Annotated in this window: 104 protein-coding genes, 3 tRNA genes and 6 pseudogenes; 37 read left to right on the top strand and 76 right to left on the bottom strand. The window is 51.7% G+C overall.

The window, feature by feature from the left end; genetic code table 11:
* Window positions 1-627 precede the first annotated feature (627 nt).
* On the bottom strand, window positions 628-2106 hold the full coding sequence (locus tag HP572_RS00800; RefSeq protein WP_240584507.1) for an amidohydrolase: 1479 nt from the start codon (window positions 2104-2106) through the stop codon (window positions 628-630).
* Window positions 2107-2323: 217 nt separating this feature from the next.
* Between HP572_RS00800 and HP572_RS00795 the strand changes: the two genes are divergently transcribed.
* A complete protein-coding gene (locus HP572_RS00795) occupies window positions 2324-2623 on the top strand; it encodes a GIY-YIG nuclease family protein (protein ID WP_240584506.1) in 300 nt (99 codons plus the stop codon).
* A 24-nt stretch (window positions 2624-2647) separates the two neighbouring features.
* Here HP572_RS00795 and HP572_RS00790 read toward each other — a convergent pair whose 3' ends face one another.
* The gene (locus tag HP572_RS00790) at window positions 2648-3190 is read right to left on the bottom strand and encodes a GNAT family N-acetyltransferase (protein WP_240584505.1); all 543 of its coding nucleotides are present in this window, start codon (window positions 3188-3190) and stop codon (window positions 2648-2650) included.
* Window positions 3184-3708 (bottom strand): SCP2 domain-containing protein, encoded by a 525-nt coding sequence (locus HP572_RS00785; RefSeq protein WP_240584504.1) that lies wholly within the window; start codon window positions 3706-3708, stop codon window positions 3184-3186. Before HP572_RS00785 ends, HP572_RS00790 begins: the two co-directional genes overlap by 7 nt.
* Before the next feature lie 356 nt (window positions 3709-4064).
* Between HP572_RS00785 and HP572_RS00780 the strand changes: the two genes are divergently transcribed.
* From HP572_RS00780 to HP572_RS00770, 3 genes are all read left to right on the top strand, one after another.
* Window positions 4065-5060 carry a peptidase U32 family protein gene (locus HP572_RS00780; RefSeq protein WP_240584503.1) on the top strand — a complete coding sequence of 332 codons (996 nt, stop codon included), beginning with the start codon at window positions 4065-4067 and terminating at the stop codon, window positions 5058-5060.
* An 11-nt stretch (window positions 5061-5071) separates the two neighbouring features.
* A complete protein-coding gene (locus HP572_RS00775; RefSeq protein WP_010279707.1) occupies window positions 5072-5950 on the top strand; it encodes a U32 family peptidase in 879 nt (292 codons plus the stop codon).
* A 166-nt stretch (window positions 5951-6116) separates the two neighbouring features.
* A complete protein-coding gene (locus HP572_RS00770; RefSeq protein ID WP_240584502.1) occupies window positions 6117-7124 on the top strand; it encodes a luciferase-like monooxygenase in 1008 nt (335 codons plus the stop codon).
* 87 nt (window positions 7125-7211) lie between these two features.
* Here HP572_RS00770 and HP572_RS00765 read toward each other — a convergent pair whose 3' ends face one another.
* From HP572_RS00765 to HP572_RS00715, 12 genes and pseudogenes are all read right to left on the bottom strand, one after another.
* The gene (locus tag HP572_RS00765; protein WP_014914132.1) at window positions 7212-9110 is read right to left on the bottom strand and encodes a DEAD/DEAH family ATP-dependent RNA helicase; all 1899 of its coding nucleotides are present in this window, start codon (window positions 9108-9110) and stop codon (window positions 7212-7214) included.
* Complete coding sequence (yrbN, locus tag HP572_RS22955; protein ID WP_223193433.1) at window positions 9103-9174, bottom strand: protein YrbN; 72 nt, start codon at window positions 9172-9174, stop codon at window positions 9103-9105. Before yrbN ends, HP572_RS00765 begins: the two co-directional genes overlap by 8 nt.
* Window positions 9175-9285: 111 nt before the next feature.
* A complete protein-coding gene (gene nlpI, locus HP572_RS00760; protein WP_010279700.1) occupies window positions 9286-10170 on the bottom strand; it encodes a lipoprotein NlpI in 885 nt (294 codons plus the stop codon).
* A gap of 140 nt (window positions 10171-10310) precedes the next feature.
* Entirely contained in the window at window positions 10311-12431 is a 2121-nt protein-coding gene (gene pnp, locus HP572_RS00755; RefSeq protein ID WP_010300014.1) for a polyribonucleotide nucleotidyltransferase, read from the bottom strand.
* Between the two features lie 249 nt (window positions 12432-12680).
* A complete protein-coding gene (gene rpsO / locus HP572_RS00750) occupies window positions 12681-12950 on the bottom strand; it encodes a 30S ribosomal protein S15 (protein ID WP_010279698.1) in 270 nt (89 codons plus the stop codon).
* Window positions 12951-13072: 122 nt separating this feature from the next.
* Complete coding sequence (truB, locus tag HP572_RS00745) at window positions 13073-14017, bottom strand: tRNA pseudouridine(55) synthase TruB (RefSeq protein WP_240584501.1); 945 nt, start codon at window positions 14015-14017, stop codon at window positions 13073-13075.
* Window positions 14017-14415 (bottom strand): 30S ribosome-binding factor RbfA, encoded by a 399-nt coding sequence (rbfA, locus tag HP572_RS00740; RefSeq protein ID WP_039491232.1) that lies wholly within the window; start codon window positions 14413-14415, stop codon window positions 14017-14019. The genes truB and rbfA overlap by 1 nt, the downstream gene beginning before the upstream one ends.
* A gap of 74 nt (window positions 14416-14489) precedes the next feature.
* Window positions 14490-17190: pseudogene (gene infB, locus HP572_RS00735) on the bottom strand (translation initiation factor IF-2).
* 25 nt (window positions 17191-17215) lie between these two features.
* Window positions 17216-18745 (bottom strand): transcription termination factor NusA, encoded by a 1530-nt coding sequence (gene nusA / locus HP572_RS00730; RefSeq protein ID WP_205553618.1) that lies wholly within the window; start codon window positions 18743-18745, stop codon window positions 17216-17218.
* 21 nt (window positions 18746-18766) lie between these two features.
* Window positions 18767-19219 carry a ribosome maturation factor RimP gene (rimP, locus tag HP572_RS00725; RefSeq protein WP_010279686.1) on the bottom strand — a complete coding sequence of 151 codons (453 nt, stop codon included), beginning with the start codon at window positions 19217-19219 and terminating at the stop codon, window positions 18767-18769.
* Window positions 19220-19437: 218 nt separating this feature from the next.
* A tRNA-Met gene (locus tag HP572_RS00720) sits at window positions 19438-19514 on the bottom strand.
* A gap of 309 nt (window positions 19515-19823) precedes the next feature.
* Window positions 19824-19961, bottom strand: a pseudogene (locus HP572_RS00715) (response regulator transcription factor); the annotation flags it as partial.
* 847 nt (window positions 19962-20808) lie between these two features.
* Here HP572_RS00715 and HP572_RS00705 point away from each other — a divergent pair.
* The 3 genes and pseudogenes from HP572_RS00705 (at window position 20809) to HP572_RS00695 (ending at window position 22311) form a co-directional block, all read left to right on the top strand.
* Window positions 20809-21307, top strand: a pseudogene (locus tag HP572_RS00705) (lysozyme).
* 559 nt (window positions 21308-21866) lie between these two features.
* Window positions 21867-22067: a hypothetical protein gene (locus HP572_RS00700; RefSeq protein ID WP_240584500.1), complete on the top strand. Its 201-nt coding sequence runs from the start codon at window positions 21867-21869 to the stop codon at window positions 22065-22067.
* A 70-nt stretch (window positions 22068-22137) separates the two neighbouring features.
* A complete protein-coding gene (locus tag HP572_RS00695) occupies window positions 22138-22311 on the top strand; it encodes a hypothetical protein (protein ID WP_240584499.1) in 174 nt (57 codons plus the stop codon).
* A 62-nt stretch (window positions 22312-22373) separates the two neighbouring features.
* On the opposite strand, the gene HP572_RS00690 is transcribed toward HP572_RS00695, so the two are convergent.
* From HP572_RS00690 to rlmE, 6 genes and pseudogenes are all read right to left on the bottom strand, one after another.
* A tRNA-Leu gene (locus tag HP572_RS00690) sits at window positions 22374-22460 on the bottom strand.
* A 24-nt stretch (window positions 22461-22484) separates the two neighbouring features.
* Window positions 22485-22817: a preprotein translocase subunit SecG gene (secG, locus tag HP572_RS00685; protein ID WP_014914113.1), complete on the bottom strand. Its 333-nt coding sequence runs from the start codon at window positions 22815-22817 to the stop codon at window positions 22485-22487.
* Window positions 22818-23066: 249 nt separating this feature from the next.
* Window positions 23067-24404 carry a phosphoglucosamine mutase gene (gene glmM, locus HP572_RS00680; RefSeq protein WP_240584498.1) on the bottom strand — a complete coding sequence of 446 codons (1338 nt, stop codon included), beginning with the start codon at window positions 24402-24404 and terminating at the stop codon, window positions 23067-23069.
* A gap of 7 nt (window positions 24405-24411) precedes the next feature.
* Window positions 24412-25245 carry a dihydropteroate synthase gene (gene folP, locus HP572_RS00675; RefSeq protein ID WP_039274140.1) on the bottom strand — a complete coding sequence of 278 codons (834 nt, stop codon included), beginning with the start codon at window positions 25243-25245 and terminating at the stop codon, window positions 24412-24414.
* 117 nt (window positions 25246-25362) lie between these two features.
* A pseudogene (ftsH, locus tag HP572_RS00670) lies at window positions 25363-27304 on the bottom strand (ATP-dependent zinc metalloprotease FtsH).
* A 56-nt stretch (window positions 27305-27360) separates the two neighbouring features.
* Entirely contained in the window at window positions 27361-27990 is a 630-nt protein-coding gene (gene rlmE, locus HP572_RS00665; protein WP_012773268.1) for a 23S rRNA (uridine(2552)-2'-O)-methyltransferase RlmE, read from the bottom strand.
* A gap of 143 nt (window positions 27991-28133) precedes the next feature.
* Between rlmE and yhbY the strand changes: the two genes are divergently transcribed.
* Window positions 28134-28427, top strand: a complete 294-nt coding sequence (yhbY, locus tag HP572_RS00660) for a ribosome assembly RNA-binding protein YhbY (RefSeq protein WP_010283039.1) — start codon at window positions 28134-28136, stop codon at window positions 28425-28427.
* Between the two features lie 128 nt (window positions 28428-28555).
* Here the strand turns inward: yhbY and greA are convergent, their stop codons facing one another.
* Window positions 28556-29032: a transcription elongation factor GreA gene (gene greA, locus HP572_RS00655; protein ID WP_010283037.1), complete on the bottom strand. Its 477-nt coding sequence runs from the start codon at window positions 29030-29032 to the stop codon at window positions 28556-28558.
* A gap of 268 nt (window positions 29033-29300) precedes the next feature.
* Between greA and dacB the strand changes: the two genes are divergently transcribed.
* Window positions 29301-30734 (top strand): serine-type D-Ala-D-Ala carboxypeptidase, encoded by a 1434-nt coding sequence (gene dacB, locus HP572_RS00650; RefSeq protein ID WP_240584497.1) that lies wholly within the window; start codon window positions 29301-29303, stop codon window positions 30732-30734.
* A gap of 69 nt (window positions 30735-30803) precedes the next feature.
* On the opposite strand, the gene cgtA is transcribed toward dacB, so the two are convergent.
* The 4 genes from cgtA to rplU all read right to left on the bottom strand — a co-directional run bounded on the left by cgtA (window position 30804) and on the right by rplU (window position 33876).
* Window positions 30804-31976 (bottom strand): Obg family GTPase CgtA, encoded by a 1173-nt coding sequence (gene cgtA, locus HP572_RS00645; protein ID WP_039282291.1) that lies wholly within the window; start codon window positions 31974-31976, stop codon window positions 30804-30806.
* 259 nt (window positions 31977-32235) lie between these two features.
* Window positions 32236-33198, bottom strand: coding sequence for a DMT family transporter (locus HP572_RS00640; protein ID WP_205553667.1), 963 nt, complete (start codon window positions 33196-33198; stop codon window positions 32236-32238).
* An 89-nt stretch (window positions 33199-33287) separates the two neighbouring features.
* A complete protein-coding gene (gene rpmA, locus HP572_RS00635; protein WP_005971498.1) occupies window positions 33288-33545 on the bottom strand; it encodes a 50S ribosomal protein L27 in 258 nt (85 codons plus the stop codon).
* A gap of 19 nt (window positions 33546-33564) precedes the next feature.
* Window positions 33565-33876 carry a 50S ribosomal protein L21 gene (rplU, locus tag HP572_RS00630; protein WP_010283026.1) on the bottom strand — a complete coding sequence of 104 codons (312 nt, stop codon included), beginning with the start codon at window positions 33874-33876 and terminating at the stop codon, window positions 33565-33567.
* Between the two features lie 256 nt (window positions 33877-34132).
* Between rplU and ispB the strand changes: the two genes are divergently transcribed.
* A complete protein-coding gene (ispB, locus tag HP572_RS00625; RefSeq protein ID WP_010283025.1) occupies window positions 34133-35104 on the top strand; it encodes an octaprenyl diphosphate synthase in 972 nt (323 codons plus the stop codon).
* Between the two features lie 78 nt (window positions 35105-35182).
* On the opposite strand, the gene HP572_RS00620 is transcribed toward ispB, so the two are convergent.
* Complete coding sequence (locus HP572_RS00620; RefSeq protein WP_010283015.1) at window positions 35183-35557, bottom strand: DNA-binding protein; 375 nt, start codon at window positions 35555-35557, stop codon at window positions 35183-35185.
* Between the two features lie 248 nt (window positions 35558-35805).
* On the bottom strand, window positions 35806-36192 hold the full coding sequence (locus HP572_RS00615) for a DNA-binding protein (RefSeq protein ID WP_240584496.1): 387 nt from the start codon (window positions 36190-36192) through the stop codon (window positions 35806-35808).
* 187 nt (window positions 36193-36379) lie between these two features.
* Between HP572_RS00615 and HP572_RS00610 the strand changes: the two genes are divergently transcribed.
* The gene (locus HP572_RS00610) at window positions 36380-36643 is read left to right on the top strand and encodes a helix-turn-helix transcriptional regulator (protein ID WP_010283012.1); all 264 of its coding nucleotides are present in this window, start codon (window positions 36380-36382) and stop codon (window positions 36641-36643) included.
* 69 nt (window positions 36644-36712) lie between these two features.
* Here HP572_RS00610 and mdh read toward each other — a convergent pair whose 3' ends face one another.
* Window positions 36713-37651: a malate dehydrogenase gene (mdh, locus tag HP572_RS00605; protein ID WP_014914106.1), complete on the bottom strand. Its 939-nt coding sequence runs from the start codon at window positions 37649-37651 to the stop codon at window positions 36713-36715.
* Window positions 37652-38120: 469 nt separating this feature from the next.
* Between mdh and argR the strand changes: the two genes are divergently transcribed.
* A complete protein-coding gene (argR, locus tag HP572_RS00600) occupies window positions 38121-38591 on the top strand; it encodes a transcriptional regulator ArgR (protein WP_010283010.1) in 471 nt (156 codons plus the stop codon).
* Window positions 38592-38700: 109 nt separating this feature from the next.
* Here argR and tsaD read toward each other — a convergent pair whose 3' ends face one another.
* Window positions 38701-39714: a tRNA (adenosine(37)-N6)-threonylcarbamoyltransferase complex transferase subunit TsaD gene (tsaD, locus tag HP572_RS00595; protein WP_039274184.1), complete on the bottom strand. Its 1014-nt coding sequence runs from the start codon at window positions 39712-39714 to the stop codon at window positions 38701-38703.
* A 228-nt stretch (window positions 39715-39942) separates the two neighbouring features.
* On the opposite strand from tsaD, the gene rpsU reads away from it, so the two are divergent.
* The 3 genes from rpsU to rpoD all read left to right on the top strand — a co-directional run bounded on the left by rpsU (window position 39943) and on the right by rpoD (window position 44057).
* Window positions 39943-40158, top strand: a complete 216-nt coding sequence (gene rpsU, locus HP572_RS00590; protein ID WP_001144069.1) for a 30S ribosomal protein S21 — start codon at window positions 39943-39945, stop codon at window positions 40156-40158.
* A 154-nt stretch (window positions 40159-40312) separates the two neighbouring features.
* Entirely contained in the window at window positions 40313-42067 is a 1755-nt protein-coding gene (gene dnaG, locus HP572_RS00585) for a DNA primase (RefSeq protein WP_240584495.1), read from the top strand.
* A 154-nt stretch (window positions 42068-42221) separates the two neighbouring features.
* Window positions 42222-44057 carry an RNA polymerase sigma factor RpoD gene (gene rpoD, locus HP572_RS00580; protein WP_014914103.1) on the top strand — a complete coding sequence of 612 codons (1836 nt, stop codon included), beginning with the start codon at window positions 42222-42224 and terminating at the stop codon, window positions 44055-44057.
* A 97-nt stretch (window positions 44058-44154) separates the two neighbouring features.
* On the opposite strand, the gene mug is transcribed toward rpoD, so the two are convergent.
* Window positions 44155-44658, bottom strand: coding sequence for a G/U mismatch-specific DNA glycosylase (mug, locus tag HP572_RS00575; protein ID WP_240584494.1), 504 nt, complete (start codon window positions 44656-44658; stop codon window positions 44155-44157).
* A gap of 140 nt (window positions 44659-44798) precedes the next feature.
* Here mug and HP572_RS00570 point away from each other — a divergent pair.
* A tRNA-Ile gene (locus HP572_RS00570) sits at window positions 44799-44874 on the top strand.
* Between the two features lie 381 nt (window positions 44875-45255).
* Here HP572_RS00570 and HP572_RS00565 read toward each other — a convergent pair.
* Window positions 45256-46002, bottom strand: coding sequence for a hypothetical protein (locus HP572_RS00565; protein ID WP_224072566.1), 747 nt, complete (start codon window positions 46000-46002; stop codon window positions 45256-45258).
* Between the two features lie 684 nt (window positions 46003-46686).
* Between HP572_RS00565 and HP572_RS00560 the strand changes: the two genes are divergently transcribed.
* Entirely contained in the window at window positions 46687-47187 is a 501-nt protein-coding gene (locus tag HP572_RS00560) for a hypothetical protein (protein ID WP_240584493.1), read from the top strand.
* A gap of 1076 nt (window positions 47188-48263) precedes the next feature.
* Here HP572_RS00560 and HP572_RS00555 read toward each other — a convergent pair.
* The 19 genes and pseudogenes from HP572_RS00555 to HP572_RS00465 form a co-directional block, all read right to left on the bottom strand.
* Window positions 48264-48782 (bottom strand): AlpA family transcriptional regulator, encoded by a 519-nt coding sequence (locus HP572_RS00555; protein WP_240584492.1) that lies wholly within the window; start codon window positions 48780-48782, stop codon window positions 48264-48266.
* Between the two features lie 72 nt (window positions 48783-48854).
* Window positions 48855-49520 carry a Gp138 family membrane-puncturing spike protein gene (locus HP572_RS00550; protein WP_240584491.1) on the bottom strand — a complete coding sequence of 222 codons (666 nt, stop codon included), beginning with the start codon at window positions 49518-49520 and terminating at the stop codon, window positions 48855-48857.
* On the bottom strand, window positions 49511-50425 hold the full coding sequence (locus HP572_RS00545) for a hypothetical protein (RefSeq protein ID WP_240584490.1): 915 nt from the start codon (window positions 50423-50425) through the stop codon (window positions 49511-49513). Before HP572_RS00545 ends, HP572_RS00550 begins: the two co-directional genes overlap by 10 nt.
* Window positions 50412-52112 (bottom strand): lytic transglycosylase domain-containing protein, encoded by a 1701-nt coding sequence (locus HP572_RS00540; protein ID WP_240584489.1) that lies wholly within the window; start codon window positions 52110-52112, stop codon window positions 50412-50414. Before HP572_RS00540 ends, HP572_RS00545 begins: the two co-directional genes overlap by 14 nt.
* Entirely contained in the window at window positions 52105-52284 is a 180-nt protein-coding gene (locus HP572_RS00535; protein WP_039357591.1) for a hypothetical protein, read from the bottom strand. Before HP572_RS00535 ends, HP572_RS00540 begins: the two co-directional genes overlap by 8 nt.
* Before the next feature lie 489 nt (window positions 52285-52773).
* Window positions 52774-53757, bottom strand: coding sequence for a helix-turn-helix domain-containing protein (locus HP572_RS00530; protein WP_240584488.1), 984 nt, complete (start codon window positions 53755-53757; stop codon window positions 52774-52776).
* Entirely contained in the window at window positions 53748-54200 is a 453-nt protein-coding gene (locus HP572_RS00525) for a ProQ/FINO family protein (RefSeq protein WP_240584487.1), read from the bottom strand. Before HP572_RS00525 ends, HP572_RS00530 begins: the two co-directional genes overlap by 10 nt.
* An 11-nt stretch (window positions 54201-54211) precedes the next feature.
* On the bottom strand, window positions 54212-54649 hold the full coding sequence (locus HP572_RS00520; RefSeq protein ID WP_240584486.1) for a single-stranded DNA-binding protein: 438 nt from the start codon (window positions 54647-54649) through the stop codon (window positions 54212-54214).
* A 169-nt stretch (window positions 54650-54818) separates the two neighbouring features.
* Window positions 54819-57503: a TOPRIM and DUF927 domain-containing protein gene (locus HP572_RS00515; protein WP_240584485.1), complete on the bottom strand. Its 2685-nt coding sequence runs from the start codon at window positions 57501-57503 to the stop codon at window positions 54819-54821.
* 10 nt (window positions 57504-57513) lie between these two features.
* The gene (locus HP572_RS00510; protein ID WP_240584484.1) at window positions 57514-58146 is read right to left on the bottom strand and encodes a hypothetical protein; all 633 of its coding nucleotides are present in this window, start codon (window positions 58144-58146) and stop codon (window positions 57514-57516) included.
* On the bottom strand, window positions 58143-58370 hold the full coding sequence (locus tag HP572_RS00505; RefSeq protein ID WP_240584483.1) for a hypothetical protein: 228 nt from the start codon (window positions 58368-58370) through the stop codon (window positions 58143-58145). Before HP572_RS00505 ends, HP572_RS00510 begins: the two co-directional genes overlap by 4 nt.
* Entirely contained in the window at window positions 58367-58576 is a 210-nt protein-coding gene (locus HP572_RS00500; RefSeq protein WP_052201314.1) for a hypothetical protein, read from the bottom strand. Before HP572_RS00500 ends, HP572_RS00505 begins: the two co-directional genes overlap by 4 nt.
* Entirely contained in the window at window positions 58569-58775 is a 207-nt protein-coding gene (locus HP572_RS00495; RefSeq protein ID WP_240584482.1) for a hypothetical protein, read from the bottom strand. Before HP572_RS00495 ends, HP572_RS00500 begins: the two co-directional genes overlap by 8 nt.
* A gap of 170 nt (window positions 58776-58945) precedes the next feature.
* On the bottom strand, window positions 58946-59146 hold the full coding sequence (locus tag HP572_RS00490) for a host cell division inhibitor Icd-like protein (protein ID WP_240585814.1): 201 nt from the start codon (window positions 59144-59146) through the stop codon (window positions 58946-58948).
* Between the two features lie 26 nt (window positions 59147-59172).
* A pseudogene (locus HP572_RS00485) lies at window positions 59173-59745 on the bottom strand (ash family protein); the annotation flags it as partial.
* 14 nt (window positions 59746-59759) lie between these two features.
* A complete protein-coding gene (locus HP572_RS00480) occupies window positions 59760-60206 on the bottom strand; it encodes a hypothetical protein (RefSeq protein WP_240584481.1) in 447 nt (148 codons plus the stop codon).
* A gap of 8 nt (window positions 60207-60214) precedes the next feature.
* Window positions 60215-60415, bottom strand: a complete 201-nt coding sequence (locus HP572_RS00475; RefSeq protein WP_240584480.1) for a helix-turn-helix domain-containing protein — start codon at window positions 60413-60415, stop codon at window positions 60215-60217.
* Window positions 60416-60513: 98 nt separating this feature from the next.
* Entirely contained in the window at window positions 60514-61179 is a 666-nt protein-coding gene (locus HP572_RS00470; protein WP_240584479.1) for a hypothetical protein, read from the bottom strand.
* Window positions 61176-62603: a site-specific integrase gene (locus HP572_RS00465; RefSeq protein ID WP_240584478.1), complete on the bottom strand. Its 1428-nt coding sequence runs from the start codon at window positions 62601-62603 to the stop codon at window positions 61176-61178. The genes HP572_RS00470 and HP572_RS00465 overlap by 4 nt, the downstream gene beginning before the upstream one ends.
* Window positions 62604-62867: 264 nt before the next feature.
* Between HP572_RS00465 and HP572_RS00460 the strand changes: the two genes are divergently transcribed.
* Window positions 62868-63227: a protein YebF gene (locus tag HP572_RS00460; protein WP_240584477.1), complete on the top strand. Its 360-nt coding sequence runs from the start codon at window positions 62868-62870 to the stop codon at window positions 63225-63227.
* A gap of 22 nt (window positions 63228-63249) precedes the next feature.
* Here HP572_RS00460 and HP572_RS00455 read toward each other — a convergent pair whose 3' ends face one another.
* Window positions 63250-64152: a LysR family transcriptional regulator gene (locus HP572_RS00455; protein ID WP_240584476.1), complete on the bottom strand. Its 903-nt coding sequence runs from the start codon at window positions 64150-64152 to the stop codon at window positions 63250-63252.
* A 182-nt stretch (window positions 64153-64334) separates the two neighbouring features.
* On the opposite strand from HP572_RS00455, the gene HP572_RS00450 reads away from it, so the two are divergent.
* A complete protein-coding gene (locus HP572_RS00450) occupies window positions 64335-65099 on the top strand; it encodes a type 1 glutamine amidotransferase domain-containing protein (RefSeq protein WP_240584475.1) in 765 nt (254 codons plus the stop codon).
* Between the two features lie 110 nt (window positions 65100-65209).
* Here the strand turns inward: HP572_RS00450 and HP572_RS00445 are convergent, their stop codons facing one another.
* A complete protein-coding gene (locus HP572_RS00445) occupies window positions 65210-69433 on the bottom strand; it encodes a sulfite reductase subunit alpha (protein WP_240584474.1) in 4224 nt (1407 codons plus the stop codon).
* Between the two features lie 700 nt (window positions 69434-70133).
* Here HP572_RS00445 and HP572_RS00440 point away from each other — a divergent pair.
* Window positions 70134-71522: a glycoside hydrolase family 1 protein gene (locus HP572_RS00440; RefSeq protein WP_240584473.1), complete on the top strand. Its 1389-nt coding sequence runs from the start codon at window positions 70134-70136 to the stop codon at window positions 71520-71522.
* 74 nt (window positions 71523-71596) lie between these two features.
* Here the strand turns inward: HP572_RS00440 and HP572_RS00435 are convergent, their stop codons facing one another.
* The 9 genes from HP572_RS00435 to HP572_RS00395 form a co-directional block, all read right to left on the bottom strand.
* Window positions 71597-73276 carry a sulfatase gene (locus HP572_RS00435; protein ID WP_240584472.1) on the bottom strand — a complete coding sequence of 560 codons (1680 nt, stop codon included), beginning with the start codon at window positions 73274-73276 and terminating at the stop codon, window positions 71597-71599.
* A gap of 56 nt (window positions 73277-73332) precedes the next feature.
* Window positions 73333-74556, bottom strand: a complete 1224-nt coding sequence (locus HP572_RS00430) for an anaerobic sulfatase maturase (protein ID WP_109410708.1) — start codon at window positions 74554-74556, stop codon at window positions 73333-73335.
* Between the two features lie 106 nt (window positions 74557-74662).
* Window positions 74663-76120, bottom strand: coding sequence for a sulfatase-like hydrolase/transferase (locus tag HP572_RS00425; protein WP_240584471.1), 1458 nt, complete (start codon window positions 76118-76120; stop codon window positions 74663-74665).
* Between the two features lie 73 nt (window positions 76121-76193).
* Window positions 76194-77924 carry a sulfatase gene (locus HP572_RS00420; protein WP_240584470.1) on the bottom strand — a complete coding sequence of 577 codons (1731 nt, stop codon included), beginning with the start codon at window positions 77922-77924 and terminating at the stop codon, window positions 76194-76196.
* 76 nt (window positions 77925-78000) lie between these two features.
* Window positions 78001-79911, bottom strand: coding sequence for a beta-glucoside-specific PTS transporter subunit IIABC (locus HP572_RS00415; protein WP_240584469.1), 1911 nt, complete (start codon window positions 79909-79911; stop codon window positions 78001-78003).
* Window positions 79912-80224: 313 nt separating this feature from the next.
* A complete protein-coding gene (locus HP572_RS00410; protein WP_240585813.1) occupies window positions 80225-80587 on the bottom strand; it encodes a DUF305 domain-containing protein in 363 nt (120 codons plus the stop codon).
* Window positions 80588-80657: 70 nt separating this feature from the next.
* The gene (locus HP572_RS00405) at window positions 80658-82127 is read right to left on the bottom strand and encodes a GGDEF domain-containing protein (protein WP_240584468.1); all 1470 of its coding nucleotides are present in this window, start codon (window positions 82125-82127) and stop codon (window positions 80658-80660) included.
* Between the two features lie 192 nt (window positions 82128-82319).
* A complete protein-coding gene (gene spy / locus HP572_RS00400; protein ID WP_014914087.1) occupies window positions 82320-82808 on the bottom strand; it encodes an ATP-independent periplasmic protein-refolding chaperone Spy in 489 nt (162 codons plus the stop codon).
* Window positions 82809-82994: 186 nt separating this feature from the next.
* Complete coding sequence (locus tag HP572_RS00395; protein WP_010282972.1) at window positions 82995-83291, bottom strand: hypothetical protein; 297 nt, start codon at window positions 83289-83291, stop codon at window positions 82995-82997.
* Between the two features lie 215 nt (window positions 83292-83506).
* Between HP572_RS00395 and HP572_RS00390 the strand changes: the two genes are divergently transcribed.
* Window positions 83507-85579, top strand: coding sequence for an NADPH-dependent 2,4-dienoyl-CoA reductase (locus tag HP572_RS00390; RefSeq protein ID WP_240584467.1), 2073 nt, complete (start codon window positions 83507-83509; stop codon window positions 85577-85579).
* 97 nt (window positions 85580-85676) lie between these two features.
* On the opposite strand, the gene rlmG is transcribed toward HP572_RS00390, so the two are convergent.
* Complete coding sequence (gene rlmG / locus HP572_RS00385; RefSeq protein WP_205553704.1) at window positions 85677-86816, bottom strand: 23S rRNA (guanine(1835)-N(2))-methyltransferase RlmG; 1140 nt, start codon at window positions 86814-86816, stop codon at window positions 85677-85679.
* Window positions 86817-86977: 161 nt separating this feature from the next.
* Between rlmG and HP572_RS00380 the strand changes: the two genes are divergently transcribed.
* From HP572_RS00380 to sstT, 3 genes are all read left to right on the top strand, one after another.
* Window positions 86978-87976 (top strand): Gfo/Idh/MocA family protein, encoded by a 999-nt coding sequence (locus HP572_RS00380; RefSeq protein WP_240584466.1) that lies wholly within the window; start codon window positions 86978-86980, stop codon window positions 87974-87976.
* 253 nt (window positions 87977-88229) lie between these two features.
* Window positions 88230-89183, top strand: coding sequence for a TerC family protein (locus HP572_RS00375; RefSeq protein WP_240584465.1), 954 nt, complete (start codon window positions 88230-88232; stop codon window positions 89181-89183).
* Window positions 89184-89550: 367 nt separating this feature from the next.
* A complete protein-coding gene (gene sstT / locus HP572_RS00370; protein ID WP_240584464.1) occupies window positions 89551-90798 on the top strand; it encodes a serine/threonine transporter SstT in 1248 nt (415 codons plus the stop codon).
* Between the two features lie 83 nt (window positions 90799-90881).
* Here the strand turns inward: sstT and HP572_RS00365 are convergent, their stop codons facing one another.
* The 4 genes from HP572_RS00365 to uxaC form a co-directional block, all read right to left on the bottom strand.
* Window positions 90882-91412 carry a YgjV family protein gene (locus tag HP572_RS00365; protein ID WP_039510620.1) on the bottom strand — a complete coding sequence of 177 codons (531 nt, stop codon included), beginning with the start codon at window positions 91410-91412 and terminating at the stop codon, window positions 90882-90884.
* Between the two features lie 104 nt (window positions 91413-91516).
* Complete coding sequence (locus HP572_RS00360; protein ID WP_048256592.1) at window positions 91517-93007, bottom strand: UxaA family hydrolase; 1491 nt, start codon at window positions 93005-93007, stop codon at window positions 91517-91519.
* A gap of 19 nt (window positions 93008-93026) precedes the next feature.
* Window positions 93027-94493 (bottom strand): tagaturonate reductase, encoded by a 1467-nt coding sequence (locus HP572_RS00355; RefSeq protein ID WP_240584463.1) that lies wholly within the window; start codon window positions 94491-94493, stop codon window positions 93027-93029.
* A gap of 324 nt (window positions 94494-94817) precedes the next feature.
* Entirely contained in the window at window positions 94818-96227 is a 1410-nt protein-coding gene (uxaC, locus tag HP572_RS00350) for a glucuronate isomerase (RefSeq protein ID WP_240584462.1), read from the bottom strand.
* A 414-nt stretch (window positions 96228-96641) separates the two neighbouring features.
* Between uxaC and HP572_RS00345 the strand changes: the two genes are divergently transcribed.
* The 10 genes from HP572_RS00345 to HP572_RS00300 all read left to right on the top strand — a co-directional run bounded on the left by HP572_RS00345 (window position 96642) and on the right by HP572_RS00300 (window position 103875).
* Window positions 96642-97943 carry an MFS transporter gene (locus HP572_RS00345; RefSeq protein ID WP_182813302.1) on the top strand — a complete coding sequence of 434 codons (1302 nt, stop codon included), beginning with the start codon at window positions 96642-96644 and terminating at the stop codon, window positions 97941-97943.
* A gap of 209 nt (window positions 97944-98152) precedes the next feature.
* Complete coding sequence (exuR, locus tag HP572_RS00340) at window positions 98153-98929, top strand: transcriptional regulator ExuR (protein WP_039303063.1); 777 nt, start codon at window positions 98153-98155, stop codon at window positions 98927-98929.
* A gap of 501 nt (window positions 98930-99430) precedes the next feature.
* Window positions 99431-100114, top strand: a complete 684-nt coding sequence (locus HP572_RS00335) for a DedA family protein (RefSeq protein ID WP_040032654.1) — start codon at window positions 99431-99433, stop codon at window positions 100112-100114.
* Window positions 100115-100116: 2 nt separating this feature from the next.
* The gene (gene mzrA / locus HP572_RS00330) at window positions 100117-100512 is read left to right on the top strand and encodes an EnvZ/OmpR regulon moderator MzrA (RefSeq protein WP_205553726.1); all 396 of its coding nucleotides are present in this window, start codon (window positions 100117-100119) and stop codon (window positions 100510-100512) included.
* Between the two features lie 5 nt (window positions 100513-100517).
* On the top strand, window positions 100518-100922 hold the full coding sequence (locus tag HP572_RS00325) for a DUF1090 domain-containing protein (RefSeq protein ID WP_240584461.1): 405 nt from the start codon (window positions 100518-100520) through the stop codon (window positions 100920-100922).
* Between the two features lie 175 nt (window positions 100923-101097).
* Entirely contained in the window at window positions 101098-101403 is a 306-nt protein-coding gene (locus HP572_RS00320) for a YqjD family protein (RefSeq protein ID WP_040032650.1), read from the top strand.
* Window positions 101404-101416: 13 nt separating this feature from the next.
* Complete coding sequence (locus HP572_RS00315) at window positions 101417-101812, top strand: phage holin family protein (RefSeq protein WP_205553730.1); 396 nt, start codon at window positions 101417-101419, stop codon at window positions 101810-101812.
* The gene (locus HP572_RS00310) at window positions 101809-102099 is read left to right on the top strand and encodes a YqjK-like family protein (protein WP_014914073.1); all 291 of its coding nucleotides are present in this window, start codon (window positions 101809-101811) and stop codon (window positions 102097-102099) included. Before HP572_RS00315 ends, HP572_RS00310 begins: the two co-directional genes overlap by 4 nt.
* 276 nt (window positions 102100-102375) lie before the next feature.
* Entirely contained in the window at window positions 102376-102771 is a 396-nt protein-coding gene (locus HP572_RS00305) for a DoxX family protein (RefSeq protein ID WP_010282928.1), read from the top strand.
* Between the two features lie 108 nt (window positions 102772-102879).
* Window positions 102880-103875 carry a glutathione S-transferase family protein gene (locus tag HP572_RS00300; RefSeq protein ID WP_048256595.1) on the top strand — a complete coding sequence of 332 codons (996 nt, stop codon included), beginning with the start codon at window positions 102880-102882 and terminating at the stop codon, window positions 103873-103875.
* Window positions 103876-103963: 88 nt separating this feature from the next.
* On the opposite strand, the gene HP572_RS00295 is transcribed toward HP572_RS00300, so the two are convergent.
* A complete protein-coding gene (locus HP572_RS00295; protein ID WP_010282925.1) occupies window positions 103964-104860 on the bottom strand; it encodes a LysR family transcriptional regulator in 897 nt (298 codons plus the stop codon).
* Window positions 104861-104974: 114 nt separating this feature from the next.
* Here HP572_RS00295 and HP572_RS00290 point away from each other — a divergent pair, with 114 nt between their 5' ends.
* Both HP572_RS00290 and zur read left to right on the top strand, forming a co-directional pair.
* Window positions 104975-105673: a pirin family protein gene (locus tag HP572_RS00290; RefSeq protein ID WP_040032641.1), complete on the top strand. Its 699-nt coding sequence runs from the start codon at window positions 104975-104977 to the stop codon at window positions 105671-105673.
* 105 nt (window positions 105674-105778) lie between these two features.
* On the top strand, window positions 105779-106288 hold the full coding sequence (zur, locus tag HP572_RS00285; RefSeq protein WP_040032639.1) for a zinc uptake transcriptional repressor Zur: 510 nt from the start codon (window positions 105779-105781) through the stop codon (window positions 106286-106288).
* Window positions 106289-106343: 55 nt separating this feature from the next.
* Here the strand turns inward: zur and HP572_RS00280 are convergent, their stop codons facing one another.
* The 3 genes from HP572_RS00280 to HP572_RS00270 form a co-directional block, all read right to left on the bottom strand.
* Window positions 106344-106553 carry a CsbD family protein gene (locus HP572_RS00280; RefSeq protein WP_010282913.1) on the bottom strand — a complete coding sequence of 70 codons (210 nt, stop codon included), beginning with the start codon at window positions 106551-106553 and terminating at the stop codon, window positions 106344-106346.
* Window positions 106554-107011: 458 nt separating this feature from the next.
* Window positions 107012-107620, bottom strand: a complete 609-nt coding sequence (gene lexA / locus HP572_RS00275; protein WP_010282910.1) for a transcriptional repressor LexA — start codon at window positions 107618-107620, stop codon at window positions 107012-107014.
* A gap of 110 nt (window positions 107621-107730) precedes the next feature.
* Entirely contained in the window at window positions 107731-108096 is a 366-nt protein-coding gene (locus HP572_RS00270) for a diacylglycerol kinase (RefSeq protein ID WP_039282393.1), read from the bottom strand.
* A 127-nt stretch (window positions 108097-108223) separates the two neighbouring features.
* On the opposite strand from HP572_RS00270, the gene plsB reads away from it, so the two are divergent.
* Window positions 108224-110701, top strand: a complete 2478-nt coding sequence (gene plsB, locus HP572_RS00265) for a glycerol-3-phosphate 1-O-acyltransferase PlsB (RefSeq protein ID WP_240584460.1) — start codon at window positions 108224-108226, stop codon at window positions 110699-110701.
* A gap of 138 nt (window positions 110702-110839) precedes the next feature.
* On the opposite strand, the gene ubiA is transcribed toward plsB, so the two are convergent.
* The 5 genes and pseudogenes from ubiA to HP572_RS00240 form a co-directional block, all read right to left on the bottom strand.
* Window positions 110840-111703 carry a 4-hydroxybenzoate octaprenyltransferase gene (gene ubiA, locus HP572_RS00260; RefSeq protein WP_240584459.1) on the bottom strand — a complete coding sequence of 288 codons (864 nt, stop codon included), beginning with the start codon at window positions 111701-111703 and terminating at the stop codon, window positions 110840-110842.
* A 34-nt stretch (window positions 111704-111737) separates the two neighbouring features.
* Window positions 111738-112247, bottom strand: a complete 510-nt coding sequence (gene ubiC, locus HP572_RS00255; RefSeq protein WP_039282400.1) for a chorismate lyase — start codon at window positions 112245-112247, stop codon at window positions 111738-111740.
* A gap of 263 nt (window positions 112248-112510) precedes the next feature.
* Window positions 112511-114159, bottom strand: a pseudogene (groL, locus tag HP572_RS00250) (chaperonin GroEL).
* 45 nt (window positions 114160-114204) lie between these two features.
* Window positions 114205-114498 (bottom strand): co-chaperone GroES, encoded by a 294-nt coding sequence (locus HP572_RS00245; protein ID WP_005971295.1) that lies wholly within the window; start codon window positions 114496-114498, stop codon window positions 114205-114207.
* 253 nt (window positions 114499-114751) lie between these two features.
* On the bottom strand, window positions 114752-115234 hold the full coding sequence (locus tag HP572_RS00240; protein ID WP_010282891.1) for an FxsA family protein: 483 nt from the start codon (window positions 115232-115234) through the stop codon (window positions 114752-114754).
* Window positions 115235-115343 lie beyond the last annotated feature (109 nt).

The following is a 115343-nucleotide window of genomic DNA, read 5'->3' as shown; positions in this document are numbered from 1 at the left end:
TGAACATTAACTGGTGCAAAACCAGCACGTTTGGCGAGCGGACTTGGTTCCTTGAAGATAGCGCCCAGGCGAAACAACCTGTAGCGGCACCGAGATCCTTCTCACCGCAATCAGCCTTCCTCTACCCTTCATTCTGTGACTATTTCAACACCGAAAGAACGACATCGAAAGAAACCTATTTATTCATTAAATAAAAGACGACTCATCAGACATTTGAACACGCCATGCCGGACTATTTTGTGCATTCATTCACACTTGATGTAAGAGAAATGCAATAGATAGTGATTATATGTGATTTTTATCACACATACTCCCCTGAATGAGGCCAAGCCGGGGAATAGCGCTGACAACCTTGTCTACCAGCTCCGCCCTTCATAAAGGAATAAAGAGGCGTCTGCACGCGGTCGCAGATCGCCCGATGCTTCTAATTGAATTCATGTATATACCCTAAATAATTCAAGTTTCAGGAAGGCGGCAAGCGAAGGAGTCCCGATGAGCTTACCTGAGTAAGTGATTCGGGTGACTAAGCGAAGCCAACGTACATGCAACTTGAAGTATGACGGGTATGGAGTAAGCATAGCGGCTTCTCCCTAAGTACAGGGAGAAACTGCGGGCAGAGCAGGAAAATTATTTCCCTGCGGAAGGTTTACGGTAATCCAGCGCGGGTTTTCGATCGCCCAGCAGCGGCTTATAGTGGAAGTTCTCGCCACGGCTCTTGTCGAACTCCGCTTTTGCCTGTTGAATTAATGCGGGATCGCTCAGCAGCTTCGCTCCTGTGACAGCCAGCGTTTTGGCGGCAACGTCCATGCCTTTATAGCCAATCGCCATGCCGCCGGATGCCACTGCCTGCCAGCTGTGCGCAGGTACGCCCGGCACCCAGGTCGCCGTTCCCAGCCCGACCGTCGGCACCACCCAGCTGACATCGCCCACATCGGTCGACGCATAGCCCGTTTCACCAAAATGGTACGGCGCGATCTGGCCGGCACTGGAAAGCGGCGGTAGTTTGGATTGCTCCAACGTTTTCTGTAGCGCGGTGGCAAAATCCGTATCCGCCTTATCCCACTGCGGCGCACCGACGCTTCTGAGGCTGTCATCCATCACTTTTCCCAACACGTCGTTCGGCAACAGGCTGTAAACGCCGCCGAGAATTTCAAATTCATAACGCGTTTCGGTTCCCAGCGCCGCACCTTCCGCCGCTTTACGGATGCGATCGGTCACGCTGGCGACCACGGCCGGATCGGGGTGACGCACGTAGTAATACACTTCGGCGAAGTCCGGCACCACGTTCGGCGCTTTACCGCCATCGGTAATCACGTAGTGAATGCGCGTTTCCTGCGGCACATGCTCCCGCATTGCGTTCACCATAAAATTCAGCGCCTCCACGCCGTCCAGCGCCGAACGCCCTTTCTCTGGTGCCATCGCGGCATGTGCGGAGCGACCATAGAAACGAAACTTACCGTTCACGTTCGCCAGCGAATAGTCTTGCGAGGCAGAATTCTCATCGCTGGGATGCCAGTGCAGCATCACATCCACATCCTTAAACAGCCCCTCGCGCGTCATATAAACTTTACCGGAACCGCCTTCCTCCGCTGGCGTGCCGTACACCCGGATTTGGCCCGGTTTGCCCGTCGCTTCCAGCCACTGCTTCAGCGCAATCGCCGCGCCCACCGATCCCGCACCAAACAGGTGATGCCCACAGGCATGTCCGGCCTCAATACCCGCAACCGGCGAACGTTCCGGCGTTGCAGCCTGAGAGAAGCCCGGCAGCGCGTCCATCTCGGCCAGAATGCCGATAACCGGCCCACCGGATTTCCCCGCCGTCGCCACAAACGCGGTTGGGATACCCGCGACGCCCGCTTCAACGCTGAACCCAGCGGCTTTTAGCTCATTCTGTAGCAGCTGGGAGGTGTTGGTTTCCAAATAGCCCAGTTCGGGCTTTGACCATATCTGCTGAGCAACTGTCGTCATCTGGCCCGAGTAATTTGCGACAGCGTTCACAATCGTTTCCCGATCTTTCTCTGCCAGTTCAGCTGCATAGCCCAGTGAGAGGAAGCAAGAAGAAAACGCCACGGCCAGCGCGGGAGGTATATATCGTTTCAGTGTCATACGTTTTTCCCTATCCGTAAAAGAAATGCATGTCTTTGAATAACAGCCATTAATGTGATGCAGTGTCCGTTCTTTGAAAGGCAAGAGCGTTGAAATGCTAGTGCTTTGAAATGCTAATTATTTGAAATACGATTGGTGGGAAGTGCTATTTATGTTTAGCTGTGCCGAGCAGCTTTTTCAAACAATAATCCACAGACAATAATCCACAGACAATGCGATGACTGAACACGCCGAAGATTCTCACTGGTATCTATACATACTGCGCACGGTCGCTGGGGCGCTGTACACGGGTATCACAACGGATGTCAGCCGTCGTCTGAATCAGCATCAAACGGGAAAAGGGGCAAAAGCGCTGCGGGGAAAAGGCGAGTTAACGCTGGTGTTTCACTGTCTGGTGGGCGGTCGCTCAGACGCACTCAAACTGGAATATCGCATTAAGCAGTTGAGCAAAAACCAAAAAGAAAGGCTGGTACAAGACCAGCCCAAGACGCTATGCATTTCAGACACGATGTATTGATGCGCTATCGGTCAGCGAGTCGCGTTAGAGAAAGCGGTTAAACGGTTCGGCGTATTCCACCAGCCCGCTCGCGCTTTCAAACCCGCTTTCGCCCTCAGGACTCCCCTCACCGACAACATGATTATCTGCCAGCGGATAGACCTGAAAAGCCGATTCGCTGTCTGACCAGCGACAATGTAGCTGCTGCTCTACCGCCGGCACAAAGCCAAAACGGGAGTAATACGCGGGGTTACCCAAGACCACGACAGCGGTGTAGCCAAATTCATTCAGCGCATCCAGCCCTTCGTAGACCAGCTTCTCCCCTACGCCCTGTCGGCGCAGGCTGTCGTCTACCGCCAACGGCGCAAGCGCCACCCACTGGCGATCCTCACCGTCGATCAGCACCGGGCTGAATGCCGCGTAGCCCACCACGCCACCTTCATCGTCAGTCGCCACAACGCCGAGCGTCAATAAACCATCTTCACGCAGTTGATGAACCAGATCCGCTTCCGCACCCGTTGGAAAAGCACGGCGCAATAAGTTGTCGATCCCTGCGGCATCAACGGGAATTTCCACCCGAACTAGCATGATACTGGCGCGTGATTCGCTGGTTGCACTGCGCCCTCCTGTAAGCCGGCTTCAACAAAGTTTGCCAGTTGCAGCAGGCCAATGCGCAGCGGCGCAGGCATGGCTTCCAGCTCAATGGCATCCATCAGGTTCTTCACATACAAACCTAACTCGGTATCGCCCTCAATGCGCAGACGACGCTGGAAAAAGAGCGTATCGGGATCTTCTTTACGCGCGGCGATCAAAATCAGATCGTTCGCATCTGCACTGAAACTGACATCCGGCGTCTCAGCGTCGCTCACTACCAGACGGCCCTCGCGCAGCGTCATAAACCACTGCAAGCCGACATCACGCACCTCAATTTTCAGCCAGCGGCTTTCGAGAAATGCCAGATCGCCCTCTTCCAGCGCCTGACGGAACTGCCAGCCCAACATCTGTTCCAAAACCTGACGCTGTAGCGCAAAGGGGGTGAACTTGAGTGGCTTACCTAATAAGCTCGGCCCCTGACGCACAATCTGCGCTCGTAGTTTTTCCAACACTGGCGTACTCCTCTTAAAGCAATCTGACTGTTCAGATAATCTGCAAGTATTTTGCCACATCCACCGCACGCGGCAGAGGTCTATGTCAATAATTTAGTCGGTTATCCGATTATGCCCAACAGATTTTGTCCTTACGCGACGATTAGCACCATAAACTGCCTTAAATCAAAGTCCTTACCGATTTGGTTAATTAAGATTCCCAATCGTTAACAACATTCATCGACTGATAAAAAATCGCTTACGGCGACCCGCAAGGGCGAGAGGCAGAATGCCCGTCATAAACGCGATCGTCAGTCTGAACATCATTGATCGTACCGAGCAGCTACGGCCCCGAAGGGATTAATGAAGGATTGTGTATGGAACTGCTTTGCCCCGCTGGCAACCTGCCAGCACTGAAAGCTGCCATCGATAATGGCGCAGATGCGGTCTATATCGGCCTGAAAGATGACACCAACGCACGTCATTTTGCCGGGCTTAACTTTACCGATAAGAAGCTACAGGAAGCGCGCGAGTACGTGCACCGCCACCGGCGTAAGCTGCATATCGCTATCAATACGTTTGCGCACCCGGACGGCTATCAGCGCTGGCAGCGCGCCGTGGACATGGCCGCGCAGATCGGGGCCGACGTGCTGATCCTCGCCGACCTCGCCATGCTGGAATATGCTGCCGAGCGCTATCCCCACATCGAGCGTCACGTGTCGGTTCAGGCTTCCGCGACAAACACCGAAGCGATCCGTTTCTATCATCGCCATTTCGATGTCTCACGCATCGTGCTGCCGCGCGTGCTGTCCATCCATCAGGTGAAGCAAATCGCCCGCACCAGCCCCGTGCCGCTCGAAGTGTTCGCCTTCGGCAGCCTGTGCATCATGGCGGAAGGCCGCTGCTATCTCTCTTCTTATCTGACTGGTGAATCACCGAATACTGTAGGTGCCTGCTCGCCAGCGCGATTTGTACGCTGGCAGCAGACGGAAAACGGCATGGAATCACGCCTGAACGACATCCTGATCGACCGCTATCAGGACGATGAAAACGCCGGCTATCCCACATTGTGCAAAGGGCGTTATTTAGTCGATGGACAGCGCTACCATGCGCTAGAAGAGCCAACCAGCCTAAACACGCTGGAACTGCTGCCTGAACTGATGGCTGCCAATATTGCCTCCGTGAAGATAGAGGGCCGCCAGCGCAGCCCGGCCTACGTCAGCCAGATTACGCAGGTATGGCGACAGGCTATCGATCGCTGCCGCGCCAATCCTGAGACATTCGTTCCCACTCAGGCCTGGATGGATGCGTTAGGTGCGGTGGCAGAAGGCACGCAGACCACGCTCGGCGCTTATCACCGCAAATGGCAGTAGCAGGAGAACACATGAAATACGCATTAGGGAATATTCTCTACTATTGGCCGAAAGAGGATGTTGAGGCATTTTATCAGGCCGCGGTGAACAGCAGCGCCGATATCATTTATCTCGGCGAAACGGTGTGCAGCAAGCGCCGTCTGATGAAGGTGGCAGACTGGTTCAATGTCGCTCGTGAGGTCGCCAACAGCGGTAAACAGGTGGTGATCTCTACGCTTGCGCTCTTACAAGCGCCGTCTGAACTTACCGAGCTAAAACGCTATGTGGAGAACGGCGAGTTCTTGCTGGAAGCGAACGATCTGGGTGCCGTTAACATCGCCGCCGAACGCAATCTGCCGTTTGTCGCCGGACACGCGCTCAACTGCTACAACGCGTACACCCTGCGAGTCCTGCATAAACAAGGCATGGTGCGCTGGTGCATGCCCGTTGAACTCTCCCGAGACTGGCTGCAAAACCTGCTGAATCAGTGTGACGAGCTTGGCTTTCGCCATCAGTTTGAAGTGGAGGTGCTCAGCTACGGCCATTTACCGTTAGCCTACTCCGCCCGCTGCTTTACCGCTCGTTCAGAAGATCGACCAAAGGATGAATGCGAAACCTGCTGTCTCAGCTATCCGCAAGGCAGAAAAATGCTGTCGCAGGAGAACCAGCAGGTGTTTGTCCTCAACGGCATTCAGACGCAAAGCGGCTATTGCTACAACCTCGGCAACGAACTGACATCAATGCAGGATCTGGTCGATATCGTCCGGCTGTCCCCGAACGATATCAGCACGCCGGCGATGTTGGATAAATTCCGCGCCAACGAACAAGGCAATGCGCCATTAACGCTGGAAAATCAGGCGGATTGCAACGGCTACTGGCGTCGCGTCGCTGGCCTTGAACTCGTTCAATAACTCCTTTTCTATCAGGGCGGTCAGCCGCCCTTTCCTTCCTAAGCGCACCTTTTGAATTACATAGCGCTGCAACATTCCCGCATACTGTTCTGACTTTCATCATTGACTGACGGCGTTAGCATCCACCGAATGGGTGGAGTCAGTGAACAACAAAGTGAGCCATATTATGTCTACGTCTTCTCAACCCACCGTGTTTTCCGTCCTCGATCTTGCGCCGATTCCGCAAGGTGCGACAGCGCGTGACGCCTTCAATCGCTCGTTAGATCTGGCGCAACATACAGAAAAATGGGGCTATCACCGCTATTGGCTGGCGGAACACCACAGCATGACAGGTATCGCCAGCGCGGCAACATCAGTGCTTCTTGGCTATCTTGCTTCGGGAACACAGCGCATTCGTCTCGGCTCCGGCGGCGTGATGCTGCCGAACCACTCGCCGCTCGTCATCGCTGAACAGTTCGGTACGCTGGAGTCGCTGTATCCCGGCCGTATCGATTTGGGATTAGGCCGTGCACCCGGTACCGATCAGCGCACCATGATGGCGCTGCGTCGTCACCTTAATGCCGATATCGAAGATTTCCCACGCGATGTGCAGGAATTGCAACGCTATTTTGCCGATGCACTGCCGGGTCAGGGAGTACAGGCAGTCCCTGGACAGGGCTTACACGTTCCGATCTGGCTATTGGGATCGAGCCTGTACAGCGCACAGCTGGCCGCGAGACTGGGATTACCTTTTGCCTTCGCCGCCCATTTCGCACCCGACATGTTGCTGGAAGCATTCCGCCTCTACCGTGAAAACTTTGTCCCTTCTGCCACCCACGCCAAGCCCTACGCGATGGTTTGCATCAATGTGGTTGCGGCCGATAGCGATCGGGACGCGCGTTTCCTCTTTACCTCGATGCAGCAGCAGTTCATCAACCTGCGCCGTGGTACGCCGGGCCCGCTGCCCGCGCCGGTAGAGAATATCGACACAGTCGGATCGCCTGCCGAACAGTTTGGTGCGGAGCAAGCACTGCGGCTGTCGATTGTTGGCGATAGCGCGAAAGTCCGTCATGGATTGCAGAGCCTTTTGCGTGAAACGCAGGCGGATGAAGTGATGATCAACGGTCAAATCTTTGATCATCAGGCGCGACTGCGATCGTTTGAAATCGCAATGGATGTACGGCAGACGCTGTAATATCGAATGAGTGAGTTTGTTCTGACCAAAAAAAACGACCCGTTAAGGGTCGTTTTGTATTGCAGTAGATTTTAAAAAAATCGTAGCTTACGCGTCAGCAGGACGACGACGTGGAGCGCGTGAAGCGCCGTCACGGTTATCACGGTTGAAAGAACGCTCGCGACGCTCACCGCCGTTACCGTTACCTTCACGGCGTTCACCACCGCCGAAAGAGCGACGTGGTGCTGCGCCATCACGACGTTCGCCACCAGGACGACCACCGCCACGACGCTCTGGCTGTGCAACTGCATCACCCATCAACTGCATATTCATTGGTTTGTTCAGAATACGCGTACGGGTGAAATGTGATAACAGGTCGCCCGGCATACCTTTCGGCAGTTCAATCGTCGAGTGAGACGCGAACAGCTTGATGTTACCGATGTAGCGGCTGCTGATATCACCTTCGTTGGCGATAGCACCAACAATGTGGCGAACTTCAACGCCGTCATCACGACCCACTTCGATACGATACAGTTCCATCTCGCCAGCATCACGACGCTCACGACGTTGTGGACGGTCACCGTCACGGCTGTCACGAGAATCGCGAGGATCACGACGACGATCGCCACGTGAATCACTGCGAGACTCATCACGATCGCGGAATTCGCGACGAGGACGGAATACCGGGTCTGGTGGCAGAATCAGAGGACGTTCGCCCTGCGCCATTTTCAGCAGCGCAGCAGCCAGCGTTTCGACATCCAGCTCTTCCTGCGGTTGCAGTTTTGTCAGCAGCGCGCGGTACATGTCCAGATCGCTGCTTTCCAGCTGTTGCTGTACTTTAGCGGCGAATTTAGCCAGACGGCGTTGACCCAGCAATTCAGCATTTGGCAATTCCACTTCAGGAATGGTCAGCTTCATTGTGCGCTCAACGTTGCGCAGCAGGCGACGCTCACGGTTTTCGACGAACAGCAGAGCACGGCCCGCACGACCCGCACGACCGGTACGGCCAATACGGTGAACGTAAGACTCAGCATCCATCGGAATATCGTAGTTCACTACCAGGCTGATACGCTCAACGTCCAGACCACGCGCCGCAACGTCGGTCGCGATCAGGATATCCAGACGACCATCTTTCAGACGTTCCAGCGTTTGCTCACGCAGCGCCTGATTCATGTCACCGTTCAGCGCGGCGCTGTTGTAACCGCTACGCTCCAGGGCTTCGGCCACTTCCAGCGTCGCATTTTTGGTACGAACGAAAATAATCGCCGCATCAAAATCTTCCGCTTCCAGAAAACGTACCAGCGCTTCATTTTTACGCATACCCTGCACCGTCCAGTAGCTCTGGCTGATGTCTGGACGCGTAGTAATGCTTGATTGAATGCGAACTTCTTGCGGATCTTTCATGAAACGGCGCGTAATGCGGCGAATCGCTTCAGGCATGGTCGCAGAGAACAGGGCAGTCTGATGTTCAGCAGGAATCTGAGCCATGATGTTTTCAACATCTTCGATGAAGCCCATACGCAGCATTTCATCAGCTTCGTCCAGCACCAAACCACTCAGGTTGGACAGATCCAGCGTACCGCGTTTCAGGTGATCCAGCAGACGGCCCGGCGTACCCACAACGATCTGTGCACCGCCACGCAAAGCGCGCAGTTGCACGTCATAGCGCTGACCGCCGTACAGTGCGACGACGTTCACGCCGTGCATATGTTTGGAGAAATCATTGCAGGCCTCTGCTACCTGCACCGCCAGCTCGCGGGTCGGTGCCAGCACCAGAATCTGTGGTGCTTTAAGTTCAGGTTTCAGATTGTTCAGTAATGGCAGAGAGAACGCTGCTGTTTTACCGCTACCGGTCTGTGCCATACCCAGCACATCGCGACCGTTCAGCAGGTGAGGAATACATTCCGCCTGAATCGGAGACGGTTTTTCATAGCCCAAATCAGTCAGGGCGTTAAGGATAGAGGTGTTCAGCCCCAAATCGGCAAAAGAAGTTACTAAATCAGTCATGTACACGTGCCTCATTAAACATGGCGGCCAGTCTACATAACTCGTCGTGAAAATTTTCAGTCATTTTCATTGAAAAGTGTGAACCGGCTCAAATTGGATTAAAAAGCGAACAAAAAAGCCCTCACCCGTTAAGGTGATAACCGAAGTTTTTTCAGGCTGATTAAGTGTTCGTCAGCTATTGCTGGTCCGATCCTGATAGGTCGTCTTGCTCTTGGCCTAATAGCGCCAATTCCAACAATGCATAGCGGTGCTCAACAAAGTTATGAACGTTGTTGGCAACCGTCAGCTTGAACAGCGCCAAAGCGGTGTTCTTGTCCCCCAGACTTAGGTAGTGCTTACCTAAATAGAAGTCAGTTTCACTGAGATGCTCAGCGAGCGAAGTGTTATCCGTAGCTTCTACCTGTAAACGCTGCATCAGTGTTTTTTCACTGATACTGCCCAGATAGAATTCGACAATATTCCATCCCCAAGGCCCTTTCTTGGCGTCGTCATAGCGTTTCTTCAACGCAATTTTGGCCGTCTCTGGATTGATTTCTCGCTCCACAAGATACAGCCACAACGAACGGAAAGGATCATTCGGATCGTCTCGATAAAACGCCAGCAGATCATCCTGCGCTAACAGATAGCGACCGCCATAATACAAAGCGATGCCTCGGTTTAAACGCGCGTAATTGTAAGTTGGATCAAGCTCTAGTACAGAATCAAACGCTTCATAGGCAGCATCAAAATTGCCTGCCTGCGTTAAATAGATACCCAAATAGTTAAAAACTTCTGGAATATCAGGGCGGATCGTCAGCGCTTGTGAAAAATCATTCCGCGCCAATGCCCGTAACCCGAGACTATCATACAGCACTCCGCGCTCATATAATAGCTGTGCTCGCTCATCATCGGTTAATGCCCGGCTTGCAAGGATTTGTTCCATGCGTGCCAGGATCACTTCCTGCTGCAAAGTAGGCTGTAACGGAATCGCCAATACTGCGTCTTTACGCCAATCCGTGTTGCTGCATCCTGCCAGCATGAGTGCTGTTGCAACATAACACCAGCGCAAGAAAGGCTTCATTTCCCACTCCCGAAGACAAACATTGGATGAACATCCTGTCCCGGACCGCTCAACGCAAGGTCATCCATTCCCTTACGATACACGCAGCACCTTGCCATGATAATCAGGCAAGGTGCCATAAGACCGTTATCTAACAGTCGTTATTCCTCAGAAGACGGGGCTGCCGCTTCCTGAGTTTGCGCAGTTGCTTCTTTGATGCTTAAGCGCACGCGACCCTGGCGATCAACTTCCAGAACCTTGACCGGCACTTCCTGACCCATTTGCAGGTAGTCAGTCACTTTCTCTACGCGCTTATCGGCGATCTGAGAAATATGCACCAGGCCTTCTTTGCCGCCGCCAATAGCGACGAAAGCACCAAAATCAACGATGCGGGTAACTTTACCCTGATACACGCGGCCGACTTCGATTTCGGCAGTGATCTCTTCAATACGACGAATCGCGTGTTTCGCTTTTTCGCCGTCGGTTGAAGCGATCTTCACAGTACCATCGTCTTCGATTTCAATAGTTGTGCCCGTTTCTTCCGTCAGCGCACGAATCACAGAACCACCTTTACCGATCACGTCTTTAATCTTATCGGTACTGATCTTGATGGTGTGAATACGCGGTGCGAATTCAGAGATATCGCCACGTGGCGTGCTGATCGCCTGCTCCATCACGCCCAGAATGTGCAAACGTGCACCTTTGGCCTGATTCAAAGCAACCTGCATGATCTCACGGGTAATCCCTTCGATCTTGATATCCATCTGCAGCGCGGTGATACCTTCGCGGCTACCAGCAACTTTGAAGTCCATATCGCCCAGGTGGTCTTCGTCACCCAGAATGTCAGACAGAACAACAAAATTGTCGCCTTCTTTCACCAGACCCATCGCGATACCCGCAACGGCTGATTTGATTGGCACGCCCGCATCCATCAGTGCCAGAGAAGCACCGCAGACAGACGCCATGGAAGAAGAACCGTTGGATTCCGTGATTTCAGACACCACACGCACGGTGTACGGGAATTCGTTCGCCTTCGGCATAACTGCCAACACGCCACGCTTAGCCAGACGACCGTGACCGATCTCACGACGCTTAGGCGAACCGACCATACCAGTTTCACCAACAGAGTACGGAGGGAAGTTGTAGTGCAGCAGGAAGCGATCGGTACGTTCACCGGTCAGCTCGTCAATATTCTGCGCATCACGCTCAGTCCCCAACGTTGCGGTTACCAACGCCTGCGTTTCACCACGGGTGAACAGTGCAGAACCGTGGGTACGCGGCAGTACGCCAGTACGCACATCCAGACCACGAATCATGTCTTTTTCACGGCCATCGATACGCGGTTCGCCAGCCAACACGCGGCTACGTACGACATTTTTCTCAACGTTACCCAGAATTTCCTGGATATCGCCCGCATTCAGCGTTTCGTCTTCGGCTTGCAGAGCGGCAACAACATCAGCTTTGATGACGTCAACTTGCGCATAACGCTCTTGTTTTTCAGTGATGCGGTAAGCGTCACCCAGACGTGCTTCAGACAAAGCCTGTACACGCTGCTCTAAAGAAACGTTAACTTCTGGTGCATGCCAGTCCCACTTCGGTTTGCCTGCTTCAGCAACCAGAGCGTTGATGTTCTGGATAACGATCTGCTGTTGCTCGTGACCAAACACCACAGCACCCAGCATCTGATCTTCGCTCAGCAACTCAGCTTCGGATTCCACCATCAGAACCGCGCCTTCTGTACCTGCAACCACCAGATCCAGACGGCTTTCTTTCAGCTCATCCATCGTTGGGTTCAGGACATACTGATCGTTCAGGTAACCGACGCGTGCAACACCGATAGGACCGTTGAACGGAATACCAGACAGGCTCAGCGCCGCAGAGGCACCAATCATGGCAACGATGTCAGGGCTAACCTGTGGGTTAACAGAAACGACGGTCGCAATCACCTGAACTTCATTCAGGAAACCTTCTGGGAACAGAGGGCGGATCGGGCGGTCAATCAGACGAGAGGTCAGCGTTTCACCTTCGCTTGGACGGCCTTCACGGCGGAAGAAACCACCAGGGAAACGTCCAGCAGCGTAAGTACGCTCCTGATAGTTAACCGTTAATGGGAAGAAACTTTGACCAGGTTTGGCACTTTTAGCGCCTACAACGGTAACGAATACCGCGGTGTCATCCATGCTTACCATCACAGCGGCGGTAGCCTGGCGTGCCATCATACCGGTCTCTAACGTGACGGTATGCTGACCATATTGGAACTTACGGACGATCGGATTCAGCAAAATAATATCCTTAGCTGGGGCGCGCTACACGTATTCAAGATAAACGCGCCAGTGAACTCCCGACCTTTACACTACATCCTCACGACTAATGACAACCCTTATCTTGCTTATGCAGATAAAGCCTCTCATTAGCCGCGCGAACCTCTGTAATGAAAGATCATATTAACAACAATACACTACTCTGTTTTGCTAACGCTTCCTAGAAGAAAGGGGCCAAAAGAGGCCCCTTCCCACTGAAACTCAGAAGACTTAGCGACGCAGACCCAGACGCTCGATCAGACTGGTGTAACGTGCTACATCTTTACGCTTCAGGTAGTCCAGCAGCTTACGACGCTGAGAAACCATACGCAGCAGACCACGACGGCTGTGGTGATCTTTTTTGTGCTCAGAAAAGTGGCCTTGCAGATGGTTGATCTGCGCAGTCAGCAAAGCAACCTGAACTTCAGTAGAACCACTATCGTTAGTGCCACGACCGAAGTCTGCTACGATTTTAGCTTTAGCTTCAACACTTAGAGACATTGTAATACTCCAAACATTATAGATAAAAAAACAGGCGCCGATCTCTAATTCAGCCACCCAATAGTCAAGCCGCGCTATTCTACCCTCAGCGTTCTGCGATAGCAAGGCAGCAACAGGCGGGTTTACACCGGAAACTCAACAACCAGACGACGTGGCGCAACGCGGCCATCGCTATCAATTTCACCCATTCCGATAAATTTGTGTTCGTCGCCTTCGGTGATTCTCACCATGCCGTTCGAGGGCACACTCGCTGCCTGAACCGCTTGCCCCAGCTTCAAATAACCCGCGACAACCGGCGTCAAATTCACCTCAGGAAAATCAATGACTGGGCTTTCCATCGGCATAAGCAGCGGATCGAGACTCTGCGAAAGTGGGAGCTCTTGTGTTTGAGCCTGCTCGGCCAAAGCCGCTAGCTGCTCCAGCGTCACCATTCTTTCGGTAGGATAGGTGGCAACCTGTAAACGACGCAGGTAAATCACATGCGCGCCACAGCCCAGCTTTTCGCCCAGATCGTCAATAATGGTACGGATGTACGTGCCTTTCGAGCAGTGAATCTCCAGCTCTAGCTCATCACCTTCCCAGCGAATGAACTGCAGTTCGTACACAGTGATTTCACGCGCTTCACGTGGAACCGTCAGCCCCTGACGCGCATACTCATACAGCTTACGCCCCTGATACTTCAGCGCCGAGTACATGGACGGCACTTGCTGCGTGGTACCACGAAAGCCTTCCAGCGCCTGCTCCAGATCGGTAGCAGAAAAACCAATCGCACGCTCTTCAATCACGTTGCCATCGGCATCAGAGGTGTCAGTCCGCTGCCCTAGCCGAGCAATAACACGGTAGCGTTTATCAGAATCCAGCAAATACTGGGAAAATTTCGTCGCTTCCCCAAGGCAAATCGGCAACATACCGGTGGCTAATGGATCCAACGCCCCTGTATGGCCCGCTCTGTTGGCGTTAAAAATCCGTTTTACCTTCTGCAAAACATCATTAGACGACACGCCCTGCGGCTTATCTAATAGCAATACGCCGTGTATATCACGGCCACGGCGACGAGGACGACTCATTAATCCTCCTGATCTTCGCCCGTAACAGAACGACGTTCCGTATCGTTTCTGACCACATTGGTCACCAGATTGGACATTCTCATCCCTTCAACCAACGAGTTGTCGTAGGAGAATGTCAGTGCCGGGACAACACGCAGGCGCATTGCTTTGCCAACCAGAGTACGGATAAAACCAGACGCATCCTGCAGTGCTTTGATTGCCGTTTGAACTTGCTCTGGTTCGTTATCATTCAGGAAGGTCACAAAAACCTTGGCATACGCCAGATCGCGAGACACTTCTACACCGGATACGGTCGCCATGCCGATACGCGGGTCTTTCACTTCACGCTGAATGATAATGGCGATTTCTTTTTGCATTTCCTGCGCAACGCGCTGGGTGCGGCTGAATTCTTTTGCCATGATAAATTCTCCAGTAAAAATCGGGGGGCACTAGGCCCCCCTTACGAATCACTTACGTCGTCGCTGAAAACGGATTACGCGATCGTACGTTTGATCTCAATCGTTTCAAAGACTTCGATCATATCGCCAGGGCGAACGTCGTTGTAGTTCTTCACGCCGATACCACATTCCATGCCGTTACGGACTTCGTTAACGTCATCTTTGAAGCGGCGCAGAGATTCCAGCTCGCCTTCATAGATCACCACGTTGTCACGCAGTACACGGATCTTGTTGTGACGCTTAACGATACCTTCCGTCACCATACAACCGGCGATAGCGCCAAATTTCGGTGATTTAAAGACATCACGCACTTCGGCGAGACCGATGATCTCTTGCTTATATTCCGGCGCCAGCATACCGCTCATCGCCTGTTTCACTTCGTCGATCAAATCATAGATGACGGAGTAATAACGCAGATCCAGACTTTCCGCTTCCACTACGCGGCGAGCTGATGCATCTGCACGAACGTTAAAGCCAAGGATAATAGCATTCGATGCCGCTGCCAGCGTGGCGTCCGTTTCTGTGATACCGCCCACACCGGAACCGACGATCTTCACTTTCACTTCGTCAGTAGACAGTTTCTGCAGTGAATCGGAAATCGCTTCACAAGAACCCTGAACGTCAGATTTCAGAACGATGTTCAGCTCAGAAACTTCACCTTCTGTCCATGTTGGCAAACATGTTTTCCAGTTTAGATTTCTGCTGACGAGCCAGTTTAACTTCACGGAATTTACCCTGACGATACAAGGCTACTTCACGTGCTTTCTTCTCGTCACGAACAACCGTCGCTTCGTCACCTGCAGCAGGCACACCGGACATACCGAGAATTTCTACAGGAATAGAAGGACCCGCGGACGTAATTTCACGACCTAATTCATCACGCATCGCACGAACACGGCCATATTCGAAGCCGCACAGAACGATATCGCCTTTATTCAGCGTACCTTCACGAACCAGTACGGTTGCAACTGGGCCACGACCTTTATCCAGGAAAGATTCGATCACGACACCGTTCGCCATGCCGCTACGGACCGCTTTCAGTTCCAGAACTTCGGCCTGCAACAGAATCGCATCCAGCAGTTCGTCGATACCAGTACCTGCTTTAGCGGATACGTGGACAAACTGAGATTCGCCGCCCCACTCTTCCGGCATGATGCCGTACTGAGACAGTTCCGTTTTCACACGATCTGGATCAGAGTCAGGTTTATCGATTTTGTTTACTGCAACAACCACCGGAACCTGAGCCGCTTTCGCATGCTGGATCGCTTCGATGGTCTGAGGCATCACGCCATCATCCGCTGCGACAACCAGTACCACGATATCCGTTGCCTGAGCACCACGAGCACGCATTGCGGTAAACGCGGCGTGTCCCGGCGTATCCAGGAAGGTGATCATACCGTTGTCGGTTTCAACATGGTAAGCACCAATGTGCTGGGTAATCCCACCCGCTTCACCTGCTGCTACCTTGGTTGAACGAATATAGTCAAGCAGTGAGGTTTTACCGTGGTCAACATGGCCCATGATGGTCACGACTGGCGCGCGAGATTCCGCTGCAACACCCGTATCACGGTCGCTCATTACCGCTTCTTCCAGCTCGTTTTCACGACGCAGGATGACTTTATGGCCCATCTCTTCCGCGACGAGTTGCGCGGTTTCCTGGTCGATGACCTGGTTGATTGTTGCCATTGCGCCCAGTTTCATCATCGTTTTGATGACCTGAGAGCCTTTAACCGCCATTTTGTTAGCCAGTTCAGCAACGGTAACCGTTTCGCCGATGATCACATCACGGTTCACTGCCTGAGCAGGCTTATTGAAGCTCTGCTGCAGTGTACTTGGCTTACGTTTACCTTTACCACCACGGGTAACAGCACGCGCTTCTTCACGGTCAGCCTTGGACTCAGACTGGCGATTACCTTTCTTCTGCTTGGTGACTTTGGCTGCGCGAGTACGGGTACGGCGCTCACCTTCAACCTGACGGTCGTTTTCATCTTCCGCTTCGCGGGCATGATGAGAGGTCGTCACATGATAATCGGCAGATTCTTCTGGTTTAGCGCTTTCCGCTTCCCAACGCCCGGCATTTTCTTCAGCCATACGGCGAGCTTCTTCAGCAATACGACGAGCTTCTTCTTCAACCTTAAGACGTGCAGTTTCTTCTGCTTTACGCTTAAGTTCGGCAGCTTCCGCTTCACGTTTCGCTTTCTCAGACTGAGCCGGCTTGGTCATATTTTCGTTTTGTTGGTTCGTCACTTTTTCTTTTTCCGCTACATCACGCTTAGCTTTTTCAGCGGCCTCACGTTTGGCTTGCTCGTCGGCAGCACGCTTCGCTTTCTCAGCAGCTTCGCGCAGATCGGCCTCGCGTTTAGCCTGCTCTTCAGCGGCACGTTGTGCCTGTTCTTCCGCTTCACGCCGTGCCTGCTCTTCCTCTTCAGCCTGTTGGGCATCAATCGGATCGCGTTTTACATAAGTGCGTGTCTTGCGGACTTCGATCTGCACCGACTTACTTTTTCCGCCGGTGCTAGGGACATTTAACGTGCTGCGCGTTTTACGTTGCAGCGTCAATTTACTCGGCGCATTACCGCGATCGCGGTTCAGATGCGCCAATAACGTTTCTTTTTCATGCTGGGTCACAGAGTCTGATGCAGACTTGGTCATTCCCGCATCAGCAAACTGCTGTATCAGGCGGTCGACCGGAGTCTGAATCTCTGCGGCCAGCGATTTTACGGTTACATCTGTCATGCTGTTCCTTTCCTGCTACAGTTCGTTATTCGTTGTTGTCGCCAAACCAACAGATATTACGTGCGGCCATAATCAATTCGCCCGCTTGCTCATCATTGAGCTCTTCAATATCTGTCAGGTCGTCAACACCCTGTTCAGCAAGATCTTCCAGCGTACAAACACCGATCGCAGCAAGCTTGAATGCCAACTCACGCGACAGCCCAGGCAAGCCAAGCAAGTCTTCAGCAGGTTGACCGTCACCCAGGCTTTCTTCATGTGCCAGTGCCAGCGTTGTTAATGCGGCTTTCGCACGCTCACGCAATGCTTCAACGGTTTCTTCATCAAGGCCTTCGATGGCCAACAGTTCCTTGATTGGCACGTAAGCCAGTTCTTCAAGTGAGGAGAAACCTTCTTCAACCAGCACAGTGGCAAACTCGTCATCAATATCAAGGTGCTTGGTAAAGACGTCGATTGCAGCATGTGCTTCAGCCTGATGCTTGGCTTGAAGATCTTCCACTGTCATCACGTTCAGTTCCCAACGATCGTCTGAACGATGCTGTTTCAACAGTTGGGAAGCCAAACGTACGTTCTGCCCGTTTCGACCAATCGCCTGAGCCAGATTGCTCGACTCAACAGCGATATCCATCGTGCAGGTATCTTCATCAACCACGATCGATACCACATCGGCAGGTGCCATGGCATTGATGACAAACTGTGCAGGATTATCATCCCACAGAATGATATCAATACGCTCGCCGCCCAGCTCGCTGGAAACAGCCTGCACACGTGCACCGCGCATACCGACACAAGCACCGACAGGATCGATACGTTTGTCATTCGTCTTCACTGCAATTTTTGCACGTGAACCCGGATCGCGGGCCGCTGCCTTAATCTCGATAACTTCTTCACCGATTTCTGGCACTTCAATGCGGAAGAGTTCAACCAGCATTTCCGGGCGGGAACGGCTGACAAACAGTTGAGCACCGCGAGCTTCAGGACGAACAGAGTACAGCACGCCACGAATACGGTCGCCAGGGCGGAAATTTTCACGAGGCAGCATGTCTTCACGGCCAATTACCGCTTCTGCACTGGTGTTAGAGCCATCGATTGGTCTGACTTCAAGCGAAATATTATCACGGTTCACCTTCTTCACGACACCGGTGATAATCTCGCCTTCTTGCTCACGGAACTGATCAACAACCATCGCACGTTCTGCTTCACGCACTTTCTGTACGATAACCTGTTTTGCCGTTTGCGTCGTAATGCGGTCAAAAGTTACGGATTCGATTTGATCTTCAACGTAACCGCCGACATCAAGAGCAGGATCTTCAAACTGCGCCGCTTCAAGCGTAATTTCGCGGGTTGGCTGAGTGACTTCATTCACAACTAACCAACGACGGAAGGTATCAAAATCGCCCGTTTTGCGATCGATACTGACGCGGACATCAATTTCCTGCTCATATTTTTTCTTGGTCGCTGTCGCCAGTGCGGTTTCCAGCGCTTCAAAAATCTTCTCGCGCGGAAGGGCTTTCTCATTGGAAACTGCTTCAACAACAGCCAGAATCTCTTTGTTCATCCTAGTTGCCTCATCCAAACTTTAAAAGTGGGGTACAAGATTCGCTTTCTGAATGTTGCTCAGCGCGAATACTTCATCTTTGCCTTCCACTGTTATGGTGATCATTTCGCCGTCAACAGCTTTGATGACACCCAACCATTTACGGCGATTCTGGACTGCCATACGCAGCACCACTGTGACCTCTTCACCGACGAAATGCAGATAATGTGCTGCCGTGAATAACGGACGCTCAAGCCCTGGAGACGAAACCTCCAGGTTATAGGCGACAGTGATTGGATCTTCTACGTCCAATACCGCACTGACCTGGTGGCTGACATCAGCACAATCATCAACAGTGATCCCATCTTCACTATCAATATAGATACGCAGCGTCGATTGGCGGCTACGGATGAACTCAATCCCAACCAATTCGTAGCCTAATGCGGCAACGGGTGCTGAAATCATCTCTGTTAATTTTTGCTCTAATGTGGACAAGTCCACCCCCAAGACATAAAAAAAGGGCCTAATAGCCCAGTTGTTTGTTGCCAAATAACAAAAAACCCCGAAGAATCGGGGCTTTATGCAACTGGACCCTAATACCGCTAACCAGCGCGGCATAACTTTCGGTGAAGGATTTTTTCAAAAATCACTGCAAAAAGAGATAGAAATTGAGTGAAGAACGTATTTGAAAAAACACTTTACTGGAAGTTAAGTGGTTGCGGGGGCCGGATTTGAACCGACGACCTTCGGGTTATGAGCCCGACGAGCTACCAAGCTGCTCCACCCCGCGTCCGAAATCGTGGCAAATACTACGCTGACAACTGCATAAATGCAAGTCATCTATAGGATTGGTTCGAAGGCGATTTTTATACGTGTAATACGTTTTTTTGTCAAGAATCATAAAGGGCGTAGAAGCGACCATCGCGATGATGGGCATTCCACTGTAGGAAGCAAATTTTGTGTCGTCACGCAAACCGCAAAGCGGGCCAACCGTTGCAAAAAGACACGGACGCCAGAAATAGCTAAAAGAGTGACGCTGTGGGGGATTCCCTGATGCTTAAAAATCAAACAATAACTGAATGATATAATAGGATAGAACTTATCTTCGTTCTTCTTCTAATAGTACGATCGCAGCCTGTGTTCTGTTACACACATTAAGCCGCCTGAAAATCGACTCCAGATGTGACTTCACGGTTCCTGCACTGATGTTTAATGTTCGGATGATTTGTTTATTAGAAGCCCTGACGCAATCAGTTACAGAACCTCATGCTACCTTTCACTAATATATTTCTCATGCAGTGCCTCCAGGAAAAAACTGTACTCTCCACTTTCTTTATTACAATTTAATAAAATAAAAGCGTTTTTCATCTACTCGAGGAAAGGCCATACATTGTTAATTTACTTTACGCCAACAATATTGGCACCGTGCATAAAATCATTCAACCAAACAGATAACGCCTGAATGAAAAAAGGGGGTTTGTCAACAAAACAACATTCACTTTGCAATCTCTATTTACTTTTATTTTAAAATGCCATATTTAAAAATGACCTCTAAGAAACTTTAGCCTATCTTGAAAGATATTATATCACGCCATTTTTGCATATGCCGTTCACCTTATAGACTGAGCCATATTTATTCGCGCACACTGACATAATAATTTCAGAAAACTGCCCCAAAGAGGAATGCTCTCAGCAGTGAAATATCATCTAAAAAATAACACATAATGGCGTAATTATTTCATAAAAAATTTACTACCAATTTAAAACAGTAAAAAATAAAAACAGACAAGAGTGATAATACCCAAGGGAAAATCCTCGTTTCACACAGAACGATAGCATGACGTCATCAAAGGCAATGACGCTAGCAGACATTGCTCGCGGTATGCAGCATGCTGCCACCACCGCTAATCAATTTATCGCTCATCAATATCAACGGACTCTCGAGCTTTTTTTGAACGTGACGCTGATGACGTGTTAACCCCAAAGACACTTGCGATTCAACTCGATCCCCGGCATCACGTCGATATAGAAATGCAATTGACTGCGCTGAATCCTCCAGAAAGCATCATGAGGTTAATTGATGAATACACCAATCTCGTTCTCCCCCGAATAACGCAAGAGGAAAAGCGGCTAATATTCCGGACACGTTCAATGAAGCGGGCCTCTCGTTAATTAAGAATTTTTAAGGTCTGAAATTAACAAAGTATCGTGACATAGCAGGAAAATTTACGATTGGATATGAACATTTAATACTGTCGAATGAAAATTTTGGTAACGGAATTACCCTGAAGCAGACTTATTGTTACGACAGGAATTAAGAACGACAACAACTGCTGTTCAGCATTATGTGACCGTTGATCTCACGGGAATTAATTTATTGCATTAACGTCATTTACCTATAATCTGGGAATAAATATCCTGAAGACGTCGACATTATTACGACTGCTTAACCAAGGTGACTATGCTGCCGCTGCCGATCAATTTCCACGTTGGGAAAAAAATGGTGAGCAAGTCGTGGAAGAATTCCTTCGTCGTAGAGAAGCAGAGAAAACAATTTTTCTACAAACCATCACACCAAATTAATATTCAACAGAAGTTAAAAATCGCTATTTCATAGAAAAATCATCGTGGATACATTATGGATACCTCACACCCCCCTACTATTTATGACATTCTGATCAATGATATTATTGCATCAGTTGCAGGATTATTCGGCGACCACAGTAAAAACGGCCAGACTATATGCAGCCAGAACGCTGGGTATGGCTAGACGCGATGCCATTAACCGCCAACGATAAGATAAATTATGGCGCGTTACCCCTGCCCTCAGTAGAAAAATGCGTAGCGTTCCATGCCCCGAAAAATCAGTATTAACCAGCCTTATAACGCCGATATCAAAGTGCTTGCCGCTTTTTATCTCTCAGAAGCTGGCGACATCGTTCACCACTCTCGTCTGGTACTCGGAGGGTAGTCTCTCGGCGCAACTATCGTTTTTGAAATGGCGCAGCAGCTCAAAAAAGTATGGCAATAACACATTCGCCGTCTGTGGTTTCAAACGCAGGACGGCAATTCTATGACGTAAGTGAGGAGAAAACACGGGCCATCCCCTGTTGTTAACCGTTTGGCGATATCTGGTATCGCGATGTTAATAACCGCGATCTATTCCGGTGTACTGAAACTCATCAGCCGTTGGCAAGGTTATCTGCCCATTATTGCTCTCATCCTGGTATCGGGGCTTAGCGACTATCTTTATCTGGAAGGCGTCATCCTGTTTGATATCCATCAAGAGAGCTTTTTTTTGTCGGTCTGCGACGCAATTTCAACCGTACAATCAGGATCCTGACGTTGACGCATCCAGCACGGTAGCATTTTTCTCTTCTCTGCCCGATGCCCCGCTAAGCCGCTTTTTTCTTGTGAAAGAATGGTTCAAAGACTATGCGGAAGCAAATATCTGGCTATTGAATGCCGTGGAGAAAGAGCGGTTAAAATATCGAGAGAACATTATTGAGGGAATAGAGAATGCGCCCCAAGCCTTTATCGACTTATTAGACAGCAAACACTTTGGCAAGCAGCTGGTGCGGCTGTAAGGCGCTGAAACAGTAAATTAAAGACAAAAAAATAGACGTCCATTGACGTCTATTTTTTATGTTGGTACCGAGGACGGGACTTGAACCCGTAAGCCCAATCGGGCACTACCACCTCAAGGTAGCGTGTCTACCAATTCCACCACCACGGCATCACAGTTACTGCTTTAAAACGCTTACTTCGGAATGTCACTCGCCGGCGTTGAAGGCGCAGCAGGCGTTGTCGTCTGCTCGGCTTTTTCTGGCTGGCTAAGGTTATCCCATGCACCGCCTCTTTTCTGCAGCGAACTCAAGTTGCCCAGAATGAGACTGATAATGAAGAACAGGGTCGCCAGTATCGCCGTCATGCGGGTCATGAAATTACCAGAGCCGCTCGAACCGAACAAAGTGGCAGAAGCACCTGCTCCGAACGACGCTCCCATATCAGCACCTTTACCCTGCTGAAGCATGATCAAGGCAACGAGCCCGATCGATACTAACAGGAAAATCACTAATAGAGCTTCGTACATAGTCGTACCCGTTAACCGTTTTCCCCATGATTCATGGAGATGCTATATTCTGGCGGTAAACCGCGTGTCATTCCGCTAAGCAGGATGTAGAACATCCCTTATCAAGCGGGTCTGAATACTAACCAAAGGATGTAGCGTACGCAAGGGTAATTTAGTCACCACAGGTTGATTGCAGAAAAAAACAGCGGCTTTCGACGTAAGAGACCTATCGAAAGCCTTATCTACCTGATTGGCGAATCAAAAACGCCCTCAGCCGGCTGCTTTCACCGCATCGGCAATACGATTCGCCGACGCGATGACCGTCTCTTCGTGTTCACCCTCAACCATAACGCGGATGAGCGGCTCAGTACCGGATTTACGCAGCAATACCCGTCCGCGTCCGGCCAATTCTTTTTCCACATCCTGCGTAATCTGCTGCACGTTTTTGTCTTCCAGCGGATCGTGTTCACCCGTAAACCGCACATTGACCAGAATCTGTGGAAACAGCTTCATACCGCTGCATAAATCATGCAGGCTCATATGGTTTTTCACTATCGCGGTAAGGACTTGCAAACCGGCAATCACACCGTCGCCCGTCGTGGTTTTGTCCAGCAGGATCACATGACCGGAGTTTTCTGCCCCGATGCGCCACCCTTTTGCCTGCATCATTTCTAATACATAGCGGTCACCTACTTTGGCACGAGCGAACGGGATACCCAGCTGCTTTAACGCCACCTCAAGCCCCATGTTACTCATCAGCGTGCCCACCGCGCCACCACGCAGTTGCCCTTGGCGTAGACCTTCACGGGCGATGATATACAGGATCTGATCGCCATCAACCTTGTTGCCTAAATGGTCGACCATGATGAGCCGATCGCCATCGCCGTCAAACGCCAGCCCAACGTCCGCTTTCTCAGCCAGTACGCGCGCCTGTAGCTGTCTGACGTCCGTCGCCCCGCATTCTTCATTGATGTTCATCCCATCAGGCTCACAGCCAATCGCGATGACTTTAGCGCCAAGCTCGCGCAATACGCTAGGGGCGATATGATAGGTAGCACCATTGGCGCAATCGACGACGATCTTTAAACCGTTAAGGCTCAGTTCACTTGGGAACGTCCCCTTACAAAATTCGATGTAGCGTCCGGCAGCGTCAACAATGCGGCTGGCTTTGCCTAATTCAGCAGACTCAACACATGTCAGCGGTTTTTCCAGCTCAGCCTCGATCGCTTCTTCTACGTCATCCGGCAGCTTAGTGCCGTCAATTGAGAAGAATTTAATACCGTTGTCGTAATACGGGTTGTGAGAAGCAGAAATCACGATACCCGCTTCAGCGCGGAACGTACGGGTCAAATAAGCAACCGCAGGCGTCGGCATTGGACCGGTAAAAGAAGCTGACAAACCCGCAGCTGCCAGCCCGGCTTCCAGCGCAGATTCCAACATATAGCCAGAAATACGCGTATCTTTGCCGATGATAATCTTACGAGAACCATGTCGCGCGAGAACTTTTCCAGCGGCCCAACCCAGTTTAAGCACAAAATCAGGGGTAATCGGCGTATCACCAACCTTGCCACGTACACCATCGGTACCAAAATATTTGCGGTTACTCATCTCGTTTTTATTCCTTCGCAGAAAGGGTGGCCTCAACAATGCGCATGGCATCAGCCGTTTCTTTAACATCGTGCACGCGAATAATCTGTGCTCCCTGCATCGCCGCAATCACTGCGCAGGCAATGCTGCCGTGAACTCGCTGCGCAGGCGGCACATTGAGGATCTGTCCAATCATGGATTTCCTCGACATGCCAACCAAAAGAGGCAGTTCAAAACGATGTAACTCGCTCAGACGGGCCAGAAGCGCATAATTATGGGCAAGATTCTTACCGAATCCGAACCCAGGATCCAGCAATAGCTTACTTTTCGGAATATTGGCGTTAACACAGCGATCAATCTGCTGCTGCAAGAAATCGCCAATGTCCTGCATCAGGTCATCATAATGCGGTTTGTGCTGCATGGTTCTCGGCATACCCTGCATGTGCATCAGGCATACTGGCAAACCTGTTGCCGCCGCTGCCTCCAAAGCTCCAGGCTCTTGCAAAGCGCGGATATCATTAATCAGATGTGCTCCCGCCTGCGCCGATGCTGTCATCACTTCCGGCTTTGAGGTATCGACCGAGATCCATACGTCAAAGCGTTTAGCAATGGCTTCAACCACGGGTACCACACGGTCTAGCTCTTCTTCCGTGCTCACCTCAGCCGCACCGGGACGCGTCGATTCACCGCCAATATCAATCAGGGTCGCACCAGCGTTAACCATCTCCTGAACGTGCAGTAATGCCGCATCGAGCTTGTTGTGTTTACCACCATCGGAAAAAGAGTCCGGCGTGACGTTAAGAATACCCATGATGTGTGGGCAGGACAGATCCAGCGTTGAGTCTCTGGCGACCAGTTGCATGATTTACCTCCGCATTCTGGTGTAGTTAGCATGAAATGTGGTTCGAAGAACACTCCCAGTAAAAAACCCCAGCCTGAGCTGGGGTTTCGTAGGTTACAGATGTGAATCACAGACGGATTATTTGTCGTCCACTTGCTCAGACATCGTATTACCAGGATTAGGCGTCTGCGGCTCATCCACTGGAGTAGGGGCTTTAGGTGTACCACCGCCGTTACCAGAATCGTTGTCAGAACGAGACTCTTCCCAACCTGCTGGCGGACGTACGTCTTTCTTACGTCCCATCAGGTCATCGATCTGCGGCGCATCAATGGTTTCATACTTCATCAACGCATCTTTCATTGAGTGAAGAATATCCATGTTTGCCATCAACAGTTCAGCGAGCACGCACATAGTTGCGTTCAATCAGCGATTTCACTTCCTGATCGATAATACGCGCGGTTTCATCTGACATATGCTTGGCTTTTGCCACGGAACGACCGAGGAATACCTCACCGTCTTCTTCCGCATAGAGCAATGGACCGAGTTTTTCAGAGAAGCCCCACTGCGTCACCATGTTACGAGCAATCGACGTTGCCACTTTGATGTCGTTGGACGCGCCCGTCGATACATGTTCCGAACCGTAAATGATTTCTTCGGCCAGTCGACCACCGTACAGAGTAGAGATCTGACTTTCCAGCTTCTGACGGCTGGCGCTGATCGCATCGCCTTCAGGCAGGAAGAACGTCACACCTAGCGCACGACCGCGCGGAATGATCGTCACTTTATGCACCGGATCGTGTTCTGGCACCAGACGACCAATGATCGCATGCCCAGCTTCATGATACGCCGTCGACTCTTTCTGCTTCTCAGTCATAACCATGGAACGGCGCTCTGCACCCATCATGATTTTGTCTTTCGCTTTCTCGAACTCGACCATCGAAACAACGCGTTTGTTGCCACGAGCGGAGAACAATGCGGCTTCGTTAACCAGGTTAGCCAAATCCGCACCAGAGAAGCCTGGCGTACCACGTGCAATCACTGACGCATCGATATCTGGAGACAGCGGTACGCGACGCATGTGAACTTTCAGAATCTGCTCACGACCGCGGACATCTGGCAGGCCAACCACAACCTGACGGTCAAAACGACCTGGACGCAGCAACGCAGGGTCAAGAACATCAGGGCGGTTAGTTGCGGCGATGACAATAATGCCCTCGTTGCCTTCAAAGCCGTCCATCTCAACCAGCATTTGGTTCAGCGTTTGTTCACGTTCATCGTGACCACCGCCCAGACCTGCGCCACGCTGACGGCCAACGGCGTCGATTTCATCGATAAAGATGATGCAAGGTGCGGCTTTCTTCGCCTGTTCGAACATGTCACGGACACGAGAAGCACCGACACCGACAAACATTTCAACGAAGTCAGAACCGGAAATCGTAAAGAAAGGCACTTTCGCTTCACCGGCAATCGCTTTTGCCAGCAACGTTTTACCGGTTCCCGGCGGGCCGACCATCAGAATGCCTTTTGGAATTTTACCGCCCAGTTTCTGGAAACGGCTAGGTTCGCGCAGGTACTCGACCAGTTCGCTAACCTCTTCCTTCGCTTCGTCACAACCCGCTACATCAGCAAACGTCGTCTTGATCTGATCTTCAGTCAGCATGCGCGCTTTGCTCTTGCCGAAGGACATAGCGCCTTTACCGCCGCCGCCTTGCATTTGACGCATGAAGAAGATCCAGACGCCAATCAGTAACAGCATCGGGAACCAAGAAATAAAGATAGAAGCCAGCAAGCTCGGTTCTTCCGGCGGCTCACCAACGACTTTCACGTTCTTCGTTAGCAGGTTATCCAGTAGCTTGGGGTCATTGACAGGAATGTAAGTCGTGTATCTGTTGCTGTCTTTTTTGATAACACTGATCTCACGCCCGTTAATACGTGCTTCACGGACCTGATCCTGATTCACTTCAGTCAAGAAGGTTGAATAATCCACCCTACGGCCATTCGACTCGCTGGGCCCAAAGCTCTGGAAAACAGACATCAGCACCACTGCGATGACTAACCAGAGAATTAGGTTTTTCGCCATGTCACTCAAGGGATTAACCTCATATTACAACTGTGTTAAAAAACAGCGTTAGGGTACTACAGTTTCCGCCCTGTCGCTACAATATACACTTCACGAGACCGGGCACGTGAGGCGTCTGGTTTACGAATTTTCACTTTCGTAAACAGGGAGCGAATTTCCCGCAGGTATTCATCAAAGCCTTCTCCCTGAAACACTTTCACCAGGAAACTTCCGCCTGGTGCTAATACATCCCGACACATACCAAGTGCTAATTCAACCAGATACATCGACTTCGGAATATCAACGGCTGGTGTACCACTCATGTTAGGGGCCATGTCAGACATCACCACCTGAACTTTGCTATCGCCAACCCTTTCGAGCAAGGCTTTGAGGACCAGTTCATCACGAAAGTCCCCTTGCAGGAAATCGACGCCAACAATCGGATCCATCGGCAAAATATCACACGCGATAATTCGACCATTTCCACCAATTTGCGTGACCACATACTGTGACCAGCCGCCCGGCGCAGCGCCTAAATCCACAACTGTCATACCGGGTTTAAACAGTTTGTCGCTCTGCTGTATTTCGTCAAGTTTAAACCAAGCACGCGAGCGCAGCCCTTTTTTCTGGGCCTGCTGCACATATTTATCGCTAAAGTGTTCCTGCAACCAGCGACTGGAACTTGCAGAACGCTTTTTATTCGCCATCGATTTTCCAACTATTCTCAGTAACACGCTCGTGGTGGGGAGAAACTTCTCACATATTACCAATCAGAACAGTCAAATTGGTTATAATCATGAGATGGCGGTAGAATGACCCGTTTTCAATCCCAACCTAAGTAAAAAAGACAATGAACCTAAGTAATAAACAAAAACAACACCTGAAAGGCTTGGCACATCCGCTAAAACCGGTTGTCATGCTGGGCAATAACGGTCTCACCGAAGGTGTTTTGGCTGAGATCGAACAAGCATTGGCACATCACGAACTGATCAAGATAAAAGTAGCGACAGAAGACCGCGAAACCAAAGCCTTGATTGTTGAAGCGATTGTTCGTGAAACGGGTGCCGCTAACGTTCAGGTTATCGGCCATACGTTGGTGCTCTACCGTCCTGCGAAAGAACGTAAAATTGTGTTACCACGATAACACTTTTTATTTCTGGATACTCGGTTTTAACGGAAAGGTGCCACGCCTCTCGGTTAGAGAAAAGGCCGCAAGCGGCCTTTTTCTTTTCTTTACAATTTTTGCTGTTTTAATCAACAATACGGCAAAGTTTACAGATATTCGACCTTCAGGATCTCATATTCCACGTCGCCGCCCGGCGTACGGATAACCACAACGTCATCTTGCTCTTTGCCGATCAGACCACGCGCGATGGGCGAATTTACCGAGATCAGATTCTGTTTAAAATCTGCTTCGTCATCACCAACAATCCGATAAGTTTGCTCTTCATCGTTATCCAGATTCATCACCGTCACGGTGGAACCAAAAATAACACGCCCGTTCGCCGTCATCTTCGTAACATCGATAACCTGTGCGTTAGATAATTTAGCTTCAATATCTTGAATACGCCCTTCACAGAAGCCCTGCTGCTCGCGTGCAGCGTGATATTCCGCATTCTCTTTCAGATCGCCGTGCTCACGCGCTTCGGCAATCGCCGCAATAATTTCAGGTCGACGCACAGATTTCAGGTGGTCGAGCTCTTCGCGCAATTTTTCAGCACCACGCAACGTCATCGGAAATTGTTTCATATTGTCTATACCTCTAAAAAAGTCCGTAAGACTCAAATAATCGTCATCCTGACGCGCTAAAAATCAAAGGCGACGGAGTCTCTGCAACGTGCCAGTCCTCACTGGACATAAAACAAAAGCAACCAGCCCCGGAACAAAATTTCCAGGCTAGCAGCGGTTTTGCATTTTGATACGTATTTTACCCCAGAGTTCAATGAGGGTCATCGTTTACTTTAGACCTTGTTGCGCCGTAGTATGACCACACGTTACCCCGTTATTAGCTGAGATTATGCGTTTTTCATCGATTGTTACCGGACTTGCCTGCGCTTTTGCTCTGCATGCCAATGCAGCTTCTGTTGAGGATCATCGCCAATATTTACCAGACGGTGCCAATTTGGCGCTGTTGGTTCAAAAAGTTGGCGCAACAACACCCAGTATGGCCTTCAATAGCCAGCAAATGGCGCTCCCAGCCAGTACACAAAAGGTGATAACCGCATTAGCCGCATTACTGCAATTGGGGCCAGATTATCGGTTCATCACCACGATGGAAAGCCACGGGCCTGTTACCAGCGGTATTCTGAACGGTAACCTCATCGTACGGTTTAGCGGCGATCCTACGCTTAAGCGTCAGCAAATACGGAATATGGTGCAGGAATTAAGGAAGCGCGGGATACAGGAAATCTCAGGAGATGTGTTGATCGACACCTCAGTGTTCGCCAGTCACGATAAAGCGCCGGGCTGGCCCTGGAACGACATGACACAGTGCTTCAGCGCCCCGCCGGGTGCCGCGATTGTCGATCGCAACTGCTTCTCCGTCTCACTCTACAGTGCGCCTAAAGCGGGTGATAATGCGTTTATCCGCGTTGCATCCTACTATCCGGTGCAAATGTTCAGCGAAGTCCGCACGCTGGCTAAGGGCTCAACCGATGCCCAATACTGCGAACTGGATGTGGTTCCCGGGGAACTGAACCGCTTTACGCTAACGGGATGTCTGGTTCAGCGCACAGAGCCGCTTCCTCTGGCGTTCGCGATTCAGGATGGGGCCAGCTATGCCGGTGCTATCGTTAAAGATGAGCTACAGCAGGCAGATATCCGTATTAAAGGCAGCCTTCGTCGCCAAACACAGCCAGGTCCTGCAGGAAGCGTACTGGCTCAGACACAATCAGCGCCACTGCACGACCTGCTCACGATCATGCTGAAAAAATCAGACAACATGATCGCCGATACAGTCTTTCGTACTATTGGACATGAGCGTTTTAGCGTGCCGGGTACGTGGCGCGCGGGTGCAGATGCCGTGCGACAGATTCTGCGTCAGAAGGCTGGTGTGGATTTAGGAAACAGCATTGTTGTTGATGGTTCTGGCCTGTCACGCCATAACCTGATTTCACCGGAAACGATGATGCAGGTCTTACAGTACATCGCACAGCACGATAATGAACTGAATTATATCACCATGCTTCCGCTTTCCGGCTATGACGGCACGCTGCGTTATCGTGGCGGCCTGCATGAAGCTGGCGTGGATGGCAAGGTTTCGGCTAAAACCGGGGCATTGCAGGGCGTATACAATCTGGCAGGCTTCATTACTACCGCGAGCGGCCAGCGTATGGCATTCGTCCAGTTCCTATCCGGCTATGCCGTGCCGCCAGAAGACCAGCGTGCCCGTCGCGTCCCTCTGGTGAGATTTGAAAGTCGTCTCTACAAAGATATTTATCAGAGCAATTAAAATAACAACGCGGGCCTACCCTGATTGGATAAGCCCGCGTATGTAAGACCTGACTAACAGAAGAACGAATTATTTTTGATAGATGATTTCAACACCTTCATCATCTTCATCGTCCCAGTCATCATCCCACTCTTCTTCGGCTTCTTTTTCTATTTCAGCCAGCTGTTCGCGGTGATAATCATCCCACATGAACTCCACTTTTTCCGGTGCGCTTTCGGCAATCGCCGTTACTTTCGGATTGGCTTTCAGGAAGTTCATCACATCCCAGCAAAGTGGGTTGACGCCTTCACGGTTCGCTGCAGAAATCAGATAGTATTTATCATCCCAGCCAAGCGCAGCCGCAATCTCTTTGGCACGTTTTTCCGCTTCAGCCTTGTCGATCAAATCAACCTTGTTGAAAACCAGCCAACGCGGTTTTTCTGCCAAACCCGCGCCATACTGCTCTAACTCGTTGATAATGATTTTGGCATTTTCAATCGGGTCTGACTCATCAATCGGTGCTAAATCAACCAGATGCAACAGTACACGGCAGCGTTCAAGGTGTTTCAGGAAACGAATCCCTAACCCAGCGCCTTCAGATGCACCTTCAATCAAACCAGGGATATCCGCCACAACAAAGCTCTGCTCGCTATCCATACGGACAACACCAAGACTCGGCACTAATGTAGTAAACGGATAATCAGCCACTTTCGGCTTCGCTGCTGATACTGCGCGGATAAAGGTCGACTTGCCTGCGTTAGGCAGGCCAAGCATGCCCACGTCAGCCAGCAACAGCAGTTCCAGCGTCAGCTCACGCTCTTCGCCTTTCGTACCGCTGGTCTTCTGACGAGGAGCACGGTTGACGGACGATTTAAAACGCGTGTTACCTAAACCATGCCAGCCACCTTTCGCTACCATCAGGCTCTGCTGATGGCGCGTCATATCGCCCAGCACCTCGCCGGTTCCCTGATCCAGAACACGGGTACCAACAGGGACTTTAATCGTAATATCTTTGCCGCGTTTACCCGTACAGTCACGACTTTGCCCGTTTTGTCCACGCTCAGCGCGGAAGGATTTTTCAAAACGATAGTCAATCAGCGTGTTCAGGTTTTCGTCTGCCAGCAGATAAACGTCACCGCCATCGCCGCCGTCACCACCGTCCGGACCGCCGTTGGGAATATATTTTTCACGGCGAAAGCTGACACAACCGTTACCGCCATCGCCTGCCACAACGAGAATTGTGGCTTCATCTACAAACTTCATTGATTCTCTCCGCAAAAAACCAATAGAGAATATCTACGTGTTTTAGGCTTGTTATTGGTTCTTCTTGGCGTAACTTTTTGATTTTACGGCATGTAGCGTAGTTCTACTCACCATTAAAAAACTGACGCACCAGAACGCATTCCAGCAAAGGAGCGGATTGTACCTGCCTGCTCCAATAATTTCATCTGTATTAAAAATAAACAACACATGCAGTATGTCAAAAGGCGGCCGTGACCGCTGCAATACGCTTTCTTTTAGGCTATTTCCGCACCATCAATGGCGGCACGGGTTCTTTCTTGCCGGGTAAGAGGCGATGCCCGATAGCGGAAAACATTGCGCCCGCAACAACGACAAAGGCTCCCACATAGCCGATCCAATTCAGCACTGGCGCAGCAAAGAAAGTCGGCCATCCTAATGCCAATAGATCGGAAAACAGCAGCGTAAACAACGGCGTCAAGGTAATGACAGCACTAACCTGTGATGCCTGCCAGCGGGCCATTGCCTCTGCCAGAGCGCCATAACCAATCAACGTATTCGCACCGCAAAATAGCAGACAAATAAGCTGCCAGTTGCTCAGTTGAAAAATAACTTCAAGCTTGGCAAAAGGCGTGATAAAGACGACGCACAACACATATAACAGAAACAGAATCTGCTGCGATGTCAGACGTCGCAATAGAACTTTCTGCGCTACACCATAGGATACCCATACCGCCGAGGCGCAAACACCCAGCAGCACGCCCAGCGTGTAGTCAGTCAGCCGGGTAAAAATCTCAATCAGGCTGGTATTAAAGAACAGAAGCAGACCGCAAATCAGCATGATCGCGCCAATGACCTGCGTGCCGCGCATCTTTTCCTTTAGGATAAGTACGCTGGCGAACATCATGCCTACAGGCGAAAGTTGCCCGATAACCTGAGACGCTGTTGGACTCAGATATTGCAGAGACGAGCTAAAGAAAACAAAGTTACCCAGTAGTCCAGCCGTCGCAATCAGTAGCAGAACCCACCAGCGCCGATGCCGGAAAACCCGCATTGGCGGCAACTTCTTACGGGATGACAGAATAATGCCGAGTCCAATCGAAGCGATAAAAAAGCGATACCAAACAATCGTATAAGGTTCCATTACCACCAGAACCTGTTTCATGGCTATCGGTAACGCCCCCCAGCAAACAGCCGTAGTCAGCGCCAGACACAGACCGATACCCGTCTGTTGTTTAGTATTCATACTTATCCAGATGGTTTACTCAGAATCAGAATGTAAAAAGCCCCGCAAAGAATTGCGGGGCTTAAATCCGTAAGACCTAACGCGAAAAATTATTCAGCAACGATGCTGATAAATTTACGGTTTTTTGGGCCTTTAACTTCAAACTGAACTTTACCATCAGTCAAAGCGAACAGAGTGTGATCTTTCCCGCAGCCAACGTTAGTTCCTGCGTGGAATTTAGTACCACGTTGACGAACGATGATGTTACCAGCCAGAACACTTTCGCCGCCAAAACGTTTTACGCCCAGACGTTGTGCGTTAGAGTCACGACCGTTACGGGTTGAACCGCCAGCTTTCTTGTGTGCCATTTAATCCGCTCTCCTAATCTTAAGCGCTGATGCCGGTAATTTTCACGTCAGTGAACCACTGACGGTGGCCTGCTTGCTTACGGTAGTGTTTACGGCGACGGAACTTAACGATCTTCACCTTTTCGCCACGACCATGAGCAACAACTTCAGCTTTGATTTTACCGCCATCGACAAAAGGAACGCCGATTTTGATTTCTTCACCGTTGGCAACCATCAGAACTTGGTCAAACTCAACGGCTTCACCAGTTGCGATGTCCAGCTTTTCCAAGCGAACGGTTTGACCTTCGCTTACTCGGTGTTGTTTACCACCACTTTGGAAAACTGCGTACATATAAAACTCCGCTTTCCGCGCACCCGTTAATAGGTTTCAGAGCGCGCTATAAATATTCATAATAGGGCGCGAATTCTACGCAAAAATACTGAGGATGACAAGTGCATAATCAACGGATGTGAAGAAAAAGAATACAACGTATCAACTGCCGTTTATCTCTCTCATTTTTCAAGTACAATCGGCCCAATAAGTTCCGTCTTGCCGATATGCAACAGCAATCTTACGGCAGTGTTGAAGACATACGTTGGCACAAACCATGAATCTAGAACAAATTACAGCATTGACTGCGCAGGATATGGCGGCTGTTAATAACGTCATTCTTGAACAGCTGAATTCCGACGTCGTTTTGATAAACCAGCTTGGACATTACATCATCAGCGGTGGTGGAAAACGTATACGCCCGATGATTGCTGTGCTTGCGGCCAGAGCCCTCGATTATAACGGTGATAAGCATGTCACCGTCGCCGCACTGATCGAATTTATCCACACCGCAACGCTGCTACATGATGATGTGGTAGACGAATCCGACATGCGTCGGGGTAAAGCGACAGCCAATGCCGCCTTTGGCAACGCAGCGAGCGTGTTGGTTGGGGATTTCATTTATACCCGCGCCTTCCAGATGATGACCAGCCTCGAATCGTTACGCGTGCTGGCGCTGATGTCAGAAGCAGTGAACGTGATTGCTGAAGGCGAAGTCTTGCAGCTAATGAACTGCAACGACCCGGATATCACTGAAGAAAGCTACATGCGCGTCATTTACAGTAAAACGGCGCGTTTATTTGAAGCCGCAGCGCAATCTTCATCCATCCTTGCCGGCGCGACGCCAGAGCAAGAAAAAGCGCTTCAGGACTATGGCCGCTACCTGGGCACCGCATTCCAGTTAATTGACGATCTACTCGACTACAGCGCAGACGGCAAAACGCTGGGCAAAAACACGGGCGATGACCTCAATGAAGGCAAGCCAACGCTGCCGTTACTGCATGCGATGCGTCATGGAAATGCAGAACAGAGCTCGCTGATTCGCAAGGCCATTGAAGAAGGAAACGGGCGTCATCTGCTAGAACCGGTTCTTTCCGCCATGCAGCAATGTGGTTCACTTGATTATACGCGCCAGCGTGCCGAAGAAGAGGCAGATAAGGCAATTAGCGCACTGCAGCAACTGCCGGAAACACCATACCGCATGGCGCTCGAGGGCCTTGCCCATTTAGCCGTACAGCGCGATTTCTAACGTGGTGTAAGGTTCTTATAAGATAAGATCGTTGGTTCATAAGTAGCGCTGTCTTGCAGCGCTACTCGTTCGCCAGACTTAGGCAGTCTGGTCGATTGTGACATCATCCAGCCGAGACAACATCGCTATTGTCCCTTCACGCAAGATGAAATTAATCAGCCGGGTTCGTTCATCAACGGAAAGTTGATGGAAAATATGCACCCACGATGACAGCAGGGTCGGCTCATTATCTATACGATAATATTCGGTTGGCGGATTCTCTTTTACCAGTAGAGAGTTCCTGACCTCGTTCGGCAAACTGCGAATAGAATATTCGACACCGCGCCCTTGAACCCCTTTCCGCCTGCGCTTTTCCCAACCGTCGTCTCGCGCCCGCTTGTTCAACCCCTGCGGCGACTTAGGCAATCCACCTACGCCAACCAGCTCACTTGTTGCAAACCATTCTTTGTCCATACTCGTCACTCCCTTGTTTGTTTTGAACAGGCATTACGTCAACTCGCCCAAAAGTTTCCATATAATAGACTATAATTACCTAAACCGCTAACTTTTACACGTTACCGACACACCTAAGTAATAAAGAAATGATTAAATCCAGCGCGATGCTGCAACATCGCGGCCAGAAGCAATACGGTAAAGCGAAAGACAATACAGGTTCCTTTTTACCACCAACGTCAGCAATCTAAGAGTTCACCCTCGGTAGCTCAGTCAATGCCCATTGATGAGATTGGCTCCTCATCCGATGGCGTAATACCCAACTGACTCAGCGTGGAGGACACCCCGACTCGCAGAATATAAGCGATTAGATCATCTCTTTCTTTTTCAGATAGTTGCTGGTAAATCTGCATCCATACGGCCAGTGCCGCAGGCTGTTTCGCCGAGTAGGCGGAAGGCTCGATTTCGAGTAATAGGGATTTCTTTACCGTATCCGGCAAGCTGTGAATTGAGTACTCCACTCCTCTTCCCTGGACGCCTTTACGGCGACGTTTCTCCCATCCATCCTCGCGGGCGCGCTTATTTAATCCTTGTCTTGATTTCGGAAGGCCGCCGACTCCAACCAATTCGCTGGTAGCAAACCACTCTTTTTTCATTGCCTTTCATCCTGATAGTGCCATCCCTAACAAAAACGCGCTTATTTGGAAATTAATTGAGAATTTTAAGGAAAATTAATGCTATATTATTTCCAAATAATAATGTCATGTTAGTTCGGCATATAACTAACATCCGTTATTTATACCACTAATCGACAGTCGTCTTATAGCAAATAAGGGAAGGATTATGATTTTAAGGAAACAAGACTGGCATCCCGCAGATATCATTGCTGCACTGCGCAAGAAAAACACGACGCTGGCGGCGGTATCGCGAGCGGCCGGATTAAGCTCATCGACGTTAGCTAATGCGCTCTCACGCCCTTGGCCCAAGGGGGAATGGCTTATTGCCGATGCGCTGGGTATTCACCCTTCAGAGATTTGGCCCAGCCGGTACTACAATCCAGAAACCAATGAGCTTATCGACAGAAAAAGACTCATCCGTCCCGATTAAAAAAGAAAAGCCGGAGATATCGATCTCCGGCTTTTTATTCAACGTCACGTATTACAAGAATCTCAATGATTAATTCTTGATGAACGTCTCGCCTAACTCAATATCCTGCTTCAGCGTATCCAGCATGCTGTTCAGCGCATTTTGCTCAAAAGCGCTTAATGTACCGATGTCTTTACGCTCGGCGACGCCGTCTTTGCCTAACAGAATCGGTTGAGCGAAGAAGCGGGCATATTTGCCATCACTTTCAACGTATGCACATTCCACCACACCGCTTTCGCCTTGCAGCGCACGAACCAGAGACAGACCAAAGCGTGCCGCAGCCTGCCCCATCGACAGCGTTGCCGATCCGCCACCTGCTTTAGCTTCAACAACCTCGGTGCCCGCATTCTGGATGCGCTTGGTCAGATCGGCCACTTCCTGCTCGCTGAAGCTGATACCAGGAACCTGAGACAGAAGAGGCAGGATCGTCACACCAGAGTGTCCGCCGATAACAGGCACATTAATATCCTGCGGCTGTTTGCCTTTCAGCTCAGCAACGAACGTGTTGGAACGGATAATATCCAGCGTTGTGACGCCGAACAGTTTGTTTTTGTCGTATACGCCAGCTTTTTTCAGCACTTCGGCTGCAATGGCAACGGTCGTATTCACCGGGTTGGTGATGATACCGATACAGGCTTTCGGGCAAGTAACCGCAATTTGCTCAACCAGATTACGCACAATGCCAGCATTGACGTTGAACAGATCGGAACGATCCATCCCAGGTTTACGTGCCACACCTGCGGAGATCAGCACGATATCTGCACCAACAAGCGCTGGTTTAGCATCTTCACCGCTATAGCCTTTGATCTTCACTGCTGTAGGAATATGGCTCAGATCGACGGCAACACCCGGGGTTACTGGGGCGATATCGTAAAGGGATAGTTCTGAACCTGAAGGAAGCTGGGTTTTGAGGAGGAGTGCGAGTGCCTGACCGATACCACCTGCTGCTCCGAGAACTGCAACTTTCATCCTAAACTCCTTATTATCATAAAATAAAAAAGTGCCGTGAATTCATTTGGTTATAAACAGAATATAAAAATGGGGGTACGAGCAACCTACTTATCTTTCTACAAATGACATGAGAGACAAAAAATACGCTATGTCTCTAATAATAAATCAAAAACAACCATTCGTTTGAAAGGTAAGTAAAGTTAATAAGCTATTGAGCTATAACGCGGTGTTCATTCACGTGCGATTAACCTGTGCGCTACATTACACCGATCGATGGCGTCCAAACAACATCATTCTGATAACATTTGATTTACTTTTATGTGACGCAGGACGCATTTTTCGGACTACCCGAGAGTCGATTTTTTTTGAAAACAGCGACTAACGCATATCTGGTGAAAGGGACTGGAATTATACGCGATTTAATTGCATAAAAATTCACACAACTGCATAATAGGAAGATTAACCATAACAATTAATCCGGTGCAGAATGCGAAATTCGACAAAACAAGAAGACCTCGTTAAAGCGTTCAAAGCGCTGTTAAAGGAAGAGAAGTTCAGCTCTCAAAGTGAAATTGTTCAGGCATTGCAAGACGAAGGATTTGAAAACATCAACCAATCCAAGGTGTCACGCATGCTAACGAAATTTGGTGCCGTGCGCACGCGCAATGCCAAAATGGAGATGGTGTATTGTCTCCCTGCCGAGCTTGGCGTTCCAACGACGTCCAGCCCGCTGAAGAACCTTGTGCTGGACGTAGATTACAATGATGCCGTTGTCGTGATCCATACCAGCCCTGGAGCCGCGCAGCTCATTGCTCGCCTGCTGGACTCACTTGGTAAGTCAGAAGGTATTCTCGGCACCATCGCGGGTGATGACACCATCTTTACCACCCCGGCAAGAGGCTTCAGCGTCAAACAACTCTACGAAGCTATTCTGGTGCTCTTCGAACAAGAGCTGTAATCCGCTCGTCCGCTACCGTTTTTTGTAATTCGTTCTTTGCTACGTATTTTTTACTACGTTTTCCGCTACGTGTAGACCCGCTACACGTAGCGACTATGCGTTTAAAGCCTCATACCGCAGGCAATTCAGCCAATGGCCAACGTGGCCGAACGGATACGCCCAGCGTCTGGCTCGCGCCATGAACCAGACGTACACTGCCCGCATAGGCAATCATCGCGCCATTATCTGTGCAGAATTCAGGGCGTGCATAAAACACTTCACCACCGCGTTTCGCCATCACTTCACCCAAGCGCTGGCGCAGCGTCCGGTTTGCGCTGACGCCCCCTGCCATGACCAGTCGTTTAAAGCCCGTCTCATCCAGCGCACGACGACATTTTATCGCCAGCGTATCTACAACGGCATCTTCAAAGGCACGTGCAATATCGGCACGTGTTTGATCGTCATCGCCGTTGCTACGAATCGTATTAGCCGCAAACGTTTTTAGCCCAGAGAAGCTGAAATCCAGCCCCGGCCGATCGGTCATCGGGCGTGGAAACGTGAAGCGTTGGGAATCCCCCGCCTGCGCCATTTTCGACAGCATTGGGCCACCGGGATAATCCAGCCCCAGCAGCTTCGCTGTTTTATCAAACGCTTCACCCGCTGCGTCATCAATCGACTCGCCCAGCAGGCGATATTCACCAATGCCCGTCACGCTGATGAGCTGCGTATGGCCACCAGAAACCAGCAGCGCCACGAAGGGAAACGCTGGCGGGTTATCTTCCAACATCGGTGCCAGCAAATGCCCTTCCATATGATGCACAGGAATCGCCGGCACACCCCAGGCGAATGCCAATGACCTACCGATCGTCGCGCCCACTAATAGCGCGCCAACCAAACCAGGGCCAGCGGTGTAAGCCACGCCATCGATATCGTCAGCCTGTAGCCCTGCTTCGCGCAGCGCCGCCTGAATTAACGGAACCGTTTTACGCACGTGGTCGCGTGAGGCAAGTTCAGGCACTACGCCGCCGTAATCAGCATGTAATTTAACCTGACTGTATAACTGATTGGCGAGCAAACCGGTCTCTGTGTCATAAATGGCCACGCCGGTTTCATCACAGGATGTTTCGATACCCAATACGCGCATTGCTGTTCCTAACTTTGATGACGATACAAGCGCCCGTTGAATGTCGCTTGCTTCAAACTGTGGATAGTCTACCATAAGCGGCCTGATTTCTGCTCTGGCCGCGGTTGGGTGTTTTATGATCACCGCAATGCTTTACAAAGGCGTCACGTTTGCAGTAGAATTCCGCACCATTTTGAAAAGGCTGGCACAAGGCCAGCGGCAAACCGAATTTATTGAGGTGAGAGGCACATGCCGGTAATTAAAGTACGTGAAAACGAGCCGTTCGACGTAGCTCTGCGTCGCTTCAAACGTTCCTGTGAAAAAGCAGGCGTTCTGGCTGAAGTTCGTCGTCGTGAGTTTTATGAAAAACCAACGACCGAACGTAAGCGCGCTAAAGCTTCTGCAGTGAAACGTCACGCGAAGAAATTGGCTCGAGAAAACGCACGCCGCACTCGTCTGTATTAATTTTCAGGAGGGTTTCCCTCCAACGCGTGATTAATCCGCAGACTTAGCAGTTGCATACGTAAGGCCGTGCTTTCCGAAAGGAAGCGCGGCTTGTTGTCGTTTATAAGCTATATCCAATGTAATCACCTTACAGAAGGGTATACACCAGGGGCTTATGGCTGGACGAATCCCACGCGTATTTATTAATGACCTGCTGGCTCGCACCGACATCGTCGATCTCATTGACGCGCGCGTCAAACTGAAAAAGCAGGGCAAAAATTACCATGCGTGCTGCCCGTTCCATCACGAGAAAACCCCCTCATTCACCGTAAACGGTGACAAACAGTTCTATCACTGTTTTGGCTGTGGCGCACACGGCAACGCCATAGACTTTTTGATGAATTACGATCGTCTCGAATTCGTTGAAACCATTGAAGAACTTGCCACCCAATACGGCCTCGAAGTGCCTTATGAAACCGGCACTGGCCCAACCCAGTTAGAGCGTCACCAACGGCAAAGTCTGTACGAATTGATGGGACAGCTCAGCGGGTTTTATCAACAAGCATTAAGCCAATCAGTCGGTGCGCCAGCGTTGCAGTATCTGCAACAGCGCGGTTTAAGCGCAGAAGTAATCAGCCATTTTGCGATTGGCTTCGCCCCGCCCGGCTGGGATAACGTTTTAAAGCGCTTTGGCCGCAATGATGACGATCGCAGCACATTGAACGATGCCGGCATGCTGGTGACTAACGATCAGGGCCGGATGTACGACCGCTTCCGCGAGCGTGTGATGTTCCCCATCCGCGACAAACGGGGACGAGTCATTGCCTTCGGCGGACGCGTATTAGGCGACGGTACACCAAAGTACCTTAACTCGCCGGAAACAGAAATTTTTCATAAAGGTCGCCAGCTGTACGGCCTTTATGAAGCGCAGCAAAATCACCCAGAGCTCAAGCGACTTTTGGTTGTTGAAGGCTATATGGATGTGGTGGCGCTGGCGCAGTTTGGTATTGATTATGCGGTGGCATCGCTGGGTACCTCCACGACCGCCGATCACATTCAGTTACTATTTCGCGCCACCGATCTGGTGGTGTGTTGTTACGACGGAGACCGTGCCGGACGCGAAGCGGCATGGCGTGCGCTGGAAACTGCGCTACCCTATTTGAACGATGGTCGTCAGCTACGCTTTATGTTCCTGCCGGACGGTGAAGATCCCGATACGCTGGTGCGTCAAGAAGGCAAAGTCGCCTTTGAACAGCGCATGGAACAGGCCCTGCCGCTGTCGCAGTTTCTGTTTGAAACGCTGCAACAGCAGGTGGACATGAGTTCACCCGATGGCCGTACCAAGCTCAGCACGCTGGCACTGCCGCTGATAGGCCAGGTACCGGGAGAAACGCTGCGGCTGTATTTGCGCCAGCAGCTCGGCAACAAGCTGGGCATTTTGGACGACAGCCAGTTGGACAGACTGCTCCCAAAAGTGGCTGAGCAGGCTCAATCCTACCAGCCGCCGCAACTAAAAGTCACAACTATGCGTATACTTATAGGGCTTTTAGTACAAAACCCAAGACTGGCAGCAGAGGTGCCTGACCTCGCGCTGGAAGGCATTGAAGAAGACAAAGTGGCGGGTTTATCCCTGTTTCAGGACTTGGTGAAAACCTGCAATGCCAGCCCTGGGATGAACATGGGTCTGCTGTTGGAAAAATATCGCGACAGCAAGTACCGCAAGCAGCTTGAAACTATGGCTTCATGGAACCATATGATCGTAGAGGAAGAGCTCGACGAGAAGTTCAGAATCAGTCTGGCAGAGCTCTACGATCAGCTGTTGAAACAGCGACAAGAAACATTGATTGCCCGTGACAGAACGCATGGGCTCAACGCCAAAGAAAAAAAAGAGCTTTGGTCGTTGCAACTGGCGTTGACCAGAAAACACTGATACAGAGGCTTAATTGCCGATAAATAGCAGGGTTGAGCCCTGCAAAGAGCCGCTACAGGGGCCGCGGCGATAAGAAAAATACCCCTAATGCTATTGTTAGCGAACTACGCTGACCGACACCAACCCAAATACTCTGAAGTGTGGATACCGTCTTATGGAGCAAAACCCGCAGTCACAGCTGAAGCTGCTTGTCACCCGTGGTAAGGAGCAAGGCTACCTGACCTATGCTGAGGTCAATGACCATCTGCCGGAAGATATCATCGACTCGGATCAGATCGAAGATATCATCCAGATGATTAACGACATGGGCATCCAGGTGATGGAAGAAGCACCGGATGCAGACGATCTGTTGCTAGCCGAAAACACCAATGATGCCGATGAAGATGCGGCAGAAGCTGCTGCGCAGGTTCTATCCAGTGTTGAATCGGAAATTGGTCGCACCACCGACCCGGTTCGCATGTACATGCGTGAAATGGGTACCGTTGAACTGTTGACGCGCGAAGGCGAGATCGATATCGCCAAGCGTATTGAAGACGGTATCAACCAGGTTCAGTGCTCTGTTGCGGAGTATCCTGAAGCCATTACTTACCTGCTGGAACAGTATGACCGCGTCGAAGCGGGCGAAAGCCGCCTGTCCGACCTGATTACTGGCTTCGTCGATCCTAATGCGGAAGAGGACATTGCGCCTACCGCGACTCACGTTGGTTCTGAGCTTTCGAGCGAAGAAATGGACGATGACGACGAGGAAGAAGACGACGAAGAAGAAGAAGACGACAACAGCATCGATCCTGAGCTGGCGCGTGAGAAGTTCACCGAGCTGCGTGAGCAATATGAAACGACTCGTCAGGTTATCAAAGCTCACGGTCGTAGCCATGCGCTGGCAGCACAGGAAATCCTGAATCTGTCCGAAGTCTTCAAACAGTTCCGTCTGGTGCCAAAACAGTTTGATTTCCTGGTTAACAGCATGCGTTCCATGATGGATCGCGTTCGTACTCAGGAACGTTTGATCATCAAGTTGTGTGTTGAACAGTGCAAAATGCCGAAGAAAAACTTCGTCACGATGTTCACTGGCAATGAAACCAACAACACCTGGTTTGCCGCAGCAGTCGCCATGGGCAAGCCATGGTCTGAAAAGCTGAATGATGTTGAAGAAGACGTCACCCGCAGCCTGCAAAAACTGCAGCAGATCGAAGAAGAAACTGGCCTGACGATCGAGCAAGTTAAAGACATCAACCGCCGTATGTCGATTGGTGAAGCGAAAGCGCGTCGCGCCAAGAAAGAAATGGTGGAAGCTAACCTCCGTCTGGTTATTTCTATCGCGAAGAAATACACCAACCGTGGTTTGCAGTTCCTCGACCTGATTCAGGAAGGCAACATCGGTCTGATGAAAGCGGTAGATAAGTTTGAATATCGCCGTGGCTACAAGTTCTCGACCTATGCCACCTGGTGGATCCGTCAGGCGATCACGCGTTCTATCGCCGATCAGGCGCGTACTATCCGTATTCCGGTACACATGATTGAGACGATCAACAAACTGAACCGTATCTCTCGTCAGATGTTGCAGGAAATGGGTCGCGAGCCGACGCCGGAAGAGCTGGCTGAGCGTATGCTGATGCCGGAAGACAAGATCCGTAAAGTGCTGAAAATCGCGAAAGAGCCGATTTCAATGGAAACCCCAATTGGTGATGATGAAGATTCACATTTGGGCGATTTCATCGAAGATACGACGCTGGAGCTGCCGCTGGATTCCGCCACGTCGGAAAGCCTGCGTTCTGCGACACACGACGTTCTGGCTGGCTTGACCGCACGTGAAGCGAAAGTCCTGCGCATGCGTTTCGGTATCGATATGAACACCGACCATACGCTGGAAGAAGTGGGCAAACAGTTTGACGTTACGCGTGAACGTATTCGTCAGATCGAAGCGAAAGCGCTGCGTAAACTGCGCCACCCAAGCCGTTCCGAAGTGCTGCGTAGCTTCCTGGATGATTAATTCATTCCTCAGCTAATCTGCACGTTAGATAGCCACACTAAATAACCCCGGTTCACCGGGGTTATTTTTTACCTCTAAGAACACGCTCGGCCTGCATTTACGCCTTATCCTGCAACGCCTGATGCAGTTCCTGATAAGATGCCACCAGCGACTCCAGCGTCGCCCGATTCAACCCGCTAGGGTTCGGCAGTACCCAAACCTGAGTCTCGCCAATACGCTGCTCCTGACGCCCCCACGAAACCTTCTTGATACCAAACGCCTGACTGAACGCCTGCTTCCCTAATACCGCCAGCGCACGCGGCTGATAGCGCGTCATCTTCTCAACAATCGCATTGCCGCCTTGCAGCAGCTCGTCTCGCCCCAGTTCGGTGGCTTCAACCGTTGGGCGCTCCACCAGCATGGTGATGCCACATCCGGTATCCAGCAGATGCTGTTCTTCCGCGGGTGCCAGCAAACGTTCGGTAAAGCCTGCCTGATAAATCACTTTCCAGAAGCGATTACTGGGGTTCGCGAAGTGGTAACCGTGATGAGCCGTCGACAGCCCAGGGTTGATGCCGCAGAAAACAACCTGAAGATTCATGGCCAGAATATCGGTAATCATGTCTTTCCCTACTTCCGTTGACTACAGCCATCGTAAATTCTGATAAGAATAACAACAAGCTATCTTGAGTATAAAACCACCACCCGACAGATAGGCTATAGACCTCCCCCCTCACATTACCGTATAATCATCGCCCATTCGGCCCCTTAGCTCAGTGGTTAGAGCAGGCGACTCATAATCGCTTGGTCGCTGGTTCAAGTCCAGCAGGGGCCACCAGACATATCAAGGAGTTGCGTTAATAGCGCGACTCCTTTGTTTTTTCGGGGATATGCCGGGGATATTTTGCAGGGGTAATCATGGTGATTATTGGCTATTTTATGCTCACACTATAGCTTTACAGCCCTGATCGGTTCGATAGTTCACTTCTCTGAAAACGCATATATAAGCAAAAGTATGTTAGTTCAGTCGGTTCAGTTGGTTCAATTTGTAAAGACGGTTGTTTTAACTAACTATTTCCTCAAAAACTGAACCGACACCATGCCATTTTGAACCAACACGAACCCCTGATTGAACCAACATCATGATCCGCTGCTGCCGTTACCGTTTGAGTGGGTACAAAAAAACCGGCTCTGTAGCCGGTTCATATGGTGATGCGTTCTATTGAGCGCGCTTATACTGCCAAAGGAAAAGCGCCCATTCCCCAAAATCTACCCGGTTCGCATAGAATAAATAGGAGCGAAATGTCTCGTCTGAGATTGACTTGTCGCGTGTCATAGCTGCCCACATGCGCAGCCCTTTAGCCAGGTAAGCCACACAATTGTTATATACCATACCTTGCGTATTCCACGGCATATCATGGGGCTGACACTCGGTTGCCTGATAGTCTATGTGGTCTATAAAACCATTCTTACCTAAATAAAAGAAATCTCGTCCATTAACCCGTACATCATATTTGTCCTCGCGAACACCAGACGGCCATAACGGTGTTACCTTGACAGGGACTCGATCCAATCGGCATGTGACATTCTCCCGATTGATAATATCGAGCAACTTCTTAACGACTTGGTCACTACCAGGTGCTTGCAGGTAGCATCTTTGGCGGGGTATTGAAGCTATGCGTGCCTCTTCCTTCTCACGCTTTGCTATTTCTTCCCTTTCTGCCCGCTCCTGATCTGCCTGCATTTTTTTATTTTTTTCTGCCATCGTGGTATTCCATTTTTTATCTTGCTCAATCTTTTGATTGGAAATACCCGATGAACAGCCAGCAATAAAAAACGGTAGTAATGCTGTCAGTAGTGCCACGTTCCATCGCATAAAGTTACCTCTCATAATCAGATGTACAGGAATGATATCGGCATTCATGGCTGAGTCTGTACCGTTGTTTGTGTCCGTTGCTGGTGGCATAGCTCCACCAGTAGCCATCTTCCGGCATGTAACGCTCATAGCGTTACTATTTCTTACAGCTCTGGCGCAGGATAGGCTCAAAAGCCACGCTCAATTATGTAAAAGCAAATAAAACTATCTCGGCTTTTTGGACGGAAATTTGTAGCTGTTGGCCTACATCGCTTGCCAGATAAGGCGTTACCCGTTTTTCGTTATCCCGATCCGTCTAACCCTGTCTAACTTCCTGGTGAAATTGCGCGGACAGGGCGGAGAAGAATTAAGACGTTTTTTTTGAGTAATCACGCTGTAAACCAATCTGTATAAGGGTTTGCAGTGAATTGGCGTAAGCAATCCGTCATAATCAGTCAAAATTTCACGCCAGTCTTAATAAGCGCGTTCCGCCCCCTCTCGTGACATCAACGTGGGCCACCTCCAGCCTGTTGCTTGCCACAACCATCAAGCTACTTAATCGATGAATAGTGTAATGATAATAAAATCGCAGATGCATGATTAATGAGAACTCCTTAAGGACATCGTTCCGCATTTGAATCTTGTGTGAGAAAGCGGTTTCTTAATCATAACGATATGATTTTTTTGGGTTTTATAAATATCAGTAAGCCATACACGTAAAATCATATATCTTGTAGTGTTGACTATATATTTCATCACCGTGATGATTGGGGAAAATTAATCACGAGAATCAAAATGGCAATTGGCGATCAAGCGCTACGGGATGCGTTTTTCTTTTTTACAGAAATAATTAACGACATATCGACATCAGGGAAACCGATCAATGACGAACAGTGGAACTCGCCGTTGTTGACGTACCTGATGACAAGAAAGCAGCTCAACCATTTAAATCAGATATGTGAAAAAAACGATTGGCCACCACAAACATGCCCAGGGATAACAATCTACCCACGCCATATCCAGCACGTTTTATCATCACGTAGTAGTGATGGGCTCAGTTGGGAAGATGTTGCTGTGATACTAGCAGCGTCATATTCATCACAAAGTATCGTGGCCATAAACAAGGGGCACGAACAGCAGGGCATCATCTTGAACGATCAGAAAGGGATAATGATAGGAAAAAACCGATTTTTCGGGATGGCAATTATTGAGATCTCTATATACGACTTGGCCCCGGTAACTGCGTATCACGCACCCGAGGCCAAAGTTCGTGCCATCAAAAGACGGCCTTTATAGGGCGTAATCAATGGAGGTACGCCACCCTGAGCGGTTTTCCACAATTTAATGCGAATAAACCATAGTGCTCAGCGTTCTTCCTCATCGGTCCACCTTTCGGTGGTCTGCATGGCATCGGCGTTTTTCCATGCGTCACTGATTACTTAAACGTAATATAGCACCGATAAAAACATTGTTCAATTTTGAGTAACGCTTTTCCACAATCCTTAATTAACAAAATTCAACTCCTTTGAAATCTCTCTACAAAAATTCATGATTTTTTAAATGCTTTCAGAATTCACGATAAAATTGGGACACAATTACACTATGTTTATAGTGCCCACTTCATAAGTGCGATCTTCGGTTGTTGTAAACACATGGGCGCATCTATTGAAGTCCCAGCAAAGTGGAAGCACGTATCAGGTTCGTTTTTGGCTGGACCTTTATGATTAGTTAGGAACGAACTCTGCACATCCACCAGCAAAGCCGATACATTCCGATACAGCAAACCTTAGCATTTCTATACATCGTACTGGTCGCGCAAATTGACACTTTCCCGCTGATTAAATGACTGCTTACCCAATCCATTAAGCCCACCAGCTACTACAGAGCCAGCCAGTAAAAAGCCACCAGCAAAGCACAAAGCCAGCTCTCACGCGGTTTTGCGGCAATATCAGCAAATTGATTTCAATTGGCGGGCAATTTGATTTTCAATTTGAAGAATTGATTTTTGGCATAGCGATTTTGTCCGACCGTCCAGTTTCACGACCGTTTTTTTGGTCGGACACTTTACACATTAATGGTCGGGCGCTTTACAGGTGTCTAATGCCACCGGTGGGGTGAGGCATATCTGATAACTGACTGATAAGACAAAGTGATAACGATTCCTCAGAATTGAGGAACGCGCTGATTTACGCCCGACATCCTGCCGATAACCTATATAAATCTCTATATGAGCGCTTTACACATTGGGGGATTCTTGACGCTATCACGGTAAGATTCACGGCAAACCTAGCATTTCTGCGCATCCTAGCGTGATACTCAGATCAAAAGCGTCAAGAGCTGTCAAGATTGCTGCCCTTCACCTGGCTGGTGGTTTATATTTTGGTGCCTTGCCGTAAGCACAATGCTGATAATCCCTGAGGACTCCAATCAGCCTCATCATCAACATGGAATGCGACATAGAAAAGTTCTGCCCGTAAAAAAGTGATCGCCGCATCCACGCATCCTTCATCGTAGAATTCGTGTCGTACACTACCGCCCATGTACAAAGCAATTACGGATTCCTGTTCGTCGTATTCGCTGCTATCAACGTCATAGCCCAACTCCTCCGCAGCAGCCGCCAGACGAGTTAAGCGATCGTCATGATTATCCTCATCAGGTTTTTCGCCATCGTGTTGGCTCACCCATTCAACGGCCTGTTTCCACGTCATTTCCATCGTGCGATGTGGCCACGGTGAATCGCTGGCATGATTTCCACCAGCACGTTTCTGCTCGGTCGCTGCGACATCGATTTTCGCGCCAGAAAGAATCACCTCACCTTTCTTAACCCAGTCGTACACTGTCTGACGGCTTACGCCACAATGCCGTGCATATTCGGCCTTACTCATTAACATGGTCGTATCCTCGCGTTCTGCTGGTGGCCGGTAGCTGTCCGGTACCAATCCGGTATCGTATTCGATAAAGCGTTATCGTGGTCGCTGCGTGCTACCCGTACCCGTTTCCACGCCGTCATGAACGTGATCACTAAACTCGATATTCCCTACTGACAGGCCACCAGCGGTAACCGCTGTCCGCCCGTCTAACGTTGTTTTTCCGCTGTGCGTTATCCCTTCAGGTGAAACCGTCAACGAAACGCCGCCGCACGTCAGAGTTATGCCGCTATCGGTCAAGTGAATACGCACAGAGCCGTCACGATTTGTCATTCCTATGCCAGATGTGGGCAGGTCGGGAATAGCGGTTTTCAGCGATCGATAACCGGGTGAGAAAAACGCATCGTCAGCGGAGAATTGACGTTCGTCAGCAGGCGCAACAATGCCCCCCTGATCGATCCACGCATCGATAGACTGTTTGGCAAAATGGACAAGCCCTTCGGTGCCTGCTGGCAGCTCGTGAAAGACAGCCCACTCAGCGGTACCAGAGAAGCGCACCGGCACATTGATAATAATGGGTACATCAACATAGCGACCGGCTAACTTGCGCTGAATGCCGCACTGTACCTGTGCGCGTTGGGTCGTTGGATTGTAGGCCATGATATGGCCGGGGATCGTCGTCATCACATCCCGTATCGCGGAGGCTTTCACCGCTTCCATTGTGCGGTATAGCGGGTTTTCCTGTGAATTACTCATTGCCATGGCTGTGCCACCTTGTTGCTGCGTATATAAGCGGTAATGGTGGTTGTCCAGTCATCGCGCCAGAAATTGCCGATGTGATCGACGCTTTTCACCACCAGCCTGCTTTTGTTTCGGAATGCTTGTGAATACTCCTGCATATTGACGTGGTACATATCACTAAAGCCCAATTGTTCATGCTCGGAATACACACGGATGACATCACCGGGAGTAATGACGTGATTCAATCTGACATCGACCTCGACATAATCCATATAGATGCGCGGTATGCCTTCCATGCCATGGTTCATGTCGATCACTATCGGATTGCCGCGCTTTTCTGCGCCATTACGGATGATGGCCACGCCGTCTGTTTTCAGCCACCATTCAAAATCGTAAATACGCTTCAGGGCGTCCATCGCGTCTTTGGTCATTGCCATCAGGGTTTTGCCTTGAATGGCGGGGGGCAGATCAGAGAAGTCGCCGATGATTTCCATTGGCAGGCCAAAGGTGTTAGCGGTATCCCGGATAATCTCAATAGCAGGCGTGTTCTCACCCCATGTGTGTGCGATGAAGGAGCTGGACATTTTCTTACCATTACAGAAGCAGTACAGCGTTAGCGTGGTGGCCACACCTTCACGTTGCGTTGAGCGGTTAAATATCTGCCCTCGGTAAATCAGCCCGCAGTTGCCCTGATAACCGGCTTTTATCTCTACCGTGTCGTATTTATTAAAAATATCCCAGCGCATACCTTTTGATGTGCCATAGATCGTGATTTTTGCTTTACCGGTCTTGTTACCCGGCGTATGGGACACATTGAAAATAACCTGCATCGGCGGGGAAAATGTGAGGGTTCCCCTGCTGCTACTGCTTGAAATGGTTATCAGGTAGTCCCGACCAAACTGATAATTTACGTTATCGACCATCATCTTTTATCAGCTCCACATATTCACGCGATTGCTCATCCATCACACGACGAACGGCGCGTTCGGTTTCTTCTACGCCCGCCACGCCGCTAATGGTGATCTGGTTGGAAATCGTTACCGGACGTGATGAGCGGGAGCCGCTGCCATACTCGCCGTCATCATCGTTATAGCTGTTGCGTGGGCGGGGATAGGATGGCGACGTATTATAGGGTGCCATCAGTTCGTTAAATGTAGGGCTGGTGGGCATGTGACCGGTCACCTTGCCGATGTATTTCCTCGTTTCCGCTGGCATGGCGTTCATGCCGTACTCGTCCACGTTCCCCATACCCCAGTTATACGACGCCAGCGCTTTGGGCAGATTGCCGTTGTGCCTGTCCATCAACTGGCGCATATAGCGTGCGGCCGCATCAGCGGATTTCTCCAGATTGAAAACATCAGAGCCATACAGCCCCATGTCTTTGGCTGTGCCGGGCATAAATTGGAATGGTCCCAGTGCGCCTTTGGGGGATATCAGATTTTTGCCACCAGAGGATTCAGTCTGGTAAAGGCCATTGAGTACGCCGGGCGGTAAGCCGTATTTGCCTTCTAAGGAGGAAAACAGTGAATGCTCACCGCTGCGTGGCATCGTTGGGCTGGTGGCGGGGCTATCGTTGGGGGAAATCCAGCGGCCATTTTCATAACGGCCTTTGCCATTACCGATCAGTGCCTGTCCGAAATCGCCCCAGCTCGGTGCTGTGCGGATATTCTGGAAGTATTCAGACTCGCCAAAAATGCTATTCAACGCACCATCAATAAACGGCTCAGCAGTCACCGCCGCCGCCACGGGTAAACCCAGTTTGTGTAAGCCGGGGATACCCAGCGCCTTAGTCGTTTTTGCCGCCGCCAGTACCGCCACACCCGCCGCGATCCCTTTGATATAGGGCAGGCTTTCACGGATAGACGAAACAATATCGGTTTTGTTCGCCAGCAGCCATTCGTCGGTTTTCTGGATAAGTTTGGTAATTTCTGGCGTCAGCAGTGCGCCAATGGAGTTATTCAGATCCATCATGTTGGTGGCAAGGTCAGTGACCGCCGTCCGGTATTCCGTACCGATTTTCACGTCATCGTCGCTGACGCCGGTACTGCGCTTATTGAATTCGGCAAAGTATCGATCAATGCCTGCACGCCCCATACGAAAGAGCTTTTCATCATCTTCATTGATGTTCATCCCTTCGCGGAAGTTTTGCAGGCCATCAAAGCCGGACGCCGCCGCCTGGTTATAGTAATCAGCCATCGTCTTGATCACTTCCACGCTGTCCTTGCCTTGCAGGTCATGAGGGTTAACGCCCGCGTTATTCATAAAGGCTTTATCGCTGAACGTGCCATAGGTGGCGGTGAGCGCCCATGAGTTGGCCTTGTCGATAAGGCTGTTGGCGCTGGTGCGTTTCCCCCCAGACTGCTCCATCGCATAACCCAGTCTCAGCACATCATTACGGGCAATGTTGGCGTGTTTACTGAATGCCTCTAAATCCGTCACCATGCGGGAAAAGCCTGCCGTCATCACATTCAGGCCAGTGATACCCCCCGCAGCAGAGAACAGCAGCAGGGCAGTATCCTTGACACCTTTCAGTGCGTCGGTGGCTTCCTTGAACGATTTTTTATCAACATCCAGCCCCAGCGATACCAGCAGCGAATCAATGGTTTCAGCCATGTGCTACCTCGATATCTTTTAGCGCTTTATCCATCAGGCTGCGTGCAATCACATGGATAGTGGGCGCAACGCCCAGCGGTGACTTGCTGCGCTCCTGTTCCTGAAGACGGCGAATTGTGCTGACCTGTTCTTTACTGAGTAATACTGGTACCACTTTCCCGCGTGCGGTCATATAACACCCCATACATGATATTTATACAGTGGTTATTATTGCATAAATTAAAACGATATCAATTTATGTTGCAAATAATGGGATGTTGAGATGTAAAAAAACCGGATTGATCCGGTTGGTGGGTGCCTTCAGTCTTTAACTAAATAGGTAACACATTGCCCTGTAAACTAAAGCGTCTGACATATAAACCCTATTGATGCGAAAAAGGCGGCAAATCGATTCCATTTCGCTTGGGTTTGCATACTTAATACCAAGTTATGCATGTCTACTGGCTTCTTACCTTCTCCCATGGCGAGTATTACCACATTGGGCTTTGTTCTTGATGTGTAAAGACTGGAAATTAACCAACATATGGCAGATAGGAAGGTAAAAATAGAATCCAATCGGTATTCTTTAATCCAAATTACTATCTCATTCATTATCAATCACATCCTCTATCAATATTGGTGAAGTGTATTTGATTCAGAATATAGCTGTTCATCAGTGCTTTTACCCATCCAGCCCGCCACCCAGCAAGTTGAGGTACACCGCATCGTTATTCCCGCCATATTCTTGGTGCCGGTCGCTTTTCAGGAACCATTTCAGCACGGCGAGTGCCTCCTGCTGGTGGATCGGGCTGATCGTGGATAGTTTGCCACTCAGCCAATCTTCCCGATCACAGACGCATGGATTGTGTTCATAGGACATATCCCCCAGTTCTTTGCTGGCGGCGTTGCGCACGGCATAGAGCCAATTCCAGTATTCAAACTCGATCACCACATCCGAAAGCGTGTGAGGCTCTGGCAGAATGTCACAAAAGCCCCGGTGAGCGACTGAACGGGCATCAGCTACATCCACGCAACGTAGCCCTTTCAATTCTCCGCTCGTTACCTCGTCCGGTGTCATACCGTAGTGCTTATCCACCAGCAAGCCGGATTGTTCAATCAGACGCTCTGGCTCGGTTGGCTCCATCGCGGCTTCATAGCTGCCGTAATACGCCCGTACCTGGCTGGCGGTATCAATGGCTTTCCTCGCGTTCTCAATACAGCGTTGCGGATTATCCATCCCGATGGTACTGAATGCCGCAATAAACAATTCTTGCCCCTGCGACACCATCCAGTTGCGGTAGAGTTTTTCAGCCTCCTTCGGTGTGATGGTGAATTTTTGCAGGGCGATTTCGGCCGCTGGCAGGTGGGCAGGCTCATCCAGCTTGATAACCTCCAGCACCCACAGATACGCATCTGTCTGGCGGTGTCCGGTAATCACCCGTTGTGGGGGTAACGGTTTGACGGTCGCCAGCGCGGTGCTGTAACGCGGTTCAGGGATGGAGAACATCGCCCTATGCGCCGGATTGTCCGCAAACAGTCCGCTTCGCTGGCAGACACTGCGCACGGTCGGGTGTTTCATACCCATATGCGTGGCTATCGTGCGGTAACCCATCCCGCCACGTTTGAGGCGGATAATCTCCGCCTTCTGTGCCTGCGTCAGTCGCATTTTGCATCCTCTGTGCGCAGGGCGGTTTTCTGCTTGCGCTGCGCTCTGGCACGCTCCTGCTGTTCGGTGGTGACTTCCCCCAGAGGATTGCCGTTCAGGTCATAGCGTTGCCCACCAGCGGCCAGCGCTTTGATGTAGGCAGAGCGGTGGACATACAACCCCAGCGAAAAACGCAGCGAACCCGCGCCGGATAATTGGCGACGTTCAATATCTGCCGCCAGCGCCTTATCGATCCCGATAGCCAGCGGGCGGGGATTTTCCAGACTGAACGTATCCGGCCAGAGTAAAACCAGCCGTTCGAGTTTTTTCCGGTTCTTGCGGTGCTGCTTATTGCCTGTTTTGTCCGTTGCCTGTGAAGGTTTGGCTGTGACATGTCCCGGCGTTGTTACCTTGTTCACGGTGGCACGCTTCAGACGCAATACGGTACGTGTGTTCTCTGTCATTGTGGTGCTCCTCAAAATGGCGCGTCATCGCTGAAATCAGATGCGTGACGGCCGTCAGCCTGTGCGCTTTGTTCATGTGCGCGGCGTAGCGCATCAGTGGGTTGGCCTGCCGCACCTTTGCGGCTTCCGGGTCGTACCGTGCGGGCGCTTACCACACTGTCGGCAATTACCTGATAACCGATCTGCGCGTTACCGTGGCCGTCTGTCCACTGGGTGATCTGCATGTTGCCCGATATGCTCATCAGGTCGCCTTTCTGGTGTTTCGCCAGCGCGTCCGCCTGTTTGCCAAAGGCCGTCACCGCCAGCCAGAAAGTGGCCTCGCCGTTCTCTGCCTTCTGACAGGGCAGCGGTACCGCCATGCGGGTGAAACTCATCGTGTTACCGTTGCTGGTGGTACGGCTTTGCACGTCCACCACCAGGCGACCATAAGCGGAAATTTGTGCTGTCATGGTTGTTTTCCTCTCCTCAGCCGTTTATCGCTGTTGGTTCAAAATGCCCGTTTGTTGGTTCAGTGTTGGTTCAAAATAGGAAATATTTTCCTTACATAACAATCATCTTTACACATTGAACCAACTGAACTTACTGAACCAACACACTTTCTACGTGTGTGAAGCAATCCTATTCTGGCTGGCCGTCTTCCGGGCGATACTGAAGGACGTAGACGTTTATCTGTCGCCCATCAATACGCGGAGACTTACGCTGATAGCCGCGCCCGCTGGTGGGCGGGGTCAACATACCCGCGCTGCGCAGGATTTCGGCAAACTGTTTGGCGTTAAATCCCTTGGCAATTTCGCCCTCAAACGCGGCGGGGAAGGTGTAGAACACCATCGGTGAATCGTCGTGTTTGCCGCGGTCACGGTATCCGGCCAAATCCCGGATAGGCAGGCTGGCGCTATCGTAAGGTAGTGGCGCGAACCGGCTTCGCCCACACGCATTCAGGAACGCCTCGCACTGCTCGATAATCTGCTGGTGCTCTTTGTTGCCGGTACCGAATTCACGCACCCAGGCATTGAAGCTGTGCTGTATCGCGTCGCGGCTCGTCTGCTCATCCCAGCCAGTAATAACCTTGCCCAGCGATAGCGCCGCCTCCATCACGGCAAACCGTGCGGCCACGCGGTGAACCTGTTCGCCATAGTCGGAGGGGATTAACCCGCGCCAGCGCATTTCGGCTGCTCTCACAGCCTCGATAGCCTGTTGCGGGTGGTCGGCAAGATACTTGATCCATTCGCGCCCGGCTGCGCCGTAGTGCCGCTGATAGGCATCTTTCAGCGCATCGGCGTGCTGTTTGCCGTTGTTGTGCTCATGAAAGCGCATCGCCTTGCTTAACGGGATATTCAGCAGGCGTACCAGTTGCCCGGCTTTGGTCTTTCTGCCTACGCTGGCGATGAAGGTTTCCAAATCCATTTCGCCGGTGCTGATCGCCACCGTGCGCCAGCGTTTTAAATCCCGGTTGCCGCCTTCTTTGGCTCCCTGTAGCTTCCCAACACCATTAAACAGGGCATAGGCGGCTTGCGCCACGCTCACCGGGTCAGCGCCTTGCCCGACTTCATCCAGTGGCATCAGGCCGTCATTGTGGGCGGCGGCTTCGTTCGCCAGCCCCAGCGCGGTGCCGTACCACGTCAGGCGCAGTAAATCAGGGTTGCCGTACAGACTGGCGGAGACATTCGCCGCCGTGGTTTTACCGGCACTGGATTGCTCATAGAAATGGATACCGAACCCGTCCGAACCAGATAGCCCAATAAGCGGAGCAGATAACGCCGCCGCTATGCCGGTCATCATGGAATAGTTGCCGTCCACCAGCCGCGCAATGCTGTGACGCCAGCTTTCGGCAGTGCCTTTGACGGTGTAGCCCGCCGCCGCAGAGCTGCGACCGTTGAACAGTACCGGCCTGTCGGGTTGTCCGATAATTTCACCGTCCGGCATGATGTAGGCACCACACTGCCAGCCTGTGGCGTGGGCGATATGCCAAATCTCATGCACCGCGCTGCGCTGGAGCCAGTCGGCCAGTATCGCCCTCAGGCTGTTTTTGGTGGTGACGTTCACACCGCCATTTTTCAGCGTTCGCCAGCCTTCGCGCTCACCGATATCAGCCAGTGGTATAGCCTGCGTGGTATCTGCGTTCGCGCCGATTGCCCGCCAGCGTAGTATCAGGTATTGATCTTTTTCATCCCGACCAATGCCCACCACGTTCAGCGCGGAGCATAGCCAGCTTTCGTTGTTGATCACCTCGCCACTGTCTTTATCCACTTTTGGGGTAAGCCAGAAAACGCCATCTTTTCGGCTTTCTACACGCGGCCTTAACGGGTCGTCACGTGTCGGTTTATCACCGCTAGGCACCGGATAGAGCGAATCGGAAAACGCCTGTGTCGCGGCGGTCAGTCCGTGTTGCTGGCGGTAATCGTCCCAGTCGGCTTTTTCGCTGGTGGGCGGTAGGGATACCCAGCCGTTCACCTCACGGGCGGCTTTCTCTGCCCAGTCTTTCCCCGCGTTCGGCTTACCTGCCACGATGTCGTTATCCGCGGCAAAGATGATTTGCGCATTGGGATACAGAGCACGCATCGTCTTTGCGACCGGCACCATGTTGCCTGCATCGATAGCGGCGATGGTCAGCGCATCAGGGCGCATCAGGTGAGCACTTAACGCAGTCGCCAGTCCCTCACCAATAATCACCGTATCGGGCTGTTCTGAGGCATTAACAACGTGATACGCCCCGCGCTTGGTGGAATCCGTCACCAGCCGCTTATTACCATCAGGTTTTATTGTCTGTGCGGCGATGGTGGCACCGTTCGCGTCCTGTAACACCAGCAGCAGGGAGCCATCAGGCAGCAGCGAATAAGAAAAGCCGGTTAACCCTTTCCCAGCCAGATAAGCAGACTCCCCCGGCTGTGCCTGTGCGGTCAGCGTCGCCAGCCGTGCGGCAAAGCGCTGGGATTTTTCTTCAACGGCAGGGGAACTCCCGTTATTTTCCGTTGGCGGTTCACTTTGGCGGGTGGGTTGTTCCCATATCTGGCTATCGATACCCAACGCCTCCGCCACCAGCTGCGCGGCGTCCATCGCGGCACACTGGCGAACGTTCATCACCAGCGCCAGCCCGTCACCGGCTTCCGGCTCACAGTGGCGGCAATGCCATGTCCCGCGCCCTTCCAGATTATCGAACTGAAAGCGATCGGTACCGCCACAGGCCGGGCAAGGGGTTAGCGTTGTTGGATGACGGGGAACCTCGATCCCCAATTGAGAAAGCACATCAGGCCAGCGTCCACCAGCAGCGGCGGATACCTTGCGAATAAAATCGATATTACGCATTCACTCGCCCTCAGTGCGCCGTCAGTGTTGGGGGAACGCCACCCAGTTTGATGGTCTGTATGGCGCCGTCATGCAACTTTGCCATCACCCCGCGTCCGATATCGGTTAGCCCGTCAGCGGCAAAGTCAATCATGGCGACATAGAACGTCAGCGCGTGGCGTAATCCTTCCTCTTCGCCATAACACTCCACCAGCCCGCGCTCTACAGTGCTGGCGATAGCAGAACGTTCGGCATGGGGATAAATAGGGATATCTCCGTATTTGCCGCGATACAGTACGGCGGTCGTCTGGCGTCCCTGCTCATCGAATACAGTGATATGGCCATTTGCCGCTTCCTGTTCAAGCACGAATTTCACCGAGACGAACCAGCGCCATAGAATCAATTGCTGCCTGTCACTGGGCTGGAAGTAACCCAGCACAACGGCGTCAGTGAGTGCGCGGATCATGTGAATACCGGTTAATAAGGCATGGTCGTAAGCATCGCTATCCAGACGAGCAACGCCTTCATCAAAGGATATCAGCAGCACCTCACTGCCTTGTGTGGCGGCGTTTTGAAGCGTAATGCGGATACCTTCGGGCAGCGCCTCGATGTGGTCACTGGCGAATTGCGTCGCCAGCGTGGAAAAGGGAAGTAGTCGATTCACTTTGTGTCTCCTGTCTTACTCACACCCATCTCTTCCGCCTTTTCCAGACAGGAAATGGCTTCGATAACCTGATCCATCACGATAGCGACACGGATAGATTCACCCTCGCGGGCTTCATCGTTTGGGATGAGGTTCAGCCACATATCAAGGATCTCTTTCGATTTTTTGACGTGGTGTAACGCTTCCTCAACCTTGCACTGGATTTCATAAACCTGTCTGCTCATGCTGCCGCCCCTGTGTCCGGTGAAATCACCTGATAGCCCGCACGGGTTGCCAGCTCCAGAAAGGTATCGAGTCCGGCCACCAGCTCATCATCGAATAGTCGGCGGTCGCTGGTGGCTCTGCCGTTCTTCACGTACACCAGCACGCGCCCTGTGAAATCAGGGGTAACTTGCAGCGTGGCGGTAATGGTTGGTGTCTGGTTAGGCATGGCTACCCCCTTTAGAAACTTCACAGGCGTAATCATGAGCAATATCGATTAACTCAATGCCTACGCTACGGTGGCGCTCGGTGTTCATCAGAAACATGCCCGCATTCAGCAATCCGGCAATATTAGTGATCGCATCCTCGGCATTCATCGCCATGCCTTTGAACGGGTTAGCGGCTGTGTTTTGCGCATTACTAGTCATGGGACACCTCCGCTTGTGCAGGTTCTGCCTGACTGGCGCGGTACAGGTGATCGATACGTTCTTGCAGGACAAACAGCAGAATTTCACGCGCTTGAGGTTCATCGGTACTAACCGCGGCGTAGGCCAGTGCGCGGCATTGGTCGATAATTTCTTCCAGTTCTAACGGGGTGTTATCGAACATAGCGCACCTCCTGAACGGGCAGGCGACCAGCGAAAAAGCAGACATGATCACGAACCAATACGCGGCGGGCTTCACGCTCAGAAACAGCAGGGATATGGTGGATAACAGGGGTGATCGTCGCACCGTCACGACGAACGGCGGCAATAAGCCAAACAAATTGCGGTTTTTGGGTAGGGGTAGTAGCCGACATGTAGCAGCCTCCTGTAACTGGGATGTAATCCCACCACCGGAAACGCCAATTTCACTGGTGGTGAGCTGAACAGGGTTGGCGTAACCGGCGTTACAGGAAACCGGCGCGGATTGCTCCGCCCCCATCCAGCCCACCATTACTCTGTGAGCGCCGCGAATTATAACCGCAACGCTGAAAAAAGGGTGTGCAGATGTGAGGACACAAAAAAAGACGCTAGGCGCGTCATGTGTCGCCTGTAACATTACCGGGACGCCAATCCCGGCACCAGATTTTGCTGGTGCCATATGACCATAGCCCATACTTACAGCAAACGGCAAGCGGTTTTTGCGTACAGTGTGCGCAGTGTTGATTAACAGTATGGAAGCATTACGCATGATTACCCCCAAATGTTTTGCCATGTCCGAAGCGATGGTGTAATCAACATCAGGGTGACCAGTTCCGGTAATTTCCACCCATTCCGGTGTTAATTGATCAAAATATGTTCCTTGCACAAAACCGTACTGAGAAATTCGACCATTAAACCAACTGGAAATATCGTTCTGGCTGTTTTCAGGGTGAGCGAATCCCTGACCGTTAAGGTCATTATTTTTTGATGTCATAAAATCAGGCTCCGTTAGCTGGCGGCGTAATCCGGGTACAGGCTCAGGATATGGTTAATTTCCTGTTGGGTAAGCGGCTGGTGGCCGTTAATATCGGCATTGGTATTTACCAGGCGAATGACGCGGGAAATATCATCACGCTTTGCAAACCGATAACGATAGTGACTGCCGATCCCGTCTGTGTTCGGTTCGTCAATACGCTCTAACTGAATATCAAGCAGGCGTTCTAATTCAGTAGCGTAATTCCGACCAGAAGAAAGGCGGCAATGGCGGAGAATGTCATTCTCAGTAAACCCACCAGCACCGGAACGCAACATGAAAACCCTTGCGCGATGCTTCTTAGGGACTGGCCTTATCCGCTCTGGCTGGCTATTATGTCCACCAGCAATATTAGTTTGCGCAGCAGGTTTTATTTGTTCAAGTTGACGCTCGGTAGCACGGGCGTTTTTCATTTCATCCATTCGCCACCTCACGCACACTGCCGAACTGACGCCAGATAGGCATCTAAATCCGATTTGAGATAGATCGTTTTCTTGCGACCGACTTTATAGAAGGGAATTTTCACACGCCCAGAGCTATGCCAATTCGCCAACGTTCGCGGACTCACCCCGATATAATCGGCTGCTTCTGGTCGAGTAAATTTAGTAGGTTTTGCTTCAATAGCATTCATAACGCTTCACCGTGTCAGTTAGGTAACAACGGTGAAACTATGGGCGTGAAAAATGGTAGTGGATAGACTGTGTAGCGGTTATGCGGGGGGGGTAACCGCTACTCCCCCTCTTCTACTACAAGTGAGAAATTAACGTATGCATTTGGTTTAGGTGGTTGTATTTTTGAATTTCTTATCCATTTATCTAAAGTATCAATGCTCACTTTCTTTTTCTTTTCTTTAAAAAAATCATGTAATTTCCTACACATAGATCCTTTACTAGCTTTGGGGAATTTCTTCCATGTTAGTGAGGCTATTCGTATAGCTTCATCATAATTAGGATTTCTTGGTTTCCTAGCTACTTCACGCAACTTACTTTTATAAGCACTGTCCTCCACTTTATTAAACAGCCGTGGATAATATTTTCGCCTTAACATCGAAGCATAAACGGTATCAGCTAGAGACTGAGCAATTTCTCTCTCCCCTTGGAAATACATAAGTACTGCCGCACAAAAGCTTTTAGTATCTTCATGTGTATCCAATACCCCATTTCTTTTAAACAACTCAATTGCTTCTTCAACTTTCCCATTTTTTCTAAGGAAATTATATTCATCTTCGTGTTCTTTCGCTATATATCCGGATATAGGTTCTTCATATAAACCTTTATCAACAGTAATAGCCTTAACTATTAAAACAAGCTCATCCCAAGGGATCGTTGACAAATCAATTGAATCCTTAGATGCCTCTCTAATTAAACTATCTATTCTAGGCAATAGATCGCTCACCTTTGCGCTCCACTATCTGATTGGTTAAGTAATGCAAAAAGCATTCTTCTTTTCTCCTCTTCCGCCATCGTCCCCATTACTGACAGCAGTTGAGCATCTAAACTAGTAACCTTTTCCACCAGCCCAGCATATTCAAGAATGGCCTGTTCTATCCTTCTGGCTGGTTCCTGCAATTCATCAGCACCGAAATGAAGATAACCCTGCGTTACATCAGCGCTGCGCAACGTTCTATGATTCATAAGACGTTTCAGAATATAAGATCCAACCCCAGCCAGCTCCGCCACCGTGCCAAACGTTCTACGGGCATCATGACATTTGAACTCGATTGCAGGCAGAGCGTCAGGATTAGACTCTGGAACAGTGGCTGCGACGATACGCGCAATCACCCTGCGCGGTTCCCGGATAACTCCACCATTCCGACCAGGGAAAACCTGAGTGTCTGTTGCTCCTTTTACTTGGAGACGACGCCGGAATATTTTCAGTAAGGTTTCGGTAATGGGTAATTCCAGCGGATCGCCGTTTTTGGTGGTATCAATCCAAAAATAGCGACCTCCCATATTCACCCTGTCCCACGTCAGGCCGAAGACCTCCGAACGGCGCAAGCCAGTAAATAAGGCGGTATCGATCGCATCACACATGGATACAGCAATATCATCCCGGGTTTCTGTGGCTTTCTCTCTAACGGCATCAACGGCTTTCAACCAGCGCCCTAAGTCATGGGTACGGATACGCTCGGTTTTTCTGACCGTTCCATGCCACTGACGTTTAGTGCTCAGCACCATCGTAGGCGGTTCGGGGAGCAAGGTTTTCCCTTCATCATCCCGGTAATGATCGTAGGAGAATCGATAAACAGCGCGTAAGGCTCTCGCCCATAAATCTGCCTGTGCTTTACTGCCGGAGCCTACACCAGAACGCAGAGTGCTTTTATCGACCCCAAACCATACAGTGCCTTCTGTAATGGCTTTGTGTCGGTTTTCTACTCGCTCGCGGCTGATGTTCGCCATTGGCTGCTTCATCCAGTCACCAGAGAAATTATTGAGTGTTGCTCTATATTGATGTTCTGTTGTCGCTTTAAGTCGGTGTCCACGGTTATGAATATAAGTATTGATGGCCTCTTCCAGCGTTACCGTGCCTTTGTTCTTTGCACGCCTTAACACATTTGGGTTCTTGCCGTTCGCCGCCACCTCACCAAGTAATTCCAACGCTTTGGCTCTGGCACTATCAACGGTTAGATCGGGGAAGCGCCCCAACGTCACACGGATAAATTTATTATCTCGGTACCGCGTCACACAGAAAGACTTTACGCCCGTTGGCGTAACTCGTAAGCGCAAGCCCTGAACAACGCTATCAGCGAACTCCAGGCGCTTACTCTGATCGGGTTCAATCGCGATAAGAGCGGCCTTTGTGAATCTCAAGGTTTCCATCTATTCCCCAACCCCGGGGATATGCCGGGGATATTTCACATAGGTAATTATGGGTAATATTAGGGTATATTGGAGGGGATGAGTAAGCGATAAATTACTGATTTTTCTATATCAAGTAAAAACAGTGATTTAAGTGACTTAAAACTCATAATCGCTTGGTCGCTGGTTCAAGTCCAGCAGGGGCCACCAAACTCAAGGAGTTGCGTTAATCACGCAGCTCCTTTATTTTTGGGCGTCTGTTTATATTTATCAGGGAGAAGAGATATGGGATGGAGAACCAAGACGATCTGTTGCGTTGCGGCAGCGGTCATCGCCTTAGCTGGCTACAATTATTACCTCAGACATAGTGGCCCGTCCTGCCTGGAGGTGACGTATGAGCAAGCCGTTGACCATGTGAAGCACGATCTCCTGACACACCGTATTCCGCGCTGGACTAAATTCCAACCCGAAAACCTCGGTACCGCAACACCAGTGATTGCTTTTGATAAAGCCGCTTCACCCACGTTATCCGACCCCGAGTTCTATAACTTAGCGGTCACCGTTTCCGGCCCACAGAAAACACACTCGCTGTTTGCCATGTACGAATGTAAAACAGGCTCAGTTGAATACGCTTCGAAAGACTGACGGACTAGCTCGGCCTATTCATTCACGTCTTAATTATTTGCGAACACACGTCGATAAACGCGCGCAATTTAGGTTGATTCCTGGCGGCTCTTGAGAAATAAAGAAAGAGGCCGTCATTTCCCGGCGAGAGATCGAGTAACGCGGCTTCCAGCGTGCCGTTTGCCAGCTCGCGTGAGGTATGGAAAGTGGATGAGTAAATAAGCCCAACGCTCCTGACCGCGAGGCTACGCATGAGCTCGCCATCGTTCACGGTAATTGTGCCGGCTGGCTCAACTCTTACAGTTTCTTTATTTTCGACAAACTCCCACCGGTAAATATCTCCCTTTTCAGGGCGGCGAAAGCGAATACATTCGTGATGCTCCAGATCGCGCGTCGCTTTAGGCTTACCGTTTGCTTTGAAATATTCCGGCGAACCGAATACCGCCCACTTAAATGGTGGGGAGAGCCGTACTGCAATCATATCCTGTTCGATATAGGAACCGATCATGATGCCAGCATCATAGCCTCCAGAGACGAAGTTATCGTGACGATTACTCACCGTGATATCGATATTCAAATTCGGCCACGCCTGACGAAATGCAGGGATGAGCGGCTCAATGACATGGGGTAATGCCAAGCGTTCTACGATCAGCTTCAACGTCCCCGATGGTTTTTTTGCCGATTGCGCCACATCTTCAAAACCTGTTGCGATAACGTGTGCCGCAGGCCCGATTCTCAGCAGCAGATCTTCCCCTGCTTCCGTCAATGCCATCTTACGTGTCGTGCGGTGGAAAAGTAGCACGCCGAGGCGATGCTCAAGTTTTTGGAGCGACAAACTCACCGATCCCGGCGTCTTACCCAGATCGATCGCGGCTTTGCGAATGCTCAAGCGTTTCGCTATAGCCAGAAATTCTGCCAGTCCATCAAAGCTATCGGATTGCCCCATCAGGGTTCCTCATCGTCATGCAACACAGGGATCATCAAACGCATTTTACGATAATTTATCACGCCAATATAAAGTGATTACATCGATTTTTTAAACAATGCATTCCACTTTTACCGCCTGTTTTCCACCCATTATCACGGATATAGTGGCGACCATCACCACCTGCTGAAAGGAGTTTTTTTATGTCAATCATCAAGCGCTGTGCTGGTCTTATCGCCGCGATGGCTGTGTTTGCCGCAGCCTCCCCCGTTTTCGCCCAGGCTAATCTGAAAGAAGAGAAGGTCTTAATCGTCGTCTCCAGTCTGGATAAAAAAACACCCGATCTCGTTGGCGGCTTCTGGCTTCCTGAATTGACCCACCCGGTCGAAGTGTTCGACAAAGTCGGTCTGCCTTACGATATCGCCAGTCCCAAAGGTGGGATGCCTCCGTTTGACGGATTCGATCTCAAAGATCGGGCGAGTCTGGATTTCTGGACTAACCCAGAACACCGCAACAAACTGGCTAATTCCATCCCGCTGGCAAAGGTTGATCCAGCGAAATATAGCGCGATCCTGCTCGTCGGCGGACACGGACCGATGTGGGATTTCGCTAACAACCCTGAGTTGATCAACATCGTGCGTACCATGTACGAGAAAAATGACATCATCAGTGCCGTCTGCCACGGCCCGGCGGGTCTGCTGAATGTGAAGCTCAGCAATGGTCAACTGCTGATTAAAGACCGCCGCCTGACCGGCTTTACCGCAGAAGAAGAGGCTTTCCGCCATTACGACAAGATCGTTCCGTTTGAACTCGAAGCCGCGCTGAAAAAAGATGGCGCAAAATTCGAAGAAGCACCGATCTTTGAAAATAAAGTCGTCGTAGATGGCCGACTGATTACAGGTCAAAACCCTGCATCAGCGAAAGGGCTTGGCGAAGCGGTTGTCAAAGCTCTGCAAACTAAAGCGTAATCCTCGCCTTATCAGATGCGTTTAGGTGGTAAAACACCTAACGCATCGACCTCAAGAATAATGTCACCCATCAGGCAATGCGCCTGATAACAGCAAAAGTCACTGCAAACTCAGTACACGTCGCGGACATAGCGTTTTTCCTGCGCCATTTTGGCAACATAGGCTGCCGCGTCGTCACTACTCATTACGCCATGAACCTGTACCACCTGCCGGAGCGCTAAATCAACATCCTTAGCCATGCGACTGGCATCGCCACACACGTAGAAATACGCCCCCTCTTCTAGCCAGTGCCACAGTTCAGCGCCCTGTTCGCACATGCGGTGCTGCACATAAATTTTCTCGCGTTGGTCACGCGAAAAGGCCGTATCCAATCGGTGCAGGTAACCATCACGCTGAATCTCCTCCAATTCATCACGATAGTAGAAATCGGTCGCGGCGCGTTGCTCACCAAAAAAAAGCCAATTCTTACCTTGGGCTTTCGTCGCTCGTCGCTCTTGCAGAAAAGCGCGGAAAGGTGCGATGCCCGTGCCTGCACCCACCATAATGATTGGCGTACCAGCGTGTTTCGGTATGCGAAAATGGGCTGACTTTTGGATGAAAATGGGCACCGCTGTCGACTCTACAGCTCGGTCAGCCAGAAAGGTTGAACACACACCACCACGTTGTTTGCCCTCCATGCTATAGCGCACCGTCGAGACCGTCAGGTGAATCTGATGCGGTGTGACTTTCGGGCTGGAAGAGATCGAGTATAAGCGCGGCTGAATGCGCTTGAGCACGGCCAGCCATTCGTCAGCCTGAACCTGAATCGGAAACGCCCGTAGTAAATCGATAATCTGCCGTCCCCACAGCCACTGCTTGAGCTCCTCCTTGCGTTCTTCTTTCAACAGATCGACAAGAACAGGATGGCCCGAACGTTCACGAACAAACTGCAAGATCTCCGGCGTGATACGAGCAATCTCGACATGCTGAGATAATGCCTCGGCAAGCGTCATGTCGCCTTTATCCTTGACGGTCACCATAGTAGCAGGCGAAAGGTTGAGTGCAGAGAGCACATCGCTTACCAGCTCGGGACTGTTCGTTGGCCAGATGCCGAGCGCATCACCCGCCTCGTAACTCATATCGCGGCCTGAAATATCAAAGGCGAATTGCCGGGTCTCTTTTTCCGCGCCCGGTGCATTAAGTCGTTGATTGATGGCAAGGCGTGCTGGCAGAGGTGCATTCCTACTGAAGGTGGGAGCCGCTGCCACGGCAGGCGCTAGCACACGTTCTTCATCCCCATCAGCCAGTACCGCTGTCGCCGCGGTAGCCATGTGGCTTGCCGCTGGCGCATGTGCTCCCGCAAGCACGTTAACCATACTGTCCAGCCAGGCGGTTGCCGCCTCCTGATAGTCAGGCTCGCAGTCGATTCGAGCTAATAGACGCTTCGCACCCAGTGCCTCCAGCCGTGCATCGAGCAGACGGCCAAAGCCGCAAAACTGGTCGTAGTTTGAATCACCCAATGCCAGCACGGCGAACGTCACGTCAGCCAGTCTGGGAGCCGTCTCCGCCTGCAATGCCGTCCATAAATTCGTACCATTATCGGGAGGATCGCCGTCACCAAACGTGCTGGCGATAAAGAGCACGCGCGGCGTTGCAGGCAGATCTCCACTCTTGACGCTATCCATCTCGGACAACGTGACGACATGCCCCTCCGCTTTCAGACGTTCGGCGCACTGTGCTGCAAATCCTTCTGCATTCCCAGTCGATGATGCCCATAAAATCAAAACAGGTGACGGTGATGTCGCTGCCGCGACCACAGGAGAGGACATGGGTCGCGACGCGATACCGTCATTAGGCAGCCAGGTGCGAGCAAAAAGCCCCGCCAGCATGCCGTCGAGCATCAGGCGTCTTGAGGGTTCCAATGGTGCGGTAGCAGGCAGCACGGGTACGCCACCAGCCAATCGTGATGCATCGGTACGCAAAGCCGCAATATACCCTTGCAGATAATGCTGTTCGTGCGTACTCAGCGTCACCGCCGGAGGCGCATCAAGACCAAGTAGCGTGGCCAGCGCATCAATGTGTTTCATGTCGAGTTCCTTGATGTCGTTATTCGGCGTACCCGCCTCAGTCTGTTCCGATACGGGAACAGCAGCAGAATGGCTCTCCCGCTCTGGAGAAAGACGCGCTGATGGTTCAGCGATCCGCGCCAGCGCCACCGCAGAGAACTTGAATTCAGGCTGCTGGGAAATCGGGTCAATGGCGTCACTGGTGACTGCGTTAATCGCCAGATCGTCACCAAAGACATCATTCCAGTGGAAAGGCGCAAAGCAGTTGCCGGGACGTACTCGATCAGTAACGATGGCAGGAAGGACGGCACGCCCTCGACGTGAACGGACTTCCACACAATCCTTATCCTGAATGCCAAGCGCGATGGCATCTTCGGGATGCACTTCGATAAAAGGCCCTGGGTTGAGCTTGTTGAGCGCTGGAATCTTTCCGGTTTTCGTCATCGTGTGCCACTGGTGCTGTAAGCGACCCGTATTCAACACGAACTGAAAATCCCCATCCGGCATGTCGGCAGGTGGCATATGCGGTCGAGGCAGGAATACCCCTTTACCGCTTTCGGTCGCAAAAACAAGACGCGGCCGCGTGCCGTCTGGTAGGTCTTTACACGTCTGGCTCACGCCGTCATTAAGATAGCGAATGGGGTGCCGATCTTGCTTATCATCAGGGGGACAGGGCCACTGCAACGGCGCCTGCCGTAAGCGCTCATAGCTGGCACCACGAATGTCATAGCCGGTTTTCGGGTTCCAGAACTGCTTGATTTCGTCAAACACCTCAGATGCCGAGCTGTAGCTAAATCCCTGCGCATAGCCCATCTCGCAGGCCACGTTAGCAATGATTTGCCAGTCAGCCATCGCTTCACCGGGCGGTTCAACGGCCTTTTGCATTAGCGTCAAATTTCGCTCGGAGTTGATCATCACGCCTTCCGCTTCAGCCCACAGCGCACCGGGCAGCAAAATATCGGCATAACGGTTAGTCTCGGTATCGAGAAACGCATCTTGTGTGATGACCAGCTCAGCAGCTTGCAGCCCGGCAATCACGTTCTGGCGATTGGGGATCGTGGCGACCGGATTGGTGCAGATAATCCAGCACGCCTTGATCTTGCCCGCCATCATGTCTTCAAACATGGCGACGGTGCCCCCGACAAGATCGGTACGCAACGTACCAGCAGGGACGTTCCAGAGAGCTTCAATAGCCGCGCGATCTTTCTCCACCAGCACCGAACGCTGCCCCGGTAATCCCATCCCCATATAGCCCATTTCACGCCCGCCCATCGCATTGGGCTGCCCCGTCAGAGAAAATGGGCCGCTCCCAGGGCGACAAATCGCCCCCGTGGCTAAATGCAGGTTGCAGATCGCATTGGTATTCCAGGTGCCGTGCGTGCTTTGGTTAAGCCCCATCGTCCAGCAACTCATCCACTCCGGCGCAGTACCAATCCATTCCGCCGCCTTGCGGATGTCGGCCTCTGGTAGCCCGGTGATCTCCGCCACCGTCTCTGGGCGATAGTCGTCAAGGAACTCAGGCATCGCCTCCCACCCTTCGGTGAACTCGGCGATAAATGCAGGATCGGTGTGCCCATTCTGGACAAGCAGATACAGCAAGCCATTGAGTAGCGCCAAATCCGTACCGGGTTTGATTTGCAGGAACAGATTCGCTTTGTCCGCCGTGGTATTGCGGCGTGGGTCAACCACGATGAGCTTAGCGCCTGCTTTAACGCGATCCATCATCCGCAGGAAAAGGATGGGATGGCAGTCGGCCATGTTCGCACCGATGACAAAAAAGACATCGGCATGTTCAAAATCCTGATAGGAGCCCGGCGGCCCATCCGACCCCAGAGAGAGCTTGTAGCCACTCCCCGCACTGGCCATACACAGGCGCGAGTTCGACTCAATGTTGTTCGTCCCGATAAAGCCCTTAGCAAGCTTATTCGCCAGATATTGGGATTCCAGCGACATCTGACCGGAGACGTAAAGCGACACGGCATCAGGGCCGTGGGTATCAATGATCGCCCGTAACCGCCGTGCGGTTTCCTTGATGGCCTTCCCCATATCAACCCTGACCGATTCGTGCTGACGGTCCGCACGCAGGTAGGCGTACTCTAACCGTCCTGATTCAGCGAGAGCCTGACCACTTGTATTTCCCTTCGTACACAGTCGACCAAAGTTGGTGGGATGCGTCTTGTCGCCTGATACCTTGATCACGCGATTATCTTTTACTTCCATCACCATACCGCAACCGACCCCACAGTAAGGGCAAACACTCTTTACACACGCTGAGGATTTGGCATTCATGACTGACTCCCATCGGACCGACGTGTCACAACCTCGTAAAAGAAAGGCTGAACCTGACGAATCCAGACATAAAAAAACGTCCACATCCCCCTGCTCTCGCCGTAATGCGAAAAGCATGATGATGTGGACGCCATTGTCCTGACCGAGGCTTCACTCACCGTTGAGGTAAGCCTGCGGAATCGCTATATGTTTGAGAAGCAAGTTGCGTGCCACCGTTATGCACGACCAGATATAGCGAGAGAGAGGGGGAAACAAGGGAATGTCGTGCAGCGTAGCTGCATCACGGTGGTGCAGGACCAGAGACAGCCGCTCACTTCTGGTTCATCTGCTCCTTCCGTTATGCACGTCGATGAAGAAGAACCGGTACGCCACGAACATGGTTTACCGGCTTACTGCGGGGGAGCAGGATAAATCAGCGACCGATCGGCTGATAGCCCTGCCATTCCAGTGTGAAAGGGGATGCCAGCAGAGATGGCGTGACTCGCGTCACATAACCAGACGGGGGCATTGCCGCAGAGATTCAGGATTGTATAGTGTTCTAACAAGACGTTACCGCCAATGGCGGGCGAGACTTGGGCAGAGGTGAGTAGTGATACTCTCTTCTGCCCAAGTTTTTTTTTGCCTGTCATCCGGCGGTTCCCAGCGCGGAGCCACAGCCCGGCGCAGCGTAATGATGTAGAAAACGATAAGGAGAAATACCATGAAAGCATTCCCCGACGGATTTTTATGGGGCGGTTCAGTTGCAGCAAACCAGGTTGAAGGCGCATGGAATGAAGACGGTAAAGGTGTGTCGACCTCCGATCTTCAGCTACAGGGCGTGCATGGTCCGGTGACGGAACGCGATGAGAGCATTAACTGCATCAAAGATCGGGCCATCGATTTTTATCATCAATATCCGCAGGATATTCAGCTGTTCGCCGAAATGGGTTTTAAGGTGTTGCGAACCTCGATTGCCTGGACGCGCATTTACCCCGAAGGTGATGAAGCCGAGCCCTGCGAAGCCGGTCTGGCCTTCTACGATCGTCTGTTCGATGAAATGGCGAAGCATCAAATTCAGCCGCTGATTACGCTGTCGCACTATGAAATGCCTTACGGGCTGGTGAAAAAACTGGGAGGCTGGGGAAATCGTGCCGTCATCGACCATTTTGAGAAGTATGCGCGTACCGTTTTCAGCCGCTATAAAGGCAAGGTGAAGCACTGGCTGACCTTCAACGAAATCAACATGGCGCTGCACTCGCCCTTTACGGGCATCGGGCTGGGCGGTGAACCCTCGAAGCAGGAAATTTATCAGGCTATTCACCACCAGCTGGTTGCCAGCGCACGGGCGGTGAAAGCCTGTCACGACATCATCCCGGATGCCAAAATCGGCAACATGCTATTGGGTGCGGTACGCTACCCCATGACCTGCCATCCGAAAGATGTACTGGAAGCGCAGAGCAAGAACCGTGAATGGCTGTTCTTCGGCGATGTGCAGGTACGCGGCACCTATCCGGCCTGGATCCAGCGCTATTTCCGGGAAAATGGCGTCGAACTCACCATTACCGCGCAGGATAAAGACGATCTGAGCCACACCGTAGACTTTGTCTCCTTCAGCTATTACATGAGCGGCTGCGCGACCTTCGAGCCGGAGAAATACCAGTCCTCGCGCGGCAATATCATCCGTCTGATTCCTAACCCACACCTTGAAGCCTCCGAATGGGGCTGGCAGATTGACCCCGAAGGCCTGCGCTTCCTGCTGAATGAGCTGTATGACCGCTATCAGAAGCCGCTGTTCATCGTGGAAAACGGGCTGGGCGCACGCGATGTGGTGGAAGAGGACGGCAGCATTCACGACAGCTACCGCATTGATTATCTGCGTCGCCATCTGATTCAGGTGCGTGAAGCCATCGACGATGGCGTCGAACTGCTGGGCTACACCAGTTGGGGACCAATCGATCTGGTCAGCGCGGGGACGGCGCAGATGTCAAAACGCTACGGCTTTATTCATGTCGATCGCGATGATGACGGCAAAGGCACGCTGGAGCGTCGGCGCAAAGACAGCTTCTACTGGTATCAGGATGTGATTAACAGCAACGGAAAATCGCTGTAACGCTATAGCACATAAGATGAGAGAGAAAATCAGACGGCGCGTTCACACAGCGCCGTCTGATTTATTACGCTGGATTATTTATCCATCAGTTCTTTCAGCAGCGGCTCACTCTTTTTCACCGCGTCGTTCGAGGCTTTCACCTTCGCTTCTTTACCGACCTGATCGGGGATAAACCCAGCGAGAATCTCCTCGTGGTTGTACCCTTTCAGCCATTCGCGTGGGAACGGCGCAAGCTGCTCACCAGTGCCTTCATAGCGATAGACCTGTCCTTGCCCTGTACGCTGGTTATAGGGGATCACATTTTTCCCCTGTCGATTACTCAGCTCTTCATACAGCTTTTTGCGCAGCGCGATTTTGACATTCACGATCTTCTCATCGGTCGAATCGATCAGGTTGTGCTTCTCTTCCCGATCGTTCTGCATGTCGTAAAGCTCTTCTTTATCCCACACGCCGTAATATTGGATGTATTTGTATTCCGGCGTGCGGATCGCAAACGTGGTTGGCGTCTGCGGGAAGCTGTATTCCCAGAAATATTCATAGACGAAGTAGTCTTTGCGCTTCGGTACGGTATAGCCATCCAGCCCCAGACGCCAGAAGCTCTGCCCGTCGTAATGCTTCGGCGCGGCAACACCGGCGGCTTCCAGAATGGTTGGTGCCACGTCGATGTTTCTGACGATGTCTTCCACCACTTTGTCTTTGGCGAAGCCCGGCCCGGAAGCAATCAACGGCACGCGGATCGACTCTTCATAGGCGTTACGCTTATCGATCAGCCCATGTTCGCCGAACATAAAGCCGTTATCCCCCATCACCATGATAATGGTGTTCTTATCCAGCCCCTGTTTTTGCAGCCAGTCGCGTACGCGCCCGACGCTGTCATCCACCGAGCGCAGCGTTTCATAGTAGTCGCGCTGATACTGCTGAAGATCCATGTCCGTGTTGTAGGGATAATCCACGCCGTGCCAGCTGTTACGCTGGTTCTTCACCCACATCGGCTTGCCGGCATAGTTTTCCGGCGTATCGGCATAAGTATCCGGCACAGGGAACGTCACTTCTTTCATGCTGCCACGGTGGCGTTTGGCGGGCAGGAAATCGGAGTGCACGCCTTTATGCGACAGATACATCATGAACGGCTTTTTCTTATCAAGCGTATTCAGCCAGTCTACGGCGTAATCCGTCAGCTCATCGGTGATGTAGCCTTTTTGCGGCACCATCTTGCCATCAATATTGAGCATGGTCGGCTTGCCATAGTTATCAACCGGATAATAACTGCCTTGCCCCAGCAGCCCTACCCAGCGATCGAAGCCGGCGAAGCCTTTCGTAGCCGTTTTATCCGCGCCGCCGAAGTGCCACTTGCCAAAGAAACCGGTCTGATAGCCGTTGTCGCGCAGCAGTTCCGGGAAATAGTTCAGATGAGAGAGATCGGACGGATTGTTATCCGATACCCCATGATTATGCACGTACATTCCCGTCAGGATGCTGGCACGGCTAGGGGAGCACAGCGAAGTGGTCACGAACGCATTCTTAAAATACGTCCCTTCCTTGGCGATGCTATCCATATTCGGCGTGTGAATAGCCGAGTTCAGGAAGCCGAACGCGTCGTAGCGCTGATCGTCAAGAATGATATAAACCACGTTTGTCTGCTTGCCATCAGCCGACGGCACCGTCGTTGCAGGAGAAGTCGCCGCGGCAGCCTGTCCCCCAGCCGCTTGCATACAGGCCAGCGTAATCGGGGCCAGAAGTCTGTTTCTTTTCATTATTTTTCCTTTTATGCCATCCCTTCCCAGAGCGCTCGAAGAGTATTCGGCATCGGTTAATAAAACTCGGCTTTTATATTCCTTCTTATTTTCTTCATCGATTCCTGGCGTCCCAATTGAGAGAGCAAGGCATTCATGCGTGGTAACACATGGAATAGGTGCGTTTTAAAGCCATCGCAGAAATAGTTTTTATTCGGTCGCCCATCGCTGGAAATTTCAAACCGATGCTTCGGGCAGCCGCCATGACAAACCGCTTTCACTTCACAGTTCAGGCAATCTTTGCTGATGTTTTTTCGCTTATTTTCACCAAAAGCGAGGTTTTGCGGCGAATTCACCAGCGACGCCAGATCGTCCTGATTAATATTGCCGAGCTTATTTTCGGGATAAACGAAATGGTCGCAGGAATACACGTCACCGTTCGCTTCAACAATCAGATTGCCGCCGCAGGTTTCGTTGATAACACAGGCGCTAAGCTGCCCGGTCATTTTGGTCAGCGTTTGCTCGAAGTTCATGACAAACACATTGCCCAGATCGTGCTGCACCCAATGGTCAAAAATCGTATTCAGGAAACGGCCATACGCTTTGGCGGGCACTGACCACTCCGTCACACTGCACTGGCCCGAAAAGTCCGGCTGAATCAGCACCAGTCCGTTGTCATCCGGCTCGGCAGCGCGGCGCTCCACCAGCGGAATGAACTGCATGTAGCGGCTGCCGATGCGTTTAAGAAACTGGTAGACGTCCAGCGGGCGTTTCACGTTTTCCGCATTCACCACTGTCAGGGTATTAAACTCGACCCGATGACGCTTCAGCGCTTCCAGCCCCTTCATCACGTCATCAAAGGTGCTTTTCCCTGCTCGCGTGAGGCGATGCGCATCATTGCTGATACGGTCACCGTCAATCGACAACCCCACCAGAAACTGGTTCTCTTTCAGAAAACGCGCCCAGTCGTCATCAATATTGGTGCCGTTGGTCTGAAAGAAATTATTGATCTGCTTTGTGCCACGGTATTGGTTTTGCAATCGCACCGCTTCGCGGAAGAAATCGATGCCCAGCAGCGTCGGTTCGCCCCCCTGCCACGGGAAATCAACGACGGGTGCCTGCTGGCTACTGATGTTCTTGCGCACATAGTTTTCCAGCGTATCGCCATCCATCTTCCAGCGGCTTTTGCGCTCGGGATAAAGATGCTCTTTCTCCAGATAAAAACAGTATGAGCAATCGATATTGCACACGGATCCTGAAGGCTTGGCCATCAACTGAAAATTGGCAATAGACTGACTCATTGGTACCTCAACGTAACTTACCGACTACACGATGTTCTTTCCCTGAGAGAGATTCTCGTTCCTGAGAAAATCACCGCCAACCTCCTGGTCGGCGGATCGTTTGCGATTACAGATCGAACAGCGGCGGTTTCTTCTCACCCAGCGACTGTTCATACGCCCGCGCTTTCTCAATCAACGCCCGATAGCGATCCGGCTCTTTCGCCGACAGATCGTGCTGCTCAGAGACGTCATCGCGCAAGTTGAACATGAGCGGTTTTTCCAGATCGACCGGAATACCCGCTTTCTTGTCACGGAAGACCACCTTGTAGTCGCCGTCACGGTAGGCATCCATCTTGCCCCAATAGAAATACGGCATGAAGGTACGCGCGCTCGGCTTTCCGTTCAGGAAGGCGGCGCTGAGATCCACGCCGTCCAGATCGCGCTGGGTATGCTGGCTACCGGTGATCTTCATCAGCGTCGGCAGAAGATCTAGCGTACTGCCGATATCATCCACCACTTTCGGCGCGATATGGGATTTCCAGTTCACGATAAACGGCACGCGCTGCCCGCCTTCAAATACGGTGCTTTTACCCGAACGCAGCGGCAGCGCCGAACCGGCCAAACCGTCTTTGTCATACTGCAACCACGGGCCGTTGTCGGAGGTAAAAATCACGATGGTGTTTTCCGCCAGCTTGTTCGCTTCCAGCGCCTGATAGATCTGCCCCACCGACCAGTCGATCTCCAGCATCACATCGCCGTAAGGGTTATGCCCTTTTCCTTTAAATTCCGGCGAGGTAAACAGCGGTACGTGGGTCTGCGGGTAAGCCATATACATAAAGAACGGCTGATCTTTATTGTCGGTAATGTACTGCACCGCCTTGTTCGTCACATCCTTGGTAAAACTGGCCTGCTGGAAGCCCTGCGGCACGGCGTAATCAACCAGCTTTCCTTTGTCTTTGTAGGAGTGATAAAGCGGCACGTTCCAGTATTCCTGCTGCGGCGCACGGTTGATCGCTTCCATTTTACTCAGCAGTTCACGCCTTTTCGGATCGGTGCTTGCCAGCCGATTCATCTCCACCTGATCGACAACGGTGCTGAAGCGATCGTTGCTGGTCGGGATCCCGTACCATTCGTCAAAGCCGTGGCGCGTTGGAAACGCATTCGACTGCGTCCCTAAGTGCCATTTGCCGTACATGATGGTGCGATAACCGTTGTGCTGGAGTGATTCCGCCATGCTGACTTCATCGTCAGGGAAACCATCAGGATCTTCATCCATAAACACGCCGGGAATTTTCGTGCCGTATAGCCCGGTTTTGGTTTCGACGCGGCCCGTCATCAATCCGCCGCGGCTGGGAGAAGAGATCGCCGAAGAGACATAAAAATTGGTCCAGCGCTGCCCTGTTGCCGCCAGCTTATCCAGATGAGGCGTCGGCGTTTTCGCGCCCTGTACCGACATATCGGCCCACCCCATATCATCGGTAAACAGGATGATCACATTCGGCTTAGCCTGCACCGCCGCAGCGGCCGCCGGCCCAGCCAGCAGCGCCGTCGCGACAGAGAGCGCCATGACCTGTTTCTTCATCATCTTCCATCCCCCAGAGTGTCGTTTTAGCTTGCTCACATCATCAAGGGATGTGAACAGATTCAGATAATTACTTTCACGGCTGAATGGGCAATGTACCGACCGGGCTTTCCTGCCAGCCATAGCGAATCGCCTTGAATTGCAGCTGCGATGCGCTCTTCAGCGGCGTGATACTGCCCGTGTACAGTTCCCATTCTTTGCCATCCCAGCTGTAGCCAATAGAGGCATCCTGCGTGCGGTTAGCCAGATAAATTTTGTGGCTGACCGCATCCCATTGCGCCACGGGCGTCAGCGTGGCGCGCTGCTTGCCCTGCTCATCCAGCAAATCCGCCACCATCTGATCTTCCGCGATCAGATTCATGTCGTTCGCACGATTACGCCAGCGATCCATCTCCTCACGCATCCGCACCAGTACGGCGTGCTGGGCCGGATCGGCCGCCAAGTTATGCAACTGCAAAGGATCGCGTTGCAGATCGTAAAGCTCTTCCGCCGGACTATCGGCAAACCAGCTTTGCTGCTCGGCACTTAGCTGGTGCTGATCGTGCGCCGCATTCAAATCTTTCATCGATCCGAGCGCGTTACGGAAAGCAATGCCGATGCCCCCCGGCGTGGTCGCCAGATTACGGACATATTGATAGTCACGATCCCGGACAAAATAGGCGCGCATGTCGTATTCATCCATCCGCCCGCGCACGCCGTAGACAAACTGGCGCTGCGGCGCGAAATCCTGCGCCAGACTGATACCGCGCATATAGTCAGGCTGTTTGATGTCGGCAAACCCCAGAATGGTCGGTGCCAGATCCTCGAACGACACCAGCCGATCGTTCTTGCTCCCTTCCGCCAACCAGCCTGCCGGACGATATTTCTCAGGGATATGCACGATCAGCGGGACATGAGTGCCGGAGTCGTAGCCCTCACGCTTATGACGCGGGATCCCATCGCCGTTATCCGCCGTGAAAATGACGATGGTGTTATCCCACAGCCCGTCCTTTTTCAGCCCGTCCAACAGCTTACCGACCTGCATATCCATAATATGAATATTGTCGTAATGCTGCGCCAGTTCCTGTCGGGTTTGCGGCGTATCCCGCAGATAAGGCTCCAGTTTCAGACTTTGCGGATCCGTTGGCGTATAACGGTATTGCTGGCGGAAGGTATCCCACTGTTTGACGAAGCGTGATTGACCTGCCGGGTGGTTTTCCGCCGTAAAGAGCGCCGATTCATGCGTAATCTGCGGGTTGAAATTCATGAAGAACGGCTTACCCTTCAGATCATAATTACGCCAGGCCAGCTGAATATGCAGATCGTCCATGCTGCTGTACTCCCCGTGTTGCGTCCACAGGGTGAAAGGGCCAACATCGGCATGGCCTTTCGTAAACTGGTAATCCGTCTTGGTGTCGTTATAGGTGAAGTAACCGCTGCGGCGCAGCAGTTCGGGATAGCCTTTCACGTAAGAAGGCGGCACGCCTAAATAGCCGCCAGCAGGTCGGGTCGCCGTGCGCATATGCTGCAACCCGGTGGTATGTTGAAACATGCCGGTAATCAGCCCCGCTCGAGACGGTGCCGATACGCCTGCCATCGTGAAGGCCTGCGTAAAGACAACGGACTCTTTTGCCAGCGCGTCCAGGTTCGGCGTTCGCGCCTGCGTATCCCCGTATGCGCCCAAACGGGGATTCATATCCTCCGCCACAATCAGCACCACGTTCGGACGCGGGCTGGCGATTTGGGCGGAAAAATCGGCACTCATCGCCTGACCGGACAGTGAGAATGCCGCAAGCATCGCCGCGACCAGCGGTGTCTTCTTCATCATTTAGGTTTCCTCAGACGTCTTGAGCTGCACACCGCCACACGTTATGTGGCGGTAAATGCTCTTATCATCCATCATCCTATGCCAGCGCAATCACCGTCTCTCCGGCCTGCTGCTGACGTGCAGCCCCCAGGCTGAATACGCGATATTCTTCCGCATTCGTGATCACCATCGGCGTCACGATGTCGTAGCCCGCCTTCTGGATCGCGTCCAGATCGAACTCCAGCAGCAGTTGGCCTTTTGTCACCTTATCGCCTTCCGCAACGTGCATCTGATAATGCAGGCCTTCCAGCTGTACCGTATTGATGCCGACATGAATCAGAATCTCCGCACCATTTTGCGAGAGAATGCCAACGGCGTGACCGCTGGCAAACGTGCTGGCAATCATGCCGTCCACCGGCGAATAGATACGACCTTCCTGTGGCAGAATAGCAACCCCCTGCCCGACGACGCCGGAAGAGAACACCTTGTCATTTACCTCTTCCAGCGAGATCAGTTCACCTTTTGCCGGCGACCCCAGCTGTTCCGCCGTCTCCGGTGCGTCTTTCAGCGGCAACACATTGGCCTGCTGGCGTGATACTGGCGCAGCCGGTGTCGTGGTGGGTGAAGGCGTGGGAGCAGGCGTACTCTCGGCAGGCTGCGTCGGTTCATCAAACCCAACGATAACCGTCAGGACAAAACTTGCCACGAAAGCAATCGCACAGCCGATGAGGAACCCGATAAAGCCTTCGCCGTAGAAAATCGGCAGCGTCAGCAAGCCGGGCATTCCCATGGAGATCGCCGAGCTTTTCGCGTAACCGACGATCGCGCCCCCCAGTGCAGCGGCGATCACCGCACAGATAAACGGTTTTTTCAGCTTCAGCGTGACGCCGTAAACGCCAGGTTCCGTGATACCAAACAGCGAGGCGATAAAGGTACTGCCCGCCAACGCTTTGAGCTTTTTATCTTTGGTACGCACCATGACGCCCAACAGCGCACCAGACTGAGCAAAGACCGACGGGCTGGATGCCGCTTTGAGGTAGCTGTGTCCCATGACCGAAAGGTCATTAATAAACACGGTCACGAAGCCCCAATGCACGCCGAAGATCACTAAAATCTGCCATGCCGCTGCAATCAGTGCCCCGGCAATAATCGGGTTGAAGCTATAGATACTGACAAACACCGACGCAATCAGCTTACTGGCCGAGATACCAATCGGCCCGATGGTCATCAGCGTTAGCGGCACCATCAGCACCAGCAGGAAGAACGGCGTCAGAATATTGCGCACGCTTTCGTGAATATGGCGATTCAGGAAACGCTCGATATACGACATCAGCCACACGCTGAAGATAATCGGAATCACCGAGGAGGTGTATTTCATCATGACGACGGGCAGGCCGAAGAACGTCACGGGCTGACCGGCATCAAACAATCCCTGAATCGTCGGGTAAACCAGCGCACCGGCAATCGACACTGCCACAAAAATGTTGGTTTCGAATTTACGCGCGGAGGTAATCGCCAGCAGCATCGGCAGGAAGTAAAACAGGCTGTCGGATGCGGCATGCAGAATGACATAGGTGCTTTCTTTGGTATTCAGCCAACCGAGCGCAATAACGATAGCCAGCGCCCCTTTTAGCACACCCGCTGCCGCCATCGCCCCCAGCAATGGGGTAAAAATCCCGGCAACCAGATCAATCAGCCGCCCCATCGCAGACGTTGATGCCTCACTTTCTGCCGCCTGACGTTTCTCTCCGCCGTCCTCCAGCAGTTTGGAGATCGCACCAAACGCGCGGTACACCTCCGGCACGCGGTTCCCGATCACCACCTGCAATTGCCCTGATGCGTTGATAACCGTAATGACGCCTTCCAGCGCCTCAAGCGCAGCCACATCCACCTTACCGTGATCGACAATCTTAAAGCGCAAGCGTGTTGCACAATGCACCAGAGTAGAAACGTTCGTCTCCCCTCCGACCAACCTCAGAATATTTTCAGCGAGCACTTTGCTATTCATAATGACTTCCCGTTTCGTCAATGGCTGCAACTGCCTGATACACGTCATCCCGCTTGTTGTCCGCTGGCCAGCTGGAAAATAAGCAAAAAAAAACCTGGATAAAGCAGCGTGCTATACGCTGCTTTATCCAGGTCTCGCCCAGAAAATTCTGGTGACGTCCTTTCCTGTTTTCTAACAAGTTCACGCTGAGAAAGCTATCTCTACGTTTTATTCTGTGAAAACAGTCACTAAATTTTTACCAATCGGGCGAAGCCACTCACTCCACGGCGGGATAAAAAAATGACGCTTCTTAGAAGAAGCGCCATCGGCACATTTACTGTTTGCCCTGCTTCTTCAACCAGGCTTCCATTTGGTCGATCTCCGGCTGCTGAGCTTTGATAATCTCTTCCGCCAGCTTGCGCAGCTCCGGGTCTTTGCCGTATTGCAGCTCCGTTTTTGCCATATCAATCGCGCCGCGGTGGTGCGCAATCATCCCTTTGGCAAAGGCAATATCAGGATCGCTGGACTGCATCCCTTCCATCATCTCGCTATGCATCGCATCCATCCCTTTCATGTATGCCTGCTGGGAGGACGACGCGCCGTTCGCAGCACCGTGGCCGCTATGCGCGCTGTCGGCCGCGAACGAGAGAAATGGAACCAGCAACGCTGCCGTTAATAACAAATGGACTTTCTTCATCATAACCCCTCAATCAGTCACAGTACGGTTGAGGGTAGACGTTCCAGTAAGGGGAAGGTCAAGGGAAGAGTCAGACCTCTTCGACCAGACGCATACAGACACGGTTACGCCCCTGTGCCTTCGCTTTATACAACTGCTCGTCCGCCAGCCCGATCAGATCGTAAATATTGCCGCCTTCATACTGGGGAAACGTGGCAACGCCAATACTGGTCGTAAAACGGATTTCCCGGCCGTCGGACAGCCTCAGCGCCGTGGATTCCGTAAGATGCCGCAGCGCTTCAGCCATCGCTTCGGATTGCTCAGCCGTCAGGTCATAAGCCGCAATCACGAACTCCTCCCCACCCCAGCGGCAAAGGATGTCGCTCGGACGAATCGTGGCGCTCAACATACGGGCAAAGCTGGCGATCAGTTCATCGCCGCAGGCATGACCGTAGGTATCGTTGACCTGCTTAAAATAATCGATATCCAGAAACAACAGCGTTAATTGGCGCTTTTTCTTATTCATCAGCACGCCCTGCCGTCCATTCAACATGCTGAGAAAAGCGCGACGATTGAAGGTATTCGTGAGTGCATCCTTCAGGCTGCTGCTTTCGATGATCTTTATCAGTCGCCGGTTCATCGAAACAAAATGAGAGACGCTTAACATCGCCATAATTAACATCGCGATGTTCAGCCTTGCCGTGGTAAGAAACGAATTAATGTACGCTTCGGAATTCGAATTGATGAGTATACCGACCTGATTAATATAGAGATAATTCAGTATTACGCCGGTAATCGCACAGAGCAGCGACATGATCGGAAAAGAGTAATTGAACGCACACAGCGTGAGTGGAATAACGGACAGCGTAATCAGACTGGCATCAAGGAAAAAGAGGCTCACTAATAAGAAAATGATGAAAACCAGAAAGGGAAAGATATTTTCTCTGATGTTCTTAGGGCACAGCGGAATATTCCGTAACGCGCGCAGGATGTCTTTACCCCGCAGGAAAAAGAACGCGAGAATAATACCGGTTCCCAATTGCTCACTGAACCAGTCCATAAACTCGGCATAGCGGTTTCCCGTATCGTAGACATACGCATAAACCCCATACGCCACGCCGGACAAGAATGCGCCGACAAACGTCGCAGCAAAAATAATATAGACGTAATATTTGCTGAATTTTTCAAATGTCGACCACTTGCCGGTAAACCGGCACATCAGGCAAAAGGCGCACCAGGCCGTCACCACAAAAACCATATTGCACAAACATAACAGCACCTTGGTTTTTAACGGTGAGCTATTATCCATCAGTAACGCGGCCGACAGCATCGCCGCATAACTCACCAAAAAACCGCTACAGATAGAGAGCGTTTTACCTGTTATCGTCCCTTTTCTGGCTCTGAAAATGATCATGAGGCAAAACACCAGAATGTTGGCGGGCCAAAACAGCGACAGTTCATCCAACACCCGAAACCGAAATCCCAGACAGCTCACTACCAGAGTGGTCAGAAACAGCAGCGGCATGAACTTTATATTTTTCAACGTCAAATCGTGATTCATCTGTCCTTTACCGCCCGCTGTCCGATCATTTCACCTGCTGTCTCCGCGTGAGAATAGCATTAATCATTTCCCTACTCACAGTGCGATGGCGGCGGGAAAATAAATAAAAAACCACCGGACCGAGGCATTACCCGTGAGGTAATACGTCAATCCGGTGGTCTTGTTGACTCAGTGAGTTATCTTGCGGACGCGTTATTCCGCAGGGACAGGCTTGCCGTCAGGTTTTGGCGGTTGAGTCAGTCGTTTTTCAAAATTGTCGTTGTACTGCTTTTTCTGCTCTGGCGTCAGAACGTTGTAAATTTTGTTCTTGGTTTCCAGTCCGTTAAGCATTCTGGCCTTGTGCGCGGCGTCGGCTTTATCCAACTGTGCCTGTGCTTTTGCGGCATCAAACGTATCGGATGCGACCAGGCTATGCATATCACGACGATCGTCTTGCATCGCTTTGTGCATTTTCTCGCGGGACTCTTTCATGATGTCTTTAATTTGCTGCTTCTGCGCTTCCGTCAAATTCAGCTCCTTAAACATCGCATCCGGCCCCATCATGCCACGATGCTCCCGACCCTCTTTCATCATCATCTTGTGTTCCGGGCCAGGACCTTTCGGTGCGTCATTAGCATGCGCGATACCTGCCGCGCCCAATGCCAAAGAAGAAGCAACCAGCATTGCAGTGAGTTTACGCATATTCTATTCCTCTCTCTGAATTGACTTGTCGACGGCGAGTGCCGTGCTACGAGAGAAAGTATAGGCCCGACACCTTCAGTTAATTAGAGCAAGGGTAAATCTCTGCAAGTGTCGGCTCCACATTTGCGGCAATTATGGAGAATGAGGAGGAATTGTGTAAGGAAGCGGAAGGATTGCGTTAACGCGTTACCGCAGTGAACGCCTAAAGGCGCTGGCTTCTTGTGCCAACACATCAAGATGGGCATGAACGACCTTCATTTTCTGAATCAGCGGATTACGCTCCGGCGAGCTATCCATCGAGCTCAGCTGTGCAGAGAGCCGTTCAATCTGCGCACAAAGGTAAGCGTCACGCTCTTTCGCCTGAAGCAACTGCTGCTGGAGGGACTGATGTTCCTGCCGCCACGTCTGTTGCTGACGTTGAACGCTTTGCTCTAACGCCCGAAGCGCGCTATCCAGCCGATATTCCAACTCTTCCACCCGCATAACGATACCTTTGCCCAATAAACTCGCGGATTATAATGTCACACGCCCCCGACAACAAATACTCCAGCGTACGATCCCTTGCCTGCACGCGCTTCTCCCTATGGTTAGCAATGACATCAATCACAATAAAGAAACATAAATTTCACAACTCCCTCAATTACGGCTAGATTGAACACCATGACTCATCAGACCAGTTAACTTCACCGGAGAGTGCAATGACTGCCTACCCCACGCTGCTTTCCCCACTCGATCTTGGCTTCACAACGTTAAAGAACCGCGTGGTGATGGGATCCATGCATACCGGTCTGGAAGAACACCCGGACGGCACCGAAAGGCTGGCAGCATTTTACCGTGAGCGCGCGCAGGGCGGCGTTGGCCTGATTGTCACCGGCGGCATTGCGCCAAACGCCAAAGGTGCCGTTGCCAAAGGCGGCGCGACCCTGCATGACGAGGCGCAGCTCGCGCATCATCAGGTGCTGACGCAGGCGGTACACGATGCGGGCGGGAAGATCGCGCTGCAAATTCTCCACGCCGGACGCTACAGCTATCAGTCCGATCCGGTCGCGCCATCAGCTATTCAGGCACCGATTAACCGCTTTGCACCACGAGAAATGAGTACGCAGGATATTGTGCAAACTATCGATGACTTTGCCCGTTGCGCCGCGCTGGCGCAGCAGGCGGATTACGACGGCGTGGAAATTATGGGGTCGGAAGGCTACCTGATTAATCAGTTTCTGGTGACACACACCAACCATCGCGATGATGAATGGGGCGGCGATTTCCAGCGCCGTAGCCGCTTCGCGCTTGAGATTGTTCGCGCCGTGCGGGAACGAACGGGCCCAGACTTCATCCTGATTTACCGTTTATCGATGCTTGACCTGATAGAAGAAGGATCAAGCTGGCAAGAAATTGTGCAACTGGCACAGGCGATTGAGCAGGCAGGCGCCACGCTCATCAATACCGGTATCGGCTGGCATGAAGCGCGTATTCCGACTATCGCCACGCTGGTGCCGCGCGGTGCCTTCGGCTGGGTCACGCAGAAGCTGATGGGGAAAGTCCGCATCCCGCTGATTACCACCAACCGCATCAACGATCCTGGCGTCGCGGAACAGCTTTTAGCCGAAGGCTGTGCCGACATGGTGTCGATGGCGCGCCCTTTTCTCGCCGATGCGGAACTGGTAGCAAAAGCGCAGTCGGGACGTGCAGATGAAATCAATACCTGTATCGGCTGTAATCAGGCCTGCCTCGATCAGATTTTTGCTGGCAAGGTCACGTCCTGTCTGGTTAACCCACGCGCCTGCCACGAAACTGAACTGCCAATCCAGCCCGCCAGAGTCGGTAAACGCTTTGCGGTTGTCGGCGCGGGGCCTGCTGGCATGGCTTTTGCCGTCAACGCCGCCGCACGCGGCCATCAGGTCACGCTGTTCGAATCGTCTTCCTATATCGGCGGACAGTTCAATATTGCCAAACAGATACCCGGCAAAGCCGAATTTTATGAAACGCTGCGCTACTACCGTCGGCAGCTAGAATTGCTCGGCGTCACGCTTCGCCTGAGCACGCAGGCAACGGCCGCCGATTTACTTGGTTTTGATGACGTGATTCTGGCCTGTGGCATCGTGCCGCGTATTCCCGCGATTGCAGGTGTCGATCACCCTAGCGTGCTGAGCTATCTGGACGTGCTGCGCGACAAAAAGCCCGTCGGCAAACGGGTCGCGATTATCGGTGCAGGCGGCATCGGTTTCGATACCGCGCACTATCTTCTAAACGAGAATAGTCTTCTTAGCGATAACAGCCTTCTTAGCAAGAACCATCGTCTTAATCCCCAGTCTTCTCAGGAAGGACATGGCGATTTTTATGCGGAATGGGGCATCGATAAACAATTGCAGCACCGGGGCGGCCTGCTGCCTAAACATCCTGACGGGCTTCCCCACCAGCGGGACATTACCGTATTACAGCGGAAGACCGGCAAGCCCGGTGAAAATCTGGGGAAAACGACAGGCTGGATACATCGCACCACGCTGCTGCGCCACGGTGTAACGCTGCTGGGCGGCGTGGAATATCATCATATTGATGATGAGGGGCTGCACATTATCCACGACCAGCAAATGCGCTGTTTGCCAGTGGATAACATCATTATTTGTGCCGGTCAGGAACCTAACCGTAAGCTGTATGACCCTTTACTCGCTGCTGGGTGTCACGTTCATTTGATTGGCGGTGCCGATGTGGCGCAGGAATTAGACGCACGCAGAGCGATCGATCAGGCCACCCGGCTGGCGTTAATATTGTAGTTCGTGGGACACACTAAGTTCGTAGAGAAGAAAAATCAGTTTTGCGAAACAGATTCCGCTTCGTGAGGCTAATTCAGCCTCACGAAGCAGGAGCCGCTTAGCGGGACGAGCCCGTTTTCACGGCGCGCAGTACCGCGAACTTCGTGTTGCTGGCGAGGGTTTCACAGTTACCGAACAGACGCTTCAACTTGTGGAAATAATCCAGATGGCGATTCCCCACAATGCGCAGTTCTCCGCCGACCTGAAGGCAGCGGCGGGCATCCATAAACATCTGCCAGGCGATTTCGTCCGTCACCGCCTGCTGCTGGTGGAATGGCGGATTACACAACACCGCCTGCAACGTATCGCGCTTCACACGGGCCAATCCGTGGTTCACCACGAAGCTACAGCGCTCGATATCCTGCGGGCAGTTAACCTCAACGTTCGTCTGGCTCGATGCCACCGCCATGTAGGATTCATCAAAGAAGCCGACGGTAGCCTCTGGGTTGGCTTTCAGCGCTGCCAGCCCAATGACGCCGTTGCCACAGCCGAGATCGATGATCTTACCGTCTAGCTGTTCCGGCAAATGCTGCATAAAGAAGCGTGCGCCGATATCCAGCCCATTACGCGAATACACGTTAGCCAGGTTTTGAATGCGATAGCCGTAGCCATCCAGCTCCCACTCAGTAGTAAGTGATTGCTCACTGACTTTGAGTTCCGCCCACTCACAATGAACCAGACGCGCCTTTTTCCAGGCCAGAGAGGTTTTCGTCGGCCCCATCACGCGTTCAAACAGTTGCAGCGTAGAGGTATGAATATCCCGTGCTTTCGCCCCGGCGATGATGCGCGTTTGCGGCGTAACAACCTTGCGCAACATTCTCAACTGGTGTTCCAGCAGCGCGATCGTTTTCGGTATTTTTATCACTACCAGCGCGGGCGCATCCGGTAGTTCCGCCATGCTATCCAGCAGCGTGACCGCATCGACATCATAACCGTTCAGTTCCAGATTATGTCGCGTCGCCAGTTGGCTTAGGTAAGAGTCGCTGATACTAACGGGCGATTGCGCCTGTAAACCGCAGGCCAGCGCACCAAACGTATCATTGAAAATCAGGCGCGGACCCGGCGCGATTTCCATGGTAGCCAGTTCACGCAGCAGATATTCATCTGCGGCATCCCACGCCTGTAGCGCCGAGTTTTCAGCGACCTGAGGGTAACGCACCAACGTCAGGTTGCACGTTTCCAATTCGAGTTGGCTCATTAGCCTCTCCTGCATCATAAAATTTGCGCTGTTTATCCCTTAAAATAGCCCGTCAGTAAATGCTTTTCTCTGCCAGAACCGGAAATGATTGACATTGCCTTGTCATTTCACCGTGATAATCTGCATAGTCATCATCCATGCCTTCAGGATACCAAACGCTTATGATTCGCTTCGCCATTGTAGGAACCAGTTGGATCACCCGTCAGTTTGTTGATGCCGCCCATGAAACCGGCAAACTGAAGCTCACCGCCATCTATTCACGTACGGCAGAAAAAGCGCAGCCGTTTCAAGCCGATTACATGGTGGATACGCTGTTTGATTCACTGGAAGCCATGGCGAAATCCGATCTTATCGACGCCGTGTATCTGGCCAGCCCTAATTCCCTGCATTGCGAACAGGCACTGCTTTTCCTGAGCCACGGCAAGCACGTCATCTGCGAAAAACCGCTGGCTTCCAACCGCTATGAAGTCGAACAGATGATCGCCTGCGCCAGAGAAAATCAGGTTGTGCTCTTTGAAGCGTTCAAAACCGCCAGCCTGCCCAATTTTAGCGTGATACAACAGGCGCTGCCAAAAGTCGGCAGGCTGCGTAAAGTGGTGCTGAATTACTGCCAGTATTCTTCACGCTACCCGCGCTATCTGGCGGGCGAGAACCCGAATACGTTTAATCCTGCATTCTCCAACGGTTCCATCATGGATATCGGCTACTACTGCTTAGCCTTCGCCGTGGCGCTGTGGGGCGAACCGTGCACCACGCAAGCCAGTGCGACACTGCTGGAAAGCGGCGTAGACGCACATGGCTGCGTCATCCTGAATTATGGCGATTTCGATGTGACCATCGTCCACTCCAAAGTCAGCCACTCCGCGATACCCAGTGAAATTCAGGGGGAAGACGGTTCGCTGGTGATTGAAAAAGTGTCCGAATGCCAGAACGTGAAATTCATTCCGCGTGAAGGTAAGCAAGTGGATCTCAGCCAGCCGCAGCATATCAATAGCATGCTGTACGAAGCCGAGGTCTTTGCCATGCTGGTAAACGATAACGACATTAACCATGCGGAACTGGCACGATCGCGCACCGTTGCGGGGCTGCTGACGGAAATTCGCCGCCAAACGGGTGTCGTATTTCCTGCCGATGCCGCGACGCCGGGAAATGCGGAGTAAGACAGCGATAATTATTTGACCAAGATCATCTTTTCACCTATCTTCTGTCAGGCAAAGGGGAGTAACTTTTCCGCCGGTCAATCGTCATTACGATGCTTTACGCATCCGGTTACCGGGCAACCTTGATGAGACAGCTTCATTAATGTTGTAAGTGAGACCTTGCCGGAAGGCGAGGTGCATCTGCAGCTTTAATAACAAGCGGCCAGCGTCCTTCCGATGTTGGCCGTTTTTGTTTCTATTTAAGGATCTTGCTATGCACACCATCGGCACGCCATGGTTATGGGGCAGCTTCGCTGCCATTGTTATAGTGATGCTGGCCATCGACCTGCTCTATCAAGGGCGCAAAGGGTCGACGGTAATGACGTTCAAACAGGCTGCCGTCTGGTCTATCATCTGGGTCACGCTCTCTCTGCTGTTCAACGCCGGTTTCTGGTGGTATCTGGACGGTACGATGGGTCGCGAGGTGGCCAACGCCCAGTCGCTCGCCTTCCTGACCGGTTATTTGATCGAGAAAGCGCTTGCCGTCGATAACGTCTTCGTCTGGCTGATGCTATTCGGCTACTTCGCCGTTCCCCCGCAATACCAACGTCGCGTGCTGATTTACGGCGTGCTGGGTGCCATCGTTCTCAGAACGCTGATGGTGTTTGGCGGCAGTTGGTTAGTCACGCAGTTCCAGTGGCTGCTCTACGTGTTCGGTGCATTCCTGCTGTTCACCGGCCTTAAAATGGCGCTGGCGAAAGAAGATGGCGGCGCGATCGGCGACAAGCCGCTGGTGCGCTGGCTGCGTAGTCGTCTGCGCATGACGGATAGCATCGAGAATGAAAAATTCTTCGTCCGTCGTAACGGTATCCTGTATGCCACGCCGCTGTTTCTGGTGCTGATTATGGTTGAAATCAGCGACGTGATTTTCGCCGTAGACAGTATCCCGGCTATTTTCGCCGTCACGACCGATCCCTTTATCGTACTGACATCAAACCTGTTCGCTATTCTGGGCCTGCGTGCGATGTACTTCCTGCTGGCTGGCGTGGCTGAACGCTTCTCGCTGTTGAAATATGGTCTGGCCGTCATCCTGATCTTCATCGGTACCAAGATGATGCTCATCGACATTTTCCATATTCCGGTGGCAGTCTCTCTGGGCGTCGTTGCCAGCATTCTGGTCATCACCATGCTGATCAACGTCTGGGTGAACAAACGCGCCGAGCGTTAATCCTGCTTTTCACCTCTCCGCACGGCTTCGACTGTGCGGAGAGGTTTCCCCATTAATGCTTTCTACATTCATACATACGTTTCGACACACGCCCTACGCAACTGCCCGCAGGGTGACGGACTAAGGATGTCCGTCATAAAAAAACGTCGGGAGCGTTTTTCAACGTTGCATAGCAACGGCCCGCAGGGTGATGGACAAGGATGTCCGTCATAAAAAACCACATCATTGCTTTTCTCAAAAATAAATTTTCATATACTGATACACGCAAACACACTTCGTTACGGAAAGAAAAAGCCACCCGGCGCAGGCCAGAGGTGTCAGCTCCGTACAGACAACTACTTAGCGGAACGGTTATCCCGTCAAAATTATGAACACTCAACACTCTCGTTTTTTGCAGTACATTACCCACGGCAGCCTGGTTAAACAGATTCTTCTGGGGCTTGCGGCTGGTATTATTCTGGCCTCGCTGTCTACGCAGGCCGCACTGGCGGCTGGCTTATTGGGAACGCTGTTCGTCGGCGCATTGAAAGCCGTCGCCCCCATTCTGGTATTAGTGCTGGTCATAGCGTCTATCGCCAACCACCAACAAGGGCAGAAAACCAATATCCGCCCAGTCCTGTTTCTTTACCTCATCGGCACCTTCTCAGCGGCGCTGATTGCCGTGGTGCTAAGCGTCCTCTTCCCTTCCACGCTGGCGCTCAACGCGCAGGCCGCCGACATCACGCCACCGTCAGGGATTGTCGACGTGCTGAAGGGGCTATTGATGAGCGTCATCGCCAACCCGATTCACGCGCTGCTGAATGCAAATTACATCGGTATTCTGGTCTGGGCCGTTGGGCTGGGCATTGCATTCCGTCACGGTTCGGACAGCACCAAGAACATGATTACCGATGCCTCCAACGCGGTTACCATGATCGTGCGCGTCGTGATTCGTTTCGCACCGCTGGGGATTTTCGGTCTGGTCGCCTCAACGCTGGCGGAAACGGGCTTCAGCGCACTGTGGGGCTATGCTCATCTGCTGATGGTGCTGATCGGCGGCATGCTGCTGGTCGCGCTGGTGGTCAACCCGCTGATCGTCTACTGGAAGATTCGCAGCAATCCTTATCCGCTGGTGCTGCGCTGCCTGCGTGAAAGCGGCGTGACGGCCTTCTTTACCCGCAGCTCCGCCGCCAATATTCCGGTGAATATGGAACTGTGCCGCAAGCTGAATCTGGATGAAGACACCTACTCTGTCGCCATTCCGCTGGGTGCAACCATCAATATGGCAGGCGCGGCGATTACCATCACGGTGCTGACATTGGCCGCCGCCCATACGCTGGGTATTCAGATTGACGTGCCGACCGCGCTGCTGCTCAGCGTCGTGGCTTCACTGTGTGCCTGTGGTGCCTCGGGCGTGGCGGGTGGTTCACTGCTGTTGATTCCACTGGCGTGCAGCATGTTCGGTATCTCCAACGATATCGCCATGCAGGTGGTTGCGGTTGGTTTCATCATCGGCGTATTGCAGGACTCGGCAGAAACCGCGGTGAACTCCTCGACGGACGTGATGTTCATCGCCGCCGTATGCCACGCGGAAGATGCCAAGCTGGCGGAAAAAGAGCGCTTGAATCTGCTGTAACTGATTAGGGAGTGATTATCCCCTTTCCTCTCACGCCGTTCGCGTCAAAACGAACGGCGTGAGATTAAGAGAAACACTTGAAATTACGCTTTATTCTCTACGCTGAAAGGATCGATGCCTCGCTGCTGCATGCGCCAGAAGCGAATGATGTTAAAGCCGTTCATCAGCAGGAAACTGCCTTCGATCAGCGACCCACCAATCGAGCCCAGCCAAATATTATGCGCGACCCAACCGGCGGTTGAGCACCACATCACGCAGCGCGTCGTCAACCCCGACGTACGAAACAGCGCCCAGGTACTGGCGACCGTGCCCGCTATCGGCAGCAGTTCCATCGCATGGTTCATGCCCGACAACCCAAAGAGCAGCGTCAGTGAGATAAAGACAAACATCACGAGGATGTTGTGCGTTTTCAGTGAGATTAGCGTACGTGCCGAGTTCAACAATGCGCTGGCACCTGCCGCATTTGCCCCCATCAGGAAGAAATGCAGACCAATAACGGCGCTGTATGCCGAGAGCTGTATTTTAAATTTTTGATCGTTACGGTTGAAAAACATGGTGATACCGACCAGAAATGCCAGTACACCAACAGACTGGGCAATCCAATAATGTGTCATGATCCCTGCCTCTAAAAGTTGTAGCAAATAAAAGTTGTGGCGAAAAAAAACGGCGCCATTATAAAAATGAAACGCCGTTTTATTTTAATTGGAATGGATGAGATTTACAACGTCACGCCGCTCTTAAATATGGCTAATTCGCGGAAGTCGTTCACTTCGTTCTTCGTCCGTTTGCCGTCAGCAATCTCGACAATCAGCTCCACAAACTGGCTCAGCAGTTCATCCATCGGCATGTCGTGGATCAGACGCCCCGCATCGAAATCAATCCAATGTGGTTTCTTCTTCGCCAGCTCGCTGTTGGTCGCCAGTTTTACGGTAGGCACGAATCCACCGTAAGGTGTGCCGCGTCCGGTACTGAACAGCACCATATGGCAACCGGCACCCGCCAGCGCGCTGGTGGCGACGGCATCATTCCCCGGTGCGCTGAGCAGGTTGAGCCCTGGGGTATGTAAGCGCTCACCATATTTCAGCACGTCCACCACTTTGCTCTGTCCGGCTTTTTGCGTACAGCCCAGTGATTTCTCTTCCAGCGTGGTGATCCCGCCCGCTTTGTTGCCCGGCGAGGGGTTCTCGTAAATCGGCTGGTTGTGTGCGATGAAGTACTGTTTGAAGTCGTTCACCATGTGCACAGTTTTCTCAAACGTAGCTTCATCACGGCAGCGGCTCATCAGGATACGTTCCGCACCGAACATTTCCGGTACTTCGGTCAGCACAGTGGTGCCGCCGTTGGCGATCAGATAGTCGGAGAAACGGCCTAACAGCGGGTTCGCAGTAATACCAGACAACCCATCGGAACCGCCGCATTCCAGACCAAACTTCAGCTCACTCAACTTACCCGGTTCACGTTTGTCGTGGCGCATCGCCTCATACAGCGTATGCAGCCGTTCCAGACCGGCTTCGACTTCATCATCCTGCTGCTGACACACCATGAACGTCACGCGGTCGGAATCAAAATCGCCCAGCGTCGTGCGGAATGCGTCAACCTGATTGTTCTCACAGCCCAGACCTATCACCAGTACCGCACCCGCATTTGGGTGACGCACCATGTTCTGCAGCATCGTACGGGTGTTTTCGTGATCCTGACCAAGCTGTGAACAGCCGAAGGTATGGCTGAACAGGTAAACGCCGTCGATCCCTTCCGCATCGTTGGTTTCTTTCAGGAAACGCTGCTGAATCTGACGCGCAATCCCGTTCACGCAGCCAACGGTTGGCAGGATCCACAGCTCATTCCGGATACCCACATCACCATTTTTGCGACGATAGAGCTGCACATCCCGATCGCCCATCTGTGGCGGCAGTTCGAGGAACTCAGGCTGATACTGATATTCATCCAGATCGCTCAGATTGGTTTTCGCATTCTGAGAATGGATGTGTTCTCCGGGAGCAATAGACACCAACGCATGGCCGATCGGCAGGCCATACTTGGTAATCATTTCTCCCGGTGCGATGGTTTCCAGCGCGAACTTATGTCCGCGCACGACAGGTTGCTGAAGTGTCACCGTATGGCTATCCACCGACACCGTTTCGCCTTGCTCGACATCACGCAGGGCGACAGCCACATTGTCCAGAGAATGAATTTTTATAATACTTTGCATGGATAACCCTTCTTGCTGATTAGCAATAATCTTCCACAGCTGCGCGCATGCCGCGCTCAACGATGGTTTGTAACTGTTCAGTCACCTGCGCAGCCAGGCCAGGAACCTGTGTTAAATCCTGTTCCCAGTGATCGGCATCGCGCAGTACAACATTCACCAGTTCAGCCAGGCTGACGGTGTTTTCTTTTACGCCCACCCACAGCGTGGAATAACGCTCCAGCCAGTGTGCATCGTCCTGCAACGGATAGGTTTGTAACGCATCGCCTTCACCGCTGCGCTCGCCGCGATAGAATGCAATCAAGGCCGCCAGCGCAAACGTCAAGCGAGCAGGCAGTTCACCGTGACGCTCACGGTAGGTCAGCAACTGCGGCAGAATACGGGTCCGGAATTTGGTCATGCCATTCAGCGAGATAGATAACAGCTGATGCTGAATGAACGGGTTACGGAAGCGGCTTAGCACAGCCTGAGCAAACGACGTCAGTTCGTCATGCGGCAAATCCAATACCGGCACAATCTCTTCGGCAATGGTTTTTTCCACGAACTTACCAATCAGCGCATCATTCATCGATTCGCCAACGGTATCCAGACCTGCCAGGAAGGCGACCGGCACCAGCGCAGTATGAGCACCGTTGAGAATCGCGACTTTACGTTCTTTGTACGGCTTGATGTCATCAACGATACGAACGTTCAGATCCAGCTTGTTCAGACGCAATTCTTCCGCCAGCCACTGTGGCCCTTGAATCACGAACAGGTAGAAATGCTCTGCCGTATCCCAAAAGGTATCCTGATAGCCCATTTCCTGCTGTAGCGCTTCCACTTCGGCACGCGGGTAACCCGTCACAATGCGGTCTACCAGCGTCGAGCAGAAGGTGTTGTGATCGTTCAGCCAGGCGGTAAACGTTGGCGTCAGTTTCCACTGTGCGGCATAGCGCAGCACCAGCTCTTTCAGCGCCACGCCGTTGTAATCAATCAGCTCGCACGGCAGCAGCACCCAGCCTTTATCCGCCGCACCGTCAAAATGACAGAAGCGCTCATACAGCAGACGGGTTAATTTCGCAGGGAAGCTGACAGGCGGTGCGTCGTTCAGTCGGTCATCCGCGTGGTAACTGATACCCGCTTCGGTGGTATTGGAGAACACGAAGCGGATATTCGGATCGTGTGCCAGCGCCAGATACTCATCGAACTGACGGTACACGTTAATTTCACGGTTTACCGAACGGATCAGGCGGGGTTCGCGAACCGCCTCGCCCTGCTCGTTCAGACCGCGAATAATCGTGGTGTACAGCCCATCCTGCGTGTCCAGCGCGGGCGGGAAATCGGAATCGATCGGGCGAACCACAACAATCCCCGCATCCAGATCGGTGTGCTCATTCAGCAAATCCAACTGCCAGTCAACGAAGGCGCGCAGGAAATTGCCTTCACCAAACTGGATAACACGATCCGGGTGTTGACGACCGGGGAAGTTACGACGATTTAACGTTTGCATTAACAGGCTACCTTAGGACGAATCTCACATTCAGGGCACGACCGAACCACCGTCATCCTTGCCCTATATTCATTCCCGTAATACTTCAAGCTGCATGTGCGTTGGCTGCGTTCACTCACCCGAATCACTTACTTGTGTAAGCTCATCGGGATTCCCTCTCTTGCCGCCTTCCTGCAACTCGAATTATTTGGGGTATACATTCACCTGCACCGAATCACCACCGATGCAGATGACAAAAGACCGAGACACCGAGAGCCGCGGCGTAATTCCCTTAAGGAGTCTTACTGCCACGTCCCTCGCGCAACTCACACCTACGCGGTGGAATTACAGCTCGATGGCAAAATAGTTTTTAGCGTTATCGAAACTGATGTTTTTCACCATTTCGCCCAGCAACGGCAGGTCGGCTGGCGCTTCACCATCTTCCACCCAGCGGCCAATCATCTGGCACAGGATGCGGCGGAAATATTCATGGCGGGTATAAGACAGGAAGCTACGGCTATCGGTCAGCATGCCGACGAAGCGGCTCAGCAGACCAAGCTGTGCGAGCTGAGTCATCTGACGTTGCATGCCGTCCTTCTGATCGTTGAACCACCAGCCGGAACCGAACTGCATCTTGCCCGGCATCCCTTCACCCTGGAAGTTACCGATCATGGTGCCGAGCACTTCGTTATCGCGCGGGTTCAGGCAGTAAAGGATGGTTTTCGGCAGCAGGTTTTCTTCATTCTGCTTGCTGAGCAGGCGAGACAGTTCCTGAGCCAGCGGACGGTCGTTGATGGAATCGAAGCCCACATCCGGCCCCAGCAGTTTGAACTGACGCAGGTTGTTGTTGCGCAGTGCGCCAATGTGGTACTGCTGAACCCAGCCGCGACGCGCATATTCCGCACCCAGCCAGACCAGTACGCCGGTCTTGAACTGTGCCACTTCATGTTCGCTCAGCGTTTCACCAGCAAGGCGGCGCGCCAGAATGTTATCCAGCGTTGCGTCATCGGCTTCGGCAAACATCACCACATCCAGCGCGTGGTCAGACACTTTACAGCCGTGTGCGGCGAAGTGATCCAGACGCTTGGTCAGCGCCGTTTGCAGATCGCTGAAACGACGAATGTCGGTGTCGGAGACTTCACCCAGTTTCGCCATGTAGTCGTTGAAGGCTGCCAGCTCAATGTTGAACGCTTTATCTGGACGCCAGCTCGGCAACACTTTGATAGAGAAGCTTGCATCCTGAGCAACGGTTTTATGGTGGCGCAGATCGTCAATCGGATCGTCTGTCGTACCCACCATTTTCACGTTCATCTGCTGCATGATGCCGCGTGCGGTAAAGTCATCGCGCTCCAGCATGGCATTACAACGATCCCAAATGTCTTTTGCCGTGCTCGGCGACAGCAGCGTGCCGGTGATGCCGAACGGACGACGCAGTTCCAGGTGTGTCCAGTGGTAGAGCGGGTTGCCGATGGTGTGTGGCACGGTAGCAGCCCAGGCTTCAAATTTTTCCCAATCGCTGGCATCACCTGTACACAAACGCTCAGGCACGCCGTTGGTGCGCATCGCACGCCATTTGTAGTGATCGCCTTTCAGCCAGATGTCATACAAATTTTTGAAGCGATAATTTTCCGCAATCTGCTCAGGCGGCAAATGGCAGTGATAGTCAAATATCGGTTGGTCGACGGCATACTCATGATAAAGACGACGGGCAAATTCACTGTCTAACAGAAAATCTTCACTCAGAAACTGGGGCATGTTCTCTTCCTTACCGTGCTTCTTGTGCACCAAATTAGTTGACCGTTAAAAGATATCACACCAATTATGCTCGATATCTCACAGTATTTGTGAGGTCATGATCGCAAAAATGTAACAAACAGTACAATAACTCAGCATTTATCGCCGTAAAAGGCTTGTCTCTCTCGGTTTAAACGAGGAATCCGCTATTCCATATAAAAATAATGGTTTTGTGATATCACTCAACTTTTAAAGTTGTATGACAAATTATTGTAGCGCTGCCTTAAGCAGGGATTCAATCGCTATCTCACAAAGAGAAGGGTTTTCCTGTTCAGCACAACAACAAAACGTGTCGTACAACATCACAAGACACATTACACCGTGACGCCACTCAAGAGCCATCACAGTGTTTTTATTGACTCGGAGAGAAAGTAAATGCGTAAAATCAAAGGATTACGCTGGTATATGATCGGCCTGGTGACCATTGGCACCGTGCTGGGATATCTGACGCGTAATGCAATTTCTGTTGCTGCACCGACGCTACAGGATCAGTTACACATCACCACACAGCAGTATTCTTACATCGTTGCTGCCTACTCAGCTTGTTATACCATTATGCAGCCCATCGCCGGCTATGTACTGGATTTGCTGGGTACAAAAATCGGCTATGCCATGTTCGCCATTCTGTGGGCCATCTTCTGTATGGGCACCGCGCTGGCAAATAGCTGGGGAGGTTTAGCGATCGCCCGCGGCGCGGTCGGTATGGCAGAAGCGGCCATGATCCCTGCCGGCCTGAAAGCCAGTAGCGAATGGTTCCCGGCAAAAGAGCGCTCTGTTGCGGTGGGTTACTTCAACGTGGGGTCATCCATCGGCGCCATGATCGCGCCACCGCTGGTGGTATGGGCGATTGTGGCACACAGCTGGGAAATGGCCTTTATCATTACCGGAGCGCTAAGCCTGATCTGGGCCATCTGCTGGCTCGTTTTCTATAAGCACCCGAAAGATCAGAAAAAACTCAGCGACGAAGAGCGCGACTATATTCTTAGCGGGCAAGAAGCGCAGCACCAAACCAATAACGCGAAGAAAATGTCTGCCTGGCAGATCCTGCGTAACCGTCAATTCTGGGGTATCGCACTGCCGCGTTTCCTGGCTGAACCTGCCTGGGGAACGTTCAATGCGTGGATCCCGCTGTTCATGTTTAAAGCCTACGGCTTTAACCTGAAAGAAATCGCCATGTTCGCCTGGATGCCGATGCTGTTTGCCGATATCGGCTGCATTCTGGGTGGCTACCTGCCGATGCTGTTCCAAAAACACTTCAAAGTGAACCTGATCGTTTCCCGCAAACTGGTGGTCACGATGGGCGCAGTACTAATGATTGCACCGGGCATGATCGGGCTGTTCTCCAGCCCTTACGTCGCCATCGCTCTGCTGTGCGTCGGCGGTTTCGCGCACCAGTCATTGTCCGGCGCGCTGATTACCCTGTCATCTGACGTATTTGGTCGTAATGAAGTGGCGACCGCGAACGGTTTAACCGGAATGGCAGCCTGGATGGCAAGCACCCTATTTGCACTGGTTGTCGGTGCGCTGGCCGATACGCTGGGCTTCAGCCCACTGTTTGCTGCACTGGCCGTCTTCGATCTGCTAGGTGCTGTCGTCATCTGGACGGTGTTGAAAAACCAACCCGCATCAGAAGTCGCCGCCGCGGCGGAAACATTGAAAGAAGCCAACCAGCACTGATAATCCCTGCATTATCCTGGCTCATCCGGTATGATCTGCGACTGGGTGAGCCACCTCCCTCCGATAACACACCGCGATAACTGTGACCACAACATTGGTTGCTGCTATGATTAAGTGGTATAACAAATCATCCCTGAAAGATTAACGAGATAGACACTCAGGCCCTGACGTGGCACATGGACCGTCATCTATCGAGAGTAGACATCATCATGGCACTCACTGAACCCCGACGGCTATACCAGCAGTTAGCCGCAGAATTAAAACAACGCATCGAAAGCGGTATGTATCAGGTCGGCGAAAAATTACCGGCAGAACGCTATATTTCTGAAGAAATGAACGTCAGCCGCACCGTGGTACGTGAAGCGATTATTATGCTGGAAGTCGAAGGGTACGTTGAAGTACGCAAGGGTTCAGGCATTCACGTTATTTCCAACCAGCAGAAGAATCCGTTCATTAATAGCGGCGATATTGAATTTGTCGCGGCGGGCCCATTTGAGCTGCTTCAGGCTCGCCAGCTTATTGAAAGTAACATTGCCGAATTTGCGGCCACGCAGGTGACCCGTCAGGACATCATCCAGCTGATGGAAATTCAGGAATACGCGCGGCAAGAAGATCGCTTTCGTGATTCTCAGTGGGATCTCAAATTCCACGTTCAGGTCGCGCTGGCAACACAGAACTCCGCGATGGCGACCATCGTCGAGAAAATGTGGAGCCAACGGATTCATAATCCTTACTGGCGCAAACTGCATGAACACATTGACGACAAATCGATTGAAAGCTGGTGCGAAGAGCACGATCGCATCCTTAAGGCACTGATTCGCAAAGATCCTTACGCGGCTAAACTGGCAATGTGGCAACATCTGGAAAATACCAAACAGATGCTATTTCGCGCCACGACTGATGATTTCGAGTTTAACGTTGACCGCTATATGTTCGCCGAGAATCCGGTCGTCCACCTCGACCAGATACATACGGGCAAGTCCTAACTATGCATCCTCCCCCTTGTTTTGAGCGAAGGGGGAAAATTTTGCACCAAAGGGAAAAAGTCAGAAAACGTTGATTTCTGTCAGCGAGTGTAAAATATCGCAGAAATCCCCACTCTTCTTCGAAAAATCCCCCCAAACCGCCCCAGTTGTCGTAATATTTTTCTGTCTCAGTAACACCTATTTTGTTACAGTTAACGCGTCTTTCTTACGCTTAATCCGTCGCTTTGGATGCAAAGTCTGCCAAGACCAAACAATCCCCAAGCAGCCTGTTTATCGGGTTCGCAGCGAAAAGCGAGCATCAAGTCAGACGCCAGTTCCACCATCAGGCAGAAAAACAGAGATCATCAAAAAATCATAATCCTGTGCCCTGATATACCCTAAATAATTCGAGTTTCAGGCAACTTGGAGTATGACGGGATTAACACTGTATTCACTCTTATCATGTCCAGAAGCGTGATTGTCGCCAAGGCTAAAATGCAACAGCAGTATTAGGAATACCGGATGGAATTAATCAAAGAACTGTTAAACGCACTCTGGCATCAGGATTTCGATATTTTAGCCGACCCGAAGCTGGTATGGACCATCTACATATTACTGTTTCTGATCATCTTTCTGGAAAATGGCCTGCTCCCAGCCGCTTTCCTACCCGGCGATAGCCTGCTCATTTTGGTCGGCGTCCTCGTTGCCAAAGGCACAATGAATTACCCTTTTACGATATTTCTCCTGACGACAGCCGCCAGCCTCGGCTGTTGGGCCAGCTATATTCAAGGGAAGTGGCTTGGCAATACGGGAGTGGTTCAGGGCTGGCTATCACATTTGCCCGCACACTATCACCAACGCGCCCACCAGCTTTTCCACCGTCATGGTTTGTCCGCACTTTTAGTTGGGCGTTTTCTGGCTTTTGTCAGAACGTTACTCCCTACCATCGCAGGCTTGTCTGGCCTGAATAACGCGCGCTTTCAGTTCTTTAACTGGATGAGCGGGTTCCTGTGGGTATTTATTCTGGTTACGCTGGGCTTCGCCTTAGGAAAAACAACGGTCTTCCTGAAATATGAAGACGAGCTGATGTTCTGCCTGATGATGCTACCGCTGGCGCTGCTGTTTATCGGCCTGTTTGGATCGCTCTTTGTCCTGTGGCGTAAAAAACGTGACGCTAAAGCAGATAACGCTGAAAAAGGGAGCTAACCGTGTCAATCAGCGGGTTATTCTCTAGGCTCTTCTCCAGGAAAGCAGGTCGCATACTGCTATTGCTTGCTCTACCGATGATTGCATTGACGCAGTCCCAGTCGCTACGCCGTTCCCAAGACGATGCTATGCTACACATCAAGCCTTATGATGGTGCCGCGTTGCCAGATGGCTTTTACGTGTATCAGCGTCTCAACGAAAAAGGGATTGCGATCAAAAGCATTACGCCAGAGCAAGATAGCCTGATCGTCCGTCTGGCCTCGCCAGAACAGAGTATCGCTGCCAGAGATGTCCTGCGTTTGTCTCTGCCTAAAGTCACGATTACCGCGCAGCAAGTGACAATCCCGACACCATTCTGGCAGCAGAAACTGACACAGAAACAATCCAAACTGGGGTGACGACTATGAAACTATCTCCATCGAAACTATCTCCATCCATTATTGCCTTATCCGTCCTGCTTTCTGGTCATGCACTGGCGAATACCGCCAATCAGGTAGAGACCTGTCAGCAGAAAGCGCAAGACATTCAGCGCCAAATCGATGAAGCGCGTAAGCATGGCAATCAGAATCGCATCAATGGGTTAGAGAAAGCATTGGACGGCGTGAAAACCCACTGCACGGATGCCGGATTAGCAGAGAAGCGTCAGGAAGCCATTGCGGAAAAACGTAAAGACGTCGCTGAACGGCAGCAGGAACTGAACGAAAGCCGGCAGAAAAGAGATGACGCCGAAAAGATCCTTAAGCGCGAAAGAAAGCTGGCTGAAGCCGAGCAGGAATTACGCGCAGCGGAACGTGCCGCATCGCAATAATCCATCAATACAGTGCCCTTATAAAACACACAGCAACTGTTCATTTTATATTCAAAAAACAAATCGCTAAAATTTACAGCGAGTTATCAGAATTGTCCGTACCCGTTTGGGGCGGCATAAATTTCAGCTTCAGCTATAGTTAACTTTCAGGTTTATAACATGAAGGGTTACTAATATGGCTAAAGATCAAAATTCTGAGTACCTCCGCGCCGAATTGAAATCACTGGCGGACACGCTGGAAGAAGTATTAAGCACCTCCAGCGATAAATCTAAAGCGGAACTCGACAAGCTGCGTAATAAGGCAGAAAGCGCGCTGAAAGAAACGCGCAGTCGCCTGAGCGAGACCGGTGAGCGCATCGCTTCCCAAACCAAGGAAGCGGTTGAATCTGCGGACGATTATGTACGCCAGAATCCGTGGACCGGTGTCGGCATTGGCGCAGCAGTCGGTGTCGTGCTTGGCGTCCTGCTGTCTCGTCGCTAATTAGCGGATTGCTATGACAGATAAATCACAACAAGGCCCCGCAAGCGGGGTCATGGCTTCTGCTCAGCGCATCATCTCCATTATTGTCAGTATGGTGGAAAGCCGCGTTCGACTGGCAGTCATTGAATTAGAGGAAGAGAAAGCCAATCTGATTCAATTGCTGATTATGGTCGGCCTGACGCTGCTTTTTGCCGCTTTTGGCATTATGAGCCTGATCGCGCTGATCATCTGGGGCATCGATCCGCAATATCGCCTCTTTGCGCTGGGGTGTATTACCGCCACATTGCTCGGACTGGCGCTGATAGGCGGCATATGGACACTCGTGAAGGTACGTCGCTCCACCTTGCTCAAAGCGACGCGTAAAGAGCTGGCGACCGACAGATCGCTGCTGGAGGAAGATACCAAGTGAACCAGCGTCAGCAGCGAGACAGAGAAAAAACCCAGCTACTGCGCCAGATACAGCAGCAGCGGCTGGATTTATCGGCAGGTAAAAAACACTGGCTGGACACCACTGCCCGTTACGATCGCGGCTGGCAAAGCCTGATGCAGTGGCGTAAATACTGGATCGTGGGTTCCAGCCTCGTGGCGCTCTATGGCGTGCGCCATCCCAGCCGTATGATTCGCTGGGGACGCCGCCTCGTCGGGCTGTGGGGCACAGTCAGACTCGTTCGCAAAACATTTGAGCCACGTCCGTAATTCTTCCTATCGCCTCGGCTATCTGCCTTATCTATAAGACATTTTTCATCTGACTTTTACCTAACGCGCTCATGCCATTACAGCGCGTTCTTGCACAGTTGTTCACTGAACATCAATTTTTCTGAAATACAGCGACAATTATACTCGCTGGAAGCGCAAATCATCTCTCTATACTATCTGCCCATAACCTGATGGCGGGCCAAGTTTTCAGACCACACCTGCTACAACAAACAAAACAGGGCAATATAGCCCACAACAATATTAATTGGAGAGATGATGAAAAATTTAGAAAGCACTGCACTGCTGGTTGCACGTATCTTAATGCCAATTCTGTTTATCGTTGCAGGTTACGGTAAGCTGGGTGATGCCTATGCAGGCACACAACAATATATGCAGGCGATGGGCGTACCGTCCTTCCTGCTGCCGCTGACCATTCTGCTGGAACTGGGTGGTGGCCTGGCGGTTCTGTTCGGTCTGCTGACGCGTACCGTCGCGCTGTTCACTGCAGGCTTTACGCTGCTGACTGCTCTGATTTTCCACTCTAACTTTGCAGAAGGCATGAACCAACTGATGTTCATGAAAAACCTGACCATCGCTGGTGGCTACCTCCTGCTGGCGGTAACGGGCCCAGGCGCATTCAGTATCGACCGCCTGCTGGGCAAAAAGTGGTAAGACGAACCTTTTCCGGCCTGTACTACACTTAATAGTCGAATAACGAATGAGACGGCAAGCAGATAAGGCTTGCCGTTGTTTTATCATCACTCACTAACGGGAGGATTTATGGGACAACTGGTTGACGGCGTATGGCACGATACCTGGTATGAAACCAAATCTACCGGCGGCCATTTTAAGCGTTCAGAATCCGCATTCCGCAACTGGGTAACGCCCGATGGCGCACCCGGCCTCACCGGCAAAGGTGGCTTTCCTGCTCAGTCCGGCCGTTATCATCTCTACGTTTCGCTCGCCTGCCCGTGGGCACATCGCACGCTACTCATGCGACAGTTGAAAGGGTTAACCGATCATATCGCCGTTTCGGTGGTTCATCCGCTCATGCTCGATCATGGCTGGACGTTCGGTACCGATTTTGAAGCCGCAACGGGTGACTCACTCTATCAGCACGAATTCCTCTACCAGCTCTACCTGCACGCTATGCCAGACTACAGCGGTCGGGTGACCGTGCCTGTCCTGTGGGATACCGAGCAGCACACCATTGTCAGTAACGAATCTGCCGATATCATCCGCATGCTGAACAGCGCTTTTGATGGCGTGGGAGCAACGGCGGGAGATTATTATCCAGAGGCGCTACGCGCTCAGATTGACGAATTGAACGGCTGGATTTACGACAAGGTCAACAACGGTGTGTACAAAGCCGGCTTTGCGACAAGCCAGTCAGCCTATGATGAATCCGCCACGACCGTTTTCGCCGCGCTCTCCGATTTGGAAAGCATTTTAGCAAAACAGCGTTATCTGACGGGTGAGCAGTTAACCGAAGCCGACCTGCGGCTGTGGACGACCTTGATCCGTTTCGATCCGGTCTATCACACGCATTTTAAATGCGATAAATACCGCCTGAGCGATTATCCCAATCTGTTCGGTTTTCTGCGTGATATTTATCAGATGCCCGGCATCGCCGATACCGTCGATATGGCGCATATTCGTCACCACTACTATCGTAGCCACGGCACGATTAATCCGCATGGTGTGATTTCGCTGGGTCCAGAACAAGATCTGAACCAGCCTCACCATCGCGATAAGACGTTTGTCGATTTATACTAGGGTTTTGTCGATTTTCGCTACGCAGTAGTGAAGTAGTGAACAGTGCGGCAAGGTGCGGAACCACACCTTGCCGCAAAAAGCGCGGGATTTAGGGCTGGTTCAGCAGTTTTGGAATTTCACGCAGGAACCAGGATTTCGCCTCGCCCATGCTGTCTCGCCGCCACGCCATAATAATCTGGCTTTCCATCTGATGCTCAGGCCCAATTACCAGCAAACGCCCTTCTGCAATATCTTGTGCAACCATTGGGTAAGGCATGGTCGCGACGCCTAATCCCGCCAGTAGCGCACGCCGTTTATCATCCAGCGAACTCACCGTCAGACGCTGCTGTTTATCCAACAGCTGCACGGTCAGTACCGGGCGTTCGCGCGCAGTATCCGCCATCGCAATCCCACGGTATTTCACCCGAGTTGCATCCGACAGCGGTTCAGGCTCCTGATGAATTGGATGATCTGGGCTGGCGACATAAACGTTATTCATCGTGTACAGCTTGCGGGTATTCATTTCAGAAGACGCGCGAAAATGCATGTCTGGCGCAATCACAATATCGGCGCGCCCTTGCTCAAGACGCTCCCACGCCCCGGCCAGCACTTCCGTCAGAATCGATACCTGCGTATTGGCTTTAAGCGCCAGTTTATCGATTAACGGGAAAATTCGCTGAGTAGGAATCAGCGCTTCCGTCACAATCGTCAGATGCGTTTCCCAACCGCGCGCCAGCGCTTCTGCGTCCGTCGTGAGCTTATCTGCAGCCTCCAGCAGAATACGTCCACGTTCCAGCAGCATCCGCCCGACATTCGTGAATTTAGTACGATGTCCAGAACGATCGAACAGCACCACATCTAACTCTTCTTCCAGTTTCTGCATGGTATAGCTCAGCGCCGAAGGCACCCTACCCAGCTCGTCTGCCGCAGCGGCAAAGCTGCCACGACGATCGATCGCATCCATCACCCTCAAAGCTTCCAGCGTCAATGCTCGTTCTTTCGCCATCTTCGTACTCATTCAGGAATTTTGAACATACCCACCAGATTAACTAGCTAACAATCCAACGTCCACACAATTACTATCAGTTCAATAAATAATTCTCTGGGGGGGATAACAATTATGATCACACGAAGAGCAGCGGGGCAATGCGGCCAGGCCGACTATGGCTGGTTGCAGGCGCGCTATACCTTTTCTTTTGGTCACTATTTTGACCCACAGCTGCTGGGCTACGCGTCTCTGCGCGTGCTCAATCAGGAAGTATTGGCACCGGGGGCATCATTCCAGCCGCGAACCTACCCACGGGTTGATATTCTGAACATTATTCTTCAGGGCGAAGCGGAATACCGCGACAGCAACGGCGGCCACATTCAGGCCAAAGCCGGAGATGTGCTGCTGCTCTCCACGCAGCCAAACGTCAGCTATAGCGAACATAATACCAACGCCAACAAGCCGCTGACGCGGCTGCAATTATGGCTGAATGCCTGCCAGACCCGCGAGAACAGCCCGTTGCAGCGCATGGGATTGAATTCAGTAAACCATACACTGCTTGCCTCACCGGAAGGCGAACACAATAGCCTGCAACTGCGCCAGCAGGTTTGGGTGCATCATGTCGATCTCCAGCAGAATGAGCAAAGCACCATCGCGCTAAAGGGAAATCAGGCGTACCTCCAACTGATCCACGGTTCAATGGCGGTAAAAGGCAATCAGAACAGTGAAACACTGCACTGCGGCGACGGAGCCTTCATTAAGGAAGAAACGGCGTTGACGCTACAGGCAGAGTCGCCTTTGCGGGCGCTGCTCATCGATCTGGTCGTATAGCGCTTCTATCCTCGTCTTCACAGGAAAACGCCGCCAGTTCGGCGTTTTTATTCAGTCGTGGTAAGATATCCGTCTTGTTCCTCAATGCGTCAGGGTGATATGACAATGGATTCAACCAAACAGGACAAACTTCTTGCCCAGGCTGAACAGATTTGTCAGCAGCGCGCTGTGCGTCTCACGCCACAGCGGTTAGAGGTTTTACGCCTTATGGCACAGCAGTCCGGTGCTATCAGCGCTTATGACCTGCTGGACCTGCTGCGCGTTTCCGAACCTCAGGCGAAGCCGCCGACTGTCTATCGCGCGCTGGATTTTCTGCTGGAACAAGGCTTCATTCACCGCGTCGAATCCAACAACAGCTACGTGCTCTGCCACCATATCGAAGACCACAGTCACACGTCTGCCCTTTTCATCTGCGACCGCTGCGGGCAGGTTACAGAACGTCAAACCGAAGGTGTGGAAGAAACGCTGCGTAGTCTGGCGCAACAGTCGGGATTTACGCTGCGTCACAGCGTGGTGGAAGCACACGGCTTGTGTGGAGGCTGTCAGGAAGTTGCATCATGCAAGCAGCCGGACCATTGCGGTCACGACCATACCGTTCCGATTAAAAAACGATAGCCCAAGGGCTATCGTTTTTTCTGTGGGGATACATCACCTTGGTGACCAGTGATAGCTACCAATGATATTTGTGGTGCTCTTCCCAGTGTTTCACTTCTTTCTCTGCCGCTTCTTTTTCGTACCCGTAACGCTCCTGGATTCTCCCCACCAGTTGGTCACGTTTACCTTCGATGACCGTCAGATCGTCATCCGTTAATTTGCCCCATTGCTCTTTCGCTTTACCTTTAAACTGTTTCCAGTTACCGCTGGCTTGGTCTTTATTCATAAGAATCTCCGTACCTTAGGTGAATTTCGCATAAAAAATCGTAACTACCGACGTATGCGTCAGTTTCAGATAAATAGATGTATTCAGTAAGCAGCATCATAACTCTGTGAACCATGACGGTGCTCTTCGCCACTGTCTCCCTTGATTACCGGGCTATCAAAATGTGATGGCTAATACTCGATCGTCAAACTGATCTATCGCCACACAATCAAGATAAAAATGCTTACCTTGATAAAAATTATAGTCGAATATTTTACTTTGAATGAAAAATCAGGAATCTGTAACTGGAACGAGCATTGATAAAGGGAAAATAACCGCAAAAAGCGGTGAAAAAACAGGAGGTAATGGGATAGTAGAAAACGCACGCGAAATGTAACTAAATGTATATGGTTAGCAGATTAACAAACAGAACATGATGCACTGACCCAGACAAACGAGCAGTGCATCTCTGCGAATGGTTAGCTCCAGTCGCTGTTACGAATCACGCCAACCGCTAAGCCTTCTATCGAAAAGCTTTGCTGACGCAGATCGACAACAATCGGGGCAAACTCTTCATTTTCAGCGAGGAGGTGTACCGTATTGCCCTGCTTTTTCAGGCGCTTCACCGTCACCTCATCGTCAATACGCGCGACGACAATCTGACCGTTGCGCACATCTTCTGTTTTATGCACGGCCAGTAAATCACCATCCATAATACCGATATCTTTCATCGACATGCCGCTCACCCGCAGCAAAAAATCAGCGCTAGGTTTGAACATCGCAGGGTCAACCTGATAGTGACACTCGATATGTTCCTGTGCCAGCAGGGGTTCACCTGCGGCCACGCGGCCAACCAGAGGAATACCCGTCTCTTCTTCCATTAGCAGACGAATACCACGAGACGCGCCCGATACAATCTCAATCACGCCTTTACGCGCCAGCGCTTTCAGATGCTCTTCAGCCGCATTAGGAGAGCGAAACCCCAGCTGTTGAGCAATTTCCGCGCGCGTTGGCGGCATTCCGGTTTGCGCAATATGATCGCGGATCAGGTCATAAACCTGCTGCTGCCTTGCTGTTAATACTTTCATTCCGCCCCCTGGTTGTTTATACAGTCTTGCTGTGAGTATATACAGGTAAGCCACAATTGGGAATGGAGATCTCGGCAAAGCCCCTGACTTTTACTCATTTATGCGCGCCGTCAGGCAAAATGTTGCCAGAGGATGCTGCCCCAGACGACAGCGGCTAACAGGATGGCAACAAAGACAGCCGCCGAGCCAATATCTTTCGCCCGACCGGATAATTCGTGGTGCTCGAGACCAATGCGATCAACCACGGCTTCAATGGCGCTATTGGCCAGCTCAAACAGCATAATCAGTACCACAGACCCGATAAGCAGCAGTTTTTCGACCAGCGTAACCGGCAGTAAACACGCGATAATGACGCCGACAAGGGTCAGTATCGTTTCCTGACGAAATGCCGCCTCATGCTGCCACGCCTGCTTCAACCCCTTAAAGGAATAACCGGTCGCTTTAATGATCCGGGTCATCCCCGTTGCTTTATTCATTTATCCTCCGCTATTTATGCAAAATAGTTCGCATTTTAACGCGCTTACGTTGTCTCATCACCACAGATCTCCGGCGCAGTTTCTGGTATCCTTGCGGCGCATTGCTAACAAGAGGCTCCATGTTGTTATGTCAGGTTGGCGTAAAATTTACTATAAATTATTGAATCTCCCACTGAAACTGTTGGTGAAGAGCAAAGTTATTCCCGCAGATCCGGTGGTCGAGCTAGGGTTAGATCCCTCACGTCCTATACTCTATGTTCTGCCTTATAACTCTCAGGCGGATCTCTTGACGCTACGTGCGAAATGCCTGGCATTGGGGCTACCCGATCCCTCGCAGTCGTTCGAATTCAATGGCGTCGAACTTCCTAGCCACGTCTTTATTAATGACGGGCCGCGCGTCTTCCGCTATTACGTTCCCAAACAGAAATCCGTCAAGCTGTTTCACGACTATCTGGATCTGCATCGTGCCAATCCAGATTTAGACGTACAGATGGTGCCAGTTTCTGTGATGTTTGGGCGCTCTCCGGGTCGGGAAGGCCACACTCAGGCCACACCGCATCTGCGCTTGCTCAACGGCATTGAGAAATTCTTCGCCGTCCTGTGGCTAGGCCGCGACAGCTTTGTCCGCTTCTCCAGCCCGGTGTCGCTACGTTATATGGCGACCGAGCATGGTACTGACAAAACCATAGCCCACAAACTGGCGCGTGTCGCACGTATGCACTTCTCTCGCCAACGTTTGGCGGCAGTTGGGCCACGTTTGCCGGTGCGTCAGGAGCTATTTAACAAGCTGCTGGATTCCAAAGCGATCAAGAAAGCCGTAGACGATGAGGCGCGCAGTAAGAAGATTTCTACTGAGAAAGCGCAGCAGAACGCTATTGCGCTAATGGAAGAAATCGCCGCTGACTTCTCCTACGAAGCCGTGCGTCTGTCGGATCGCGTATTAAGCTGGACGTGGAACCGCCTTTATCAGGGGATTAACGTCCACAACGCCGAACGCGTTCGTCAGTTGGCGCAGGATGGCCACGGCATTGTCTATGTGCCCTGCCACCGCAGCCACATGGATTATCTGCTGCTGTCCTACGTCCTGTACCATCAAGGCTTAGTGCCACCGCACATCGCCGCCGGTATCAACCTGAATTTCTGGCCAGCAGGTCCTATCTTCCGCCGTCTTGGCGCGTTCTTTATTCGCCGTACCTTCAAAGGCAACAAGCTGTATTCCACGATTTTCCGTGAATATCTGGGTGAGCTGTTTGCCCGCGGTTATTCGGTTGAATACTTCATGGAAGGCGGGCGCTCACGCACGGGCCGGCTGTTAGAGCCAAAAACCGGTACGCTGGCGATGACCATTCAGGCCATGCTGAGAGGCGGTACGCGCCCCATCACGCTGGTACCGATTTATGTCGGTTACGAGCACGTGATGGAAGTCGGCACCTATGCGAAAGAGCTGCGCGGTGCGGTGAAGGAAAAAGAAGGCTTTATGCAGATGGTGCGCGGTTTGCGCAAACTGCGTAATCTCGGCCAAGGGTACGTGAACTTCGGTGAACCACTCCCGCTGACAACTTACCTGAACCAGCATGTTCCGCAATGGCGTGATGCGATCGATCCTATTGAGGCACAGCGCCCAAGCTGGCTAACGCCGACGGTGCAGGATATCTCTATGGATATCATGGTGCGTATCAACAATTCTGCGGCAGCAAACGCAATGAACCTGTGCTCTACGGCTTTATTAGCCTCGCGCCAGCGTTCACTAACGCGCGAACAAATGCACGAACAGCTGGATTGCTACCTCCAGCTGCTGCGCCAGGTGCCTTATCACAAAGATATTACGGCACCGAAGAAGACAGCGGATGAACTGCTGGAACACGCGCTGGGCATGAACAAGTTTGAAGTCGAGAAGGATAGCATTGGCGATATCATCATTCTGCCGCGCGAGCAGGCGGTACTGATGACGTACTACCGCAATAACATCCAGCACCTGTTGGTCTTGCCGTCGCTGATCGCCAGCATCGTCATCCACCATCGCCGGATTACGCTTGCCGAAGTCGTACGACAGATCGCGCTGATCTATCCGCTGCTGCAAGCGGAGCTGTTCCTGCACTATTCCAAAGAGCAGTTGCCAGGCGTTCTGGAAACGCTGGCTAATGAACTGATTCGACAAGAGCTGCTGTGCAGCCGTGACGGTCAATTAGCCATCAATCCGCCACGTATCCGTACGCTGCAACTGCTGTCAGCAGGCGTGCGTGAAACGCTGCAACGCTATGCGATCACACTATCCTTGCTGTGTGCGAACCCAGAGATCAACCGTGGGACGCTGGAGAAAGAAAGCCGGAACATGGCGCAGCGCCTGTCCGTCCTGCACGGTATCAACGCGCCGGAATTCTTTGATAAAGCGGTGTTCTCAACGCTGGTCGCGACCTTACGTACAGAAGGATATATCACCGACAGCGCGGAAACGGCGCAAAGCGATATCGTGGCAATCTACAACATCCTCGGCGATCTAATCACCCCGGAAGTGCGGTTGACTATCGAAAGCGCCAGCTCACCAGCTGAAATGGAAGCCGCCAGTCAGCCGGTAGAAAAGGTCGAAGAAACAAAACAGGATTAACCGGACAATTACGGGAAAATGGCGGACGACGCGCCGCCATCAAGCCGTGAATACGTTTGTTATAACAAACACGTCTGAGCTTCCACCATAAAAAAAGCAGCGGGAAATCGCTGCTTTTTTTGTTTCTGTCAGTTCGACCTATAGGCCAAACAGCACGCCAATGAATATCGCCATACCCGCGTATTTATTATTGTGAAAGGCTTTGAAACAGGCATCACGCTCGCGCTCAGCGGTCAGGATTTGCTGATAAACAAACATCCCCGCAGCCACCAGTAGAGAAATAGTGTATGGCGTTCCTAATCCGGTAGTGATGCCCAAAGCCAGCAGCAACGCCAGCATACTGAACTGCAGTAACCCGATGATGATATTGTCAAAACGGCCAAACAGAATCGCCGTGGATTTCACGCCGATCTTCAGGTCGTCATCACGATCCACCATCGCATATTGGGTATCGTAGGCGACCGTCCAGCAAATATACGCTACAAACATCATCCAGCAGCTCGCTGGCAGGCTTTCACTCACCGCCGCGTAAGCCATCGGGATTGACCAGCCAAACGCCGCGCCCAGCACAAACTGAGGAAGATGGCTGACCCGTTTCATGAACGGATAGACCCATGCCAGACCCAGCCCCGCAACGGACAGCCAGATCGTCATCTTATTCAGCGTCAGCACCAAGCCAAACGCCAGCAAGACCAGCACGACAAACAGCACTTTGGCAGCTCGCTCGCTCACTTCGCCGCTAGGCAACGGGCGAGAAGCAGTACGTTTTACATGGCCGTCAAAATGGCGATCGGCATAATCATTGATGACGCAGCCCGCCGCACGCATCAAGAAAACGCCAGCGACAAAAACAAACAGCGTCCACGGTGCAGGCGCTCCCCCACCCGCTAGCCACAGCGCCCATAGCGTTGGCCACAGCAGCAACAGAGAACCTATCGGTTTATCAATTCGCATCAAGCGACAATAAGCCAGCCATTTCCCTGCTGTAACACTTCTTTCCAAGGATTTATCTCCTCAAATTACCTACCAACCTTCATCACCGGCTGAAATAAATCGGTGATTCCGGTAAGAAAAGCTCAGTCAACAGTAACGGATAACCAGAGACACACAGGCGGGAACGCCGCGCCCATAAGCCTTCACTGCATCCGGTATGGATATAGTCACGCGTCAGCGCCTTTTGTCCAAACAGGTAGCGGCCTAGCGGCTGATTGCCTATTTTCGTCAGGGCTGAATCCGTGCCGTCGAGCGTCTGTTGCGGAACAATGGTACGGCCAAAAAGCCAGGGACGATCGTCACCATACAGCACCACTTCACGCAGCCAGTAACGCTCACTGTAAGGCAGCTGTTCGCGCTCTTCGCCCAGCGCCTGTGGCGTAATGAATTTCTCACTGCACAGGATGGTCTTCAGTTGGGCACAATATTTTTCAAGTCGCCGCGTCATGGAGCCGGTTTCCATCAGCCAGTCACCAATGTGCTCAGGTAATACCGAAGGGGGCTCAGTAAACCAGGAAATAGAACGCAGAAGCGTAGACGCATCGTCAGACATTGTCCCTACTCCGAACAGGGTTGTTTTGAATAAAAAGGTATTCGTAAATAAAGTAACGCCGCCATTGTAGCGCAGAATGCTTCCCCCGATAACAGGCTATAAACGCATTCATCAACGATACGGCAACATTTCAGCAATGCCGCGCATAAAAAAAGCACCACCCAGTCTCGCGACCAGATAGTGCTCTTTAAAGGACAGAAAGACGTGCTTCTGTAACCTGACTCCCGTTGCCGGAAAATCGCTCCGGCAACAAGGGGGTCACATTACATCATGCCGCCCATACCACCCATGCCGCCCATACCACCAGCGCCACCTAAGTCAGGTGCATCGCTTTTCGGCAGGTCGGTAACCATACATTCGGTGGTGATCATCAGGCCCGCAACAGAAGCCGCGAACTGCAGCGCAGAACGGGTGACTTTGGTTGGATCCAGAATACCGAAGTCGATCATGTTGCCGTATTCTTCAGTTGCTGCGTTGTAACCGTAGTTACCTTCGCCCGCTTTAACGCTGTTCGCAACGACAGATGGCTCTTCGCCAGCGTTGGAAACGATCTGACGCAGTGGCGCTTCCATCGCGCGCAGCGCAACTTTGATACCCACGTTCTGCTCTTCGTTTTGAGCAGTCAGAGAAGCCAGTTTGGCTGCAACGCGAACCAGCGCCACACCACCACCAGCAACCACGCCTTCTTCTACCGCGGCGCGAGTCGCAGCCAGGGCATCTTCAACGCGTGCTTTCTTCTCTTTCATTTCAACTTCAGTCGCTGCGCCAACTTTGATGACAGCTACGCCGCCAGCCAGTTTAGCCACACGCTCTTGCAGTTTTTCTTTGTCGTAATCAGACGTTGCTTCTTCAACCTGCTGACGGATCTGAGCAACACGGCCCTGGATCGCAGCTTCTTCACCCGTACCATCGATGATGGTGGTGGTGTCTTTGTTGATCACAACGCGTTTTGCCTGACCCAGATCTTCCAGCGTCGCTTTTTCCAGCTCCAGACCGATCTCTTCAGAGATAACGGTACCGCCAGTCAGCGTAGCGATGTCTTGCAGCATTGCTTTACGACGGTCGCCGAAGCCCGGTGCTTTCACCGCAGCAACTTTCACGATGCCACGCATGGTGTTAACCACCAGCGTTGCCAGCGCTTCGCCTTCAACATCTTCAGCAACGATAACCAGCGGTTTGCCAGCTTTCGCTACGGCTTCCAGTACTGGCAACATTTCGCGGATGTTGGAGATTTTTTTGTCAGCCAGCAGGATGAACGGGCTTTCCAGTTCTACAGCACCGGTTTCCGGCTTGTTGATGAAGTACGGAGACAGGTAGCCACGGTCGAACTGCATACCTTCAACCACGTCCAGCTCGTCTTGCAGACCGGTAGACCTTCTTCAACGGTGATCACGCCTTCTTTACCGACTTTATCCATAGCTTCGGCAATCATTTTGCCTACGGTTTCGTCGGAGTTAGCAGAGATGGTACCAACCTGAGCGATAGCTTTAGAGTCAGAGCACGGTACAGACAGTGCTTTCAGCTCTTCAACAGCGGCGATAACGGCTTTATCGATACCGCGCTTCAGATCCATCGGGTTCATGCCCGCTGCAACAGCTTTCAGGCCTTCAGTGATGATAGCCTGCGCCAATACGGTTGCGGTCGTGGTGCCGTCGCCTGCTGCGTCATTCGCTTTAGAGGCAACTTCTTTCACCATCTGTGCGCCCATGTTCTCGAACTTGTCTTCCAGCTCGATTTCACGCGCAACAGATACGCCGTCTTTAGTAATGGTCGGTGCACCGAAGGATTTATCCAACACGACATTACGGCCTTTCGGGCCCAGGGTAACCTTCACTGCATCAGCCAGTACATTTACGCCGCGCAGCATTTTTACGCGAGCGTCATTACCGAATTTTACGTCTTTAGCTGCCATGGTCTATTTCCCTCAAATTCTTTCAGTTCAGATGATTACGCGCAATTACGCTTCAACAATTGCCAGAATGTCGCTTTCAGACATGATCAACACTTCTTCGTTATCAATCTTCTCTGCTTTCACGCCATAGCCATCATTGAAAATAACGATGTCGCCAACTTTCACATCCAGCGGCTTCACTTCGCCATTTTCCAGGATACGTCCGTGACCTACGGCCAGAACTTCACCACGGGTAGATTTACCAGCAGCGGAACCAGTCAGTACGATACCGCCAGCAGATTTTGACTCAACTTCTTTGCGCTTGACGATCACGCGGTCATGCAATGGACGAATATTCATTGATAGCTCTCCTTTGAGAAAGTCCATATCGGTTTAGGATAAACGCCGACTATGTCTTCATAACAACTATGTTTCATAACGATTATGCTTTTCATAATCGGCCTTGTGGTGTTCTAAGTGGGGGCGTTTCACCGCCCTTCAAGGGAAAAAATTCATTTTTTTTGCGTTAGGCGTCTGCCTATCGCTGGCACCTGATAAAAAATAAGGATTATCAATATGATAATCCTTATCTGCTTTTCAATTCGTCTTGACGTTAACGGTTGTCACTATCGTCACGGTGTTCAATATTTGCGCGCCCGCCATCCTTGCGCTGGTATTCACCTTCAAAGGTGTTACCGCCGGAAGACGATGCGCCGGGGCCAGCTCCAGGACCAGAACGCCAAACGTGCAGGTGAGGCATCAGCTTGAGCGTCAGTCTTTTCTGCACCGGTGGCAGCAGTAACAGCAGCCCCAGAAAGTCAGTCAGGAAGCCCGGAATCAGCAGCAGGAAGCCTGCCAGCACCAGTGAAACGCTTTTTACCATCTCGGCCGCCGGGCTTTCACCTGCCGCCATTTTCTGCTGCATCTGCACCAGCGTTTTCATCCCCTGATTACGCACCAGCGAGACGCCCACGCAGGACGTGAAGACAACCAGCAGCAGGGTCATGGCGACGCCAAGCACCTCAGCCACCTGAATAAACAGCGATATCTCGATGTAAGCCAAAAGAAAAATAAGTAATAACGGTAACCAGCGCACCCGGTACTCCTGTGTGTTTTACGCGTACTGTTTTAATAAAAACGTCTGTTAATAAGAACGTGTTAAGCCATCGCTATTGAAAACCCAGTACGCCTTACTACCCATCGGA

Source organism: Pectobacterium sp. PL64 (assembly GCF_022477975.1).
Lineage (GTDB): Bacteria > Pseudomonadota > Gammaproteobacteria > Enterobacterales > Enterobacteriaceae > Pectobacterium > Pectobacterium jejuense.
This window is presented reverse-complemented; position numbering and strand designations above follow the sequence as displayed.

Coding starts and splice junctions, on each gene's coding strand:
- HP572_RS00800 (WP_240584507.1), bottom strand. CDS start 2,106: ATGACACTGAAACGATATATACCTCCCGCGCTGGCCGTGGCGTTTTCT.
- HP572_RS00795 (WP_240584506.1), top strand. CDS start 2,324: ATGACTGAACACGCCGAAGATTCTCACTGGTATCTATACATACTGCGC.
- HP572_RS00790 (WP_240584505.1), bottom strand. CDS start 3,190: ATGCTAGTTCGGGTGGAAATTCCCGTTGATGCCGCAGGGATCGACAAC.
- HP572_RS00780 (WP_240584503.1), top strand. CDS start 4,065: ATGGAACTGCTTTGCCCCGCTGGCAACCTGCCAGCACTGAAAGCTGCC.
- HP572_RS00775 (WP_010279707.1), top strand. CDS start 5,072: ATGAAATACGCATTAGGGAATATTCTCTACTATTGGCCGAAAGAGGAT.
- HP572_RS00770 (WP_240584502.1), top strand. CDS start 6,117: ATGTCTACGTCTTCTCAACCCACCGTGTTTTCCGTCCTCGATCTTGCG.
- HP572_RS00765 (WP_014914132.1), bottom strand. CDS start 9,110: ATGACTGATTTAGTAACTTCTTTTGCCGATTTGGGGCTGAACACCTCT.
- nlpI (WP_010279700.1), bottom strand. CDS start 10,170: ATGAAGCCTTTCTTGCGCTGGTGTTATGTTGCAACAGCACTCATGCTG.
- rpsO (WP_010279698.1), bottom strand. CDS start 12,950: ATGTCTCTAAGTGTTGAAGCTAAAGCTAAAATCGTAGCAGACTTCGGT.
- truB (WP_240584501.1), bottom strand. CDS start 14,017: ATGAGTCGTCCTCGTCGCCGTGGCCGTGATATACACGGCGTATTGCTA.
- rbfA (WP_039491232.1), bottom strand. CDS start 14,415: ATGGCAAAAGAATTCAGCCGCACCCAGCGCGTTGCGCAGGAAATGCAA.
- nusA (WP_205553618.1), bottom strand. CDS start 18,745: ATGAACAAAGAGATTCTGGCTGTTGTTGAAGCAGTTTCCAATGAGAAA.
- HP572_RS00700 (WP_240584500.1), top strand. CDS start 21,867: ATGTTAATAACCGCGATCTATTCCGGTGTACTGAAACTCATCAGCCGT.
- secG (WP_014914113.1), bottom strand. CDS start 22,817: ATGTACGAAGCTCTATTAGTGATTTTCCTGTTAGTATCGATCGGGCTC.
- glmM (WP_240584498.1), bottom strand. CDS start 24,404: ATGAGTAACCGCAAATATTTTGGTACCGATGGTGTACGTGGCAAGGTT.
- folP (WP_039274140.1), bottom strand. CDS start 25,245: ATGCAACTGGTCGCCAGAGACTCAACGCTGGATCTGTCCTGCCCACAC.
- rlmE (WP_012773268.1), bottom strand. CDS start 27,990: ATGGCGAATAAAAAGCGTTCTGCAAGTTCCAGTCGCTGGTTGCAGGAA.
- yhbY (WP_010283039.1), top strand. CDS start 28,134: ATGAACCTAAGTAATAAACAAAAACAACACCTGAAAGGCTTGGCACAT.
- greA (WP_010283037.1), bottom strand. CDS start 29,032: ATGAAACAATTTCCGATGACGTTGCGTGGTGCTGAAAAATTGCGCGAA.
- dacB (WP_240584497.1), top strand. CDS start 29,301: ATGCGTTTTTCATCGATTGTTACCGGACTTGCCTGCGCTTTTGCTCTG.
- cgtA (WP_039282291.1), bottom strand. CDS start 31,976: ATGAAGTTTGTAGATGAAGCCACAATTCTCGTTGTGGCAGGCGATGGC.
- HP572_RS00640 (WP_205553667.1), bottom strand. CDS start 33,198: ATGAATACTAAACAACAGACGGGTATCGGTCTGTGTCTGGCGCTGACT.
- rpmA (WP_005971498.1), bottom strand. CDS start 33,545: ATGGCACACAAGAAAGCTGGCGGTTCAACCCGTAACGGTCGTGACTCT.
- rplU (WP_010283026.1), bottom strand. CDS start 33,876: ATGTACGCAGTTTTCCAAAGTGGTGGTAAACAACACCGAGTAAGCGAA.
- ispB (WP_010283025.1), top strand. CDS start 34,133: ATGAATCTAGAACAAATTACAGCATTGACTGCGCAGGATATGGCGGCT.
- HP572_RS00620 (WP_010283015.1), bottom strand. CDS start 35,557: ATGGACAAAGAATGGTTTGCAACAAGTGAGCTGGTTGGCGTAGGTGGA.
- HP572_RS00615 (WP_240584496.1), bottom strand. CDS start 36,192: ATGAAAAAAGAGTGGTTTGCTACCAGCGAATTGGTTGGAGTCGGCGGC.
- HP572_RS00610 (WP_010283012.1), top strand. CDS start 36,380: ATGATTTTAAGGAAACAAGACTGGCATCCCGCAGATATCATTGCTGCA.
- mdh (WP_014914106.1), bottom strand. CDS start 37,651: ATGAAAGTTGCAGTTCTCGGAGCAGCAGGTGGTATCGGTCAGGCACTC.
- argR (WP_010283010.1), top strand. CDS start 38,121: ATGCGAAATTCGACAAAACAAGAAGACCTCGTTAAAGCGTTCAAAGCG.
- tsaD (WP_039274184.1), bottom strand. CDS start 39,714: ATGCGCGTATTGGGTATCGAAACATCCTGTGATGAAACCGGCGTGGCC.
- rpsU (WP_001144069.1), top strand. CDS start 39,943: ATGCCGGTAATTAAAGTACGTGAAAACGAGCCGTTCGACGTAGCTCTG.
- dnaG (WP_240584495.1), top strand. CDS start 40,313: ATGGCTGGACGAATCCCACGCGTATTTATTAATGACCTGCTGGCTCGC.
- rpoD (WP_014914103.1), top strand. CDS start 42,222: ATGGAGCAAAACCCGCAGTCACAGCTGAAGCTGCTTGTCACCCGTGGT.
- mug (WP_240584494.1), bottom strand. CDS start 44,658: ATGATTACCGATATTCTGGCCATGAATCTTCAGGTTGTTTTCTGCGGC.
- HP572_RS00565 (WP_224072566.1), bottom strand. CDS start 46,002: ATGCCACCAGCAACGGACACAAACAACGGTACAGACTCAGCCATGAAT.
- HP572_RS00560 (WP_240584493.1), top strand. CDS start 46,687: ATGGCAATTGGCGATCAAGCGCTACGGGATGCGTTTTTCTTTTTTACA.
- HP572_RS00555 (WP_240584492.1), bottom strand. CDS start 48,782: ATGTTAATGAGTAAGGCCGAATATGCACGGCATTGTGGCGTAAGCCGT.
- HP572_RS00550 (WP_240584491.1), bottom strand. CDS start 49,520: ATGGCAATGAGTAATTCACAGGAAAACCCGCTATACCGCACAATGGAA.
- HP572_RS00545 (WP_240584490.1), bottom strand. CDS start 50,425: ATGATGGTCGATAACGTAAATTATCAGTTTGGTCGGGACTACCTGATA.
- HP572_RS00540 (WP_240584489.1), bottom strand. CDS start 52,112: ATGGCTGAAACCATTGATTCGCTGCTGGTATCGCTGGGGCTGGATGTT.
- HP572_RS00535 (WP_039357591.1), bottom strand. CDS start 52,284: ATGACCGCACGCGGGAAAGTGGTACCAGTATTACTCAGTAAAGAACAG.
- HP572_RS00530 (WP_240584488.1), bottom strand. CDS start 53,757: ATGCGACTGACGCAGGCACAGAAGGCGGAGATTATCCGCCTCAAACGT.
- HP572_RS00525 (WP_240584487.1), bottom strand. CDS start 54,200: ATGACAGAGAACACACGTACCGTATTGCGTCTGAAGCGTGCCACCGTG.
- HP572_RS00520 (WP_240584486.1), bottom strand. CDS start 54,649: ATGACAGCACAAATTTCCGCTTATGGTCGCCTGGTGGTGGACGTGCAA.
- HP572_RS00515 (WP_240584485.1), bottom strand. CDS start 57,503: ATGCGTAATATCGATTTTATTCGCAAGGTATCCGCCGCTGCTGGTGGA.
- HP572_RS00505 (WP_240584483.1), bottom strand. CDS start 58,370: ATGAGCAGACAGGTTTATGAAATCCAGTGCAAGGTTGAGGAAGCGTTA.
- HP572_RS00500 (WP_052201314.1), bottom strand. CDS start 58,576: ATGCCTAACCAGACACCAACCATTACCGCCACGCTGCAAGTTACCCCT.
- HP572_RS00495 (WP_240584482.1), bottom strand. CDS start 58,775: ATGACTAGTAATGCGCAAAACACAGCCGCTAACCCGTTCAAAGGCATG.
- HP572_RS00490 (WP_240585814.1), bottom strand. CDS start 59,146: ATGTCGGCTACTACCCCTACCCAAAAACCGCAATTTGTTTGGCTTATT.
- HP572_RS00480 (WP_240584481.1), bottom strand. CDS start 60,206: ATGGATGAAATGAAAAACGCCCGTGCTACCGAGCGTCAACTTGAACAA.
- HP572_RS00475 (WP_240584480.1), bottom strand. CDS start 60,415: ATGAATGCTATTGAAGCAAAACCTACTAAATTTACTCGACCAGAAGCA.
- HP572_RS00465 (WP_240584478.1), bottom strand. CDS start 62,603: ATGGAAACCTTGAGATTCACAAAGGCCGCTCTTATCGCGATTGAACCC.
- HP572_RS00460 (WP_240584477.1), top strand. CDS start 62,868: ATGGGATGGAGAACCAAGACGATCTGTTGCGTTGCGGCAGCGGTCATC.
- HP572_RS00455 (WP_240584476.1), bottom strand. CDS start 64,152: ATGGGGCAATCCGATAGCTTTGATGGACTGGCAGAATTTCTGGCTATA.
- HP572_RS00450 (WP_240584475.1), top strand. CDS start 64,335: ATGTCAATCATCAAGCGCTGTGCTGGTCTTATCGCCGCGATGGCTGTG.
- HP572_RS00445 (WP_240584474.1), bottom strand. CDS start 69,433: ATGAATGCCAAATCCTCAGCGTGTGTAAAGAGTGTTTGCCCTTACTGT.
- HP572_RS00440 (WP_240584473.1), top strand. CDS start 70,134: ATGAAAGCATTCCCCGACGGATTTTTATGGGGCGGTTCAGTTGCAGCA.
- HP572_RS00435 (WP_240584472.1), bottom strand. CDS start 73,276: ATGAAAAGAAACAGACTTCTGGCCCCGATTACGCTGGCCTGTATGCAA.
- HP572_RS00430 (WP_109410708.1), bottom strand. CDS start 74,556: ATGAGTCAGTCTATTGCCAATTTTCAGTTGATGGCCAAGCCTTCAGGA.
- HP572_RS00425 (WP_240584471.1), bottom strand. CDS start 76,120: ATGATGAAGAAACAGGTCATGGCGCTCTCTGTCGCGACGGCGCTGCTG.
- HP572_RS00420 (WP_240584470.1), bottom strand. CDS start 77,924: ATGATGAAGAAGACACCGCTGGTCGCGGCGATGCTTGCGGCATTCTCA.
- HP572_RS00415 (WP_240584469.1), bottom strand. CDS start 79,911: ATGAATAGCAAAGTGCTCGCTGAAAATATTCTGAGGTTGGTCGGAGGG.
- HP572_RS00410 (WP_240585813.1), bottom strand. CDS start 80,587: ATGAAGAAAGTCCATTTGTTATTAACGGCAGCGTTGCTGGTTCCATTT.
- HP572_RS00405 (WP_240584468.1), bottom strand. CDS start 82,127: ATGAATCACGATTTGACGTTGAAAAATATAAAGTTCATGCCGCTGCTG.
- spy (WP_014914087.1), bottom strand. CDS start 82,808: ATGCGTAAACTCACTGCAATGCTGGTTGCTTCTTCTTTGGCATTGGGC.
- HP572_RS00395 (WP_010282972.1), bottom strand. CDS start 83,291: ATGCGGGTGGAAGAGTTGGAATATCGGCTGGATAGCGCGCTTCGGGCG.
- HP572_RS00390 (WP_240584467.1), top strand. CDS start 83,507: ATGACTGCCTACCCCACGCTGCTTTCCCCACTCGATCTTGGCTTCACA.
- rlmG (WP_205553704.1), bottom strand. CDS start 86,816: ATGAGCCAACTCGAATTGGAAACGTGCAACCTGACGTTGGTGCGTTAC.
- HP572_RS00380 (WP_240584466.1), top strand. CDS start 86,978: ATGATTCGCTTCGCCATTGTAGGAACCAGTTGGATCACCCGTCAGTTT.
- HP572_RS00375 (WP_240584465.1), top strand. CDS start 88,230: ATGCACACCATCGGCACGCCATGGTTATGGGGCAGCTTCGCTGCCATT.
- sstT (WP_240584464.1), top strand. CDS start 89,551: ATGAACACTCAACACTCTCGTTTTTTGCAGTACATTACCCACGGCAGC.
- HP572_RS00365 (WP_039510620.1), bottom strand. CDS start 91,412: ATGACACATTATTGGATTGCCCAGTCTGTTGGTGTACTGGCATTTCTG.
- HP572_RS00360 (WP_048256592.1), bottom strand. CDS start 93,007: ATGCAAAGTATTATAAAAATTCATTCTCTGGACAATGTGGCTGTCGCC.
- HP572_RS00355 (WP_240584463.1), bottom strand. CDS start 94,493: ATGCAAACGTTAAATCGTCGTAACTTCCCCGGTCGTCAACACCCGGAT.
- uxaC (WP_240584462.1), bottom strand. CDS start 96,227: ATGCCCCAGTTTCTGAGTGAAGATTTTCTGTTAGACAGTGAATTTGCC.
- HP572_RS00345 (WP_182813302.1), top strand. CDS start 96,642: ATGCGTAAAATCAAAGGATTACGCTGGTATATGATCGGCCTGGTGACC.
- exuR (WP_039303063.1), top strand. CDS start 98,153: ATGGCACTCACTGAACCCCGACGGCTATACCAGCAGTTAGCCGCAGAA.
- HP572_RS00335 (WP_040032654.1), top strand. CDS start 99,431: ATGGAATTAATCAAAGAACTGTTAAACGCACTCTGGCATCAGGATTTC.
- HP572_RS00325 (WP_240584461.1), top strand. CDS start 100,518: ATGAAACTATCTCCATCGAAACTATCTCCATCCATTATTGCCTTATCC.
- HP572_RS00320 (WP_040032650.1), top strand. CDS start 101,098: ATGGCTAAAGATCAAAATTCTGAGTACCTCCGCGCCGAATTGAAATCA.
- HP572_RS00315 (WP_205553730.1), top strand. CDS start 101,417: ATGACAGATAAATCACAACAAGGCCCCGCAAGCGGGGTCATGGCTTCT.
- HP572_RS00305 (WP_010282928.1), top strand. CDS start 102,376: ATGAAAAATTTAGAAAGCACTGCACTGCTGGTTGCACGTATCTTAATG.
- HP572_RS00300 (WP_048256595.1), top strand. CDS start 102,880: ATGGGACAACTGGTTGACGGCGTATGGCACGATACCTGGTATGAAACC.
- HP572_RS00295 (WP_010282925.1), bottom strand. CDS start 104,860: ATGGCGAAAGAACGAGCATTGACGCTGGAAGCTTTGAGGGTGATGGAT.
- HP572_RS00290 (WP_040032641.1), top strand. CDS start 104,975: ATGATCACACGAAGAGCAGCGGGGCAATGCGGCCAGGCCGACTATGGC.
- zur (WP_040032639.1), top strand. CDS start 105,779: ATGGATTCAACCAAACAGGACAAACTTCTTGCCCAGGCTGAACAGATT.
- HP572_RS00280 (WP_010282913.1), bottom strand. CDS start 106,553: ATGAATAAAGACCAAGCCAGCGGTAACTGGAAACAGTTTAAAGGTAAA.
- lexA (WP_010282910.1), bottom strand. CDS start 107,620: ATGAAAGTATTAACAGCAAGGCAGCAGCAGGTTTATGACCTGATCCGC.
- HP572_RS00270 (WP_039282393.1), bottom strand. CDS start 108,096: ATGAATAAAGCAACGGGGATGACCCGGATCATTAAAGCGACCGGTTAT.
- plsB (WP_240584460.1), top strand. CDS start 108,224: ATGTCAGGTTGGCGTAAAATTTACTATAAATTATTGAATCTCCCACTG.
- ubiC (WP_039282400.1), bottom strand. CDS start 112,247: ATGTCTGACGATGCGTCTACGCTTCTGCGTTCTATTTCCTGGTTTACT.
- HP572_RS00245 (WP_005971295.1), bottom strand. CDS start 114,498: ATGAATATTCGTCCATTGCATGACCGCGTGATCGTCAAGCGCAAAGAA.